The following is a 113,120-nucleotide window of genomic DNA, read 5'->3' as shown; positions in this document are numbered from 1 at the left end:
GCTCGATGCCGCGGAGCTGCTGTTTCAGGCGCAAGGCGTCTCGCAGACCACGCTGCAGCAGATCGCGCAGCAGGCCGGCGCGACGCGCGGCGCCATCTATTGGCATTTCAAGGACAAGGCAGACTTGTTCAACGCCATGATGGAGCGCGTCATCCTTCCGCTCGAAGCCGGGCCGAGGGCCACCAGCGCCAGCGGCATCGACGATCCGCTGGCCGAGATAGAAGAGGGCATGGTCCACGCGCTGACCCTCATGACCACCGATCCGCAGGTGCGCCGCGTGTTCGACGTGGCGACCCACAAGGTCGAATACACGCACGACATGGCTTCCGTGCAGCAGCGCCACCTCGACGCCCGCAACGCCTGCGTCGGCGACTTCGAAAAGGCCCTGCGGCAGGCCGCCCGCCGCGCTCACATCAAGCTGCCGGTGCCCGGCGCAATGGCCGCGCAGGGGCTGCATGCGCTCATCAGCGGGCTCATCCAGAACTGGCTGCTCGACCCCGAGGCCTTCGATCTCGTGCCCACCGGCAGGCGCACCTTCAGGGTGTATCTGGCGGGCCTGGGCTTCGGTGCGCTGCTGTCCGCAGCGGCGGTTGCGGACGAAGCCGAAACAGAGGCCGCCTGATAGGCCATAATGTCTGGCTCCGGTGCTTGCCGGACCCCTCTCTCGCTGTATTTCAACGGATAGAATTCGGCCCTCCGAAGGCTGAGATCCAGGTTCGATTCCTGGCGGCGGGACCAGCTACAAGGCCGGACACTTCCAAAGGTGTTCGGCCTTTTTGTTTTCTCCTCTGGAGAGGGCTATTTCGTTGTCCGATTGAGTCCGATGCAGTATGCCCCAATCCGACGCATCTCGGGGGTATCTCGAGGGGTATCGAAATGCCGGATTGGGGGTACGTGAAAACCAGCTTCGTACCCCGTTGAGAGGAGGGTGGGGCAACCGCATCTTTGGAGTCGGGAGTCCTAGTAGCGCAGCAGATCGTCAGCAGTTCTGCGACGAACATCCCGGACATTACCTGCTCGCGTTTGTCTACGGATACCTCGGCGACCACGGCTTGCTGCGTGTGCGCACCGATGCCGAGAAATACCTGCTGCTAGCCGCCCTGAACCTCGCGGAGCACATCGCCTTCGTTGAATTCACGACTACCTCTTGAGGATCACAGGCTCGGGTTCGAGTCAAGATGTAACGACAGGAGGTTTACTGACCATCGGCGAAAGCTATATCGGTTCGAAATCGCGTAGTTTTTGCGTCGACCATGTCCGCCTACGATCCGCCCCGACATGAATGCAAACGACAGCCATCCCGAGGCAGGGCGATCGGGGTCCAGCGAAGCACCAAGTTGACGCCCGAACAAGTCCGCCAACGTATGTCAGAGCCGCAGCGCTCCCGCCGAGCGATCGAGAAATTGTCCAGGATTGTCCAAGAAAGTGAGACCTCGTCCGAGATACATGGGGGCATCTCTGGGGGCAGAAAACATCAGCTTGGGGGGCATCCGTTCTAAAGCGGACCCTTCACTGGGAAAGGCAAAGAAGAGCACATCCCTCGCTGGCGGTCGGTTTAGCCGCTAGCGACGGCAGCCGAACCCGCCCCTTGCCAGCGTGCCGCTGTCGTGATGAGCCTGCTGCAGGAGGTGCGCCACCGAGAGCACTACCTGGCCACCACCAACGATGATCACTTCGTGGGTCACAAGACAATCAGAGTTCTGATTTCAATGTGCCGCAGCAACAAGTAGTGCCTTCCTCATATCGGCCGTCATGATGACCAAGGCAAGGCAGGCGGACAGGCCAAGGGCAGCGGAGAACCACAGTGCCCCGTCGCCCCATCGCTCCACCGCAATGCCGAACAGAAACGGTGCCCCGGCCTGCACGATGCGCGCTGGCACCATCAGGAATCCCTGGCGCTGCCCGTAGCCCTCGGCACCAAAGATCAGCAGCGGAAGCGTTCCGATGGCGATCGTCAGGATGCCGTTGCCCAGCCCGTGCAATACCGCGAAGGCAGTCGCAGCAGAGGTGCCGAACATGCCCAGGCAGAGGGCGCCCACCGGATGTGCAAGCGTGGCCACCCGGGCCGACAGCAGCGGATGCGCGTGCTTCAGAAAAGTGAACTCGATCAGCCGGCCGGCCACCTGCGCCGGTCCGACCAGTGCGGCGATGCCTACTGCGATGGCCAGCGTAGCGCCGCTGGCCTGCAGCAGCGCGGGCAGGTGCGCGGCCATCGCGGTGCTGACAAACCATGTCACGGCGAAGACGAAGGCCATGAGGAAGGCGGCGCGGCGCTGTTGCGCCGGTGCGAGCCCGCTGCCCGCGTCCTGCCTGGAGGTGGTCGCCTCCTTCGATGCCGGGTCGGCGCGGGAAGCGCGCGGCAGCAGCGCGTTGAGCGGCAGGCCGATGACCAAGTGCAAGGCTGCCCACGCGAGACACGCCCCGCGCCAGCCCACCGTGCTTTCCAGATAGGCCGAAAGCGGCCAACCCACGGTACTTGCAAAGCCTGCGAACAACGTGATGCCGGTGATGGCGCGTCGGGCATGCTGGCCGTGCAGACGCACCACCGTGGCAAATGCGGCCTCATAGAGCCCGCTGCCCATGGCAAGGCCCATCAAGGCCCAGGCGGCGAAGACATGGCTGGCATGCGTGGCCTGGCTCAGCGCAGCCAATCCGGCAGCGAACACGAGATTGCTCGCAATGAGCACCGGGCGTCCGCCAACGCGATCGATGACGCGGCCGGCCCAGGGGCCGATTGCCGCAGCAACGAGCAGTGCTGCCGAGAAGGCGCCGAACACCGTGGACGTGGAGATACCGAGCTGCTTGCCGATTGAACCGGCCAGGACTGCCGGCAGGTAGTACGACGAAGCCCACGCCAGTGTCTGGGCCACGCCCAGCATCACCGTCGTCGTGGTTCGGTTCTGCACCCTGGGTTCGCCTCGCTCAGATGCTGCGCAGGTTGACCCGCTTCGAGAGGGCCTCTGCGCTCTCGCGCCGCTCGCTGTAGCGGTCGACCAGGTGCGCCGCGCAGTCGCGCGTGAGCAGCGTGAACTTCACCAGCTCTTCCATCACGTCGACCACGCGTTCGTAGTAGGGAGAAGGCTTCATGCGGCCGTTCTCCTCGAACTCCAGGAAGTCCTTGGCCACCGACGACTGGTTGGGGATCGTGATCATGCGCATCCAGCGGCCCAGCACGCGCAGCTGGTTCACCGCGTTGAACGACTGCGAGCCGCCCGACACTTCCATCACCGCGAGCGTCTTGCCCTGCGTGGGCCGCACCGAGCCGAGGGCCAGCGGGATCCAGTCGATCTGCGCCTTCATGATGCCGGTCATGGCGCCGTGGCGTTCGGGCGATGTCCACACCATGCCCTCGGCCCATTGCGCGAGGTCGCGCAGCTCCTGTACCTTGGGGTGGTCGTCGGGTTCGGCGTCCGGGAGCGGCAATCCGCGCGGGTCGAAAATCCGCGTCTCCGCACCCAGTGCCCGAAGCAGCCGTGCCGCTTCTTCCGTGAGCAGCCGGCTGTAGGAGCGCTCGCGAACGGAGCCGTACAGCAACAGGATGCGCGGCGCATGCGTCGAGCGCTGCGCCGGCAGCAACAGATTCAGGTCGGCCTTCTCGAAGAGCTCGGAATCGACGTTCGGAAGCTCACGATTCATACCAGCCTCGTGACGAATTCACCACCTTCACCACCGCCAGCTCGAAGAAGTTCGATGCGCCAATCAGTGCTGACGGGCATGCGATGTTGTGCTTCTCTCCGAGCTTTCGGTTGAGCCAGTAGGCCAGACCGGAATTCAGCACCACCTGGATCAGGATTGGCACCGCAAGCATTGCGATCACCAGCGGCTGCTTGATGATGGCTTCGCCCTGGAAGGCGAACAGGAGCACGAGCGTCAGCAGGAGCGCCGCGATCGACCACGGGCCGATGCGATGCATGGCGCGTTCGAATGCGGCCGGCCCGGCCTTGAGCAGCTGCTTCCTCAACAGCTGCGCAAAGATCACCGGCAGCACGATGTAGAGCGCCACCGACGTGATGAGCGTGTCCCACGGCACCGTGATGGCCGACAGGCCCAGCAGCAGGCCGACGATGGGCGCAAAGGCAAACACCATGATGGCGTCGTTCAACGCGACCTGCGACAGCGTGAAGGCCGGGTCGCCGCCTGTCAGCCGGCTCCAGACGAACACCATGGCCGTGCATGGTGCCGCGGCCAGCAGGATCAAACCAGCCACGTAGCTGTCGAGCTGATCGGCCGGCAGGTAGCCGGCAAAGACCTGTCGCACGAAGAGCCAGGCCAGGAAGGCCATCGAAAACGGCTTCACGGCCCAGTTGATGAATAGCGTCACGCCAATGCCGCGCCAATGGTTTTTCACCTCGGCGAGGGCCGCAAAGTCGACCCGCAGCAACATCGGGATGATCATCACCCAGATCAGCACGCCCACGGGAATGTTGACCTTGGCAACCTCGAGGCGGCCGACTGCCTGGAACACGGCCGGGAACAACTGCCCCAAAGCGATGCCGACGACGATGCAGAGAAAAACCCACACCGTCAGATAGCGCTCGAACACGCTCATGGGGGCCGCGCTGCCGCGCGGACTTTCGATGACTGCGCTCATGGTGTCAGTTCGAAGAGATGCGCTGCAGACGCTCTTGCAGCTCGGCGTCGCTCATTGCTTCCGGGTTGTCCAGTGCGAGCAGTTGCAGCATGCGATAGGAGATCGCCTGGCGCGTCAGCTCGAAGGCCTGTCGCTTGGCGATGTCGCCGCCCTCGGTGGTGGAAGGGTCCGGATACCCCCAATGGACCTTGACGCGTGTTCCCGGCCAGTAAGGGCAAGTCTCTTGTGCCGCGCTGTCGCAGACGGTGATGACCACATGCATGACGGGCGTGGCAAATTCGTCCCAGCTCTTGCTTCGGAAGCCTTCGGTGTCCACGCCGGCGCCTTTCAGCACCTCGATGGCGAACGGGTTGATTCTTCCGCTGGGCGCGCTGCCGGCGCTGAACGCTTTCACGTCCTTGCCGAGTTTCTGGGCCCAGTGGTTGAGCATGCCCTCGGCCAGCACGCTGCGGGCCGAATTGTGGGTGCAGAGGATGAGTACGTTGAGCGTCATTGCGCAGCCTTCTGAACCTTGCCGATATCGCGGATCTCGCGCTGGATGGCCATTGAGTCGAGCCGGGCCAGAGGCAGAGCCAGCATCAGCTCGATCCGGCGCTTCAGCGTAAGGGCCGTATCCATGAACTGGCGCTCGGTGGCCTCTTCCGGTCCTGCGAATGCGGCAGGGTCGGCCACTCCCCAGTGCGCGGTCATCGGCTGGCCGGGCCACACCGGGCAAACCTCGCCCGCGGCCTTGTCGCAGACGGTGAGAACGAAGTCCATCGCCGGGGCATCCGACTTCGCGAACTCGTCCCAGTTCTTGCTGCGATAGCCGGTGGCGGGAAGGTGCATCTTGTCCAGAGTGAGCAAGGCATAGGCGTTGACCTTGCCGGCAGGATGGCTTCCAGCGGAGTAGGCCTTGAATCGCCCCTTGCCCAGTTCGTTGAGCAGGCCTTCGGCCAGGATGGAGCGCGCGGAATTGCCCGTGCAGATGAACAGGACGTTGTAATTTTTTTCAGACATGACGATGTTTCTCGGTGGAGGAAGTGGGGTTGATCTCTTTGAACATGCAGACAGCCGAGGCCGGACACAGGCTCTTGAATTCGCTGCTCGCCTGCACAGATGCCGGCAGCGCCGTGCGGTCACAGTGCTCGAAGCCTCGGGCCTCGAAGAATGGCGCTGCCGTGGTGGTCAGGATGCAAAGGCGATTCACGCCCTTCGATGCAGCGAATTCTTCCATGGTCTGCAGGGCTTGGTCGCCAACACCTTGGCCGCGAGCGTCGGCGCGCACTGCCAGTGAACGCAGTAATGCGGTCTCGCCGAACCGCTCCAGACCGACGCATGCAAGAATCCCTTCGTCGCCGGCACGGCTCACAAAGAAGGCTTCCATGTGGTCTTCTTGAAGATCGGATTCGGGCAGGCCGGCATCGCGAAGCAGCATTCGCACAGACGCGAGCGACTCAGCTTCGGCACGCACGAAGAGGGACTTGACCACCGCCTCGGGTGATGCAGTGAGAGGTGCTTGGGACATGGCGCGGCCGTCAGCAGCAGGCGTTCTTGCTCTTGGTGAGGCCAACGCGATCAGCGGCTTTTTCGCACCACCCTTGCACCTGCTGGCTGACCAGGTCACGCCGTTGACCAAAGCTCTGGTTGTCCTCGAAGGTTTGGTAGTGTTCCCAGGCAATCCCCTGGGGATCAGTGACCCAGTGCTTTTCGCTTTTGGCGTAACAGCAAGTAGTCGCGCCTTCATCGAACACCGTGCGGTCGGCCGCGCCGGCTCGGCGCTTCAGCTCGATCAATTCGTCGGAACTCTCTGCTTGGAAGCCGAGGTGGTCGATGCCCTTCGTCCCCCCCACAGTCGATATGGCGAAGTTGACGCGTGGGTCGTCGAGCATCCATTTCGCGTAGTCGGCTTCAACGCGCGTCGGCGCCGAAGCAAACAAGTTTGAGTAGAAGGCGATGCTCTTTGCGAGGTCATCGACATGCAGGTGGACGTGGAAGCGCTTCATGGGTTTCTCCTTCAGCATTCGCAGGCAGTGGCGCTGTCGGTGAGGCACGCCTCGCCCTGACAACAGTTCTCCGTGAGGTAACCGAGCAGCGCATTCATCTGCTCGAACGCCGCGCGGTAGATCAGATTGCGGCCGTCTCGCTCCTGGCTGACTAGGTTGGCGTGCGTCAGCTCCTTGAGGTGGAACGAGAGGCTGGTCGAAGGCACGCCAAGCTGCTCGGCGAGCACGCCGGGCGTCAGCCCGACGGGACCTGCCACGACCAGCGCTCGAAAGACCTGAAGGCGCACTGGCTGGGCCAGCGCGGCCAGGGCTTGAATGACGTTCTTTTCTTCCATGATTCAACGATAGTTGAAATATGGAATGATTGCAAGGACGGCCATCTTTCCCATCCTTTTCGCTTGGCGACCGCCGGCACTCCCTGCACGCAGTTTCGATAAAGCAGGCGATCAGATGCCTGTGGTTCTCGCTGTTCCGCAAGCCCGTGGGGAACATGCGCGATACGATCTGAATGCGAATCCTTCATATTTTTACTCCAACAAAATGATGCGCCCTGTTCTTCCCCGCGTCCGCCTATGGGCGCTGGTCACCCTGCTCGTACTGGTGTGCCTGCCCGCCCAAGCGGCGGACGAGTCGACCTCCGACAAAGCCAAGCAAACCTGGCAGTTGCTCGACTACCTCGCAGTCGATTACGGCGGCGCTGTGCGCGACGGCAAGGTCGAGAGCGCCTCGGAATACGCGGAAATGCAGGAGTTCGCTGCGACTGCGGCACGACAACTCGAGGCGCTTCCGAGCACGCCGCAACTTCCAGGACTGGTCGATCAGGCCGGCAAGCTGAGCGCGCTTATCACGGCCAAGTCCGATCCGAAGGTTGTGGCCAACGCAGCTCACGCGCTGGCCGCCGCGCTGGTCAAGGCTTACCCCTTCCCGCTCTCGCCGACGAAGATGCCGGATCTCGCACGGGGTGCGACGCTCTTCCAGTCGACCTGTGCCGCCTGTCACGGCGCCCAGGGCACTGGCGACGGGCCGCTCGCCGCCCGCCTTGACCCGCATCCCACCAATTTCTCGGACCGGGAGCGTTCACGCAATCGATCACCGCTCGCGCTGTACCAAGTGATGACACGGGGCGTTCAGGGGACGGCCATGGCCAGCTTCAAGGACACCCTGTCCGACGAGGACCGCTGGGCGCTGGCCTTCTTCGTGGGCGGGCTGTCGTATTCCGATGCGGATCGCACCGCTGGCGCCGCGCAGTGGCGTGAGGATCGTCAGGCCAGGGGCGCCGTAGTTGGGCTGGACGCGCTTGCCCAGTTGTCTGAAAGCGCGCTCGCCACGAAGGTGAGCGCCAAGTCTGCGCCCGCGCTCCTCGCTTTTCTGCGGGCGCATCCCCAGGAGTCGGCTGTGTCGCAGCAAGGCACCGCAGCAGCCCAAGCCAAGCTTGCCGAGAGTGCGACCGCCTTTGAACAAGGGGATCGGGCACGCGCGAGCAAGCTGGCCTTGTCCGCATACCTGGACGGCTTCGAGCCGCTCGAGCCGGTTCTGCGCGCACGGAGTGCGGACTTGCTCGCACGCATCGAAACAGCCATGGGCGCCTACCGAGCGGCCATCGCCACGGGCACCCAGACCCAGGTGCAAAACGCCGGGCAATCGCTTCGGTCGCTGCTCGACCAGGCGGACGCTGCATTGCAGCCCAGCGAAGACGATGCCCTCACCACCTTTCTGGCGGCATTGACCATCCTGCTGCGCGAAGGTTTGGAGGCCCTGCTGGTGGTCGTCGCGATGATTGCGTTCCTGCGCAAGGCCGAGCGCCAGGATGTCTTGCGCTACGTGCATGCCGGGTGGGTTCTGGCTCTTGCGGCTGGCGGACTCACCTGGTTCGCTGCCACGTACCTGGTCAGCGTCAGCGGCGCGAGCCGCGAACTCACTGAGGGGTTTTCATCCTTGTTCGCCGCCATCGTCCTGCTCGGGGTCGGCATGTGGATGCATCAGAAGAGCGTCGCAGGACGCTGGCAAATTTACCTCAAGGAGAAGCTTTCAAACGCCCTGAACCAGCGCACGGCATGGTTCCTGTTTTCGCTCGCATTCATCGCGGTCTATCGAGAAGTCTTCGAGACAGTGCTTTTCTTCGCCGCACTCTGGACCGACGGCAATGGCTTGCCGTTGCTCGCCGGCCTCGCTGCTGGATTTGTGGCGCTGGGAGCCATCGCGTGGGTTCTGCTGCGCACCAGTGCGCGGCTGCCGATTGGGAAGTTCTTCGCGGCCAGCTCGCTGCTGGTGGCAGTGCTCGCCGTGGTCCTGGCCGGCAAGGGGGTGGCAGGACTCCAGGAGGCCGGGCTTCTGAGCGTCTACCCCGCTCCGGTGCCACGCATCGAGCTCCTCGGGATCTATCCGTCCTGGCAGACCGTGAGCGCGCAGCTCGCGGTTCTGGCTGTGGCGCTCATTGGATTCGTCACGAACCTGCGGCCCCAGCGCGCACGCTGAAGTCGAGGACACCCGCCTGCGTCAGATAGGAGTGAAACGGCATCGCAGTCGCCATCGCACCGCTCTTACCTCATATCTCGAGTGCCTGACATGAAGATCACCGAAGCCATCGCCACAGCATGACGCCCGCGCCAATCCAGAGCGCAAGAATTAGCGCAGCGCCCCATAGGCTTTGCGGCTTGCCTGCGCCACGGCTCATCCATTCATCTGCCGTGGCGCGGCAGTCAGCGAGGACTTCCCGAGGCAGCAGTCGGATCGTCAGCCAGATCAGGCCGGGCAATAAGAGCGCATCGTCCAGATACCCCAGCACGGGAATGAAGTCCGGGATCAAGTCGATCGGGCTGAGAGCGTAGGCGACGACGAATGCGGCAAGCGCCTTGACGTGCCAAGGGGTTTTTGGATGCCGATAGGCGAACCACAGCGTCACTGCATCCCGCTTGATACGCCGCGCCCATTGCTGAATGCCTTGCAGAGTTGACAGCGAAGCTCCTTCAGTTGATTGCTGCGGATCGATGCGATAGAGCGAAGCCGCGCATCGATCCTCGGCGGCGATGCCCGTTGCTACCCACAGAGGCTACTTGTCCAGCGCAGTGATCAATGGGCAGGATACGTTTGTGCCATTCGTGCAGCAGTCGTCAATCAATGTCGATAAGGCCGCTTCGATACGATGAAGGTTCGCCAGTTTCGCACGCACATCGGCAAGTTTTTGCTCCCCGAGTTGTCGAGCATCGCCGCAATGCGTGCCATCTTCCAACATCAACAATCCGGCCACTTCGTCGAGGCGAAAACCCAGGCCCTGCGCAGACTTCACGAACCGGACTCTTGCCACATCTTTCTGGCCGTATCGCCGGATGCTGCCGTAAGGCCGGTCCGGCTGCGGCAGCAAACCCTTGCGTTGATAGAACCGGATGGTCTCCACGTTGACCCCTGCGGCCTGCGCGAATACGCCGATGCTTAATTGGTCCATGTCGCTTGACTCCGTACTTGACTACGGAAGTATTGTGGACTCCTCGAAAGACATGGATGCACTCGATGGAATGGATCGCACGGATGGCCGACAAGGCCGGCGCTTTGGGCAGCATTGTCTCGGCCGCAGCATGCCCAGCGTGTTTCCCAGCCCTGGCAAGCCTGGGAGCTGCGACAGGCCTTGGCATCTTCAGCGGCTACGAAGGCCTGTTTCTCTCCACCCTGCTGCCACTGTTCGCCGGCGTTGCCCTGGTGGCGAATGCCATCGGCTGGTATCGCCATCGTCAGTGGCATCGCGGCTTGATGGGCATGATCGGTCCGACGACGGTGCTCGCGGCAATGCTGCTCTTCTTCGGCCGATGGTGGACCGCCGAGTTGTTGTACGCCGGGCTGGGCTCGATGGTTGGCGTATCGCTGTGGGATCTTCTGTCGCCAGCGCGCAAGCGATGCGGTAGGAATGGCTGCGAGATTGGGAGCGCGCACTGATGACGAGAAGACAAGGCGTGCACAGCGCAGTTATTCTCGAGTCCGTGCTGACATGTCCACACTGCGGCCACGCGAAGCGTGAGGAGATGCCTGTGGACGCCTGCCAGTTCTTCTACGAATGCGAGAACTGCAAGATCTTGCTTCGTCCGAAATCCGGCGACTGCTGTGTGTTCTGTTCGTTCGGTTCGGTGAAATGCCCGCCAATCCAAGGGCAGCAAGACTGTTGCAGTCCATAGCACACGCGTGCAACCTCGCGCTCCGCAGTCCTCCGCGCCACTCTCCGGGCTCGTGGCAAGCGAGCACGGCAATCGATGTGACACCTGCTGAGGAGGCAGATCTCCTCAGTTGTTACTCAGCAGGTGCGCTTGCGATTATCTTTCGCCGGACGGAATGGTGCCGTCTCGCATCGCCTGAAGGGTCTCTTTTCGAACTTCATCGCGTGTCTTGCCCGGACCGCTCTTGGCGACAGGCCATGGGGCGCCATAGCGACTCGCCCATGTCCAGAACGGATGCTTCTGAGCGGTTTCGAGTTCTGCGGTGATCTGGGCTCGGGGTTTGGCCGGCCCTGCATGCTCGGGGTGGTAGACCACCCCCGCTTCCGTTGGCGCGAAGTGGGACGGCTCCGCGTAGGTCGGGGGCACGAGAACAACTGCGCCAATGACCATGGCAAGCGCTGAACCTATACGTTTTGACGACATGACACTCTCCTTTGACCGTGTGAGTGCATGCCGGGCCAGAAAGCCATGACAGCCCGGATGCGCTCGGTAGGCCGTCGGTTGATCTCCCTGTCGTCAGTCTAGAAATCCAACCCGTCGATGGCCGCACAGGTGGATTACAAATACTTCATCTGCCGTCGCACCTGTGTCTGGAACGATCGAATGGCGGTATCGCTTTTTCATGCTCTCAATCGCTTGAATGCACTTCTTCGCGCTGCATGGAGCGCAGCGCATCATCATCTTGCTAGGATCAAAGAGAGAGGAGTCAGCATCCGGGAGAGGTAGCGCGTCTTTTTCAGCGAACGCGGCCCGCGTTTGCCGAAACTCGGCTTAAATTCCTCGGCTTGCTCGATAGTCGCGCTCTCCAACCTCACCTGTGCGACAAAACCGCTCGACATGAGGCAACAGATTTTGAACAGACTGATTCCCCTTTGGCGCGTTGCGATGGCGAGCACCTTGCTCGCCTTGTCCGGCTGCCTCGGGTTGCCCCCGTCGCCTCTGTCGTCGCCCACTCACACACTTGCCGCCATGGCAGACGCACCGCTGTCCAAGGTGGTAGAAGCCTCACGCGCGGCGCAAGGAGCCAGTGGCTTTCGTTTGCTGCCCTCCGGGCCGGACGCGCTGCAGGCACGCCTTGAGCTTGCGCGATTGGCCACGCGGTCGTTGGACCTGCAGTACTTCATCTTTCAATCCGACTCCACGGGTCGCGAGATGATGCGGGCCTTGCGAGATGCCGCGGCGCGGGGAGTTCGGGTGCGCCTGTTGATCGACGATCTATACACACAGGGTCAGGACGAACTGCTGGCCTGCCTGGCCGCGCACGAGCGCGTCGAGGTGCGGCTTTTCAACCCATTCGCGTTAAGGGCTGGCGGCGTGTTCGCTCGATTCGCGGCATCGCCATTCTTCTTTGGGCGCTTGAATCATCGGATGCACAACAAGTTGTTCGTCGCCGACGCAGCCTGGGCGATCACCGGGGGGCGCAACATTGGCGATGAATACTTCACGCGCAATGACGCGGGCAACTTCATCGACCTGGACGTGCTGGCTGCGGGAGAAGTCGTCGGTGACATGTCTCGCCAGTTCGACCTCTACTGGAACAGCGCCGCCACTGTGCCAATCGAATACGTCGCCGCACGTTCAGCGCCCGCGCACGCGCTACGCGATCGCTTCGAGGCGCTGACCCAGTCTGCATCGGCTCCGGCGCTGGCTGGTGCCGATGCACCCGACGCGCTGGGCCGCTCATCGGTGGCGAAGGAGTTCGCTGCCGGCCGTGTGCATCTGGCGTGGGGCGACGGGGAATCCTACGCGGATCTGCCTGGCAAGGCGCTTTCCGCATCACAGACCCAGGGAAGACAAGAGCATGGCTCTAACCTCGTGAGGCTCAACGCCTTGGAACACATCCGTGCCGCATCAGGGGAGATATTGCTTACTTCACCCTATTTCATCCCGGGGCGAGCCGGCGTGGACCTCCTCGCCGAAGCGGCTCGCCGGGGTGTCAAGGTCAGCGTGTTGACCAATTCACTCGCTTCGACCGATCAGCCGCTCGTACACGGGGCCTATCGGCGCTATAGACCAGCGCTCCTGACTGCCGGTGTTGCACTGTTCGAGTTGAGCCCACAGCGCGCCGGGCGCGAAGAGCAGCGCAAGCTCTTTGGACTGTCCGTGGGGGGATTGCATACCAAATCGCTGGTGATCGACAGAAAGGAGTTGTTCGTCGGGTCGATGAATTTCGACCCACGCTCTGATCGCATCAACACCGAAAGCGCGTTGGCGATCCATGTTGCGGAAGTTGCCGAAGATGCTGCTCGCCTGGCTGTGTTGTCCAAGATGCAGGCGGCGCATCAATTACGGCTGTCCGACGGACAGACACTCGAATGGATCACACCGGCCGGCGGCGAGGGCCCCATTCATCCAGACGAACCCGAGTCGGAATTCTGGCAAAAGATCTGGTTGTTGCTCACCAGCGAATTCGCGCCGGAAGGTTGGCTGTAATGCGCTGTTGCTGCAATGTGCTTTTTGAGAAAGCGCCCGTCGAGCTGAGACCCGCGAAGACGCGTTCGGCTTCGACCAACAGCGCTTGCGCTTCGGCGCCCGGAAGCCGCGGGTTTTCGCCGGGCGCCCAAAGCACTACGACGGCAAGTTCTTGCACGTCTTCAACTGTGCTTCGTACCGTGCCTTGCGCCAGCGGTTCTCTCCCGGCGTGGTCAGTGCGCGCGGACCATGGTCCAGCGGCAGCACGAGTGGCGGCGGCGGGCAGTTCGGCGAGCCTTTACCGGCCAGCGTATCGGCGCGACGTTCGGATGCCGCGACCTGCTGGGCTTTGCGCGCTTTCTCGATGGCCTGGAAATCGGGTCCCGCCAGAGCGGGCGAGGCGACTCCCAAGGTCAGGGCGCTGATGAGGATAAGGAATGACTTTTTCATGATGAACTCCTGGAATTGATCGGAAGGAAACAAACGCGAGCCGTGACGCTCGCTAACCACCGATCAATCCAGCCACCGGCAGTACAGGATGCGCACTGGCAACCGTACGTGCCGACCTCCCGCGTCGAAATATTCCCCGTCCGGTACCGGCGCCACATGCACCGGCCACGCCGTGGCCTCATGTTCGCGACATTCGCCGCCGACCTCGTGCAGCGATGGCGCAGAGGCTCTGTAGCACAGCGCGCAAGGCATGGCATCCATGACCACAGGCATGGTGGCCATGCCCATGACCGCGACAGCAACAGGTCCCGTCGTGACTGGAGTGACCGCGCGTGCCGTCCGTCCTTCGTCCTGCGAAACAGGCATCGACGCCTGCGCTGCCGTGCCGAACAAAGCCAGGGACAGGGACAGGAGCACCACAGCGCCAAAGAGAGCGCGCCGCAGCCGCGGGCGATCAGGCTGGGCCATGACCTTTTCTCCAGAACGTGCGGCGAGGCGTGTGCCGCTCGCGAGTTTCGCGCTGCCGCCGCATCAGCAGGTACGCCGCGGGGATCACGAACATCGACAGCAACGGGGCCGTGATCATGCCGCCCACCATCGGCGCGGCGATGCGCTGCATCACCTCCGAGCCCGTACCTGTTCCCCACATGATCGGGAACAGGCCCGCCAGGATGACCGCCACCGTCATGGCCTTGGGTCGCACGCGCAGCACCGCACCTTCGCGGATCGCGTCCAGCAGGTCAGCCGTGCTTGTCTTGCCCTCGTCGATGCGCTCGTCCCAGGCATGCTTCAGGTACAGCAGCATGATCACGCCGAACTCCGCCGACACACCCGCGAGCGCGATGAAGCCGACCGCACCGGCGACGGACAGGTTGTAGCTGAGCAGGTAGAGCAGCCAGATGCCCCCGACCAGCGCGAACGGCAGCGCCGCCATGATCAACAGGGCTTCGTCGAAGCGCCTGAAGGTCAGGTACAGCAGCACGAAGATGATCAGCAGCGTGAACGGCACCACCACCTTCAGTTTCGCCGTGGCACGCTCCAGGAACTCGAACTGGCCTGACCATGACACCGCGTAGCCCGGCGGCAGCTTCACCTCCTTCGCAACGACGCGCTGCATGTCCTGCACCGCCGAACGCAGGTCCCGTCCCCGAATGTCCACGTAGACCCATCCAGACAGCCGAGCGTTCTCGCTGCGCAGCATCGGCGGCCCGTCGGTGACGCGGATGTCCGCCACGTCGGAGAGCACCAGCCGCGCGCCGCGCTCAGTGACGACCGGCAGCGAGCGCAGTTGCTCCAGCGAGTCGCGGATCTCACGCGGGTAGCGCACGTTGATCGGGAAACGCTGCAGGCCTTCGACCGTCTCGCCGATGTTCTCGCCGCCCACCGCCGAGGCGATGACCGATTGCACGTCGGCGATGTTCATGCCGAATCGCGCCGCCTCGTCGCGCTTGATGTTCACGTCCACGTAGCGGCCACCGGTAAGTCGCTCGGCCAAGGCGCTCGACACGCCCGGCACGTCTTTGAGGACGCGCTCGATCTCACCGGTGATGCGGTCGATGGTGGCGAGGTCGGTGCCCGCCACCTTCACGCCCACCGGGCTCTTGATGCCAGTGGCCAGCATGTCGATGCGGTTGCGGATCGGTGGCACCCAGATGTTGGTCAGGCCGGGCACCTTGACGATGCGGTCGAGCTCCTCGACCAACTTGTCCTGCGTCATGCCGGCGCGCCACTGCTCGCGCGGCTTGAACTGGATGGTCGTTTCGAACATCTCCATCGGCGCCGGATCGGTCGCCGACTCCGCGCGCCCGGCCTTGCCGTAGACGCTCGCCACTTCGGGAACCGTCTTGATCAGCCGGTCGGTCTGCTGCAGCAACTCGCCGGCCTTGCCCGCCGACAGCCCTGGCAGCGCCGAGGGCATGTAGAGCAGGTCGCCCTCGTCCAGACGCGGCATGAACTCGCCGCCGATGTGCTGCAGCGGCCACAGACTCAGCACCAGCACGACCATGGCGCCCGACAGCGTCAGTTTCGGCCAGCGCAGCACCGTGTTCAACAGCGGCTGATAGACGGCGATGAGCAGCCGGTTCAACGGGTTGGTCTTCTCATCGGGAATCCTGCCGCGGATCAGGTAGCCCATCAGCACCGGGATCAGTGTCACCGAGAGTCCGGCCGCGGCGGCCATCGCGTAGGTCTTGGTGAAGGCCAGCGGCGAGAACATGCGTCCCTCCTGGGCTTCCAGCGTGAAGACGGGAATGAACGACAGCGTGATGATGAGCAGCGAGAAGAACAACGCGGGCCCGACCTCGGCGGCCGAGTCGGCGATCACGCGCCAATGGGTTTCCCCGCGCAGCGTCTGGTCCGGGTGATCGTGCCTCCACTTCTCGATGTGCTTGTGGGCGTTCTCGATCATCACCACCGCAGCATCCACCATCGCGCCGATGGCGATGGCGATACCGCCGAGCGACATGATGTTGGCATTGACGCCCTGGTAGCGCATCACGATGAAGGCCGCCAGGATACCGATCGGCAGCGAGACGATCGCGACGAATGCGGAACGCAGGTGGAACAGGAAGATGAAACACACCACCGCGACGACGATGAATTCCTCGAGCAGCTTGAAGCCCAGGTTGCGCACCGCGCGCTCGATCAGGTTGGAGCGGTCGTAGGTCGGCACGATCTCCACGCCTTGGGGCAGGCTGGCCTGCAGGGTCTGGAGCTTTTCCTTGACGGCGGTGATGGTCTCCCGCGCGTTCTTGCCCGAGCGCATCACGATCACGCCGCCGACGGCTTCGCCTTCGCCATCGAGCTCGCCGATACCGCGGCGCATCTCAGGTCCGACCTGGATGCGCGCGACGTCGCCCAGGCGCACCGACACACCGGCGTCGGTCGTCATCAGCGGGATCTTGCGGAAATCCTCCAGCCCCTGAAGGTAGCCCGAGGCCCGCACCATGTATTCCGCCTCGCCGAGCTCAAGCACTGAGCCGCCGGTTTCCTGGTTGGCTTTTTGGATCGCCTCCACCGCCTTGGTGTGCGGGATCCGGTAGGCGGCGAGCTTCTCGGGGTCGAGCACGACCTGGTACTGGCGCACCATGCCGCCGATCGAGGCGACCTCGGCCACGTTGGGCACGGTCTTGAGTTCGTACTTGAGGAACCAGTCCTGCAAGGCGCGCAACTGGGAGGCGTCCTGTGTGCCGCCGCGGTCGACCAGCGCGTACTGATAGATCCACCCCACCCCGGTGGCGTCGGGGCCGAGCGAGGCCTTGGCAGCCGCCGGCAGGCGTGACTGCACCTGGTTCAGGTATTCCAGAACCCGCGAGCGCGCCCAGTACAGATCTGTTCCGTCCTCGAACAGCACATAGACGAACGAGTCCCCGAAGAAGGAATAGCCGCGTACCGTCTTGGCCCCCGGCACCGACAGCATGGTGGTGGTCAGCGGGTAGGTGATCTGGTTCTCGACAATGCGCGGCGCTTGGCCCGGATAGGTCGTGCGAATGATGACCTGCACGTCCGAGAGGTCCGGCAGCGCGTCGAGCGGCGTACGCATTACTGAATACACGCCCCAGGTGCTGATCATCAGCGTCGCCAGCAGTACCAGGAAGCGATTGGCGATGGACCACCGAATGAGCTTGGTGATCATGGCTTGCTTCCCGGGGTTGCGGGCGACACAGGCGTAGACGCTGAAGGGGCCTTGGGGTCCGCAGCGGCGCTTGCCGAGGGAGCCGTCGTCACGGGCGTCACGCGGGTGAGTTGAGGCAGATCGTCTGTATCAATGAAGAACTCGAAGCTCGCGCGGTCGCCGGGCTTCAGGGTGCCCGGCGCGCCGCCGGGCGGCAGCTTGAACTCCATGGTCATTGCGCCCCACTTCATCGTAGAAATCGGGCCGTGCGAGAAGGTCATCGCGTCCTTGGTGATGCTTTCCACCTTGCCTTCGCCCACATGCCTTGGAGTTCCTGCAGCCGGTGCGGCGGGAGTGGCGGCTGCAGGCGCTGTAGCGGTGGGCGTGGCATTCAGACGCGCCTCGACGCCCTTGAGGCTGGCTTCCGAGTCGATCAGGAACTGCGACGACACCACGACGCGCTGACCGGCCTGCAACCCGCGCTTGATTTCGGTCTGGCCGCCGCCTTCAAGACCGATCTCGACGTCGACCGGGCGGAACCGGCCGTTGTCCTCCGCCAGCATGACAACCGCGCGCTTGCCCGTCTGGATGACGGCTTCGGTCGGGATCAGCAGCGCCTTGTCGGCACGCATGTCCGTGAACTGCATCGACACGAACATGCCGGGTACCAGCCTGCCGGTCGGATTGGCCAGCTCCAGGCGTGCCTTCAGGGTGCGCGTCGCTGGATTCACATCGGGAAGAATGGCCTGCACCTTGCCGTCGAAGGTCTCGCCGGGCGAGGCAGGCGTTCTGGCCTGCACCCTGGCGCCCAGTCTCACCAGCGCCGCTTGACTCTCGGGCACTTCGGCATTGGCCCAGACGGTGGCCAGGCCGTTGATGCGAAACAGCGTGGTGCCGGCGCTCACCGTCATGCCTTCGCGCGCGGCCAACTCCGTGACGACGCCGCCGATGGGCGCGACCAGCGTGATGCGCGGTTGCGTGCGGCCGCTGCGTGCGACGAGCTCGATCTGTCCATCGTTCATGCCGACCTGGCGCATGCGTTGGCGCGCGCCGTCGATCAGCGAGGCCAGGTCCGTGCCGCGCATGCGCTGCACCGACAGGAATTCCTCCTGCGCCGCGATCCATTCCGGAACGTAGAGCTCGGCCAGCGCCTGGCCTTTTTTCACCGGATCGAGCGTGGCACGGACGTTCAGACGTTCGACATACCCGGTCGCCCGGGCCTGCACGATGACCTGGTCGCGCTCGTTGAAGGCGATGCTGCCGACCGTGGTCACTTGCGGCGACACGGTGCCCTCGGACACAACAGCGGTTCGCACGCCCAGGTTCTGTTGCACGCGCGCGCTCACCGTCACGCTGTTCTGGTCGCCATCGCCGCCTGCGTAGACGGGTGACATCATCATGTCCATGAAGGGCGACTTGGCTGGCTTGTCGAACCTGTTCCCCGGCACCATGGGGTCGTGGTAGTAGAGGATCTTCTTGCCGTTGGTCGGGTCGGTGTCGCCGGCCTTCAGGCCTGCTGCGATGTGGCGTCGTGTTGCGTCTTCGCCGGTTTCGTTGGGAGAGGCTGCGGGAGCAGCCGTTGCACCCGCTGACGGTGTGGCCATCGACGGGTCCCCCGAGGAGGCGGACGACGGTCCCAGGCTCTTGCCGCGCTGAACCCCGAAGGTGTAGGCACCGAAGGCTGCTGCGGCAAGGACTGCTGCAGCGATCAGGCCAATGAGGAGAGGTCTTGTTTTCATTTCTGCGGTTCCTTGGTCTCGCCCGCGGCCGCCGACGGGCCGGTATCGAGCATCGGATGGGTGGCGGGAATCAGGAATTCGAGCTGGGCCCAGAGCGCAGCGGTCTCCATCTCGAGGCGAAGGCGTTCCAAGCGCGTGTCGATCTCCATGCGTCGTGTCTCGAGCGCGGCGCTCAAGGTGCCCGCACCGCCGCGGTAGGCAGCCAGCACCGCTTGCGTGCGTTCGGCGGTGAGCGGGATGAGCGAGCTGTCGTACAGGGCGAGCCGCTTGCGGTTGCTCTGCCACTGCTGCAACCATGAGAGCGCTTCGGCGGCACTCTCTCGCGTCGCTTCCTCACGCTGAGCCTGCAACTGCTCGACCGCCGCCAGCTTGGCCGCGAGCTCCCTATCCTGGCGATTCTTCTGATCCAACTGCAGCGGGATCGACAGGTTCAGCGACACCATGTTCGAGTAGGCCGCCCCCCGCTGGCTGTACATCAGCTCGACGCTCCAGTCGGATCGCTTGTTGCTTTGCGCAACGTCGGCTTCCGCGCGCGCCACCGCTTCCTGCCGTGCCATCAGCGCGATCTGCGGGTGCTCACCGATCTGGGCCTCCAGATTGGGGGCATCCAGGCGCACGGAGCCCAGATCCGGGAGCATCGTCGCGGGCTGAGAGGTGCCCGGCCCGACCCAGCGCGCCAGACGCGTCTGGGCCGTGGCGATCTGGCGCTCTTGCGCGAGGATGCGGTCGTCCAGTTGCGCCAATGCGGAGCGCGCCGTGAACACATCGGCCTGCGTGCCGCGGCCACCGCGGTAGGCGGCGTCGGCGCTCTCGATCTGCAGGTTCAGCTCGGCGCGTTGGGTTTGCAGCAGTTCCCGCATCCGCCCCTGGTAATAGCGATCAAGCCAGGCGATCGCGGTGTCGCGCCTCAAGTTGGCCAAGGCCAGAGCGCGGCCCGCTTCGGCGACCTCGGCTTCCCGGTCAAAGCGCGCCGCGCGGGCCTGGCGCTTGTCGGAGCGGGTGAATTCCTGCATCACGCCGATCGAGCGCATCGTCATGAAGTCGCGCGTGAGGCTGAAGCGATCGCTTCCGTTGACGGGCAGATTGCTGATGCCAGCCTTGAGCACGGGATCGGGCAGTTGCCCGGCGGCCACGGCCATGGCGCGTGCGGCGCCGGCGGCCGCATCCTGCGCGACGAGCTGGCGCGAGCGCTCCTCGGCGAGCCGCAGCGCCGCGTCGAGGGAAAGCGTTTGCTGTGCCTGGGCGTTCAGGCCGACGGTGCTTGCGCACAGCGCCAGCGCTACCGCCAGAAGGCGAACGGGGCGGCGCGCGGATCGCACGATCGGCGCAGCCGGAAAAGGAATGGGGAACATGGAATCTCCTGACGAACCTGCGAGTAGGTTGTCGGGCCGCGCCGGCGCGCCGAGCACAGCTCGACGAACACGGCAAGGCACGACCGACGCGCCGTACCGGCCCACAACGGGCCGTCGGCACAAGGTCGGTCAGGCGATCAAGTTCTGTAGACGCAGTGCAGGATGGCGTGCGGTGGAGATGCCGCAACCAGTGCACTCAAGGAAGCCGCCGCAGGATGCGGCGGGGATGCCGTCTCAGGCACCCAGGGGGTCATGGGGTAGAGGGCCGACAGCAACACCGCGGGGACCGTCAGTGTGGACGCATGGTCGCTTTGCTGGCCATACTTGCAGTGCTCGGCGCACAGGTTGCCGGAAGCCGTGTCCGTCGCGCCGACCATGTCAGCACAGGGCGATCCTTGCATGGCCGAGTCACGGGCGTCGTCTGTTGCAGCGACAGCGTCTTGCGCCATCGACATCTCGGTGGACGAACCACCGGCCAGACCCGCGGAGAGCGCGGGGCAGGCGTATGCGGCAATCGCCAACTGCGAGAACAGCAGCAGGCCGATCAGTCCACGAGCCACCATCCGCACAAGTTCGCGTGTCATCGCTGCACCTGTGGCAATACCGACACGACCACACCCCCAACGCGTGGTGCGCCGGTGAGCCGTGTGAAGAGGTTTGCGGTGACGAGCATGGGAGGACGCGTGGAACGCTGCTGATGGAGTCAGTGCTTGGGAAGTGGTTCCGCGAATTCTAGGCCTGTTGCTCAGACAACGGGGCAAGCCGTGGCGACATGTGCGGCTTGCGGTGGACGATCGCGTCGTGGTCGGCGCTCAGTTGCCTTGCCGTCGCCCGACGGCAAGGTCGCTCAGCGGCGCATGGTCGCCGGTGCGTCCGGCAGTTGGCCCTGCTGGGTGAGGCGCTCCACCGGCGTGCCGAACTCCGGCTGCTCACCGCGCAGGCGTGCGTATGCGGCAGCAGCTTGTCGATAGGCAGGGCGAGTCGTGTCCGCACCCGCTTCACCGTTGGTGGCGGCGGCCAGACCCGAGCGCATCCAGGCCAGCGTGTCCGCCTGGACCGTCGCACGGGTGTTGGAGGACACGCTCACGACGGCGCGTGGATTGCCTTCGGGGTAGCCCTGGTCTACCGAGCTTTGCAGCCAGCGCTGCGTGTCCGCAGCCACGGCTGCGCGGCTGGTGCTCGACGTCAGCGGCGCCGGACGAGGATCGCCTTCGGCATAGTTACCGGCCAGTGCGGGGCCGGCGATCGCGCCGAGCAATGCGGCCAGCGTCAGGGAGGTCTTGAGGGAAGTCTTCATGTTCGGGGTCCTTTGCAGTCAGAGGGTTGGCATTTCCGGAAATGAACAGCGCGTGACTTGTCTTTCCGATGTGCCAACTTTAGGCCGCGGGTCCGTGAGTTACCGCACGCGCAGATTACAGTTATGTCATCTGCATGGTCGTGCTCGGCCGATCTCACGCCCGATTCAGCTGTTATCTGACAGACGGCAACTGGCCAGTTGCCAATCATTCGAGCTACAAATCGGGTCGGCCCTCGACCAGATCACCAAGGCCGTTGCTGCATGTCCTGCATTCGGGTTTTGCTCCTTTGGGCACTCATGTTCGTCGTACCGTTCCAGGGGTACGCGGCAGCCTCTATGGCCTTGTGTGAGACCGAGCATGCGGGGCCCGCGGCGGCGAATCAAGCGGATCCGCACGAGCACTCGAATGCCTCTGCGCCTGATCCCACACACTTCCAGGGCATGGACGATGAGGACATGACGCACCATGACGGCGACTCAGGCACTGCACACAAATGCGGGACCTGCGGAGCGTGCCATGCGGTGGCGTTGATGCCCAATACCTCTATCGTTCGCATCCAGTCTCTGCCGGCGGCGGATCTGGCGGAGCCCCGCTTTCTGCCAACCACCGTCTTCCCGCCCCTCCTCGAACGCCCGCCTCGGGCCTGAAGTCCCTGTTCGCCTTCGACCTCGCGGTCTGAGGCTGAGCGCTTCGCATTGCCGGTCGTCGCCCTCCCGTTCTCGGGGAATCGCGACGCATCCCAGCCATGAATCTTCGAGGATCACATGCTCTATTCATCGAATCTCACCAGGACCGGGCCTACGCGCGTGGGTACTCCTTCACGCGGAATCCCCAGCCCACGAAGACCTGGCATCAGGCCTCGCTGTTGGCGGCTCTCAGCTACGCCGAGTGATCCTCGCGCCCCGGCTGGAGTCGGCGGAAGTGGACCAATGGAGGACGCACCATGAAGCCACAGCAAAGCGGCATCGATCGCCGAAATTTTTTGATGGATCTGGGCTCTCGCAGCGTGATCGGAGGATTGGCACTGCCGCATTCACTGACTTGGGCTGCCGCTGCTGCGCCAATCGAACGCACGGAACTGCACGGGACTGAATTTGACCTTGAGATTGCCGAAACACCCGTCAACCTGACAGGACAGGCACGCATTGCGACAACGGTCAACGGTCAGATCCCGGCGCCGACGCTCAGATGGCGCGAAGGCGACACGGTCACACTGCGCGTGACCAATCGACTACCGGTCGCAAGTTCGATCCATTGGCACGGCATCTTGGTTCCTGCGGAAATGGATGGCGTGCCGGGCTTGAGCTTCAACGGTATCGCGCCCGGCGAGACCTTCGTCTATCGCTTTCCGGTCAAGCAGACCGGCACCTACTGGTATCACAGTCATTCCCGATTCCAGGAGCAAACGGGTCTGTACGGGCCCATCGTGATCGACGCCCGAGATGGCGCCCGCTTCAGAACAGACCGCGAGCACGTGGTGCTGCTTTCGGATTGGACGGATGGCATACCCGAAGAACTCTTCAGGAAACTGAAGGTCATGAGCGGGTTCTTCAACTTCAACCAACCCACGCTTGGCGACTTCAAGCGAGACATCGCCGAGATGGGTCTTCAAGGGGCGCTAGAAAAGCGAAAGATGTGGAACCGCATGCGCATGGTCCCGACCGACCTCGGGGATCTCACCGGTACGACCCAACTGCGCAGCGCTGCACGCTACCTTCTCAACGGCAAGACTGCCGATCACAACTGGACCGGCATCTTCAAACCTCGCGAGAAGGTGCGCCTGCGGTTCATCAACGGATCAGCCACGACCATCTTCGACGTTCGCATACCGGGACTGAAGATGACCGTGGTCTCCGCAGACGGTCAGGACGTTCATCCCGTGACAGTGGATGAGTTTCGGATCTCTGTTGCCGAAACATATGACGTGATCGTGGAGCCGCCCGACGACAAGCCTTACACCCTGTTCGCGCAATCGATCGACCGGACCAATTTTGTGCGCGGCACGCTTGCGCCTCGCGTCGGAATGCAGGCCCCTGTCCCCGAGGTGGACAAGCCCAGTTGGCTGACGATGACCGACATGATGGGCGCCATGGGGTCAATGGGGGCGATGGATTCGGCCAAGGGCCAGGGCGGGATGGCCGGCATGCAGGAGATGGGGGACATGCAGGGCATGGACCACTCAAGCATGGCGGGAATGAATATGGGCGGCGACGGCAAACCTGCATTGAAGCCACCCCGCGTGCGCCACGCCCGCACAGAGTACGGCCCGGGCGTGGACATGCACGTGGACATGCCGCGAACGAATCTTGACGACCCGGGTATCAACCTTCGCAACAACGGTCGGCGGGTATTGACCTATGCCGACCTTCGCACGATCGGAGGACCGATCGACAGCCGGGAGCCCGGCCGCGACGTCGAACTTCATCTCACCGGCAACATGGAGCGTTTCATGTGGTCGTTCGATGGGCAGAAGTTTTCCGAATCGAAGCCTGTGCACTTCCGTTTCGGCGAGCGGCTTCGATTGGTTCTTGTCAACGACACGATGATGAATCACCCGATTCATCTGCATGGAATGTGGGGCGAACTGGAATCTCCCACTGGCGAGTTTCTGGCTCGCAAGCACACGATCAATGTCCAGCCCGCTCAGCGCGTGACCTACCGTGTGACCGCGGACGCCATGGGGCGATGGGCTTATCACTGTCATCTGCTGTACCACATGGAAGCAGGCATGTTTCGCGAGGTGCACGTGTCATGAACCAGCTTCAGATCAAACTTGCGCGCAGCAGCATCGCCGTTGCAATCGCATCGTCGTTTCTCTGCTTCACCATTCCTGCGATCGCACAGAGCGATGCGTCCAAGCACATGGACGACATGCCTGGGATGGGGACAAGCATGTCCGGTCCCAAGTCGAAGGAAGGTGCATCCAACAAGGCTGCGCCGGCGACACCTCCAAAAGAGCGAACCAAGAAGAAAAAGCCTCGATCCACCCCAGCGACGATGGATCATGGACAGATGCAGGGAATGCCCGGAATGAGGGGTGGCAGCTCCGACATGAAAGACATGCCTGGAATGAAGCACGACGGCTCCGACATGAAGGACATGCCCGGAATGAAGCACGACGGCTCCGACATGAAGGACATGCCCGGAATGAAGCACGGCGGCTCCGGCATGAAGGACATGCCCGGAATGAAGCACGGCGGCTCCGGGATGAAGGACGTGCCTGGCATGGACATGGGCCCCACACCAAGCATGGGCCCCATGCAAGGCGGCAGTCCCCCTCCCGATGCGCGCGACCCGGACGCCTATGCAGAGGGAATGCCCAAAATGGCCATGCCCGGAATGGACATGGCGGATGACGGGCGCTATGGGCGGGTCCTCGTCAACGAACTGGAGTATGCAAAGGGTCGGGATGCTCGTGGCCAGAACCTCAACGTCGAGGCTTGGTACGGCGGCGACTACAACAAGCTTTGGATCAAAGCTGAGGGAGAGCGCCGTGCAGGCCGCCTCGACGTCTTCCGCACGGAAGCGCTCTGGGACCATGCCATTGCCACATTCTGGAGCACGCAGTTGGGTGTGCGGCACGACAACGGCGGCGGAGGCCACTCGCGCAGTTGGCTGGCGTTCGGTGTGCAAGGACTGGCTCCGTACTGGTTCGAAACAGAAGCGACGGCATATGTGGGGTCGGGCGGCGCGCTCGCAGCCCGTCTTGAACTGCGCTACGAATTGCTTCTGACCCAGAAATGGATTCTCCAACCCAAGCTCGAGGCCAACTTCTATAGCAAGAACGATCCGCAGCGGGGCGTCGGCTCCGGGCTGTCCGATATGGAGCTGGGGCTGCGTCTGCGCTACGAGGTAACAAGACAGTTCGCCCCCTATATCGGATTGACTTGGACGAAGAAGTTCGGCAACACGGCGGCTTATGCAAGACAAGCGGGTGAACGCGTTCGAGACACGCAAATCGTGGCCGGCGTGAGGTTCTGGTTTTGACTGGAGCAAACCATGTCGAAACTGATCTCAACGATGCTTGCCGGGGCGGCGGCTGCGATCGTGGTTGCCGCGGCGGGACTCGTGGGCGTTTGGTGGACGGGTGGATACAACGTCGCAGCGGACCAGGAGCACTCCCGCCTCGTCGCTTCCGCCCTGACTTCAATGCGCGAGCGCTCGATCTCTGCGCGTGCGCAAGGAGTCCCTGCGCCCGACCTCGACGCTCCGCAGATGGTTGCGGCGGGTGCGAAGCAGTACGCACAGATGTTTGTTCAATGCCACCTGGCGCCCGGCAAGGACGACTCCGATTTGCGCAAGGGGTTGAATCCGCAGCCGCCCAATCTCTACGCGCATGGGGTTCATGACCCTGCGAAAGCATTCTGGACGATCAAGCACGGGGTCAAGATGACCGGCATGCCGGCCTGGGGGCGCACCCACGACGATCAGACCTTGTGGTCGATGGTGGCCTTCCTGCAGCGATTGCCAGAGCTTTCGCCGGCGGAGTTCGAACAGCTCACAGGGCCATCGCCCCGCACTCATCAGGAAGCGCAATGACTTGGCCGCAGTCTCCTCTGGATACCACGCGCGAAATTACCTGCGGCAATCCTGCGCGTGCGCGAGCGGATTGCGTAACTGTAATGCCCGCGTCCGGCTGCCGCCAAAGCCGCGTCCTAGAGTGGTTGCGACAGCTTTCCTCAAAGGATGGATGTCCTATTCGCCGGAATGCCGGTAACGACCAAAGGAGTTTTTCATGACAAGCCAGAACATGATCCCTCAACGCAAAACCCTCACTCTCAAGAGCGCGCTCATCGGATTCGGCGCTGCCGTTCTGTTCTCGGGCGCTGCCATCGCGCAAAACCACACGTCCGAGGCGGTCCCGCAGACGAATACGAAGCCGCAGATCGCAGCAGAAGCCAAGAAGAGCGCGAAGCCGACGGGAACCAAGCCGATCAAGGATGGCAGCACCGCCGAGGGCGAAGGCTCGGGCGTGAAGAAGACGACACGGCCCGAGGCCACAGGAGAGGGAAGAGCTGCTGCTCGCGAGGCGCGCCCACATCGAGATCCCGGTCAAGGCGGCACCCCCAAGTAACCACCATCAATCCAATGCTGTCGGACTTCGCAACGGCCAAGTTGCTAGAAGGAGGCGGCAGCAGACGGTCCAGGGATGTCGGGTCGCGACAGCCCATTCGTAGCCGGGCCACCGGCATTCACTCAAAGGAGCCGACAATGTCACATGAGAGCTATACCGCATGCATCGAGGCCTGCAACGGCTGCGCCACTGCCTGCAATCATTGCGCGTCCGCGTGCCTGAAAGAAGATAACGTCAAGATGATGTCAAGGTGCATCGCCCTTGACATCGACTGCGCCGCCGCCTGCCAGTTTGCGGCGGCCGCGATGGCCCGCGGCAGTGAACATGCCAAGGCCATATGCGCACTGTGCGCGGACATCTGCGACGCCTGCGGCGCAGAGTGTGAGAAGCACCAGGCAGAGCATTGCAAGGCGTGCGCCAAGGCCTGCAAGGATTGTGCTGCCGCATGCCGAGCCATGGCGCGTTGATGATCGCTGGCCTTGCGGGGAGTGGCGCCTTCTTCTCGAAGGGAGGAGCTGTTCTCCCCTGTCATCGAAAGGCTCGATTACAGCGAGTGAGAGATCTCGCTCAGCGGCTTTAAGCCCGAGCCGAATCGCCCGATCGCGTCGCGATGCGCCCCAAGTTCACTGTAGGGCAGATAACGAATGCCGAGCTCGGCGACGCGCGAGAACGCCGGGCGGCGTAGTTGAAGCCGGACATCCTCGCGCCGCGCATCGGGCGCCACCAGGAACATCGACACGCCGACGCCCAGCGCGGTGCCCAGCGCTAGGTCCAGCATCCGCACGATGCCCGAGTAGATGGAGGTCGAGTGCTCCACCTCGAAGGCCGCAGCGATCTTCGAACCGTCAGCCTCCACCCAGATCACATCGATCAAACGGACCGAATCCAGGCCGGGCTGAGCGCCCGCGGGCAGTTGCGTCAGGCAACCGTCGCCGAGCCGACCACCCGCATAGCTGCGTCCCTGGTCGTTGGAGGCGATCCAGACCCCGAAGCCGAGCGACTTGCCCAGGTCGCGCAGCCATCCCTGGATTTGCGTGTGGGTTGCGTCGCTCTCGCGCTCCGCCGCCCAGCGCTTGTGAGCGGCCGCAGAATCTTCGCGAACCTTCTCGAGGTCGGCCTCCCAGCCCTGAACGGCTGCGACGTCGTCGCCGCGCGGCGGCGCCGTGTATCGGCCCGAGCCGATGTCGAAGAGCAATCCCGCCAGTGCTCCCATGTCGTTGGACAACAGCCGGCGGTGCTGCGCGTTCAGCCGAAGGCAGCCCTCGCGCATGGAAAGGTAGTGGTCCCACTTGCCGAGCTTGACGTTGCTGCCTGTGACGGCGTTGTAGCCTTTCACGATCGCCGTGTTGAACGGCATCACGATCGTGGGATGGACGAAGTACAGCAGGTTCGCCACAGCCGGCCCGAGGCCCTTGATCCGATGCGCATCAATGCGGCGGATGGCCTCGACCACCTCTTCGGCGTTGTCGCAGCAGTCGCAGGCATGTAGCAGTCGGGCGAAGGCATGCTGATTGGCGGCGTTCTCGTAGATGTCGGGAATGCGCAGCTTCGGCTTCCAGAGAAACGCGTGGTCGGCGCCCTTGAAGATCTGGCGCTGCTCCGCCACCGACCCGACGACCGTTTCCAGCGAAGAGCCGCGAAATGCACTGCCGAAGGTTCCTGCATCGATGTCCTTGACCACCTGGGCCAAGCCGCGGCGGATGGAGCGGAAATTCTTCAGTCGCTCTTCCCACAGAAACCAGGAGTTGTAGGTACTCAAGGGATCGGTCTTCCAGTGACCGATGAGAACTTCAAGACCGATGGACATGGACAGGATGAGATGGGGGCGCATGGCGCGACGCTGCGATTGAAGCACGGGGCGCCGAAATCAGGTGCGACGCCTTCTCATAAATCTCTGGCATTCGAAAAGCAACTTAATCTAGCAATCAATATACAATGAAATCTAGCGCCCAAAGGGCATAAGAATCTAGCAATCGAGCGCCATCGGCGCCTCCCGCCGACTGTGCGAGCATGAAACATGGCAACCCATCCGACCTCGGTTTCGCGTAAAGCCACCCCTGCGCAGCGGCGGTTGGCCACGGCCCTGGAAGCGCTGCATGTGCTTCAGGCGCAGGGCCATGGCGTGTTCAACACGAGCCAGTTTTCCCGCACCGACCGCGAGGCGCTGCTCGCCGCGAGGTATCTCCAGCCGGTGATCCAGGGCTGGTACATGTCCGCCAGCCCTTCGGCCAAGGCCGGCGACACGACGCCCTGGATTGCTGGAATGAAGGACTTCATTGCCGCCTATTGCAACGCCAGGTTCGGCGCCGACTGGTGCGTATCGGCGGAGTACTCGCTGAAACTGCACGCCGGCACGACCTTGCTGCCCCAACAGGTTGTCATTCACTCGCCACTGGGCAAGAACGGCGTGTTGGATTTGCCGAACGGGTTCTCGCTGATGGACTATCAGGCGAGAGACTTTCCTGGGCCCGACCGACGCGACAGCGTCGGAAACATCCGCACGATGACGCTGGCCCAAGCTCTCTTGAAGGCGCCGGAGAACTTCTTCAGGGCTTCCGCCCAGGACGCGCAGGTCGCGCTGCTGTCCATCAGCGATGCATCGGAACTCAGCCGGCTGCTCGCCGAGGGCAACCACAGCACGATCGCCGGGCGGCTTGCCGGCGCGTTCCGGGCGGTGGGCCGAGGTGCGATCGCGGACGACATCCTGGGATTCATGCGCGCTTTGGGCAACCAGGTCACTGAATTCAATCCGTTCGAGATCCCGCCGAGGATTGTCCCGGGCGACCGCATCGAGTCTCCCTATGTCTCCAGACTGCGACTCATGTGGGCTTCGATGCGCGACGACGTGATGGGTGACTTCCCGCAGCAGGAGCCCGGGTCGCCGGGCGACGTCGACGCATTCATGCAGGCGGTCGAAGATGTCTATGTCACCGATGCCTACCATTCGCTGTCCATCGAAGGCTACAGAGTCACGCCGGAACTGATCCGTCGCGTGGCGGGCGGGGATTGGAACGAGGACATCCACGAGCAGGACCGGCAGTCCAGAGATGCGATGGCGGCGCACGGCTACTGGCTGGCGCACAACGAGGTCAAGGTGTCCATCCGGAAGATCTTCAGCGGCGCAAACGCCGGTGATGTCCTCAAGGGCGATCATGGCGCCTGGTTTCGCGCGATGTTCGCGCCCAGCGTTACCGCTGGGCTTCTGGCGGCGACGGACCTGGCGGGCTACCGCGGGCATCAGGTCTACATTCGCAACGCGCAACATGTGCCACCCCCGCGCGAAGCCGTGCGCGAGATGATGCCCGTCCTCTTCGAACTGCTGCGCGACGAACGCTCGGCCGCGGTGCGCGCGGTGCTGGGTCACTTCATGTTCGTCTTCATTCACCCGTACATGGACGGCAATGGCCGGCTCGGGCGCTTCATCATGAACACGATGCTGGCCTCGGGCGGCTTTCCCTGGACAGTACTGCGCCTCGAGGATCGCGATCGGTACATGGCGGCGCTGAATGCGGCAAGCGGCCGGGGTGACATCAAGCCGTTTGCGTCGTTCGTCGCCCAGAGTCTGGATGCGGCAAGGGATGCGCAGGCCGACCCGCTGCACGACGATGGCGCCTTGGACGCCGACATCGAAGAAGACGATCCGCAACGCCCGCGCGGTTGAGGGCTGCGGATGGCGCGTCAAAGTAGCGCGCGGCCCAGGTCGAATCAGCTTTCGGGCAACCCCAGAGAGAAGCTGATTTCGGTGACGCCCGATCGGGAGGTGGCGCGGGTCTGCCCCCCATGCATTCGCGCGATCGCGGCGACGATCGCCAGGCCCAGCCCATGGTGCTCTGACGAGTCGGTGCGGGAGCGCTCCGCCCGGAAGAAGCGTTTGAAAAGATTGGGCAGCACGTCGGCGGGGACAGGCTCGCCCCGGTTGGCAACCCTGATCCAGACGCCTTCAGGCTCGGTGTCGATCACGACCGCGATGGTCGAGCCCGGCGCCGCATACCGGCTCGCGTTGCTCAACAGGTTCGACAACGCCCGGCGCACCAGACCGGCGTCGACGCCGATGCACGCATCGCCGCTGACTTGCACCTTCAGCCCCACGTCTTCGAGCGTGGCTTCGTGAAAATCCAGCACCGTGCGCACCTGGTCGGCCAAGCTGACCGGCGCCGAGCGACGGGCGACGGCGCCGCGGTCCGCCTGGGACAGGAAAAGCATGTCGATCACGATCGCAGAGACGCGCCTTGCTTCTTCCAGCGCCGACAACAAGGCGTCGTGCAATTCCTCGACCGATCTCGGCCGCGCCAGTTCCACTTCCACCATCCCGATCAGATTGGCCAGCGGCGTGCGCAGTTCGTGTGCAACGTCCGCGTTGAACGATTCCAACTGCTGATAGGCCTGCTCGGCGCGATCCAGCACCGCGTTGAACTGCGCGACCCACGGGGCGATCTCGGATGCATAGGGCGAGGGATCGATGCGCCGGCTCGGGTGTTCCGGACCCGTGGCCGCGGTCTGCTGAATCAGCTTCTTCAAGGGTTTCAGGCCCCGGCGCACCAGCAGCGCACCGGTCAGGGCGATCATTGCGGACCCCAGCACGACCGCGCCAACCAGCGTCCAGGCAAGCCGACTCAGGAGCCGCGAGTCCTCCTGGATGTCGATGCCGAGTTGCAGTTGCATGGCGGCGTCGCCCGGCTGCGCCTGGTGCTCCTCTTTCGGCTTCCAAAGCCAGCGCGCGGATGCCCGGGTGGGCGTGGTCGAGTAGATGGTCTCGTCGCCGCGGCGCAGCACCAAGCTGATTTCGGCGTGCGTGAGGAAGAAATCATCCAGTTTGTGGCGCAACCCGTCTGGCCCTGGGTCGCCACGCGACTCCTGGATCAGGTGCCGGATCAGCTCGGACTGGCGCTCGAACTCGCTGGCCTGCTTGACCTGAAAGCTCCAAGCCGTGACCGCGTAGATCGCCACGCATACAAGGCTGAGGCCGATCAATGCCTGCGCCGCGAACCAGCGAGACAGCGCAGCCTGGATGGAGCCTGTGCCTTCGGTGTTGGAGGCAGCATCGGTTGCCGCCGGCTTGATGACCGCGAGGTCGGCTGCGGCGCTGGATCCTCCGATGGTTTCGACGGCGTTCACGATCCGCTGCCCTGCCGGCTCTCCAGCACATACCCCATGCCGCGCGCCGTGTGCAGCAGCTTCTCTTCAAAAGGATCGTCGATCTTGCTGCGCAATCGCCGGATCGCCACTTCCACAAGGTTCGTGTCGCTGTCGAAATTCATGTCCCACACCTGCTCGGCCAATTGCGTGCGCGACAGTACATTGCCCTGGCGGCGCATGAGCAAGGTCAGCAACGCGAACTCCTTGGCGGTCAGCTCCAGGCGGTGCCCGTTGCGCGTCGCCTTGCGCGCCACCACATCGAGGCTCAGGTCCCTGAGCGCGTAGTTGGACACCTCATGGAGCTTGCCGCGCCGCAGGAGGGCCTGGATCCTCGCGAGCAATTCGGAGAACGCAAAAGGCTTGGCAAGGTAGTCGTCCGCGCCGCTTTGCAGTCCGCGCACCCGGTCGGCCACCTCGTCGCGGGCCGTGAGCATCAGCACGGGCATCGACTTGGCCTTGCGTACGGCCTCCAGGACGGCAAAACCATCGATGCCCGGCAGCATCACGTCGAGCACCAGCAGGTCGTAGTCCCCATCGAGCGCGAGACTGCGCCCCTCGATGCCCGTGCGCGCGAGGTCTACCACGAAGCCGCTCTCGGTCAGGCCCTTGACCAAGTAGTCGCCCAATTTGTGTTCGTCTTCGATGACCAGGATGCGCATCGTCGAATGCTACGGCGCGGGGTCGCAGGCGTGGATTACTTCTTTGTAATCCACATGGTGGGTGATTGGCGGGCTGGCTTCCTAGAGTCATTGCATGCCAGCCAGTTGACTGGCATCGCCGGCTCGGTGGTCGATGCCGACGTGTTCAGTGCAGCTCGCGAAGTCGAGCAATTCGTTGAAGGAGACCTATCATGAAGAACCGTCAAATCCTCTCGCTCGCACTTGCCGTTGGTGCAGGCGCTGCATTCATCGCGCCGTTTGCAGCCTACGCAGAAGGCCCGTCCCACTTTGCGCCCAACGAAGCCGGTGTGGTCTATCACCCGAGTGAAGCGGGACAGGCCAAATCCCAGGCCCAGGTATCAGCTGAACTCGCGGATGCGCAGAAAACCCCTGCCGGGGCCAGCATGCTGCGCTGGGGGTCGATGAGTACGCCGAAGGTCGGAGCCGCCAAGTCGCGCGCCGAAGTGGTGGCCGAACTGGAAGCCGCGCAGAAGCAACCCAACTGGGATGCCGCAGCAAGGCTCGGTGCGCCCCTGCCAGCGCCCAGAGGTGATGCGAGCAAGGCTCGCGCACAAGCGCAGCCCTGAGGGTTGCGCACAAAACTGGATGTCCATACAGGCCTCTTGACACACTGCTCGACTTAGAATTCGCCGCATGCACCGGGTTCGCCTGTTCGTCCTTTGGATCATGATGTTCGCCGTGCCCTTCCAGGGGTACGCGGCGGCAGCCATGGTCTTTTGCGGACCTGGTCACGCCGGTGCGGCCGCCGAAGTGTCGCTCGCACAGCCCGGCGCGCACGACCATGCCCGGCACCCTCATGCGGACGGGCACGGCGATCACGAGCACAAGGCGGCACAGGCTGCCAAGCCTCCCACAAAGGACAGCACCGCCAAGACAGCGAGTGCCGAGCCTGATGCGATGCACAAGTGCGGCACCTGCGGCGCATGCCATGCCACGGCGCTGACCAGCACGATGGACGTGGCCGTCTTCCACGACCTTCCCAAAGCCGACTTGGCGGAGCCTGCCATCACGGTGGTCACGCTCGCTCCGCGCGTCCTCGACAAACCTCCTCGCGCTTAACGCGTTCGTGCGCCCGTGACTCTCGTCACGGGCCGCCGCGAACGCTCATGCATCGCCTGCGTCATGCCTTTTCGGGCAGCTCTGACGTACTCCGTTCATGAACTTGCGAGGACTCCATGTTCCATTCATCGCCGACCCGTTGGTTGGCAGCTTTTCCCGCCTTGGCTGCGTTCGCCGCTTTGGCAACGCTGAGTGCCGCTGTCGCGGTGGCCCAGCCCGCGCCCGCGAGATCCGCTGAGGCTGCGGCGCCCACCGTCCTGACCTATAGGTCCGCGCTCGAGGGCTATCAGCCCTTTGCCGACGAAAAGCCCATCCCCTGGAAAGAAGCCAACGAGACGGTCTACCGCCGCGGTGGCTGGCAGGCCTACGCCAAGGAGGCGTCAGGCTCCAGTGCAGCCGAGGCCGATTCGCCCAAGGGCGCAGCCGCTGCGCCTGCCGCGCCGCCAGGCCATTCGATGCCCATGCCTGAGAAGAAGGAGAAGCCATGAAGCGCGCCCTTCGTTTAACAGCCATTGCCGTCGCGACGGCTGTCCTCGCCGGATGCGCGTCTGTCAGCATCGACGACGCCCTGAGCGACACAAATACCAATGCCCAGCAGTTCACCGGTGGGAAGCTCGAACTCAGCCGGACCCAGGAGCAGCGTGATCGCCGCGCCGCGCTGTCGCAGGAACTGCTCGCCAAACCGCTGTCGCAGAACGACGCGGTCCAACTCGCGCTGGCCAACAGCCCGTCCGTCCAGGCTTTGATTGCCCAGAGCTGGGGCGACATTGCCGCAGCCAACCAGACCAGCCGGTTGCCGAATCCGATTTTCACGTTCGAGCGCATGCGCCTGAACAGCGAGCTTGAGCTCGGGCGTCTGCTGTCCTTCGGGCTGGTGGACCTGATTCTGCTGCCGAAACGTCTGTCGATCTCCAGGAGCCAGACCGCCCAAGCCAAAGTCCAACTGACTGGTGCCGTGGTCGACCAGGTCACGCAGGTCAAGCAAGCCTGGGTCCGTGCGGTCGCCGCACAGCAGTCGTTGCAGTACGCCGAGCAAGTCAACAAGTCGGCCCAAGCCAGCGCCGAGCTCGCGCGCCGGATGCAGCTCATTGGGAATTTCTCCAAGCTGCAGCGTGCACGCCAGCAGGTTTTCTACGCCGACGCGACGACTCAGCTCGCCTCGGCACAGCACGCCACCACCGCTGCGCGCGAAGAGTTGATTCGTGTCCTGGGGTTGAACGATGAGCAGGCCACCAAGTTGACTCTGCCCGAACGTTTGCCTGACCTGCCCAAGGCCCCTCGAGAGGCGAAGGAAGTCGCGGCGACCGCGACTGAGCAGCGCCTGGATGTCCAACTCGCACGTGCCCAGCTGGATGTGGCGGGCAAATCGCAAGGCATCAACCTGCTGTCGACCTTCATAGACGTCGAGGTGGGCGGTCGACGTGACACGGTGTTCGACAACGCGGAAAACACCAAGAGCACCCGTCGAGGCTTCGAGCTCGACATCCGCCTGCCGCTGTTCGACTGGGGGTCGGCGCAGCGCGACATGTTGAACGCGCAGTCGCTGGCCGCAGCCAACCGCTACGACGCCACCGTGCGCGGTGCCTCTTCGCAGCTGCGGGAGGGCTACTCGGCCTACCGTACGGCCTACGACATCGCACGGCACTACCGCGACGAAATCGTCCCATTGCGCCAGGCGATGGCCGACGAGAACGTCCTTCGCTACAACGGCATGTTGATCGGCGTTTTCGAGCTGTTGGCCGAGGCGCGCGACCAGATCGCCAGCGTGACCAACGCGATCAATGCCCAGCAGCAGTTCTGGCTCGCCGATGCCGCGCTGGCGGCTTCGGTGATGGGCAAGCCCACGTCCATGGGTGCCTCAATGGCCAGTTCGGGTGGCGAAGGCGCCTCTGCTGGCGCGGCCCACTGAGCGCACTTCTGCGCTCTCCAACCGAATTGAACGACATGACAAACAGACGCAATTTCCTGAGCGGCGCCGGTGCCATCACTGGCGCCATCGCCGCGGCCAGCGTGAGCAAGGTAGCAATGGCCGCCTTGCCCGAGCCTGTGCTCCAGACCACGCCCAACACCATGCCGCCGCTGATGCCTTCGAGCGGGCGCCCCTACAACCCTGTGGTCACACTCAATGGCTGGACCTTGCCCTGGCGCATGAACAACGGCGTCAAGGAGTTCCACCTGGTGGCCGAGCCCGTGGTGCGCGAGATGGCACCGGGCTTCAAGGCCAACCTGTGGGGGTACAACGGGCAGTCGCCCGGCCCCACCATCGAGGTCGTGGAAGGCGATCGCGTGCGCATCTTCGTGACCAACAAGCTGCCAGAGCACACGAGCGTGCACTGGCACGGCCAGCGCCTGCCCAACGGCATGGACGGCGTCGCCGGGCTGAACCAGCCACCGATCCGCCCAGGCAAGACCTTCGTCTACGAGTTCGTCGCGCGCCGACCGGGCACTTTCATGTACCACCCGCATGCGGACGAGATGACGCAGATGGCGATGGGAATGATGGGCTTCTGGGTCACGCACCCCAAGGCCGAGCATCCGCTGATCGAGAAGGTCGACCGCGACTTCGTGTTCCTGCTCAACGCCTACGACGTCGAACCCGGCAGCGCCACGCCCAAGATCATGACGATGCTGGACTTCAACCTGTGGTCGTGGAACAGCCGAATCTTTCCCGGTATCGATTCGCTGAATGTGCGCATGAACGACAAAGTGCGCATCCGGGTCGGCAATCTGACGATGACGAACCACCCGATGCACCTTCACGGCCACGAGTTCGAAGTCACGGGAACCGACGGCGGCCCGACCCCAAAGAGCGCGCGCTGGCCTGAGGTGACGACTGACGTGGCAGTCGGACAGATGCGCCAGTTCGAGTTTCTTGCCAACGAAGAGGGCGACTGGGCCTTTCACTGCCACAAAAGCCATCACACGATGAACGCGATGGGGCACGAGGTGCCAACCATGATCGGCTTGGACCACAAGGACGTGGCCAAGCAGATCTCCAATCTCGTGCCGGACTACATGGTCATGGGCGAGCGCGGCATGGCCGACATGGCCGAGATGGAGATGCCGATTCCCGATAACACCGCGCGAATGATGACGGGCGAAGGTCCGTTCGGGTCGGTCGAGATGGGCGGCATGTTCAGTGTGGTTAAGGTGCGCAAAAACCAGAAGGCCGGCGACTACTCCAACCCCGGATGGTTCAAGCACCCCAAGGGCACCGTCGCCTACGAGCTGGATGGTCCTCCTCCGGATACCTCGCGCCAGCGTGGCGCAGGCGCGGCCGCGATGCCCGCTCGAAACATGCCCGCCAAGAACATCGAAGTTCAGATTCGCAAACCTGCCAGCGGACATTCCGGCCACTGACCTCTTCCGTTGCCCCCTATCAACCTTACCTCCAACCTCCAACCTCCAACCCCAAAAGGAAAATAATGCAACACACTTTGCGCAACGTCTCTCTTGCAGTATTCGTCGCCCTGGCTGCAGCAGGCGCTTCGGCCTCCGGCAACCACGCCGGTGGACACGGTCACGAAGCCGATGAGGCCATCGGAAAGCCTGGCGTGGCCAGCAAGACCACCCGCACCATCAACGTCGACATGGCGGACAGCATGCGATTCACGCCAACGGACATCAGCGTCAAGCAAGGCGAAACGGTGCGCTTCGTCATCAAGAATTCTGGTCAGCTCAAGCACGAGCTCGTGCTCGGCACTGAGAAGGAGCTCAAGGAGCATTACGAAGTCATGAAGAAGAACCCAGAAATGGAGCACTCCGATCCGAACATGGTGACGCTGGCCGCGGGCAAGAGCGGCGAGATCGTCTGGCAATTCACCAAAGCCGGCAAGGTCGACTTTGCGTGCCTGCAGCCGGGCCACTACGACGCGGGCATGAAAGGCGCCGTGAACGTGACGAAGGCCGGTAAGTAAACACGACGTGTCCGCCGCGCGCTTCCATGAAGGCGCGGCGGACTCCAAATTCATTCATATCCAAGGAGATTCTCATGTCGAAATTTCGCATCGCACTTTTGGCATTCGTTGCCGCACTCTCGTTCGCTGGCGTGGCCAGCGCACAGTCCTCCAAATCCACGGCCGACATGCCTGGCATGAACGAGAAAGCGCCAGCGGCTGATGCTTCCGCCGCCGCCGCGACCTCCGATCTCAGCGAAGGCGAGATCCGCAAGGTCGACAAGGACAACAAGAAGCTCACCATCAAACACGGTCCGCTCAAGAACCTCGACATGCCCGGCATGACGATGGTGTTCGGGGTCAGAGACGACGCCATGCTCGACAAGGTCGAGACCGGTTCCAAGGTCCGCTTCCAAGCGGAAAAGATCGACGGCAAGATCGTCGTCACGAAGATCGAAGCTGCACGCTGAGTTTGAATGGCCTGCCGACGAGCCACGCTCATCCAACACTGTGACCGCGAGAAGGTCTGATGTCGATGAAACCACGTCACCCGGTCGCGTGGCTGTCGCGGTGTACGGACATCGTCTCATCGTCATGACACACGTTGCTGCAGGCGGGAATCAACGCTTGTTCTCGGACGAGCGAAAGCGCGCTTTCCTGCGCGGCAAGTGCGTCAGTTCGACCACGCGCCGACTGACGCAGGTTGTCGGCTTGATGCTTGTCGCCGGCCTGGCCGGCTGCGCCGATTTCTTTCAACAGCACCGCGACTTCCACGACGGCTGGCGTACGGGCGAGATCGTCGAGATCGGGCGCGCGAACGAGATCCGCCGCAGCCACCGCACCGATTGCAGGAATATGGCCAGCGCCGACGAACTTGCAGCGGCGCGCTTCGCCACGCTGATCGATCGTTCCACGGGGCAGCGCCACGCGCATGTCGTGATCCTGGACGCCGTGACGTCCGTGAACGTAGGGGACACCGTGTCCACCAATGTCGTTCGATGGGGCACGCCCATCCGCGTGCTGTCGCACGCAGGCGCGCCGAGCGGCTAACCAAGTCACGACACGATCTTCAGTCCTCTTTTGCAGCCAGTTCACCGCCAAAAACCTGAGTGCTCCATGAAATTGTTCGTGCCTCTTCTGTTTGCCGCTCTCGGCGGACTCGTCTCCAGCCTATCCTTCGCGGCCGATCCGATGCCGACGGCCACGATGGGGAAAACGCCCGCCAAGCAAGCGAAAGCGGACATCGCGAACGGTGAAGTTGTGTTCACCGCCAAGTCGTGCGCCGCGTGCCACAGCGCGGATGGAAACTCGGCCATTCCGTCCAATCCAAAGCTGGCTCAGCAGCATCCGGAATACCTGCTCAAGCAGCTCCAGGAGTTCAAGTCCGGCAAGCGGAAGAGTTCTGTCATGAGTGGCATGGCCGCGATGCTTTCCGACCAGGAGATGCGCGATGTCGCCTGGTTCCTCGGCTCCAAGCCCATCAAGCCTGGGTTCGCGAAAGAGAAGGACTTGGTCGCGCTCGGCGAGAGGATCTATCGTGGGGGCATCGCAGACCGCAGTGTGCCCGCCTGTGCTGGCTGCCACAGCCCCAACGGCGCCGGCATTCCGATCCAGTACCCGCGCCTGGGCGGACAACACGCAGAGTATGTCGCGGCGCAACTGACCGCCTTTCGGGAAGGGGTTCGACTCAACAGCATGCAGATGAGCGGCGTGGCTGCGAAGCTCAACGACCGTGAGATCAAAGCCGTGTCCGATTACATCGCAGGTGTTGATTGCCATCGAAAATTGACCCCCTAAACCCAGTAATTTCCGTTTAAGACTGACCCACGTAAAACTCTCCCCTGCACATTTTTAAAGCAGGGATCCTAGGAGTGATAGACGTGGCGACATTGAGTGTCATCAGACGCTGGGCCCTGCGTGAGCAGATGTCCATTCGCGAGATAGCAAGGCGTACAGGCCTGTCTCGCAACACCGTAAAGAAGTACCTGCGAGCGGGCGAGGAGGTGCCGCGCTACGCCAAGCGGACGAGCTCAAGCAAGCTCGATCCCTATGCCGAGAAGCTCGCAACCTGGCTCGCGATCGAGGCAACCAAATCGCGAAAACAGCGGCGCAATCTGCGGCAGATCCACACACCCAACCTAAAAAGGAGAACACCAAGCACTTATCCACACCGTGAAGCCTTCAGGCTCACAAAGCGGGTGGGTCAGTATTCAATGGAAATCTAGGGTCAGAAATCGGCGGAATTCAACAGTCAATCGCCGTGCCGCAGCGCCGCCATACAGTCGCTGGCCGCTGTCGCTTCGATCTGCGAGTGGCAGAAGCCCGATCTCCTCGTAGTACCGGATGGTCGGGACTGTGCAACCCGTCTGTTTGGCGACGGTGCCGATGGAAAGGTGATTCACTGCATTCATAGCCCTATCCTAGTCAGCCGCACGAGCCGCAGCAACGTGGCGCGGGTGTAGTCAGCACGGTTGAATCTTCCGGAATGAAGTTCGCAAAAAGCAACTGGGAGGCCTCGCCCGACTCTTCTGGCGCTCGAATGCTCAGAGTAAGTCCACCTTCGCTTTGAGCAACACCGAACTCCAGAAACGCGCAGCACACCCGTTCCAACTCAACGATTGACCGGATTTCGTTGCTGGCATCGGCTCGATAGGTCAGATACAGCGTGTTGCCTTCAAACCGGTGCCCTAGCAGGCTGTTCCGTGTCAACCGACGTATCCGATCCAGCCTTGCGGCCATGTCCTGAAAATCCAGGGTGCAGGCAATCGGCGAAGCTTCAGAGGGTTGCATGCCCTGTCTCCTTGCTGTCGACCTTCGATGGGCTGGACGACAGGGCCGGTGCGCACCCGCAAGCGCTGGCTGCCCGTCGCGCGCGCCGCCGCCATTGCCAGATCGCGAGCCCGGTCAAAGCGCCAATGGCGACCAGCACCAGCGGCACCATCCCGCCAGCGTAGGCCAGCCAGGCACCTGCGCCGCCAGCAAAGAGGGCCGCCACACCGGCCGCGATGGGCGCCGTGCAGCAAACAGCGCATGCAGCGCTCAATCCAAGTACAACCTGCCAGTTTTTCGTCGTCATAGGTCTGTGAGGTGGCGTGGGACGTGTTGCCCACAGTCGCACCATAAGACCTCAAGTAACTTGAGGGGCAAGAGAAATTTTTGTCCTTTTCGTCGAACGGTTTGCCACGCGGGCCGATCTGCCGCTCAAGGACAATCGTCGAATTGGAGAACTACTGAAGATGCAGAAAATTCGGGATTCCCTGGAAAATCGACAAATCGCGATCTACTTTTGCACCGTTGCACTGGCTGGAGTGATCGCTCTGCTGGTGCCTGGTACGACTGTGCTCGAAAGCGCGGTCAATCCGGCCTTGGCTTTGATGCTGTACGTCACCTTCCTGCAGGTGCCCGTCGCGGAGCTCAAACGCGCATTCGGCCAAGTCCGCTTCCTGGCGGCATTGCTCGTATCGAACTTTGTGGTGGTCCCGCTTCTGGTAGCGGCCCTCATCCAGTTCTTGCCAGGCGAACCAATGATCCGGCTGGGCGTCCTGCTGGTCTTGCTCACGCCCTGCATCGACTATGTGGTCACGTTCGCTCACTTGGGGCGTGCCGACGCGCGCGTTCTGCTTGCAGCGACTCCCGCTCTGCTGATTGCCCAGATGCTTCTCCTGCCAGGCTATCTGAGCGTTTTTCTGGGCGAGGACGCGGCGCGGCTGGTGCAGGTAGGACCTTTTGTGCACGCCTTCGTTTGGCTGATCGCGGTGCCGTTGGTGCTGGCCGCCGTCACCCAGCTCTGGGCAGGCAGAAGCGCGGTCGCCTCGCGGATTTCATCGATGCTGGGGCTTCTCCCGGTACCGGCCACCGCGCTGGTTCTCTTTGTCGTGATTGCCGCCGTGGTACCGCAGCTCGGCCCCGCCGTCGGTGCGGCCTTGAGCGTGGTGCCGATCTACATCGCCTTCGCACTTGTCGCTCCGGTGCTGGGTTGGTTCGTAGGCCGCTTGTTCGGTTTGCAGCCTCCCCTGGGTCGATCAATCGCGTTCAGCACCGGCACTCGCAACTCGCTTGTCGTCTTGCCTCTGGCACTTGCCGTGCCAGGCGCGGTGCCGATACTGCCTGCCATCATCGTGACCCAGACGCTCGTGGAACTGGTGAGCGAGCTGATCTATGTGCGCTTCATAGCCAAGCTCGGCGCCGGCAAGTCATGACGCTTCCGCGAAAGGCGGCTGCACCGGTCGTCGTTCACACGTCGGACACCGAGCCAGCGCTCTCTCAGGGCTATCCCGCCGAGATACAGTTGTGGTTTCAGCCCTCACGAAAGATGGCTTTTCTCCTTTGCCCAGGCGCTTGGACGGAATGGACCAAAGGCACTGCCATCAAGGATGTGTGCCCCAAAGTCTCAAGCAGTCAATCGCACAACTGAAGCTTTTGGGGACCGTCGTGCCCCGGCGCAGAGACGCAATGGCAAAACACTGAGGCAGACGCTTAGCCCGGCAAGCCGGATGGCGCTATTGGCGGTGCAGCACCTGCGGCCGTCGCGAGCGCATCGAGAACCGCGCGGTCGGTGAGAACTTCGCTCAGCACATGCTCTGGGGCGCTCGCGGTCCAAAGACGACATTCAAAGGGATGCCGCAATTGCTGGAAAGTGGCGAGGCAGTCGGCAATGGTATGGTTCAGATTGAAGTCGACCAGCAACACTACGCCGCTGTCAGGAACGGAGAGAAAATTACAGCAATGTAATCTTGAAGTTCGCGTTGTTGGCAAAATGGCTTATAGGATCGCGGTCGCAAATCCAAGCTTGCCCTTTTATCCCTTCGCGCTTCACTGACACACTGCACGCTCCAGGTTCTGGTGACCTTGAGTCGTGTGCGCCTTCATGCTGCATATATAAAATTCCTTGATGGTCCGCTGCTTACTCGTCGTTTTGATGCTTTTGCTGCCCACCCAGTTCACTTGGGCGGCGGTCGCGACCTATTGCGAGCACGAGACTGCGCCAGCTTCGTTTCATATCGGGCACCATGACCATCAGCATCAGGCTGATCCCTTGGACCTCGCGCAACAAGAAGCCGATCTGGCGGACAAGCCCATATTTCTTGAACACGACGACTGCAGCTACTGTCAAACCGGTGTAGCTCAGTTTGGAGCAGCCTTGGACACGTCTTTCGTGGGTCCTCAGGGTCTCTCCTTTGTAGGAGCAACGTCCAAGCCCTACAACTTCAGGATCGACGAGGACATCGATCGCCCGAAATGGATACGCGCCGCTTGACCCGGCGCGCCTCTGTCTTTACTTTTTCGCTCACAAACGATGTTCTGACGATCGCGCCGGATTCCCTTGTCTCGTTCCTTTGACTGGAGAATTCGATGTGCAGGTTTATCGTGCCGTTCGCGCTTGCGCTTACGGCATTCGCGGGCGGCAGTGCGTTCGCTCAAGGCAGCAGCTTGGGTACGCCCCCTGTGCCGAATCAGGCTTCTTTGCCTGTTGTCCCATCTTCTGCGCCCCTTACGTTGGCGGCCGCGATTCAGATCGCCCTGGATGGAAATCCCGAGATTGCTTCCTCGCGACGCGAGGTCGAAGCGATGGAAGGTGCACGTATCCAGGCCGGGGTTTTTCAGAATCCCACGCTGAGCGTCGAGATCGAAGATGTGCGGCGCGACACACGCACGACCACAGTACTGCTGAGCCAGCCATTCGAACTTGGCGGCAAACGGGGCGCACGTATCGAGGCGGCAGAGCGTGCCATCGACGTCGCGCGCGTGCAACTCGAGACAAAGTATGCAGACATTCGGGCGAATGTGACGGCTGCATTCTTCGCCACCCTGATATCGCAGGACCGTGTGCGACTGGCGCAAGCATCGCTCGAGCTTGCGCGCACCAGCAGCGAGACGGCCGGCAAGCGCGTCACTGCGGGCAAGGTATCTCCGGTGGAGGAGACGAAAGCGAAGGTCGCGGAAGCCAATGTCCGACTGGAACTGGTCCAGGCGCGTGGTGAGCTACAAACAAACCTCTATCAGCTTCGTGCGTTAACGGGACCAACTGCAGTGTTCGACGCGGTCGACGGCAATGCGCTGCAGATTCCCAAACCGCAGGCCCAAGAGGCCATCGAGGACCGGATCACGAACGCGCCCTCCATGCGGCAGGCACGCCTGGAAGTGAAGCGATACGGAGCTCTCTCGGAACTCGAGAAGGCCAAGCGCATTCCGGACATCACCCTGAACGCGGGAACGATGCGGTCACGGGAAGCCGGACGCAGCCAAGCCGTCGTGGGCATCTCCGTGCCATTGCCCCTCTTCGATACCAATCGAGGAAACATCACGGAGGCGCTTCGACGTCAGGACAAGGCGGAAGAGGACGCTCGTGCGCTGGAACTCAGGCTGCGTGCCGACGTAGGCGGCGCGCGCCAGCGATACGTCACCACCCTGGCCGAGGTCGAGGCACTCCAGTCGGACATCCTGCCGGGCGCACAGACTGCGTTTGACGCGGCCACCAAAGGTTTCGAACTGGGCAAGTTCAGCTACCTGGATGCCCTCGACGCGCAGCGTACGTTGCTGCAGGCACGCTCGCAGTATCTGAGGTCGCTTTCCGAACTGCATCGTTCCATCACTGATCTGGACCGCCTGCTTGGCGGCCCCGCCGCTGCAAGCGGCTCTCCCGTCTCCAATCCTTAAGGACCGATCATGGCCAACTCTTGGCAGTCGACGCTCGGCAAGCCCGGGCGCAAGCAGCTTTTCATCATCATTTTTCTCCTAATCATCGGTGCAGCCGCAGGTGCGCTCATCTTGCGCGGCGGCACATCCAAGAAAGCGGTTGAGGGCGCTGGCCATGCCGAGGAAACAGCCAAAGGCGACGACGGGCACGGCCATGGCAAGAGCGCCGAGGACGACGGCCATGGGCATGGCAAATCCGACGAGGGCGGACACGAAGAGGAGTCCGCACCCAAGGGACCCAACGGCGGGCAGCGTTTCACCGAAGGCGACTTCAGCATCGAGCTGAAGCTGGCCGAGGAAAACGGCGAGCCAAGGTTCAAGGCATGGCTCTTTGACAAGGAAAAGCCGATCGCGCCGACTGACGCCGAGGTAACGGTGACGTTGAATCGCCCGAACGGCGACCAGCAAGAAGTCAAGCTGGCGCCGGTCGCAGGCGTTCTGACGAGTCAGCAGACGGTGGCAGAGCCTCACATCTTCGAAGCCACGATCGCCGTGCAGACGCCGAAAGAACCGTACCTTTTCACGTTCAATCAGCAAGAGGGCAAGGTCAGCATGACCGACACCCAGATCAAGGCATCGAGCATCACGCTCGATACCAGCACGCCGGAATCCATTCGCAGTGGGCTCCAGTTCCCCGGCGAGATCCGCTTCAACGAGGACCGCACTGCGCACATCGTCCCGCGGGTCGCCGGCGTCGTGGACAGCGTTAGCGCGAACCTCGGGGAACGTGTCAAGAAGGGACAGGTACTGGCGGTCGTTTCCAGCGCCGCGATCTCCGAGACCCGATCTGAACTTCAGGCTGCGCAGCGGCGGCGCGAGCTCGCCAAGACCACCTACGACCGCGAAAAATCGCTCTGGGAGCAGAAGATTTCACCGGAGCAGGATGTCCTCCAGGCCCAGCAAGCGCTTCGTGAGGCAGAGATCAGCGTGGCCAATGCGACGCAAAAACTGCTGACCGTCGGTGCGTCGACCAGCAGTAGTTCTCTGGGGCGCTTCGAGCTGCGTGCACCCTTCGACGGCATGGTCGTGGAGAAGCACATCGCCCTGGGTGAATCGGTCAAGGAAGACGCGAGCGTGTTCACCATCTCCGACCTGTCCAATGTGTGGGCCGAGATGAACGTTCCCGCACGCGACCTCCAGCAGGTGCGCGTGGGTGAGCGTGTCGTCGTGCGATCTGGCGCCTTCGATGCAACGACCAACGGCACCGTCGCCTACGTCGGCTCTCTGATCGGCGAACAGACTCGTACTGCGCGTGCTCGCGTGGTGTTGCCCAATCCGCAAGGCGCCTGGCGACCTGGGCTCTTCGTTAGCGTTGAAGTCCTCGCCAGCGAAGTCGTCTCGCCCGTGACCGTCGCCTCCTCCGCTCTGCAGACCATCGAGGACAAACCTGTCGTCTTCCTGAAAGTCCCTGGCGGATTCGTGCCGCAGCCTGTGCAGATCGGCCGTACGGATGGCAAGCGTGTGGAAATCGTGAGTGGCCTGAAGGCGGGCGCGACGTACGCTGCCGCGGGCAGCTTCGTCGTGAAATCCGAGCAGGGCAAGGGCTCTGCGACCCATACGCATTGAGGCGAAAAACGCATGTTTGAACGCATCATTCGCTTCGCCATCGAACAACGATGGCTGATCCTGCTGGCCGTGGTGGCCATGGCAGGCCTTGGCGTATACAACTACCAAAAGCTACCGATTGACGCTGTCCCGGACATCACCAACGTCCAGGTTCAGATCAATACAGGTGCTCCCGGGTACTCACCGCTGGAAACAGAACAGCGCGTGACCTTCCCTATCGAGACCGTCATGGCCGGGCTGCCTGGGCTGCTCCAGACGCGCTCGCTGTCGCGCTACGGTCTCTCGCAAGTCACCGTGATCTTCAAGGACGGGACCGACGTCTACTTTGCGCGCCAGCTCGTCAACGAACGCCTCCAATCTGCAAGCGGTGAGATGCCTGAAGGGGTCCATCCGCAGGTAGGTCCCATTTCCACGGGCCTTGGGGAAATCTACCTTTGGACGGTGGAAGCGAAGGACGGGGCGAAAAAACCCGATGGCACTCCGTACACCTCGACGGACCTGAGAGAGATTCAGGACTGGATCATCAAGCCGCAACTGCGCAATGTGGCTGGCGTCACCGAAATCAATTCAATCGGTGGCTATGAGAAGCAATACCAGATTGCCCCCATTCCAGAGAAGCTGTCCGCGTATGGGCTGTCGATGGCGGACGTGGTCAAGGCGCTGGAGCGCAACAACACAAACGTTGGCGCGGGCTACATCGAACGTCGCGGCGAGCAGTACCTCATTCGAGCGCCTGGCCAGGCGCGAGGCGTGGAGGATCTGCGCAACATCATTCTTTCTAGCAACGGAAGCACGCCGGTCCGCGTGCGCGACGTCGCGGAGGTCGGGATCGGGAAGGAACTGCGCACAGGTGCTGCGACTGACAACGGCCGTGAGGTGGTGCTCGGCACCGTTTTCATGTTGATCGGCGAAAACAGTCGCATCGTCTCGCAGGCAGTCGCGAAAAAGATGGCGGACATCAACCGCACGCTTCCTGAAGGCGTCGAAGCTATCACCGTCTACGACCGGACCGTGCTCGTCGACAAGGCGATCGCAACGGTCAAAAAGAACCTGCTGGAAGGCGCTGTGCTCGTGATCGTGGTGCTCTTTCTGTTCCTGGGGAACATGCGCGCCGCGGTGATCACGGCGATGGTGATTCCGCTGTCGATGCTTTTCACCTTTACTGGCATGGTCAATCAGAAGGTCAGCGCCAACCTGATGAGTCTGGGTGCGCTCGACTTCGGCATCATCATCGATGGCGCAGTCGTGATCGTGGAGAACTGCGTGCGCAGGTTGGCTCATGCTCAGCACAGGCACGGGCGACCACTGACCCGCAAGGAACGCTTCCACGAAGTCTTCGCCGCTTCTCAGGAGGCTCGCCGCGCGCTGCTCTTCGGGCAACTGATCATCATGATCGTCTATCTGCCCATCTTCGCGCTCACCGGCGTCGAAGGGAAGATGTTCCATCCGATGGCCCTCACCGTTGTGATCGCCTTGCTCGGCGCGATGATTCTGTCAGTCACGTTCATTCCCGCGGCCGTTGCGCTGTTCATCGGAAAGAAGGTTTCGGAGAAGGAAAACCGCCTGATGGGCTGGGCCAAGAAGGCGTACGAGCCGCTGCTGGTACGCGCGCTCGAGGCCAAGGCGGTGGTTCTCACAGTCGCCGGCATCGCAGTGGTCCTCGCCGGCCTGCTGGCGACCCGGCTGGGCAGCGAGTTCATCCCGAACTTGAACGAGGGTGATTTTGCCGTGCAGGCGTTGCGCATTCCCGGAACGAGCCTGAGCCAGTCGGTACAGATGCAGCAGCAGCTGGAACGCACGCTGAAGGAGAAATTTCCGGAGATCGATCGTATCTTTGCGCGCACAGGCACTGCGGAGATCGCCTCCGATCCCATGCCGCCGAACATCTCGGATGCGTATGTGATGCTGAAGCCGATAGATCAATGGCCCGAGCCCAGGCGCACGCGTCAGGAAGTTGTCCAGGCGGTGCAGAAGGAAGTCTCCAAGATTCCAGGCAACAACTACGAGTTCTCCCAGCCCATCCAGTTGCGCTTCAATGAACTGGTTTCGGGCGTACGGGCCGACGTCGCCGTGAAGGTGTTTGGCGATGACATGGATGTACTGAACAAGACGGCGCGCGAGATCGAAGGCGTTTTGAAATCGATCCCAGGCGCGGCCGAGGTCAACGTGGAACAGACAACAGGTCTGCCGATGCTGACCGTCAACATTGATCGGGACAAGGCGACGCGCTATGGGCTGAACATCGCCGATGTGCAGGACACCATCGCCACAGCCATCGGTGGGCGCAATGCCGGCACTCTCTTTGAGGGAGATAGACGCTTCGACATTGTTGTGAGGCTGCCCGACAACGTGAGGGGTGACCTCGAGGCGATCAAGCGCCTTCCTATCGCGTTGCCTGCCAGCTCGGCCGCGGCCGATGTCGTCGGGGCCACGTCCGTTGCCGGCGCTGGAGCAAACGCTGCGCGCGTGAACTTCATTCCGTTGGGCGAGGTCGCCACGCTGGAACTGGCGCCAGGCCCCAACCAGGTGAGTCGAGAGGATGGGAAACGCCGCATCGTCGTCAGCGCCAACGTACGCGGTCGCGATCTCGGGTCCTTCGTCAGTGAAGCGACGGGGGCACTCGATTCGCAGGTGAAGATCCCAACCGGCTACTGGACCACCTGGGGCGGCCAGTTTGAGAACCTTCAGTCTGCCACCAAGCGCCTGCAAATCGTGGTGCCTGTCGCGCTGCTGCTGGTCTTCACGCTGCTGTTCGCCATGTTCGGCAACATGAAAGACGGGTTGATCGTATTCACCGGCATTCCGTTTGCGCTCACCGGCGGCATTCTGGCGCTGTGGTTGCGTGACATCCCGTTGTCGATTACCGCGGCCGTCGGGTTCATCGCGCTGTCGGGGGTCGCCGTTCTCAACGGCCTGGTGATGATTTCCTTCATCCGGAACCTTCGCGAGGGGGGCGCGTCGTTGGACCACGCCATTCACGAGGGGGCACTCACCCGCCTTCGCCCAGTGCTAATGACCGCGCTCGTCGCGTCTTTGGGCTTCGTGCCGATGGCGATAGCGACCGGCACAGGGGCCGAGGTGCAGCAACCGCTCGCGACTGTGGTGATTGGCGGGATTCTTTCCTCCACGGCACTGACGTTGTTGGTGCTTCCAGTGCTCTATCGACTGGCACATGGCCGAGACGAGGAGGAGGCTGTGTTCAACGAGGCTCAGAAGCAAGCCGCTTTGGAGCATGAGATCCCCCCACAGCCAGCCGCCTAGGGTCAGTACCGTGATTGCCCCCGCACGGCCGTTCAACGGGGGCGCCATTCATATCTGAGAGCCATCATGAAACTCGCAACATTCATCGCAGCCGCCACGCTCGGCATTTCGAGCGGCGCATTCGCTGCTGACGACCACAAGGGGCACGACCACGAAGGCAAAGGGGCAGCAGCCCATAAGGATGAGGCCAAGCCCGCGCATGGTGGCATCGTGACAGTCGCGAAGGATGTGAGCTACGAGCTCGTCGCACGGCCCGACCTGATTTCCCTGTACGTGTCGGACCACGGCAAGCCTGTGGATCTCGCCGGCGCTTCCGCCAAGGTGACCTTGCTGTCGGCGGGCAAGAAGGAGGAAGTCACGCTGGTGCAGGCCGCGGACTCTCTCCAGGCAAAGGGTACTTTCGCCGTGGGCGCAGGCACCAAAGTGGTCGCCAACGTTTCCCTGAAGGGCCAAGCACCGCAGCCCGTCCGGTTCAGCCTCAAGTGAAAAGCTGATAACCAAACTGTAATCCTGCAGTTAGAAGTCTGGAGGACTGGTTTTTTAAAGTTCACTCACGCAGTCGAGAACGGCTGCGTATGAACCCACCAATCCAAAGGACCTCCTCATGCAAATCTCCTCGCTTCGACTGCCCCTCGCCTCCATGCTTCTCGCTGCCGCGGCGGTTCCAGCCTTCGCCGGTAACTATGCAGAAGGCGACCCGCGCCCTGTTGCTCAAACTTCCAACGTTTCCAGCCCTGCCGTGGCCGCGGAGACACGTGCCTGGATGGCCGCCGCTCCCACGCTTGGCTACCCGGAAGGCAATCCTCAAGCCGTCGTGCAGGTGCAGCAAAAGACCCGCGCGGCGGTGCAAGCCGACACGATGAACTGGATCAGGTCTGGCCTGGGCGCTCTCAGCTACAGCGATGCATTCGCAAGCGGCAATCATCCGGCCTACGCCAAGGCAAACCGCGCATACGCACAGCTTCGTGGCTCGAGCGACGCTGCCAGTGCATCGCTGACGCCAGTTGACGGAAATGCCGTCACGCGCTGATTCGAAGGGGCCGCTGCCCGCTGCTGCAAGTTTGCAGGCAACTGACCCGAGCAGACAGGACATAGCCTCCAGTCGCAATCGCCGACACCTAGCCTCGGTATCCACGAGGCGGATAAAGCAGGACACCACGCTGGGGCCAACCAGGTGGTGTTCTTTTTTGTTTATGACATTTCGATGACCGATATGTAATCCGGTTGCAGGCCAAGTGTTCGAAAGGCTTTCTAGAGTCGTTGAGCGCCTCGGACTCTTCGGGGCGAAATACAAAGGAGACCCTAATGTCGATTCGCACTCTTCGTTCCGCCGTGACCGCAGCAGCCGTCGTCGCTGCAACTTTCTCAGCCGTAAGCGCGTCCGCCGCTGGCGCCTATCACCCCACACCCAACGAAGCCGGGGCGACCTATCACCCGGAGCATGCCTCCAAGCGGAGCCGAGCAGACATCGACTCCGACCTGAACTCGGCAATGAAGCAACCTGCCTGGAATGCTGCTAGCCGGGGCGCGCCGTGGCCTGTTGCCAAGACGGGTGAGCCCAAATCCCGCGCGCAAGTCGTCGCCGAGCTCGACATAGCGATGAAGCATCCCGCATGGAACTCGGTAAGCCGCGGTGCACCTTGGCCGCCGGTGTTGAACAACCCGAAGTGAAAGAAAGAGCAGGCGCTCTCTTCTGAGCGCCGCCCAGCTTCGCGCTGAGGAGGCTGTCAACGACTTCGTTGGTCTCGGCGGAGGGCTCCGCAAGCGCCCGGTGAAGTCAACAGCCAAGAGAGATCTGCGGGCGGGTAAATGCCGGAAGGTAGATTCTTCTTGGCTCAGTCCCCGTTCGACTCGGGCTGGGCCAGCACGAGCCCGATGCGTGTCACTCCCCCGGCCGAAGAGGCGAATGTTGAACCGCCGTGCATACGTGCAATGGCCGACACGATCGTCAGACCCAGCCCATGGTGGCTGGAGGAGCCAGAGCGCGATCGATCCGCCCGGTAGAACCGCTCAAACAGATGCGGCAGTGCGGATGGGTCAATCGGCTCCCCCCGGTTGTCCACGAAGAGCCTGATCGCGTTCGCCTCTTGCTCGATCGCCACACGAATAAGGCTTTGCGGCGTGGCGTATCGAATCGCGTTGCTCACCAGGTTGGAGACGGCGCGCCGCAGCAGGCCAACGTCTACGAGAAGATTTGCGTCACCATCGATCTTCAAAGAGAGCTCAGCGGCCTCCAACTCGGCTTCATGGAATTCGGCAACGGCAGCAACCTGCTCGGCAATGCTTACAGGCCCGGTCCGTCGTGCGCGCGCACCGCGATCTGCCTTGGACAGGAAGAGCATGTCAGTCACGATGCCTGAGAGGCGGTGCGCCTCTTCCAACTGGGAACCCAACGCATCCTGGAGGGCGGCGACAGATCGCGCCTGGCTCAGCTCGACTTCCGCTTGGGCAATCATGTTCGCCAACGGCGTCCTGAGCTCGTGCGCGACATCGGCGTTGAATGACTCGAGCTGCTCATATGCACCTTGTACTCGCTCCAGCAAAGCGTTGAACTGGCCCACCCATGGCTGCAGTTCGCTTGCGTACTTCGAGGCGTCAATGCGAATACCGGCGTTCTCCGGTCCTGCTTCTGCCGTTTTGGCCGCGAGGAGCTTGAGCTGCTTCAGGCCGCGGCGAACCACCAAGGATCCGGTAAACGCGACCAGCAACGACCCCAAGGTGGTGGCCAGAAACAAAGTCCATGCAAGCCGGCGCAGCAACAAGTCGTCCTTGGAGACATCGAGTGTCAGTTGCAACTTGATCGGCTTGCCGTCCATTGCGAGTCCCTCGAGCATGCGGTCCTGCGTGACCCAGTTGCCTTTGACGGCCGGACCCGGCGACAGGTAGACCTGCTCCTCGCCAACCCACACCGCAGCAGCTGCATCCGGATGCGAAAGAAAGTAGTCACCCAGCTTGTGACGCAAGGCGTTGAGATCGGGAGGATTGCTGGTCTCTTCGACCACATGCTGCACAAGTTCGATATACCTCGCGAACTCTTCCGATTGCTTGAGCTGAAAGCTCCATCGTGTCGCGGCATATACGGCGATGCACACGAAGCTCAAGCCAATCAACGTCTGTATCGCGAACCAGCGAGACAGCGATGTCTGGATGGAGTTTTTTTTCACGCCGATTCCGCGTCTCGCAGTTCCAGTACGTACCCCATGCCTCGCACCGTATGAAGCAGCTTCACTTCGAAAGGATCGTCGATCTTCATCCGAAGCCGCCTCACAGCCACCTCGACCACGTTCGTATCACTGTCGAAGTTCATTCCCCAGACCTGGTCAGCCAGGATGGCTCGGGGAAGGATCTGACCTTGCCGGCGCAGCAGGAGCGAAAGCAGGGCAAATTCCTTGGCCGTCAGCTCCAGCCGCTTCGAACCCCGCGTCGCTTTGCGCGTGGTGAGATCCAATTGAAGGTCCGCCAGCGCGTAGCGCGTCGTTTCCTGCAGCGTTCCGCGCCGCAGAAGCGCTCGGATGCGCGCCTGCAATTCGGAGAAGGCGAAAGGCTTTGCGAGATAGTCATCTGCACCGCTTTCCAAACCCTTGACGCGATCGGCCACATCGTCCCGTGCGGTCAGCATCAGCACGGGAATGGAAGAAGACTTGCGGATCGCTTCGAGGATCTTGAAGCCATCGATGCCTGGCAGCATCACATCCAGGACGATCGCATCGTAGTTGCCTGTCAACGACATGCCCAGCCCCTCGGAGCCATCGCGCGAGAGGTCGACGTTGAAGCCGCTTTCCACCAGGCCCTTGCGCAGATAGTCCCCCAACTTCACTTCGTCTTCGATTACTAGCAGGTGCATTCCTTGATCGTAACTTCGCAATGACGAGGGGTGATTACATTTCGGTCATCTGCGATTTGCCTCCGCCTGCCTATTGCTTCCTACCCACCTGGAGCGCGACATTACATGTTTGTAATGTTCCAGTTCGGAGTTTGTTCGGCGTGATTTCTAGAGTCCTCCCACACGACTGGTGAGGTTGGCAGGCGCCACCTTTGGTCGGCGTGAATGACTCCAGACCATGCCAGATCACAACCCCCTTCGGCTGCCTTCCGGCGCCGAAGGCAGCCCACTTGCCCCCTCGCGGGGAACGAGTAAGGCGCTCTCCGCAACTTGGGCATGCTTGGTTACCGCAAGCTGGATTGTTGCTGTAGACAATTTCAGTTTCTGGAAGACTTTCTCTTCTGCACAGGACGGCTGGAGCGCCGCCACCTTGGCCCCGACTGTTGGGCTCGGGATCTTTCTCGCGCTGCTGTTCGCTGCACTCCTGCGACCGTTCGTCGCCGGCAGGGTCGGCGCCATCTTGTTGTGCGTCCTGTTGATCGTGTCGGCCAGCGTCTCGCACTACCTTGATGCATGGGGAGTGCTCTTCGACAAGGGCCTGGTCCGGAACATGGCCGAAACAGACACGCGCGAGGTCCGCGAGCTGCTCTCGCTCCCAGCGTTCGTTGATGTGCTCTGGCGGGGCATCTTGCCCGCGGCATTGCTGTGGTTCGTCGGCATTCGCAGGGCCGAATGGAAGCGATCGACGATCCACACGGCGCTGCTGGGCGTGCTGGCGGCCGGCGTCGCCGGCGCCTTGCTTGCCACTTCGTATGGGACGCTGGCATCCACGTTCCGCAACCACCGTGAACTCCGTTTCCAGCTCGTGCCGACCAACTGTCGGCGCCGATCCAAATCTGAGCCACCGTGCCGACCGAATATTGAGCCAGGGGTGGGGGCCGGCCTTCAGAGGGCCGGCGGTGGATAAGTGTAGGTCTGTCCTGGCTCTTTGACCTCCTCGATGTTGAGTTGAGCGCGCGGGGGAAGCCGCGCAGGGCGTAGCCCGTAGCGGATTTCCCCGCGCGGCGCCGCTTCAGAAGTCGTCCTGCGGCAGCTCGGACTTGCTGCCCTTGCGGGCCTGCTCGCGCGCCTTGATGCGCTTCTTGGCCTCTGCCGTACTGCGGCTGAAGCGGATCGACTCGTTGCCCGTCTCCACGATGTGGCAGTGGTGCGTGAGCCGGTCCAGCAACGCGGTGGTCATCTTCGCGTCGCCGAACACGCTGGACCACTCCGCGAAGTCCAGGTTGGTCGTGATCATCACGCTGGTGTGTTCATACAGGCGACTGAGCAGGTGGAACAGCAACGCCCCGCCGGCCTGGCTGAACGGCAGGTAGCCCAACTCGTCCAGGATGACGAGGTCCATGCGCAGCAAGCTCAATGCAATGCGCCCGGCCTTGCCTTGCGCCTTCTCCTGCTCCAGTGCATTGACCAGGTCGACCGTCGAGAAGAACCGCACGCGCTTGCCATGCCGGGTGATGCCCGATACGCCGATGGCCGTGGCCAGATGCGTCTTGCCCGTGCCCGGCCCACCCACCAACACGACGTTGTGTGCGTCGTCTGTGAAGTTGGTTGCGGCCAGTGTGCTCACAAGCTTGCGATCTACCGGCGAGACCTCGAAGTCGAAGCCGGCGATGTCGCGATGCACCGGGAACTTCGCGGCGTGCATCTGGTGGCTGACCGAGCGCATGGCGCGATCCGTGCCCTCGGCCTGCAGCAAGTGCTCGATCAACCAGCGCGAGGAGTCCACCCCTGCGTTCGTTCCTTGCTCCACCAGGTCGGCCCAGGCGCCGGCCATGCCATGCAGACGCAACGCCTTGAGTTCAACCGTCACGTCACGCGTCATGGCCGGCCTCCTCGGTGGCGTTGTCGGCACGCAGGCTGTCGTAGCGCGCCGTGTTGGCCAGCGGCGGTGTGCTCACCTTCAGCTGCGTCGCAGCCGTCTGCGGCATCGGCACCGCATTCAGGCGCCCCAGCACGTTGACCACGTGCTCCACGCTCACCTTGCCGGGCGGCCCGGTCTCCAGCGCCAGTTCCACCGCCACCAGCACCGCGTCCAGCCCGGCGCTCAGCACGATGGCCAGCACCTGCGCCATCACGCGGTCGCCGCCCGGGTTGCGCAGCAGCCCACGGCGCAGCCTCTGCAGCGGCTCGGGCATGTCGGCGAACGGCGCGCCATTCCTCAGCGCGCCGGGCTTCCTCTGCAGCAGCGGGATGTAGTGCTGCCAGTCATACCGCGTCTCGCCGGCGTTGCTCAGGCGGTCGTGGCGCGCGACGATGTGGTCGTTGGCCACCACGACGACGCTGCCCGGGTACAGCCTGGTGCTGACCATTTGCCCGAACAGCTCGCACGGCACCGAGTAGCGGTTGCGCGCCACCGATACCAGGCAGGTGCTGGACACGCGCGCGGGCTTCTCGACGTAGCCATCGAACGGCGCCGGCATGGGCATCAGATGCGCCCGCTCGTGTTCGAGCATCTCGGCCACGCTGAACTGCTCGTGCTCGGGGTGGCGCACCTCGTCCCACAACGCCCGGCACCGCTGGCCCAGCCAGGCGTTGAGTTCGCTGAAGCTGCCGAAGCGCTGCTTGGCCGCGTCGATCCAGATGCGCCGGCGGCTGTCCTGCACGTTCTTCTCGACGACGCCCTTCTCCCAGCCGCTGGCGACGTTGCAGAAGTCCGGGTCGTACAGGTAGTGCGCACACATGGTCGCGAAGCGCTCATTGACGATCCGGCCCTTACCCTTCTTGACCTTGTCCACCGCGGTCTTCATGTTGTCGTAGATGCCGCGCCGGGCCACGCCGCCCAGGGCTGCAAAGCTGCGGGTATGGGCATCGAACAACATCTCATGGCCTTGGCTCGGATAGGCCACCAGCCAGAAGGCCCGCGAAGCGCATAGCTTCATGTGCGAGACCTGCATGCGGTAGTAGATTCCGCCCACCACCAGCCCTTCCTCGCTCCAGTCGAACTGGAAGGCTTCGCCGAGCTCGAAGGCCAGCGGCACGAAGGCGTTGGCGCTCGCAGATTGACCTTCGCCCTGGCGCCACGCCCGGATGAAGTCGGTCACCCGCGTGTAGCCACCGTCGTAGCCAGCGCCCCTGATCTCGGCGTACAGCGCCTTGGCCGTGCGACGCTCGCGCTTGGGCCGCCGGGCGTCGGCCTTCAACGCCTGCCTGAGCGCCTCGTGGAACGCAGTGAGCTTGTTCGGCTGCTCCCCGCGCCGGTACTTCGGCGGGCCATCCACCTCGCCGTGCAGCCACTTCGCAACCGTGTTGCGCGACAGCCCCGTCATGCGCGAGATCTCGCGCTCCGATTTGTTCTTCCGGGCATGCAAACGCCGGATCCTGCCAATCATGTCCATGGTGATCACTCCTCGTCCTCTGCTGCACAAAAAAACAGCAGAGTAGGTTGAACACCTGGCTCAATTTTGGGTCGGCACAACCCTCATAAGTGGCTCAGTTTTCGGTCGGCGCCAACAGACCAACTACATCAATGCGGTTTACGGCTACCTCAAAGGCGAAGAGCTGGCATCCGGCGCGGTTCTTCAAATCGCACCGGATGCGCGTCGTACCCCGTCCCTCTCCGCGCGCCCGCTGGTGCTTGTCTTGATCGTGGGTGAGACTGCACGAGCGGCGAACTTCTCCCTGGGCGGCTATGCGCGCGAGACGAACGCGGCCCTCGCCAGCCGCGACATCCTGTACTTTCAGAATGTCGTCTCGTGTGGCACCGACACCGCGACATCGTTGCCTTGCATGTTCTCCGGGCTGGGTGCCGAGGACTTCTCTGTGCGGAAGGCGCGTGAGCGCGAGAACGTACTCGACGTCCTGCTGCGGACAGGTGTTTCGGTGCAATGGCTCGACAACAACTCCGGTTGCAAAGGGGTCTGCGCGCGAGTGCCGACCCAGCAGATGCCGACGTCAGGCATCGACGGCCTTTGCGGTGAGGACGCTTGCCAGGACGAAGTCCTTACCCGGTCGCTGGAGGAGCGCCTGAGCGAGGTGAAGCAGGACACAGCCATTGTTCTGCACCAGATGGGCAGTCACGGGCCTGCCTACTACCGGCGGTATCCAGCACCTGGCAAATTCCAGCCGACGTGCGATACGAATCGGATCCAGTCTTGCGACCGGCAAGCGCTCGTGAACACCTATGACAACACGATCGAGTACACCAGCCAGAACATCGCTCGGATCGTGGAGGCCGCGCGCGCTCGCGCCCTCGCGATGGACATCGCGGTCCTCTACATCTCGGACCATGGTGAAAGCCTCGGCGAGCGAAACATCTATCTGCACGGGCTGCCGCCGATGCTTGCGCCCAGCGAGCAAACGCACGTTCCCATGCTCGCCTGGCTACCGGCTCAGACACAGGATCGCCTGAAATTGCCGCTTTCATGCCTTGCTTCGGTTACCGGGCAGAAATATTCCCACGACAACCTGTTTTCAACATTGCTTGGGTTTTTCGGCGTCGCCACCGCGGCGTACCGAGCCGATCTGGACATGTTGGCGATCGGACGGGCGTCTCATGCATGCGGAAATGCGCCGCGGCGCTTGACCTTGAAGTGACTTCATGGTTTCCAATCACTTCATTCCACAGCAATGGGCGCTCCTGCCCTCCAACGAATCATCATGAGCTTCTTCAGCGACATCTTTCGAAACTTGGCAAACGGTGGCCACGCCCAACGTGGGCATGGTCAGTCGAACCGTTCGGGGCATCACGGTGGGCGTGAAAGTGGTTATCCGTACGGAGGAGCCGATGCGCGCGGCGGGCAGCCTTGCCGGTCGTGCGGAGCCCCGTTCCTTCCTGGCGCGAATTTTTGCGCACAGTGCGGCGCAGCTCCTGCAGCAGCACGGGTCTGCTCGGGCTGCTCCACTGCCTTGGCGCCTGGAGCACGCTTCTGCGCAAAATGCGGTCAAGCGGCAGCGTAAGCTGCGATCCTGCGGGATCACCCGATCCCTGGCCTGATTTTCGCACCCAAGCCCATCGAAAAATCCAGCACCGTCGATACACTTGCCATCATGCGTACGTTCCTCTTAGCCATGCTTCTCGCGATCCTGCCGCTGCAGTTCGCGTGGGGTGCGGCCACGGGTTACTGCAGGCATGAGGCTGGCACCGGTGCCGCGCATTTTGGTCACCATGAGCACCAGGCCAACGCGTCTTCGGGTGAAAAAAGCAAAGACCTGAAGCTGAAGACGATTTCCGACAACGACGACTGCATCGGTTGTCATGCCAGCGTTGTCCACATCGCTCCGGTTCCGTCTCTTCATTTCCTGGCCCCTGTCGGAGGATGGCCCCCAGCGCTCAGCCTTCCGACCTATCGTTCGCCAATCCCCATAGGGCTTGAACGCCCTGCACGGACGCTTGCCCTCTGATCGGCGAGCTCGTTTTCTCTTTTCCTTTTCCCACGACGACTGCTCGCCGAATCTCGCCTTTGGTTGTTTTTCAACGCTAGGAGAATTCGATGCGAATCAAGACGCTGGTCATTGCCAGTGCATTGGCTTTGGCCGCATGGCCCAGCCTCGCGCAAGTCGCGACATCCACCGCCCAAACTGCGCAACCAGCACAACCCCGGCCGGTCCTTCAGGGATTGAGCCTGACGGAGGTATGGCGGCTGGCTGAAGAATCCAATCCGGCCTTGAGAGCCAAGCAGGCCGAACTCGCTTCGGCGGAAGGTTCGCGCACCGATGCCAACGCCCTCCTCTACAACAATCCAGTCGTCTCTTTCGACGGCGTACGCCGGGCCGTCCCCCAGGAGGGTGCGCCGTCTGAACGGCGTCGCGAGTGGTCGAGCAGCGTTCAGCAGACGTTCGAGATTGCAGGCCAGCGAGGCTTTCGCCGCGAAGCTGCCGACGCGGCGTTGACAGCCCTGCAGGAAGAGATCGCCGAGACCCGCAGACAAATTCGCGTCGAGGTGGCGCAGCTGTACTACCGCGTCCTCGCCTTGCAACAACGCACTGAGCTCGAAGAGCAGGCGCTGGGTCTCTTCGAGAGCACCGCGGCAGCTGTCCAAAAGCGACGCATCGCCGGTGAAGACACCAAGCTGGATTCCAACGTGGCCACGGTCGAGGCCGAGCGTGCCCGCAACCAGCTGGCCGTCGCAAAGGAACAATTGCTCGACGCTCGCGCTGAGCTGGCTGCGAAGCTTCAACTCCGCGCGGAAAGCCTGCCACAGGCGAGCGGCGAGCTTCGCCCCACGGCAAGCGCGGCTTACAGCCTCGAGTCCCTGCTGTCTCAGGTCGATAGCCAGCCGCGCCTCCAGGCGCTGCGCGCACGGGAGGAGTCGGCACGGGCCAAGCTGAAGTTGGAGAGCGCCAGCCGCTATCCCGATCTCACTGTCGGCGTCGGCGTGGGGCGTGAAGGTGCATCCGGTGCGCGCGAACGCCTCACAACCGTTTCGGTCTCCGTGCCGCTGCCATTGTTCAAACGCAATGCCGCCGGCATTGGACAGGCGAGCAGCGCGCTCACCCAAGCCGAGATCTCGCGCAGTGCGGGCGTTCGAGATGCGCAGGCGCAGGTGCGGGCACTCTGGGCCAAGCTGGAGAGCCTGAGGGATCGTGTCACCAGGCTTCAGGAGCGTGTGCTTCCGGCGCTGCTCGATAACCAGCAGCTCTCGGTCAAGTCCCAGCGGGCCGGCCAGATCGGTCTTCTCGAGTTGATCGTGGTGAACAGGCAAGCCCTCGACGCACGCCGCGATCTGATCGACGCGCTCATCGACTATCAATCCACCCGTCTTGCACTGGAGCTGGCCGCTGGCTGGCCTCCTGAAGGAGTCACGCCATGAAATTCAATCCCACCCCGGTCGGTCAGCGCAGTACCGAACGTTCCGCTCTGACCAAGCTTGCCGCAGCGATCTGCGCGGCCTTTGCAGTGATTGCACTGTCCGGTTGCGGAGGCAGCAACGGTTCGGCCGAGAAGCCCGCTGCCGAAGAGAAGGCTGCCGAGAAAGAAGGCCTCAAGCTCTCGAAGGAGGAAGCGGATCGCGCCGGCATTGTCCTGGAAGAACTCAAGGCGCAAGCCCTGGCTGACACCGTCACGGTGACAGCGACGATTCGTGCGAACCAGGATCGCATTGCCAGGATTGCGCCTCGCGTCGAAGGCCGCGTTGCCACTGTTGCAGCAAGCCTTGGTGACAATGTTCGAACCGGACAGTCGCTCGCGACCCTGGACAGTTTGGCCGTTGGCGAGGCTTCGTCGGCGTTGAGCCAGGCACGGTCTGCTCAGCGAGTGGCTGACGCGGACTACAAGCGCGCAACTGCCTTGCAGGCAGAAGAGATCATTCCACAGAAGGATTACCTGCGGGCCAAGGCGGAGCATGAAAAGGCAAGTGCCACGCTTCGCGCCGCAGAGGACCACCTTCGGCTGCTCGGCGTCCCATCGGGCCAGAGCGCAGGCGTGGCCTCCGTCTTCCCTCTGACTTCGCCGCTGGCCGGCACGATCATCGAAAAAAAGGCCGTTGTGGGCGGCCTGGCCGGACCCAGCGATGCCTTGTTCGTCGTCGCGGACCTGTCGACGCTGTGGATCGAGGCCAACCTGGCCGAGGCCCAGTTGGCGAAAGTCCGCGTCGGTGCGAAAGCGACCGTCACCGTCGGTGCCTATCCGGACGAGCGCTTCGAAGGACGAGTGACCTATGTCGCAAGCATCCTCGACAAGGAGACGCGTTCGATTCCGGCGCGCATCGAGGTGAAGAACGGTGAGGGTCGCCTCAAGCCAGAGATGTTCGCAACCGCCACCATTGAAAGCCCCTCGCCGCAGTCGGCGCCGAAGACGGACGTGCTGACGGTGCCGGACCAGGCCATCGTGCTCATGCAGGGCCAGCCCAACGTTTTCGTCTTTGAGAACGGTGCTTACGAGCAACGCGCAATCGATCCCGGCGACAGGCTCGGTACCCGGACGGTTGTGAAGTCAGGCGTGAAGGCCGGCGAGCAGGTGGTGAGTGCGGGAACCTACGCCCTCAAGGCACGCGTGCTGAAGTCGCAAATCGGCGACGCACATTGAGGAATCGAAAGTAAAACATGCTCAACGCACTCGTAGACGCGTCGCTTCGATACAAGGTCCTCGTCCTGGTCATCTTTGCCGTCTTGGTCGGACTCGGTGTCCAGGCGTTTCGCAACGTCCCTGTCGATGCCTTCCCCGACGTCACCCCGGTTCAAGTCAATATCTATACGGAGTCTCCAGGCTTGGCCGCGGAGGACGTTGAGAAGCTGCTCACGACACCGATCGAAGGCGCCATGGCCGGCTTGCCGGGCGTCGAAGAAGTGCGCTCGGTCTCGCTCTTCGGCCTGTCCTACGTAGGCGTCTACTTCAAGGACGATGTCGACATTTATTTCGCTCGCCGCCTGGTAGGCGAGAAGCTGCAGGAAGCAAAGGGGCGCTTGCCGCAAGGCTATGGCGAACCGGTACTGGGGCCGAACAGCTCGGGCCTTGGCCAGGTGTTCTGGTACACGGTCGAGTCTGAAGACAAGAAGATGAGCACCATGGACCTTCGTACGCTCCATGACTGGACCGTGCGACTGATCCTGCGTACGGCCCCCGGCGTGGACGACATCGTCTCTTGGGGCGGAGAGCAAAAGCAATTCCAGGTTCAGATCGATCCGCGAAAGCTCATTCAGTACAGCGTGAGCTTCAAGGAGGTGATGGAGCGGCTCACAGCCAACAACAAACAGGTCGGCGGCCAATCGATCAACCTTGGCGCGGAGCAGTTCCTTGTGCGTGGTCTCGGGTTGGTGGGAACGACAAAGGACATCGAGCAGATCGTCATCGCCGAGCGCAATGGCGCGCCTGTGTATGTGCGAAATGTCGCGCAGGTCAAGGAGGCTCCCGCACCCAGATTCGGAGCAGTGACACGAGACGGTAAGGAAGCTGTCTTGGGCATCGCATTGGCCCGCGTCAATGAAAACGCGAAGAACGTGGTGGATGCTGTCAAAGCCAAGTTGGCGGTGGCGCAAGCGGCGCTACCGAAGGGCGTGACGCTGCAGCCCGTCTACGATCGCACGGAGCTTGTCAAGAAAGCCCTGAACACTGCGGAGAGCTCGCTGGTCGAAGGCGCGATCCTCGTTGCTGTGATCCTCTTCCTGTTCCTGGGCGAATTTCGCTCGGCGATCGTGGTAGTGATCACGCTGCCAATGGCGATGCTGATCGCATTCATCCTGATGCAGCAGTTCGGTGTCTCGGCCAACCTGATGTCGCTCGCCGGCTTGGCGATCGGCACCGGGATGATGGTGGACGGCGCGGTCGTGATGGTCGAGAACGCATTCCGACTTCTGGCGCATGCGAAGGAATCCGGCAAGCCGATTCAGAAGACTCACCTCATCCTGGAAGCGGCCCGCGAGGTGGTCAACCCGATCGCATTCGCCATCCTGATCATCATCGTGGTTTTCCTGCCCTTGTTTTCACTCACCGGTCTTGAGGGAAAGCTCTTCAAGCCGATGGCGTACACCATCACGTTCGCCATGGCGGGGTCGCTCTTGCTTTCGCTGACGCTGGTCCCTGTGCTCGCTGCAATGATCCTGAAGCCCAAAGAGGAGAAGGACACCTTCCTCGTTCGTCGCGCCAAGCGGATCTACCTTCCGCTGTTGGACTGGGCACTTGAGCGCAAGCGCTTGGTCGTCGGTTCAGCGATCGTTTTGCTGCTCGCCTCGCTGGCGCTGTTCCCATTCCTGGGCAAGGAGTTCATGCCCCAACTCCAGGAAGGAACGATCCAGTTCCGGGTAACAGGTATTCCCTCCACATCGTTGGACGAGTCCATACGGGTGTCCAACGAGGTGAGCGCGGCACTGCATAAGCAATTCCCGCAGATTCGCTCCGTGCTTGCGACCATCGGCCGCGCCGAAGGCGGTGAGACCACCGACGTGAACTACATGGAGCTGAACCTGGACACCAAGCCGCCTGGCGAATGGCCGGAGAAGATCTCCTACGGGAAGCTGGCCTCCGACATGCAGGAAGCTCTCGAAAAAGTGGTGCCGACCGTCGTGTTCGGCGCAACGCAGCCTATTCAATCCCGCGTTGAAGAGCTGATCTCCGGGGTGCGGGCCACCCTTGCGCTCAAGCTGTATGGAGAGGATCTCGCGACGCTCGACAGACTCACCGGCAAGATTCAAGGTGTGCTCGGGAAGATTCCGGGTGTCGCGGACCTATCGGCCGAAGCCAACAAGGGTAAGCCGCAGCTCATCATCAAGGTCAACCGGGACGCAGCGGCGCGCTATGGCATCAACGCGGATGAGATCCTCGAGGTCGTGCAATCCGGCATCGGAGGCAGTGCGGTCTCCACATTGATCGATGGCACCAAGCGCTTTGAAATCGCGGTTCGTCTCTCCGACGAGTTCAGGGTGAGCCCCGCGGCCATCGCTAGCATTCCGATCCGCACGGCAGAGGGGGCGCTGGTGCCCTTCTCGCAGGTCGCCTCGATCGAGCTCGACGAGGGGTACTCCTTCATCCGGCGTGAATCGCTTCAGCGCTATTCAGTGCTCCAGATGGACGTCAAGGGCCGTGACGTCGACAGCTTTGTAAAGGAGGCGGACACCCAGCTGAAGGCGCAAGTCGAATTGCCAACCGGCTACTGGATCGAATGGGGTGGCTCCTTCGAAAACCAGCAACGTGCGATGGCGAGGCTTGGGGTGATCGTTCCGTTGACCATCGGTCTGATCTTCATCCTCCTGTACACCGCCTTCAACTCTGTGCGGCATGCGACGCTCATCATCGCCAATGTTCCGTTTGCAATCATCGGCGGCATCGTGGGCTTGTTTGTCAGCGGGCAATACCTGTCGGTCCCGTCGGCCATTGGCTTCATTGCTGTCTTCGGTGTTGCCATGCTGAACGGCATCGTGATGGTGACGTTCCTGAACGACCTGAGGCGGCAAGGCTTGCCGATCCGGGAGGCTGTTCAACAGGGTGCTGCACTGCGGCTGCGCCCTGTGTTGATGACCGCGTCCGTCGCGATCCTTGGGCTCATCCCGATGCTGCTCTCGACCGGCGTCGGTGCCGAGACGCAGCGACCGCTGGCGACGGTGGTGGTGGGCGGACTCTTCACCTCGACCGCGCTGACGTTGTTGATCCTGCCTCTGATGTACGAGTGGGCGGAGCAGCGAGCCGAGAGGCGCAAGGCGAAGACCCAAGAAACCTTGGAAGGAGACACACCGTGAAAGAGATCAAAGCTTACGTCCACAGCAACAGAGTCGCGGCCGTCATTGCGGCATTGAAGGGGGCTAGCGCTTGGGGTGACGACGCACGCGGCCGCCAACACAACCTGACCCTTTACGTCGTGAAGGGCTCGTTGACGCCGCTTCATGAGGCCGAGCGTCGCTATTCCATCGAACTGGGCGATGAAGTGGTGAACGAGTACAAGCTCGAGCTTCATTGCAACGATGAAGATGCCGACGAGTTCGTGAAGATCATTGCAGCGTCGGCCCGTACTGGCCAGGCCGGTGCTGGATGGATCTACGTGACGGATGTCGGGTATGCGCAAGCCATCGTTTGATGGTGCCGTAGCGAGCGACTCGGATCCGCGCGCCCTTTGCCCCGCAAGGGGCAATGGGCGCGCACGCGCCTTACAGGCCGGACGACTCATCGCGATGGCCGCAGTTGGCGCGGGATGTTCCGCAGGCTTGAGCGGCTGCTCGACCCTTCTGGAAGACGCCAGCGCGTTCCAGGAGGGCTGGCGCACCGCAGTGGTGACGGAGGTGGCTCCTGCACGTGAACTGCGGGGAAGCGGTCGGACCGATTGCCGGCAGACGGCGAGCTCGCAACAACTTGCGGCGTCGCGTTTCGCGCGCCTGTCCTACCGCTCTGGCGGGTCCAAACACTCGCACGTGGTGGTCGTGGCCGACGGGCTTCGCGTCACCGCGGGCGACGTCGTCTTCACCAATGTGATGCGTTGCGGCACCCCCTTGGAAGTTCGATCGAGGCCGATGGCCGACTTAATCAAGACGGGGAGCTCGCGCGAACCCGACCAACTGCCCACCCCCAAACTTTGAAGGCGACCATGCCATCCGGAAACTCTCACTCGCACGTACAAGCCGCATCGGGACCTGGTCACGAGCGATCCCTGTGGATTGCACTCACCCTTACGACGACGTTCATGGTCGCGGAGGTGATCGGAGGACTTGTCACCGGAAGCCTGGCGCTGATTTCCGACGCAGCGCACATGTTCACCGACACGGTGGCGCTGGCAATATCGCTCGCGGCGATTCAGATTGGTAAGCGCGTGGTGGATACCAAGCGGACCTTCGGCTATTACCGCTTCGAGATCCTGGCAGCGGCGTTCAATGCTCTCCTGCTCTTTGGCGTTGCCATTTACATCCTCTATGAGGCTTGGCGTCGCATGCGTGAGCCGCAAACGGTCGATTCGATTCCGATGCTGATCATTGCAGCACTGGGTCTCGTCGTGAACCTCGTGAGCATGAGATTGCTTTCGTCGGGCAAAGATCGAAGCCTCAATGTGAAGGGCGCCTACCTGGAGGTCTGGAGCGACATGCTCGGGTCGGTGGGAGTGATCGCGGGAGCGGTGGTGATCTGGTTGACGGGATGGACTTGGGTCGACTCGGTCATCGCCGTCGCGATCGGATTCTGGGTCTTGCCAAGAACATGGGTTCTGCTGCGAGACAGCATGAATATCCTTCTTGAGGGCGCGCCGGACGATGTCGATGTCGGCGAGGTCGACAAAGCGTTGCGCGCTGCCTGGGGTCGACTCCATTCACGAACTGCATGTCTGGGCTATTACCAGCGGCAAGGCAAGTCTGAGCGTTCACATGGTCAGCGCAAGCGGTGACGTCGACAACCTCTTGGCCGAGGCAGCGCGCATGTTGGCGGAGCGCTTTGATATTCATCACTCGACGATCCAGCTCGAACGTGTTCCATGCGGGCAAGCGTCGGGAACACATCGGTTTGAGTGATCTCCCGCTCGCAAACCATTCTGAACTCAATGGAAAGGCAAGGCCGTGTTCCGCACCACAACCGACGATGGCACGCACTTTTTCATGATGCTGGGCCTGTACATCAGCATCCTCGCCATCGGAGCCGTGATCTTTCTTCTCGTGCGGTGGTGGAAAGAGCGCCGCGACTTTCCAGCGGCGCATCGCCGCCCCTACGCAAAAAGTTTGCTCGATCGGCTTTCGGGCCGTGACGCCAAGAAGAAAAGCATGCCGGCTCGCAAGACCCACAAAAACCACAAGAGATAGCGCTTGGCGTTCATCGATGGATGAACTCCTGATCGGGGAAAGAACCAGTGAAGGGTAAGGGGCTGGCCGCCCCATCTTGAACGTCCTTCACATATCGGCGCGCTATCTTTAGAAGCGGGCGTGCGGTCTTCGGGCTGCAGGAAATGACCTCGCTGGTTGACTAGGTATTAGGTGCGCCGGCCGGGACGGCAGCCCCGGCCTGTGGCGTCGGCAGTGTTACCTTTTTGTACGCCAGCAGACGCAAAGCGTTCACAACGACCAGCAAGGTCGAGCCTTCGTGGAACAGAACGGCGGTGCCGATGTTCAGGCCGAAGATCGTCGCGGGAATCAACACAGCGACAACGCCCAGGCTCACGTAGAGGTTCTGCTTGATGATTCGACTCGTGCTGCGCGACAACCCTACCGCGAATGGCAACTGGGCCAGGTCATCGGCCATCAGGGCGACGTCGGCGGTTTCGAGCGCGACGTCGGAGCCCGCCGCACCCATGGCTATGCCGACTGTCGAGTTGGCCATCGCAGGCGCATCATTGACACCGTCCCCGACCATGGCAACCTTGCCATGCTCCTTGCGAAGCGCCTTGATGGCATCCACCTTCTGCTCCGGCATGAGATCGCCCCGCGCCTCGGTCAGGCCGACACTCTTGGCTACCGCATCGGCGACTTGCTGGTTGTCCCCGGAGATCATGATGAGCCGCTCGATGCCAAGTGCTCGGAGTTCGGCCATGACCTGCGCCGCCACGGGGCGTGGGGTATCCATGACGGCAATCACCCCGAGGTAGCGCTCACCTTTGCGCACGACCATGGTTGTTCTGCCAGAAGCGACCAGCTTGTCATTTGCCTCCTTCACGTCCTGAGGCAGTGAAGAGCCTGGCAGTTCGGAAAACAGTATCGGCTTTCCGATATGCACGAGCTCGCCGTCGACTTGTGCCTGAACGCCGCGTCCGGTGATGCTTTTGACGTCGGAGACAGCAACCGCCTTCGCGCGATCACCGAGGCGTTCGCGCGCGCCGGACACGATGGCGGTCGCCAAGGGATGGTCGCTGTGCTCCTCAACGGCCAGCGCCACAACCAACAGTTCATCATCTGTGACGCCCTGCATTGCAAGTGCATCGGTCAGTTTGGGCTTGCCTTCGGTCAGCGTTCCAGTCTTGTCAAAAGCGATGGAAGTCAGCGTGCCGAGATTCTCCAGCGGGCCGCCTCCCTTGACCAGGACGCCGCCTCTGCCGGCGCGTGCCACGCCGCTGAGAACGGCGCTGGGGACGGAGATTGCCAATGCGCATGGACTTGCTGCGACCAGAACGGCCATCGCCCGATAGAAGGTATCGGAGAACGGTTCATCGATCACGAAGCCTGCGAATAGCAGCAGGACAACCAAGGCCAGGACCGCGGGGACGAATATGCGTTCGAAGCGTTCGGTGAACTGCTGCGTCGGCGAGCGTTGTGCCTCTGCCTCGGTCACCATCTTGACCACGCGGGCCATCGTGGATTGTTCGGCACGGCGAGCAACTGTCACTTCGACTGCACCCGACCCGTTTATGGTCCCCGCGAAAACCCGATGCTCCGGCGCAACGCGATCAAAGGCTGCGAGCGCCGCTTTGATGTCGTCAACTGGCCGCTTGTCGACCGGCACGCTCTCGCCAGTGACGGGCGCCTGGTTCACGCTGGACGTTCCAGCCACAACGACACCATCGGCCGGCAACCGCTCATTGGGTCGCACGACGACCACATCACCGACCTTCAGTTGTTCGACAGCGACCTCTTCGGTACCGCTGTCACGTCGCACAGTAGCCGTCTCGGGTGCGAGCTTGGCAAGTGCTTCGATGGCCTTTCGGGCGCGTCCCATCGCATAGTGCTCAAGCGAATGACCCAGGCTGAAAAGGAACAGCAGCAGGGCGCCTTCCGCCCACTTGCCGAGCGCCGCGGCGCCCAGCGCCGCCACCAGCATCAACGTATCAATCTCGAAACGACGCGCCTTCAGGTTCTCAAAGGCTTCCTTGACTGTATAAAGGCCGCCGAAAAAATATGCAGCGATGTAGGTGGCCGTAGGGAGCCAGACAGGTCCGGCGCCGCTGCGCTCGATCAGCCATCCTGTGGTCAACAGTACGCCGGCGAGCGCGGCAAAGATCAGTTCGCTCTTCTCTCCCAGGAGGCCACCCTCGGAGTGGTCATGACCTGCATGACCGCCAGCACCTTTCTTGCCGTGATCATGGCTTGCATGATCCGCGTGGTCGCTGTGGTCAGGCCCGCTGTGCTTGTGGCCCGCGTGGTCATGCTTGGCATGGTCAGTGGGTTCGCCGCCGGAGCGAGAGGGCTGGGATGGAGTGTCCGGTGGGACGTCCTTCGGCGGTGCGACGGCACCCGCGGTGCGGATCCCAAGCGCTGCAGCCTTCGCCCTCAAGGTTTCTGCCGACACCAGTTGCTGGTCGTATTCAATACGAACGGAGCCGGAGCCCGACACATCTGCTTCCAAGACGCCTGGAAAACTTCGCAGGTCGGCGGCAATGCTGCGCGCCGCGCGTGCATGAAGCGAGCCATCGGCCCTGATCGTCAAGTGAGAGAACCGCTCGCTCAACTGCGCGCCGACCGAGCCGACCAGTTCGCGCAGGCGAGTTATGGAGACGACGGACTGGTCGTAGTGCAGGCACAGCTGGGGTTGCCCATCGGGGTCTCGAACGACGTGAGCCTCAGAGATGCCGGGTCGCCCCTCGAGCGCTTCCGTCAGCCGTTGTACGCAGTGATCCTCGACGTCGTCCACGTCGGGAAGGATCAGGGGTAGATCCAAACGGAGCTTGCTCGAGTCAGTCATGGACGTTGCCTTCTATTGAAAAGTGAATACCGCATGCAGCGCTAGCATGAGTTGTTTCGCACCTCATCACGCAGCAGACTGTCGATTAATTTTTGATCTCTCGATGTGCGACAACACCCCAAGTTGGTATGCGCATTGCGAGAAGTAGCGAAGTCATGCCTTTGATTTCTCCAGGAGCCACAATTCGTTGAAGACGACGGCAACGGCCTCCTGCGCGACGTTCGGTGCGATCGGTATCGGTGCGCCGACGCCCGGACAGCAATGGCGCTGAAGCCACCCGATTTCGCTCCCGGTGCGCGGCTCCCGCCGAGGCCCACTTCGAAGCCTGAGCGCGCTACAGCGGCGACGAGATCACCTTCGGGCACGGCCCTGTGTTCGATGCGGACGGACCGGCGGATGTAGTCCGGCAGGACAGCACCGACGCCGGCGAACCGGAGAAGTTCTTTTTCCACCAAGCCAAACTCGGCGGCGCAGCCGGCGCTGTCTTTTGTCTTCTCGCTCTGGCCGGGCTGGCGTTGCAATCGTTCGTGCGCGGCGCCAGAGCTACCAACGCTTGATGGTCCTTCGACGCCGAGATGTGCCGTCACGGTAAGCCTTGCGGGCATGGCGATCATGCAGGTTCTACCCGAGACCCGCGAGCTAAGACACGAACTCTGAAATTCCGACCTGCAAGGTTGTGCTGGCAACTCATTGCGCCGAATCTGGCGCAATCAGCCACTACTGCTCTTGAGACGCCGCCGTCAGGCCGTCAAGTATTCCGCACCGCTCGGCGAGCTGACCCGAGCAGCATTGAACCCTGAGCGTCATCAGCTGTCCCTCCAGAGATCTCAGCTCCTCAATCCGCTTGGCGAGCTGAAGAATGTGCTTGTCCAACAGTTCGTTGACCTCGTCGCAAGGCTCGTTTTGATGGTCCTTGAACTTCAGCAGCACCCGGATGTCCTCAAGACTCATGTCGAGTGAGCGGCAATGCCGAACAAAGGCCAGGCGCTGAACATGAGATTCGTCGTAGCGCCGGTAGTTGCCCGCCGTCCGCGCAGGCGGTGACATCAACGCCTCCTGCTCATAGAAGCGGATTGTGGGAATCTGCATCCCCGTCGCACTGGCCAGTTCACCGATTTTCATGTTGCATTTCCGGGTGCCCGCTGCGGGTTTGCTCTTGACTCTCAACCTACTTTAGGGTTCTTAATCATGCCTTGGCCGGGCTTTTCGATCAAGCGCTTGCGATAGCACGCTCGTGAACACATTGGTGCCAAGGGCGAACGCGTGTGCTGCAGCCTCTTGAAGCCCGGGAATTTGAGGACAACTGATCAATGAATGCAATGACGCAAACTTCGTGCGGCTCGAGCTGCGGGTGCTCCACGGGCGATGTGGGGACGGCAACAGCGGAGCCAGTTGTTACTGGCTTTGCCATCGCCAACATGGACTGCCCCAGCGAGGAGGCCCAGATCCGCAAGCGCTTGGGACAACTCGATGGCATCCAGGGGATGACGTTCGACCTCGCCGGGCGTCGCCTGGAGGTGACGCATGCCTCTGCCGGTCAAAACGCGATCCTGCGCGCCCTGCACGACATCGGCATGCAGGCTGTCGTGGATACGGGACCACAACGGGTCGTTTACTTCATTGAGGAGATGGACTGCCCCAACGAAGAGCGTCAGTTGCGCTCGGTGCTGGAGCCGCTGGCTGGCGTACGAGCCGTGGAATTCGACTTGAAGGCCCACACACTGACGGTGTCGCATACGCTCAGCGATACGACCTCGATTGCCCGAACCATCGAAGGCTTGGGCATGAAGCCCGTCGCGAAGACGGGAGACGATGCGCCGTCATCTGCTCATGCCTCAATCGCCGCTGCGGCGCCGCTCTCCTCTGTGGCAGCGCCCGCGACAGGAGGTGCCACGCGCTTATTCATTTCCAACATGGATTGCCCGACGGAAGAGGCAACGATCCGCAAGCGCCTTGGAACGGTCGACGGCATTGAGCAGTTGGATTTCGACCTCATGAATCGTCGGCTCGATGTCCAGCATCATCTGCCGGATCACGCCCCGATCCTCAAAGCCTTGAACGACGTGGGCATGAAGGCCAGTGTCGAGCAAGTTGGCAGAGTCGAATCTCAGGGTCAGGCCGTGTACCTCATCGAGAAGATGGACTGCCCGACCGAGGAAGGACTTCTGCGCAAAGCGCTCGAGGGCATGCCCGGGGTGAAAGCCTTGAGCTTCAACTTGATGGGCCGCACGCTGACCGTGGGCCACGAACTGGCCGACCTCGCGCCCGTGACCGCAGCAATCGAGCGGCTCGGGATGGCGCCTGTCCTGCAAAGTGCCAGTGAACCGACGCCTTCGGCTCCGCGCGAGTTCGGCTCCGGCACTTCGCGCGAGCAATGGTTCCGCATGGCCATCTCCGGCGTGTTGGCGCTCGGTGCGGAGGCTATGGTCTTCGCGGGGACGCCGGAAGCCTCCTGGCCTGTCATTCTTGCCAGTCTTGCTGCGATTGGCTTGGGCGGCACCGAGACGCTCAAGAAGGGTTGGATCGCGCTGAAGACTCGATCACTGAACATGAATCTGCTGATGACGGTCGCCGTCATAGGTGCGGCATTGATTGGCCAGTGGCCCGAAGCGGCGGTGGTCATTTGGCTTTTCGGCATTGCCGAGATGATTGAGGCGCTGAGCCTGGACCGGGCCCGCAATGCGATTCGAAAACTGATGGACCTCGCGCCCGAAAGCGCCTTGGTGCGTCAACCCGATGGGCAGTGGATCGAGGTCAAGGCGGATGCTGTGCCTCTTGGAGGCGTGGTACGCGTGCGGCCGGGAGAACGAATCGCTCTCGATGGCGAAGTGGTCGCCGGTCAGTCCTCTGTGAACCAAGCGCCGATCACCGGCGAAAGCATGCCTGTCGAGAAGGCAGTTGGCGCCACGGTCTTTGCCGGCACCATCAACGAACGCGGCACGCTGGAGTTTCGCGTCACTTCGCGCAAGGGCGAGACCACGCTCGACCGAATCGCACGATCCGTCCAGGAGGCACAGGGCCAGCGTGCGCCCACACAACGTTTCGTCGACAGGTTTGCCAGCATCTATACGCCTGCGGTGTTCGCGGTCGCGCTTGCCGTTGCAGTCATTCCTCCGCTGGCCTTCGGCCAACCCTGGTTCGAGTGGGTCTACAAGGCGCTGGTCATGTTGGTCATCGCCTGCCCATGCGCGCTGGTGATTTCCACGCCGGTTACCGTGGTAAGCGGTCTGGCTGCTGCGGCGCGCCGTGGCATCCTGGTCAAGGGCGGCCTTTATCTTGAGCAGGGACGGCACCTGAAATCGGTGGCATTGGACAAGACCGGGACGTTGACCCATGGTCGTCCTGCCCTCACGGACGTCATTGCGCAGGGCACCCTGACAAAAGGCGAGGCACTGCGTCTCGCGGCGAGCATCGATGTGCTGTCGGAGCACCCTGTGGCCACGGCAATCGTTGCCGGACATGGTGATGGACCACTCGCTTCTGTCGAGCGGTTTGAAGCTATCCCCGGACGTGGCGTCAAAGGCGATGTGGACGGGCGCACCTACTACGTCGGCAGCCACCGGCTCATCGAGGAACTTGGCATCTGCTCGCCTGAGCTGGAAGCCCAGCTCGATGCGCTGGAGTTCCAGGCAAAGACAGCGGTGGTACTGGCCACCGATAGAGAGGTCCTGGCGGTGCTGGGCGTCGCAGACACCGTGCGCGAAACCAGCCGCCAGGCCATCGAGGACCTGAAATCGCTGGGCATTGAGCCTGTGATGCTGACAGGCGACAACAAGAAAACCGCGCAAGCCGTCGCAACCCAGGTCGGAATCACCAGTGCAAAAGGCGAGCTGCTTCCACAAGACAAGCTGCAAGCCATCGAGGAATTGCTCGCTCGCGGCCCCGTTGGCATGGTGGGCGATGGCGTCAACGATGCGCCGGCACTGGCAAGGTCGAGCATCGGCTTTGCGATGGGCGCGGCGGGGACAGACACGGCCATCGAGACGGCGGACGTCGCGCTGATGCAGGACGACCTGCGCAAGCTGCCTGAATTTGTCAGGCTGTCTCAGCGCGTCGGTGGAATCCTTACGGCCAACATCGTGTTCGCTCTGGGCACCAAGGCCATCTTCATGGTCCTCGCATTCACCGGACATGCGAGTTTGTGGCTCGCGATCCTGGCCGACATGGGCGCCAGTCTTGCCGTCGTCTTCAACGGCTTGCGCCTGCTGCGCGCGCCCACGGCGCCCCAGATCGACAACCGCTGAATTGAGCAGGAACGGTCCGCCTGGCCCGCCCCTGTGCTCGCACGGCGGTATCGGAGTCACTGACATCAACACCCCGACCTGCTGGTGCGAGCCGTCGATAAAATGAGAATCAATAGCACCACTACAACATGAAAATGCTCTTACTCTGTGCCAGGCACTTCCTGGCAATGGCGGCGCTTCTCGCGCTGTGGTCGTCTTCTCCTGCTTGGGCGGTGGAACCTGCCGCGAGCGATCAGGCCAAGCAAACTTGGCAGCTACTCGACTACCTCGCAGTCGACTACGGCGGCGCCGTGCACGACGGCAAGGTCCAAAGTGGCGGCGAATACGAAGAGATGAAAGAGTTCGCTGCGACCGCTGCAAAGCAACTCGGAACACTGCCAAGCACGCCGGCGCTGCCCGACCTGCAGCAACGGGCGAAGGCGCTGAACGAACTCATCGCGGCGAAGGCGGATGCAAAGGCTGTGGCAGACAGTGCCCATTCATTGGCGGCAGCTCTGGTCAAGGCCTACCCGTTTCCGCTCTCGCCATCGAAACCACCAGATCTAGCGCGTGCCAAGGTGCTGTTTGAAGCCAACTGCGCCGCGTGCCACGGGGCAGCCGGCCGCGGCGATGGCCCGCTCGGAGCAAAACTGCAGCCACCACCGATTGCATTCACAGATCGGGATCGGGCCCGTTCGCGCAGTGTGCTTGCGCTCTATCAGGTCGTTTCTCAAGGCGTTTCGGGCACGTCAATGCCCAGTTTCGCGACGCTCTCCGACGAGGACCGGTGGGCACTGGCATTTTTCGCCGGCACCTTGTCGCACGACGATGCAATGCGCACGCGCGGCGAGCAGTCCTGGGGGCGAGACGCCTCTGCCAAAGGCGCTTTTCCTGACCTGGCCGCCGTTGCCACGTTGACCGAGGCCACCTTGTCCGAGCAGATGTCTCCGGACTTGGCACGCGACCTCACCGCTTACGTTCGCAGTCATTCGGAAGCGACTGTTGCTGCAAGTGGGCCGGGCGGGCTGAGTCTGGCGCGCACGCGCCTTCAGGAGAGCCTCGCTGCCGCGCGCGCGGGGGACCAGGCCGATGCAACACGGCTGGGCCTATCGGCCTACCTGGACGGCTTTGAGCCGCTTGAGCCCGCGCTGCGCGCTCGCAACCAGGCGCTTCTCACGGAAGTGGAAAACGCCATGCTGGCATACCGCGGCGCGCTCGCCGGCGGGAAGCTGGAGCAGGCGGACGCCACAGCGCAGAAGCTGGACTATCTCTTTGCTCAGGTCGATACGGAGCTGGGAGAGAACAAAGCCGAGCCTGTGACTACTTTCATCGCCTCGCTCACCATCCTGCTTCGCGAAGGCGTGGAAGCGCTTCTGATCGTCGTCGGGATGGTGGCCTTCCTGAAAAAAGCGGAACGGCGCGATGTCTTACCCTACGTTCACGGAGGTTGGATCGTAGCCCTCGCTTGTGGCGGCCTGACCTGGGCGGTTGCCACGTACTTCGTGGGGATCAGTGGTGCCAGCCGTGAAGTGACCGAAGGAGTCTCCTCGCTATTCGCCGCCGTCGTTCTGTTGAGTGTCGGTCTCTGGATGCACCAGAAAAGCGCCGCTGGAAAGTGGCAGGCCTATCTGAAAGAGAAGCTCTCTGCCGCTATGACGCGCCGCTCTGCATGGGCCTTGTTCGCCCTGTCTTTCATCGCGGTCTACCGCGAGGTTTTTGAGACGGTCTTGTTCTATTCGGCACTCGCTGGCGATGGCAACAACGGTGCGTTGCTGGGTGGATTGGTGGGCGGCATTGCGATCCTGGCCGTCATTGCGTGGCTGATGCTGCGTACCAGCGCTCGCATGCCCATCGGCAAATTCTTCAGCCTCAGTTCGATCTTGGTGGCGGTGCTCGCCGTCGTGCTCGCCGGCAAGGGCGTTGCGGGTCTTCAGGAAGCGGGCTGGTTGAGCGCCAGTCCGATTCATTGGCTGCGCATTGAGGTACTAGGGGTGTATCCGTCTGCGGAGACCACCATCGCGCAAGCCGTGGTTCTAGTCATCGCTCTGGCGGGCTTTGCCTTGAACTCGATGAAGGCCCGGCAGCCTCGGATGACGTGACGTAGCTGAGCGCCCTTGAAGGACTCGATTTGGGGCGCAGTCGTCGCCCCGCTGCCTTTCCGTGCTCGGTACGGCTCTCAGGAATGGCAATTCCGTCGCAACAGCACCTCAGCGTGCCATGACAGGGCTTGAGGCCTTTCTCGTGTCAATAGTCATCGCCAGCAGCGCAAGGCACGCGGACAAGCCAAGCGCGGCGGAAAACCATAAGGCCCCATCGCCCCACCGCTCCACGGCCATGCCGAAAAGGAACGGTGCGCCGGCTTGCGCGATGCGCGCCGGCACCATGAGGAACCCCTGGCGCTGCCCGTAGCCCTCGGCACCAAAGATCAGCAGCGGAAGCGTCCCGATGGCGATGGTCAAGATGCCGTTTCCCAGGCCGTGCAGCACTGCGAAGGCTGCAGCAGCCGAAGTACCGAGCAGGCCAAGGCAGAGCGCGCCCAGCGGGTGAGCCAGTGTGGCCAACCGGGCCGACAGCAGCGGATGCGCGCGCTTGAGAAAGGTGAATTCGATCACTCGCCCCACCACCTGGGCCGGCCCGACCAGGGCGGCGATGCCAACCGCCGCGGCCAGCGTGGCACCGCTGGCCAGCAGCAGTTCCGGCAGGTGCGCGGCCATCGCCGTGCTGATGAACCAAGTCACGGCAAAGACGTAGGCCATCAGGACGGCGGCGCGGCGTTGCTGCGCTGGCGCAAGTCCAGCGCCAACCTCTTTCTCGACGACGGTTGCATCCTTCGACGCCTGATCGGTACGAGATGCCCGTGGCAGCAGCACATTGAGTGGAAGACCGACCACCAGGTGCAACGCTGCCCACGCAAGGCACGCCCCGCGCCAGCCAACCGTGCTCTCCAGGTAGGCCGACAGCGGCCACCCCACGGTGCTCGCAAAGCCTGCGAACAACGTGATGCCCGTAATGGCACGTCGGGCCTCCTGGCCGTATAGGCGGACCACGGTGGCGAAAGCGGCCTCGTAGAGCCCGCTGCCCATGGCCAAACCCATCAGCGTCCATGCAGCGAATACATGACTGGCATGCGTGGCTTGGCTCAGCGCAGCCAACCCTCCGGCGAACACCATGTTGCTGACGATGAGCACCGGGCGCCCGCCCAGGCGATCGATGAGCCGGCCAGCGTAGGGCCCAATGCCGGCGGCAACGAGCAGCGCCACCGAGAAAGCACCGAAAACCGTGGATGCGGAGATGCCGGTGTCCTTGCCGATGGCACTGGCCAGCACCGCGGGGAGGTAGTACGACGAGGCCCACGCCAGGGTCTGAGCCACGCCTAGCATCACAGTCGTCGTGGTCCTGCTTTGCACGTTGGATTCACCTCGCTCAGATGCTGCGCAGGTTGACCCGCTTCGACAGCGCCTCGGCGCTCTCGCGTCGCTCGCTGTAGCGGTCGACCAGGTAGTCAGCGCAGTCGCGCGTGAGCAGCGTGAACTTGACCAGTTCCTCCATCACGTCGACCACGCGCTCGTAGTACGGCGAGGGCTTCATGCGCCCGTTCTCCTCGAACTCGAGGAAGGCCTTGGCCACCGACGACTGGTTGGGGATAGTGATCATGCGCATCCAGCGGCCGAGCACACGCAGTTGGTTCACGGCATTGAAGGACTGCGAGCCGCCCGACACCTCCATGACCGCGAGGGTTTTGCCCTGCGTGGGGCGCACCGAGCCGACGGCCAGCGGAATCCAGTCGATCTGGGCTTTCATGATCCCGGTCATGGCGCCATGGCGTTCAGGTGAGCACCACACCATGCCTTCGGCCCACTGCGCCAAGTCGCGCAGCTCCTGCACCTTCGGGTGATCTTCGGGCGCGCCGTCCGGCAGCGGAAGGCCGCGAGGATCGTAGATGCGAGTCTCCGCACCCATGGCACGAAGCAGGCGCGCGGCCTCTTCGGTCAGTAGCCGGCTGTAGGAACGCTCGCGCACAGATCCATAGAGCAGCAGGATGCGTGGTGCGTGTGCAGCGCGTGTTGCCGGCACGAGGCTTTGCAGATCGGGGCGGCGAAAGGCCTCCAGATCGATGTTGGGGAGATCAAGGCTTTGGGACACGCTGGCCTTTCGCGTCGATCACGGCTTCGCCGTCTTCCTTGGTGAACGCACCCAGTTGCGGCCGCGGCAGAATGTCGAGAACGGCTTCGGAAGGCCGACACAGGCGTGTGGCAAGCGGCGTTACCACGATCGGCCGGTTGATGAGGATCGGATACTGCCCCGTGAAGTCGATCAGTTGCTCGTCGGTCCACTTCGGATCGTCGAGGCCGAGTTCGTCGTAAGGCGTTCCCTTTCGGCGCAGCACATCGCGCACCGGCACGCCCATGGCTGCGATCAGCTGCTTCAGCGTGGCGCGACGAGGCGGGGTCTTCAGGTACTCGATGACCGTAGGCTCCTCGCCCGTGTTGCGGATCAACGCGAGCACGTTCCTGGACGTGCCGCAGTCGGGATTGTGATAGATGGTGACGTCGCTCATAAGATTTGAAACAGTAGGTGTGGAGAGGTGGCGCGGTCTCAGCCGAGGCTCAAGCGAAGCGCAAGAGCAGCCAGCGTGACCGCGAGCACGGGGATGGTCATCACGATGCCGACCTTGAAGTAGTAGCCCCAGGCGATGGTCGTGCCTTTCTTTTGAAGCACATGCAGCCAGAGCAGCGTGGCCAGGCTGCCGATTGGCGTGATCTTGGGGCCCAAGTCGCAGCCGATCACATTGGCGTAGATCATGGCTTCTTTCACGATGCCGGTAGCACTCGATGCGTCGATCGAGAGTGCACCGATCAGCACGGTCGGCATGTTGTTCATTACCGATGAAAGCGCGGCCGTGAGAAAGCCGGTGCCCATGGCCGCGCCCCAGACACCGTTTTCCGCGAAGACGTTCAGCAGCGAGGCAATCTGGCCGGTCAACCCCGCATTGCGCAGGCCGTAGACCACCAGGTACATGCCCAGCGAGAAGATCACGATCTGCCAAGGCGCGCCGTGCAGCACCTTGCGCGTGCTGATGACATGTCCGCGCGCCGCCACGGCGAGCAGGATGGCGGCGCCCACGGCCGCCACCGCGCTGACCGGAACGCCCAGCGGCTCCAGGCCGAAGAAGCCGATGAGCAAGAGGATCAGCACGATCCAGCCCGCCCGGAATGTTGCCGGATCGCGGATCGCGTCGACCGGCACCTTGAGCTGAGTCACGTCGTAGCTCGAGGGAATGCCGCGGCGGAAGTAGAGCATCAGCACCAGCAGGCTGGCAAGCACGGCCGCGATGTTCACCGGCACCATCACGGACGCGTATTCGTTGAAGCCGATCTTGAAGAAGTCGGCCGAGACGATGTTCACCAGGTTCGACACAATCAGCGGCAGGCTGGCCGTATCAGCGATGAAGCCAGCCGCCATCACGAAGGCCAGCGTGGCGGCTGGCGTGAAGCCCAGCGCGACCAGCATCGCCATCACGATGGGCGTGAGGATCAGTGCGGCGCCATCGTTGGCGAAGAGCGCCGAGACCGCTGCGCCCAGCAGCACGATGAATGCGAAGAGCAGCCGGCCGCGTCCGTTGCCCCAGCGCGCCACGTGCAGCGCGGCCCATTCGAAGAAGCCGGCTTCATCGAGCAGCAGACTGATGATGATGACGGCAACGAAGGTCGCGGTCGCATTCCACACGATGCCCCAGACGACCGGAATGTCGGCGAGGTGAACAACGCCGAAGAGCAACGCGATGATGGCGCCGAGCGAAGCGCTCCAGCCAATGCCCAGGCCGCGAGGCTGCCAGATAACCAGCACGAGCGTGAAGACGAAGATCAGGATGGCCGCGAGCATTTGAGAGTTTTTCTTGATTGATAGTAGAGATGCACAAGCGGGCTCTGCCCGCCCGCTGCACAGAGTCGGGAAGCCCCCAGACCTGGATCAGATGCTTTCGAGGGTCGCGCGCAACTGCGCGTCGTTCAGGACGTCGAAGGGAATTTGAGCCAGCTTGCGCATGCGCTCGCCGATGGCCTGGCGGGTGGACTCGAAGGCCTCCCGCTTCTCATCCGCGTTTGCTCCGACATTGGACGGATCCGGGTAACCCCAGTGGATCTTCACGGGCGAGCCGGGCCAGTAGGGACAGGTTTCCTGGGCCGCGCTGTCGCAAACGGTGATCACCACGCGCATCGTCGGAGCATCAGGTTTCGTGAATTCATCCCAGCTCTTGCTGCGATAACTGGAGGTGTCGATGCCGGCCTTCTCGAGCACTTCAATGGCCACGGGATTGATGCGGCCGCTGGGTGCGCTACCGGCGCTGTAGGCGCGCGCGTCAACGCCGAGTTCTTGTGCCCAATGGTTGAACATGCCCTCTGCCAGCACGCTGCGCGTCGAGTTGTGGGTGCAGAGGATCAGGATATTCGTCGTCATGTCAGCGGATTCCGATGTCGCGAACTTCGCGTTGAATCGCCAAGGTCTCGAGCTTGGCGAGCGGGAGTGAGAGCAAAAATTCGATGCGGCGCTTGAGCGTTACAGCCGCGTCGGTGAATGCGTGCCGCCGGGCTTCGTCCGATCCTTCGACCGCCGCCGGATCGGCAAGACCCCAGTGGGCAGTGATGGGTTGGCCGGGCCAGATGGGGCACACCTCGCCAGCGGCCTGGTCGCACACGGTGATCACGAAGCCCATGTGCGGTGCGCCATCCTTCGCGTACTCACCCCAGCTCTTGCTTCGGTAGCCGGAGTCCCTGAAGTGCAGATTGCGCAATGTGGCCAGCGCGAGCGGATGCACGGCACCTTTGGGGTGGCTTCCCGCCGAGAAGGCGGTGAAGCGATCCGAACCCAGGTGGTCGAGGATCCCCTCGGCCAGGATGGAGCGGGCGGAATTGCCCGTGCAAATGAAAAGGACGTTGTGCTTACGCTCAGTCATGGGGTGCTTTCAGCAGCAGGCTTTGCTGGGGGCGGCCACCACTGGGATGGCTTTCAAGCCGACGGGTCCGGCGCAGCAGGCGCTGGCAGCATCCGCTGGGGCGTCCGTGACGCGGCTCTGGCCATACACAACGGCCGCCGCGAGCGTCCGGTAGTGTTCCCAGGCGATGCCCTGCGGATCCGTAACCCAGTGCTTTTCGCTCTTGGCATAGCAGCACACGGTTTCGCCTTCGTCGAGCAGCGTCCGGTCTGCGGCTTGGGCGCGAACCTTCAGTTCCGCAAGCTCGCCTTCGTCATCGGCCTGGATGCCGAGGTGATCGATGCCGACGTCGTGACCCACCGTGGAAATTGCAAAATTGACCCGTGGGTCGTCCAGCATCCATTTCGCGTAGTCGCGCTCGACGCGCGTAGGCTTTGCCGCAAGGAGGTGGGAGTAGAAGACGATGCTCTTGCTCAGGTCATCGACGTGCAGGTGAACGTGGAAACGCTTCATGACAGGTTCTCCTCGATGGGCGTTGGGAAGTGGTGGTGTTGTTCCGGCGATCCGCCTAGCTCGAAGTCGTCGATCCGAGCGGACGGGTCATGCAGGTTGCTGAGGCGGGGCAGATGCTGGCGAATTCAGTGGTGGACCGGATCGTCTCGGGCGCGTCGGATCTCGGGCAGGGAAGGTAGCCGCGCACCGCGAAGAAGTCGGAAGCGGTTGTCGTGAGCAGGAAGAGCCGCTGAATGCCTGCGGTTACAGCCCTGGCTTCAATCGCGCGCAGGAGCACATCGCCAAGTCCCACGCTGCGACTCTCGGGGGCTACTGCCAAGGAGCGCAACAGGCCTGCGTTTCCCGCACGCTCAAGTCCGACGCAGCCCGCCAAACCGTCGGCGGATCGAAGCACCAGGAAATCGTCCATGTGGCTGAGGTTCAGGTCGCTCTCGGGCAATTCGCAAGCGAGCAGCAGCGCTCGCACTTGCGCAAAGTCAGCTGTGCTGGCCAGTTCGGGGTTCATGGCTCGGCGGTGGGCGCGAATGTCAGCAAGCGCACGACGCGTCGGCCTCTGCGAGACATGCCTGCCCTTGGCAGCAGTTCTCGGTGAGGTAGGCCAGCAAGTCATTCATCTGGTCGAACGACGCCCGGTAGATCAAATGCCGACCCTGCCGCTCTTGCGAGACGAGACCGGCATTCGTCAACTCCTTGAGGTGGAACGAGAGACTGGTCGCTGGGACCGCCAGGGCTTCCGTCAAAGCGCCTGGGGTCATGCCCTCAGGACCTGCAACGACCAAGGCACGGAACACCCGAAGGCGAACCGACTGCGCAAGTGCCATCAAAGAACGGACAACAGTATTTTCTTCCATAATTCAAGTATCGTCGAATCATTGAATCTATGCAAGTGCCCGACTCCCAATCGGGACCGGCGACAGGAGATCCACAAATGCGACCGTTCCACATGCTTCTTGCCATCCTGGTCGCCGTGATCTGGGGGGGTGGCGTTTGTCGTCAGCAAGATCGGCCTGGAGAGCTTCACACCGCCGCAATTGACCGCGCTGCGGTTTCTGGTGGCGGCCGTGGGAGTGCTTTGGCTGCCTCGCCCCGCAATTTCGTGGAAGGCGGTGGTGTTTGTTGGCCTCACCGTCTTCACCGGGCAATTCCTCCTGCAGTTTTTCGGGATCGCATTTGGAATGCCCGCCGGACTCACCGCCTTCGTGGTGCAGACCCAAGCGCTCTTCACGGTCGTCTTCGCGGCCCTGATGTTTGGAGAGCGGCCCAGCACTCAGCAGGCCATCGGCATGGCTGTTGCTCTGGCCGGCTTGTTCGTGATCGCCCTTACGCTCTATGGCAGCGTGCCTACGTTGGCCTTCGCGCTGACACTCGCATCAGCGTTGAGTTGGGCCATCGGCAACTTGGTGATCAAGCGGCTGACCAAGGTCAACATGCTGCACCTGATGGTGTGGGCCAGTCTGGTTCCTCCTGTTCCCGCATTGGCTCTCTCGTTCGTGCAGGATGGACCGGGGGCACTCTGGTGGGCAGTGATGCACGCATCGATGTGGGGCCTCTTCGCGCCGGTCTACCTTGGCCTCTTGGCGACGGTGTTGGCGTACGCGATCTGGGGAGATCTGTTGCAGCGCTACTCCATCAGCACCGTCGCACCTTTCGCTCTGCTGGCGCCCGCGGTCGGACTGAGCATGTCCTCGCTGATCTACGGCGAAAGCTTCAGCATCACGCGATTGGCAGGGATGGCGTTTCTGCTTATCGGCGTTGCGATTGCTGCTGGGCTGCTTAATCGTTCGCTCCACTCAGCCGCAGCTAGCGTCTGGGCGAAACGCTGATCGCTCGATGCCATGGAAAATTCGGTGGGCATCTGAGCACTCCCCTCCGGGCACAAGGGCTGCCAATGCATCGAGTTGCCGCGCCTGAGCGTCGATGGTCATTCGACAGGCCTCGATGACCTGCGCCTCGACGCCGCAATCTTTCGCCATTTCGGGCAAGGCGGCCACCTTCGGCGCGAAGCGATGCAAGGCTTCGGCGATCGCGCCTCGCTCACTGTCATTTACTTCCAGGCTTTCAACAATCTCCGTCCAGTCGCGCTGGATCTTGCTGTCACCGACTCGCCAGTGGCAACTGCGCGGGATGATCTCGGGATCGAGGAACATGGGCGCAAAGTCGAAGATGGGCGTGAGTTGCACCGTTCCATCCGGCAGCCGCTGCACCGCGGTGTTGCGTGCGTGGTTGTCGGTGTTGCGCATCGCCAGGTTCAGGACGTCGCGCAGCATGAACTCGATCGTCTCGCCAAGCGGATCGGTCACTGCCGACCGCAGCCCACGCAACAGCGTCTGCTGGCTTCTGGGAAGCCCGAATCCGCGCAGGTCACATACGCTCGCCAGGCTCTCTTGACGCAGGCGCTGCAGGCGGCCCTCCACCAGCAGGCGGTCGAAGCGACGCACAAACAGCGCGTCGCCGTGCACCTGTGGCGCCGAGGTCATGCGCAGGCCGCATGCCGCGGCCAAGCGCAGATAGGCGGCTTCGTTTCGCAGCACTATCCGATCCGCTGTGCTCTTGCCGCGTGGCAGCTTGAGAAGCCAGTGCGCACGAGCACGGTCATCGAGCAGCGCCATGTCTGGAAACCAGCGGCCCTCTTCATCGGTGCTCAGGAGGTACTTGGGGGATACGCCCTGGACCCCGGTGGTGCCGGATGCCAGCATCGCATGCGTCGATAGATGGTTCAGGAACTCCTCGGTATGCCCGAGCACTTCTTCCGCCGCGAAACCGGCTGTCGCTGCTGTGTCGGCGGCGCTCCGTGCTTCCTCATCGAAGAACCGCAGCGCCGAGTCGAATCTCAAGCAACCGATGGGATTGAAGGCGCCGGCCATGACGAGAGGCAGGACCAAGTTCTCCGCGTCGTGCAGCCTCAAACGCTGGAGAAGGTCTTGCCGCCCTTCCCCCTGCGGCACGAGGTCGTAGAGGAACGCGCTGGCTCGCCGTTCGACCTCCGGCCCTGTCGGTCCATCCACGAATCTGTCCGGCTCCATCTCGAGGGGCTGGCCTGACGCGATCGGTACCGGGTTATCGACGCCGAAGACGTACTCCGGCAGGTATTCCACGCGGCAACGATCAGAGCCCAGGGCTCGGACCGTCGCGACGGCATGCCATTCGCCGCGCAGATGGATCTGAACGGTCGTCGTCTCACGCGCATGCTCAGACATCGATGACAAGCCCGGGATTGAAGTCCTTGTTCTCAAACGTCCCGTTCCGGTTCAAGTAGCCACGTGGGTTGCACACTACCCGGCATGTGCCGGTTTCGTAATCAAAGCTGTCATGCGTATGTCCGTGGGCCCAGAGTGAAGGGGCCAGGAAGAACTCGGGCTGCATCTCGTTGACGAACCCGCCCGAAAGCCAGTCCCCGGCGAATCGCTGTGCCAGGGAGTTGCGGTGCGGCGCATGGTGGGTCACCACCACCGTGGGCCCGTTGAACGGCTCGGAAAGTTTCACACGCAACCAGGAGCGGTGCCGCCGATGAATTTCCGAGGTGTCCGCCGGTACCAGGCGCCGCGTGCCACGGGAGTTGGAGGTCAGTGGGTCATCGATGCGGATGGCGGAGTAGTCGGCCAGATAACGCGCGCTTTCCGTCATGGCGCGCTGGCGATCGGACAGGAGGCGCACCGACTGCCCCGCGAAGCCAGGGGTGTCGAGCGCAGGCGAAAGTCGGTCCACAGGGTGCAGCCGAAGAAGCGTACGCCGGCGATCACGACCTCATCGCAATCAAGGAAATGGATGCCGAGTTCCTTGGCGCGGCTCCGCATCTTTTCCAGCTCTTGGTCCATCTCGGACCGGAAGTACTCGTGGTTTCCAGCGATCGCCACGATCGGCTTGCCGCGAAAGCGGTCGGCAGCCCAATCGAGGGCCGCCGCTGCCGGCGAATGAATGTCGCCGGCGAGGATGACGAGGTCGAACTCGAGATCAGGCGCAGGCTCGAAGGGGGCGAACTCGAGGTGGAGATCGGAAAGAACAAGCACTTTCATCGGGATGCCTCTTCAAAGCGATCCTGAAGCGCCGCACTCGCTTTGTCGTCGAACCCGACGAACGATCCACAGACGACCAGATGATCCTTGCACTTGTCGAACTGCCATGCGGCGTCGTCGAGCGCCACCCATGGCTCTTCGACGGCGTCGTGAAGCTGTAGCCAGGCGAGGATCTCTCCTTCTCGGTGGGCGAATGGGTGGGGAAGACCGAATTCGCGAGGCGGTGTCGCACCGATGATCCGAGCTCGAATGTCTTCTGAAAACGGTTTGAGAAGGGTCTTGTAGGCAAGCTGCTCTCGCCAGCTCGAACTGATGACGATCCTCACATGCGGGAACTCGCGCAGCAGCGCCTCGAGCCGGGGCAGGAAGCAGAAGTCGGTGCCACCGTTGAGGATGTGCTCCTCCCCCTCGGGATGGAGCACGCCATCGAAGTCGAGGAACAGGATCACTCCGGACCTCCCAGCTCACTTCCACCAAGCGGCCAAGCCAGGTGCGAGCCCATGTCGACGCCGAAGGCGCAGAACGGTACTGCGGCGTTGATCACACGACGCCGCCGTGTTGAATCGAGTTGAGGATCGATCGGACCTTGTCGGAACCGCCTCCCGCAGCAAACGCCGCTGGCGTTTGACCTTCAAGCAGTGTGTACGGCTTGTCCAACCAGGCTTGGGCCTCTGCACCGAACACCTGGGCCGCGAGATCCAGCAAGTCTTGTGAAGGACTTGGAGGACTTCCCAACCAAGTCTCCCCCTGCGGATCTCGTGGCCAAGCCAGGTACGAGCCCATGTCGACTCCGAAGGCGCAGAACGGCGCCGCGGCGGGCATCAGACCCTCGGAGATGTAGTCCCTGCTCTCGTGGTGATGGCCATGGACAATCAACTGGACGCTGAGCTTCTCGGCGAGTTCGTCGATCGCCTTCCAGCCGTGTGGGTGGGCCGACGGCGCCTCGTGCGTGACCAGGATGTCGGCGGGACCGCTGCGCAGCAACCGCTGGTATTCATCCGGGAAGATCGAGGAGCGGTGCTTGCGGGAGATGCCGTCGCGCCACCGCTCATGGCTCTTCATGGTTCGGCGCATGGCATCGCTCGACTGGAACGCAGCTTCCTCGATCGGCCGCCGGGGATCCCAGATCTTGCTGCGGAAGATGCCGCCCAGGCCCGCGACCTTGTAACCGGCGATCTCGACGATACGTCCATGGAGGTTGCGATCCGCGAGCTCCGAGTGCCATGCGTGATCGTGATACTCAGCTGTGTCGGTGTCATGGTTCCCGGGTACCCACCAGACCTCGGTGAGATTCAGGATCGACTGCAGTTCGATGTGCAGAGGCTGACGCGCTTGGATGTCTCCCAGCAGCATGATCGCCCCGGGCCGAAAGCGTTCGACCGCGGCGATCACCGGGTCGAGATCGCCATGGGCGTCGCCGAAGAACATCAGCTTTGGCGCTGACTGCTCGTGCTCGGATCGCGCATGGGGGCCTGACGGGGTAAGTGGTTTCATTTCATGTGCGCCGAAGTGGCGACGAAGCATCGGTCAGCCGCAAACCGCAGGAAGTGCGAGCGCAGCTCTTGGAAGCTGTCCTGATCAAATGCCCGCTTGGGATCGGTGAGCACGAGTCGCGCGAAGCCTGCGTCGAAGCTCAAGGGCCAGTCGTCAAGCGCGACCCACTCTGCGCTGCTACGGCCGTTCCCGTCGAGCCAAGCCTGGATCTCCAACTGGCGCCGGTTGCTGATAGCCGCACTGGGATCAATTTGCGGCGTCGCTCCGATGATCCGATGCCGGATGTCGGAGCCGAAATACCGCTGCAGTTGCTCTATGCTTTCAGCTCGCCGCCAATCCGATGAGACGACGATATCGACAGACCTGAACTCGCGAAGGAGCTCTTCCAGAAGCGGTAGATGGCTGAAGAACTTGCTGCTGAACGAGTAGTCCGCGCCGACAGGATGAAGAACACCATCTATATCCAGGAACAGCAGATCGTTGGAGTCACCCGCGCGGCCGGAGGCGTCATGGATCGGCATCGCTTTCACCCAACAAACCCGGCTTGGAAGGCCTCCAGGAGATGGAGCACATCGGTGGCTCGTCCTTCGACCACCAGCGTTGCGGCTGTCTTGTAGACGAACGGCGCGAGCGGCTCGTTCCTGTACCAGAAGATTGCGGCTTGGAGGTTCCCATCCGAGACCGCAGTCACAGCAGCCAGCACTCGCAGGCTCGTGCGGATATGCCGTTGAACGCACTCCGTCGCGGGGGCGCGAATGACCGTACTTCGATGGACGTGGGCGTTACTGGCGAAAGAGGTGAGGTCGATGCCCATCATCTCGATGAACTTCGCCGGCGACAGGATCTGGCGTCCGTCCACCACATCCCAAAGCTGTTGGGCTAAACGTTGATAGCCGGCAGTGGCTTGACCTGCTGGATCGGGCAGCAGTCGTTGAGTTAAAGGAGCCATGACTTTCCTTCGACGAGCCTATGAAGCGATATTGCGGTGCCGCCGATTCGGCCGGATAGCCTGAACACCAGGCGTTGCCGCCGACTCTCGACTCTGCTCGGCGGTGGCCTCCACTGCACGGTGATAGTCGACGGGCAGAAAGGCCAGTGGCGGAATAGCAGGAAACTCTTTGCGGGGCAATGCGCTGGACATGCTGGGCTCCAAACTGGTGGTGGAGCCTGGGGCAATGCGCCGCGATTCAGCGCAGGTGCTTCAAAGGCCGAGGGGCTCCGGGATCTTGAGGCTTGGCGGGGCAAGCGGACGCGAATGGCGCAGTATTCGCGTAGCGCAGCCGGCCCCCGACGTGCACACGACTATCCGGCCACGCGACGAGCAGGCGCCGTAAATCGCTGGGCGATTTCGGGTGCAACTGCGTGGACTAAGCATGATTGGATCTTGGAAAGATGCCACCACAGTACTTGTTGAGTGCATCTAAGTCAACCGATGTCGACTCTATGAGAGGCCAATGATTGGCGCAGCGCGGCCAAGGCAAGTTATCTCGTTTTGTGCCAACTTATGGTGGCGATTTTGGTGATCATGCCAACTTATGGGCTCCCACGCGTCTTGGCAGTCTCGAAAGCGATGTGAAGCCCCCGTTCGAAGCCGCGTGAGGGCTATCAATTGCGCCAACTTATGCCGTCGAGGCGTGCATGTTTATGGGTTAGCCGGCACCAGGATCAAGGGCTTTTTCAATTTCCGCCTTCCTGCAGGCTGTGCACGGCGCCGGTATGGCAAATGTCCTGCATCCGCCATCGCCGATGGACGGCGCTCCGGTCGTCGCGGGCTTCGACAAACTCGGCCATCACCGAGGAGATGTCCATGTCCCAGATCCGCAAAGACCCGCCGCACCACGAAGAGCCTGAGGTCACCCAGGAAGAGTCCGTGCCCACCGACGGCCGTGACGCCGAAGGCGAGCGCATGATGAAGGACGTGCGCAACAGCAAGCTCCACGACAAGGGCCTGGCCGAGCACAAGACCGCCGAGAAAAGCGACAAGCCCGCCAAGCCCTGAGCCACCGGTCTGCTGTTGCCATGAACACCCACTCGGCCGCCATCGCCGATGACCCTGCGCCCGCGGCGGGCAGCACGATCTGGCAACGCTGCAGGCGTTGGGCGTTGCCCTTGTTCGGCATCGCCGTGCTGGGCCTGCTCCTCTCCCACGCGCACAAGATCGACTGGGCCGGCGCGTGGCAGGCACTCCAGCGCTACTCGCCTTTGCTGCTGCTCGCGGTGCTCGGTCTCGCGACAGCGAGCCACGCGCTCTACGGATGCTTCGACCTGATCGGCAAGCGCCATCTGCGCCATCGCCTGCCGTACTGGCGTACGTGGGCGATCGCCGTGACGAGCTACGCGTTCAACCTCAACCTCGGATCCTTGGTCGGCGGCATTGCGATGCGCGCGCGGCTGTATGCGCGTGCCGGTCTCGACGATGCGACGGTGGCGCAGATCGTCGGCCTGAGTCTCGCGACCAACTGGCTGGGCTACGGCCTGCTGGCGGGCGGCCTGTTCGCGGCGGGTGCCATCGTGCCGCCGAGCCAGGCGCACATCGGGGCGGGCACGCTGCGGCTGCTCGGTGTGGTGATGATCCTGTTGGCATTGGCGTATGTCGCGGCCTGTGCATTGGGGCACGGGCGGGAATGGCGCTTCAGGGGGCGGCGCCTTCAGTTGCCGGCCGCGCGCCTGGCAGTGGTTCAGCTTGCGTTGTCCACCACCAACTGGGCGTTGATGGGCGCCGCCATGTATTTGCTGCTCGGGCAGAAGGTGCCTTATGCGACCACGCTGGGCGTTCTGCTCGCCGCGTCCATCGTCGGCGTGCTGACGCCGATTCCCGCCGGCCTCGGCGTGCTCGAGGCGGTGTACTTGGCGCTGCTCTCGGGCAGCGTGAAGCAGGGCGTGCTGATGGGCGCGGTGCTGGCCTACCGCGCTCTCTACTATCTGCTGCCGCTGGCCGGCGGGCTGGCGCTCTACCTGTTCCTCGAACGCTACGCGGCGAACCATTCGCCCCAGACGCCAGAAACGCCCGAAGCAGCGGAAGGCGTCACGCCGACCCTTCGAGCACCAGTTGCGTCTGCGTGACGACGGCGCAGAGCTTGCCGTCCGCGTTGGTGACGGTGGTCTGCCAGACCATGGTCGTGCGCCCCCGATGCAGTGCGACGCTGGTGCCGGTGACGATGCTGCCCACACGCGCGCCGGCTATGAACTTGGTGCTCGAATCGGTGGTGGTCGTGCGCTTGCCTTCCGCCAGGTTGACGATGGTGCCGACGGCGCCCAGCGTGTCCGCGAAGGCCATGTAGGCGCCGCCGTGCAGGATGCCGCCGGCCGTGCACAGGTCGGGCCGCACCTCCATCTGCGCGACCACGCGGTCGGGTTCGAGCGCCGTGAGGCGCACGCCCATCAGGCCGGGGAACAGCGTGTCCAGCAGTCTCTGGAGAGCGGCGATGTCGTGCATGAAGGCTCCTGAAAATGAGGTCCTTGCATACTAAACAGAGGTTTCGCCGCGTGCAAAGCCCGCGCCGTGGCGCTCATAGCTTCGGTGTCGCGCGAGCCAGCAGGCGGATGTGCTCGAAGTCCAGCCGGTCGAGCGCCTGCCGCACCGCATCGACCAGTGCCTCATGGCGTGAATCGGCCGCCTCCAGCCGGTCGGCCCATTCATGCAGGTCGGTCCAGCGGCCATCGCGCGCGAACGTCTCGAGTTCGGCGCGTACCGCGGCGGGCAGCGGCGCGACGGTCGGCACGGGCGTTGGCGGACGGCGCAGCCGCAGGCGCGGTGACTGAAGCGGCTGCGGCGGTGCCTGGGTGGCAACGGAATGCGGCTCCTCCGGCGCAGCCTTCACGATCACCGAGAAGCGCACGCGCGTGCCCAGGTTCGGATGGCTCATGAGCAGCAGGCGCCCGCCCATGCGCTGCACGATGCGCCGCGCGATGACCAGCCCCAGCCCGTTGCCGCTCGCGCTGGGCGCGCCCTGCGCAAAGGCCTGGCGGATGTGCGCCTGCTCGTTCGGGTCGATGCCGCAGCCGCTGTCCCACACCTCGAACTGCAGCCGCCAGGAGTCGGCACGTGGCCGTGCCCGCACGCGCAGGCCGATCTTGCCGCCTTGCGTGAACTTCGCGGCGTTCGACAGCAGGTTGAGCAGCAGTTGGTGAAAGCGCTTGCAGTCGATCAGCACCGTACGCGGCAGGGCGCCTTGCACTTCGAGTTCGAATGCGTTGTTGCGCCGCTGCGCGAGCGTGTCGGCGTACTGGGCGATGTCGTCGAGCAGCGCCTGCAGGCGCACCGGCCGCAGCTCGAAGGAGAACGGCAGCAGCTCGCCCTTCGCGTAGTCGAGCAGGTCGTTGATCAGCGAGAGCTGGTAGGTCGCGCTGCGTTCGATGGCTTGCAGCCGCTCCGGTGGATGCTGCGTTTCTTCGCGCAGCAGCCGCACGTGGCCGATGATGGTCGCGAGCGGCGCGCGCAGGTCGTGGCTCACGTAGGCCATGAGCCGTGTCTGTTCGCGCGCCTGATGCTCGGCCTGCTCGAGCGCGGCGTTCAGCGCGTGGGTCTTGCGCGCCACTTCGTCGCGCAGGCGTTGCTGTTCGTCGGCCTGCCAGAGCACCAGCGTGCGCTGCGCGAGGTGCTGCTGGCGCGAGAGATGGTGCGTCCAGGAAGACAGTGCGACCAGGCCCACCAGCATGCCGGGGAAGCCCAGTGCATAGGCGTCGAAGCCGGGCAGCATGTGCGTGGGCAGCGAAAGCTCGGTCAGCCGCAGGCACACGCCGAGCATGATGATGGTCATCACCGGGAACGCCAGCTTGCCGCCCGGGCCCGCGCGCCGCATGTAGACGAAGCTGCTCGCAGTGAGTGTGAACACCAGCAGCAGCACGGTCAGGTTGCCGAGGCGCGCGAAGGGCGCGTAAGGCCCGAGCAGCGTGCCCAGCACCGCGACGACCTGGCTCGCGGCCAGCACCGCGATGACGGGCAGCCCCGGCGGGCGTACCGGTCCGCGGCGCGACAGCACGTGCAGGTACAGCAGCAGGCTCAGCACGCTGCAGCCGGCCACCACGCCGGCCGCGCGGTAGCTCCAGTCGATGCTGTCGGGCCACAGCGCGATCCGCGCGTGGCCGCGGTAGGTGGCCTCGTACAGCGCCACCAGCGTGAAGCCCAGGCTCTGCGAGGCCATCAGCGGGTTGCGCGAGATGAGCCACAGCGTGAGCGAATACACGGCAAGCACCAGCAGTCCGCCGATCAGCAGGCCATCGAGCAGCGCGTGGCAGCTCTCGGCTTCGCGCCAGCCGTCGGCCGTGTGCAGCTGGGGAGCGAACTTGAGGTTGCTGTGGCTTTGCACCCGCACCAGCAAGCGTGCCTGCTCGCCGGGCTGCAGGTCGAGCGACAGCGTGGGCACGCGGTCCCGGTCGCCATGCAGCGGCACCGATACGCCGGCTTGCTCGTGCACCCACGCAGCTCTTGCTGCTGCCGCGCCGTTGCCGCGTTGCATGTGGAAGTCGACGTGCTGAAGCCATGTGGCGTTCAGCACCAGGCGCAGCGGCTGCACCGTGCCGGTGTCGTTCACGACGGCCAGGCGCAGCCAGAAGGCCGAGTTCGTGAAGCCCTGGCGCATCTGCACATGCGTGCCGGGCTGGAAGCGGGTCGAGGCGTCCGCGTCTTCGCGCGAGAGCCGTCCGCCGGGGTCCTCGAGCAGCTCGACTTCCTCGTCGAGCACGAGCGGCAGCGTGGCCGCATCGTCTATCCGCAGCGTGGCCGCGTCCGCCGGGCCCGCGAGCCAGGAGGCCGCGCACAGCAGCAGGGCGGCGGCGATGCCGCGGATCGCCACCGCCGCCGCCTCAGGCCGACTGCGCCGGCATCGGCCGAGCCGCTCGTGCGTTGCGATAGGACGAGGGCGTGAGCCCGAACCGCTCGCGGAACGCTGTCGAGAAATTGGCCGCGCCGGAGAAGCCCACCGCGTGCGCCACTTCTTCCATGTTGAGTGCGGAGCTCGCCAGCAGGCGTTGCGCCTCGACCAGCCGCATCTCGCGCACGAACTCGTACACGGTGCGCCCGGTCTGCTCGCGGAATGCGCGTGTCAGCCGCTTCTCGTGCGTGCCCACGCGCGCCGCCAGTTCGGGCAGCGCGGGCACGCTCGCAAGGTTGGACAGCACCAGCCGTTCGGCCGCCTGCGCGATCACGCGGTCGGCGTTGTCCGAGCGCGCGTTCTCCAGCACGCTCTCGGCCTGGGCCATGCAGGCCTGGGCATGGCTGCTGCTGCTGGCCAGCGCCAGGTGCACCGCCACGCGCGCCAGCACTTCGGAGGGGTCGAAGGGCTTGAGGATGTAGTCGACCGCGCCTTCGCGCAGGCCCGCGATCCGCTCGTCCACTGCGGTGGACGCAGTCAGGAAGATCACCGGAATGCGCGCGGTCGCGCTGTCGGCCTTCAGCAGCCTGCAGGTCGTGAAGCCGTCGGTCGTGCCCATGCGCACGTCCAGCAGCACCAGGTCGGGCTGCAGCGCCGTGACGCGGCGGTAGCCCTGCAGCGCATCGAACGCAAGGCTGATGCGGTGGCCCGCGCCGCGCAGCGCGCCCAGCAGCAACTGCAGCTCCTCGATGTTGTCGTCGATGACAAGGATGTGCGCGCGCCGGGGGGGTGTGGTCGACCAGTAAGACATGCGACCAAGCGTATGGGAACAGGCCGGAAATGCTGCGTGACTAAGTTCACGTTTCGTTGCATTCGTAAACAATTGTCATCTAGCGCAAACCTTTTGTCCTGAATCCCAAAAGCCGCTCCCGGAGAGTGCTTCGAGACTCCCGCACTTTCCGGAGCACCTCGCCGCACCTAGCGGCGCCCTGCAAGTGGTCGGTGCCCGGTCCATCAGAGCCATCACGAGGGACGGGATGTCCAGGACCCCATCGAATCTGCCGGGCGCGTCGGCGCGACGCGACCTGTTTTCCAACTCCGCGCAGGCGCTCTCGGGCCGCTGGCGGCGAGGGCTGGCACGCCTTGCCGTGCCGCTCGCGGGGCTGCTGCTCGCGGCGGCCGCGCATGCCGTGCCCCAGATATCGAGCCTGGTCCACGACCCCGACATTCTTCCCGCCGGCGGCACGGTCACCAGCACGGTCACCATCGCCGACACCGACAGCCTGCCGATCAACGCGCCCGGGGCCTCGTTCACCTACACGATCCCCGCGAACGCCATCTACATGGGCACCGCCGCGGTCCCTTCGGGCACCTGCAGCGCCGACGTGGCCGTGGGTTCGGCCGGAGAGGGCACGCTGACCTGCTCGGGCATCACGCTCGCGGCCAACGAGCGGCTCGACTTCAAGGTGCTGCTGCGCACGCAAACGCAGGGCACGCTGATCGTGACCGCCACGCCCAGCGGCGGCGGCGCCAGCGAGACCAAGGCCATCACCGTGAACCAGGGCGCCGACGTGGCGGTGTCCATCAACGCGCCCGCCACCGCGCCGAGCGGCTCGACGGTGCCGATCGTCTTCACGGTCACCAACAACGGCCCGGACACCAGCACCGGCTCGACGCTGACCTATCCCATTCCCACGGGCCTGACGGTCTCCGGCGCCAACCTGCCTTCGGGCTGCTCGGTCAGCGGCAGCCAGCTGACCTGCAACGTGCCGGCCACGCCGGCCACCGCGGGCAACAACACGCGCACCTTCACCATCAACGGCGTGGTCACCGCGGGCGCGGGCTCCACCATCACGCACCAGCCGGCGGTGGCGCCGGCGGGCTCGGTGGGCGACGGCGTTTCCACCAACAACAGCGCCACGGCCAACACCACCGTGACCGCGGGCTACGTGCTGGCGCTCGCCAAGAGCCATGACGGCGGCCAGGTGCTGGTCGGCCAGCACTTCAACTTCAAGCTGAGCCCCAGCTTCAGCGGCAGCCCGCCCACCGGCGTGACGCTGACCGACACCATCCCCTCCAACTTCGCGATCCAGCCGCCGATCAACCCGCCCGCCGGCTGGAACTGCTCCGTCAGCGGCCAGACGGTGAGCTGCACGCGCAGCAACATCGGCGGCAACAACGGCGCCAGCGTGGCGCTCGGCGACATCCTGGTGCCGGTCATCGCCATGACTGCCGGCACCGGCGTCGTCAACGAAGCCACGGTGAACGCGACCGGCCCCATCGTCAGTTCGGCCACCGGCAGCGTGCCGGTCGACGTGGCGCCTTCTTCCGCCGACTTCCGCGCCGACAAGCGCCGCAGCTGGCCGCAGAACAACGTGCCGCTGGGCCAGGCCTTCGACTACCAGGTCGGCAGCACCAACCTGGGCGGTACGCGCCTGCTGGCGGGAAGCACCATCCAGCTGGTGGACGACGTGCCTGCCGGCGTGCAGATCAACAGCGTCACGCAGCGCGACGGCTACACCTGCACGGTGACCAAGGGCGGCGCCACCGTCAACCCTACGCCCGCCGTGCCCGTGCCCGGCCCCGCGACGGTGACCTGCACGCGCACGCTCACGGCCGACATCGGCGTGGACCAGTCGAACGGCAGCAGCGCGCGCAACGGCGGCTACATCATCGTGAACGCCACCATTCCGGCGCTGCCGCCGGGCGGCGGCCAGGTCGTCAACAGCATGTGCGTGAACGTGGCGCTGCCCGCCGCCGCGCCCACGCTCGGCGCCGACCCTGACGGCAACACCGGCAACGACTGCGTGAGCCTTGGCACCGGCGTGAACGACAACGCCACCGCCGCCGACGTGAGAGTGCTCAAGCGCGTGGTGGGCATCGGCGACAGCGCCGGCAATCGCCAGATCGCGGGCCAGGACATCACGTGGCAGATCGAGGTGGTCAACGACGGCCCCTCCGAGGCGCAGAGCGTCGTCGTCACCGACACCTTCGCACAGGTGATCGGCGCCGGCAGCGTCTCGCAGACGGCCAACGGCGGCACCTTCAGCGGCACCTGCGCGCTGCCGGCCAACGGCGGCGGCTTCGGCAGTGCCTCGCTCTCCGGGTGCACGCTGTCGACCCTGCCGGTGTGCCGCGCCAGCACCGACCCCGCCAGCGCCTTGCCGCTGTGCCCGGTCATCCAGGTCGTCGCCAGGCACTACGGTGACGGCGCATCGGCCACCGATCACGGCTTCCAGATCAACAACACGGCGCGCGCCGTGGCGGCCACGCCGGCCGACCCCAACCTGGCCAACAACGACGGCAGCACCATCGCCTACCTGCTCGCGCGCAGCGACGTGACGGTCACCAAGTCGGCCAGCCCCGGCTCTGTGCCGGTCGGCCAGCTGCTCACCTACACGTTGACCGCCATCAACCGGAACGTGCCGCAGAGCCTGAGCCGCGCCTACGCCGTGAGCCTGACGGACACGCTGCCGGCCAACCTGATGTTCATCGAGGCAATCCCCTCCGGGGGCGGCACCTGCGGCACGACACCGCTGAAGACGCAGCCCACGGATGCCACCAACAACCAGCTCGTCTGCACCTGGAGTTCGCTCGACCGCAACGTGCAGCAGACCGTCACGGTGCGCGTGCGGCCGCTGTACGCGCTGCTGGTGCTGGGACAACCGGACGTGACCAACAACGTGGCCGTGAAGACGGAAACACCCGAGCTCGACACGGCCAACAACGCAGCCAGCGTCACGACTGCGGTCACCGCGCCGGATTACGACCTTGTCGTCACCAAGCACGACGATGCCGACCCGGTGAACGTGGGCGACGACGTCGGCTACACCATCACCGTGTCGAACAACGCCGCGTCGACCGCCGAAGGCGTGCGTCTTGTCGACATCCTGCCTCAGGCCCTGCCGACCGGCGAAGCCGCGCCCACCTTCGTGTCCGCCAGCGCGCCGGCGGGCATCGTCGTCAGCAGCCCGGCGGTCGGTTCGTCCGGCGGGCAGGTCACCTTCACCATTCCTTCGCTTGGCGGCAAGCAAAACGCGGCTGGGGCGACCGGAGAACTCGACTCGCTGCAGTTCCGCGTGGTGCTGCGCGGCGTGTCCCGCGGCACCTTCCAGAACAACGCCAAGGTCGACTTCAGCAGGGCCGAACAGAACGCCTACGACAAGCGGCAGGACAACAACACGGTGGCGGAGAACACCACCTTCCGCTTCAAGGCCGACGTGCAGGTGGTCTCGAAGGCGGCCGTGGTCAAGGGCACCAGCACGCCGCTGACTACCGCGTCGTCGGGCCAGCCATTCGACTGGCTCGTGCAGCTGCGCAACAACGGCCCCGACAGCGCCGAGACCACCAGCTTCACCGACACGCTGCCCACAGCCCTGGTGCTGGACGGCACGCCCGTGTTCACCGTGACCGTCGGCAGCTTCACGCCCGCGGCGCCCACCTGCACCGGCGCCTCCGGCGGCACGTCTGTGACCTGCGCGATCACGTCGATGCCCGCCAACGGCACAGCCACCGTGCGCATTCCGGTGCGCTTCGCGAGCGGCAATCCGCCGGCCAACGGCACGGACATCGTCAACCGCGCGCACATCGTCACCACCGGCTCGGGCGACACCAACGGCGGCGCCGACCCCAACGCGGGCAACAACTTCAACGAAGGCCGGGTGACGGTGCAGAACAGTGCGCTGTCCGGCCGCGTCTATGAAGACCTCAACGGCAACGGCCAGGTCGATGGCGACGAGTCCGGCATCGCCGGCGTCACCATGAGCCTGACCGGCACCGACAGCCTGGGCAATGCCGTCTCGCTGGTCACCACCACGGACGGTAACGGCAACTGGGGCTTCACCGTGCCCGCCGGCACCTACAACGTGGTCGAGGCCCAGCCCGCCACGTACCTGCCGGGCATCACCCGCGCAGGAAGCGTCACCGGCGTGGGCAGCGCGCAAGGCAGCGTGCCCACCGGCGGCGCCGGCGTCACCAGCGGCCCGAACGGCTCCAACGCCAACCGCATCGACAACATCGTGCTCGGCACCGGCGGCACTTCGTCCGCCAACAACTTCGGCGAGGTGCGCGCGTCCAGCCTGGCCGGCCGCGTCTACCAGGACGCCGACTACAACAACGCCGCGAGCGCGGGCGACCCCGGCATCGCGGGCGTGACCGTCACGCTCACCGGCACCGACATGTTCGGCAATCCGGTGTCGAAGACCACCACCACGGCCACCGGCACGGGCAACTACGCCTTCGGCAGCCTCACGCCCGGCAACTACACGCTGACCGAAACCCAGCCCGCGGGCTTCGCCGACGGCAGCGACGCGGCCGGCACGGCAGGCGGCACGGCAGGCAACGACGTGGTGAGCGCTATCGCCTTGCGCTCCGACGTGAACGCCACCGGCTACGACTTCGGCGAGCTGCTCAGCCGCATCAGCGTGCGCGTGTTCGTGGACGCCAACAACGACGGCGCTCCGCAGCCCGGCGACACCGGCATTCCGAACGTGGAACTGCGCCTCACGGGCACCGACGCCGCTGGCAACCCGGTGAACATCGTCGCGGTGGCCACCGGCGTGGACGGCGGCTACGAGTTCCGCAACGTGCCACCTTCGGGCGCCGGCGGCTACACCATCACCGAGACGCAGCCGGCCAACTACGCGCCGGGCAAGGCCAACAACAACGGGCAACCGGGCACTCCGCAGGCCGGCGGCAACGCCATCACCGGCGTGACCGTCTCGGGCACCAGCGTGCCGCTGGTGCAGGGCGAGTACTACTTCGGCGAGCTGCTGCCCGGCGGCATCTCGGGCCGCGTGTACTACGACCGCAACGGCAACGGCGCGCAGAACACGCCGGGCGAGCCGGGCATCGCGGGCGTGACCATCACGCTCACGGGCACCGACGTGAACGGCCAGAGCGTCACGCGCACCACCACCACCGACGGCAACGGCGACTACAGCTTTCCGAACCTGGCGCCCGGCACCTACACCGTGACCGAGACGCGGCCGCAGGGCTACGAGCCCGGCATCACGCGCGCCGGCAACGTCAGCGGCGCGGGCAGCACGGCGGGCAGCGTGCCCACCGGAGGCAGCGGCGTGAGCAACGGGCCCAACGGCTCGACCGCCAACGTGATCCAGAACATCGTGCTCGGCGCGGTGGGCGCGGGCTCGGCCGGCAACAACTTCTCGGCCGTGAAGCCCGCGAGCCTGGCCGGCTACGTGTATGCCGACGTGGCGCCGTCGAACGGCGTGCGCGACAGCGCCGAGCCCGGCATCGCCGGCACCACGGTGCGCGTCACCGGCACCGACTTCCTGGGCAACGCCGTGGACCGCACGGTGCAGACCGGCGCCGACGGCGGCTACCTGTTCGACAAGCTCGTGCCCGGCACCTACCAGATCGACGAGACGCAACCCGCCGGCGTGGCCGACGGCCCCGAGTCGCTCGGCACCGTGAACGGCGCCCCGCGCGGCGTGGCCAACCCGGGCAACGTGAACGACCGTTTCGGCGGCATCGCGCTGGTGTCGGAAGACGTGGGCATCGACTACAACTTCGGCGAGCGCGGCGGCCAGATCGCGGGCTGGGTGTACGTCGACAACAACAACGACGGCGTGCGCCAGGCCGGCGAGCCCGGCATTGCCGGCGTCACGCTCACGCTGACCGGCCGCTCGGCCAGCGGCCTGGCGGTGAACGCCACGGTCGTCACCGACGCCACCGGCCGCTACGTCTTCACCGGCCTGCTGCCGGCCGACGCCGCGGGCTACACCATCCGCGAGACGCAGCCCGTGACCTATGCCGACGGCCTCGACGCCGTGGGCACGCTCGACGGCGTGCCCAGCGGCACGCTGGGCAACGACGTCATCGGCGCCATCGCATACCGCGGCGGCAACGGCGACAACTACAACTTCGGCGAGCGCGGAGCGTCGCTGGCGGGCACCGTCTACAACGACGCCAACCGCAACGGCACGCGCGAGCCGCAGGACTTGCCCATTCCGGGCGTGACCATCACGCTCACCGGCACCGACGCGGCGGGCCAGCCGGTGACGCGCACCGCCGTCACCGACGCCAACGGCCGCTACGAGCTGCCCGGCCTGCCGCTGCCCGGAAGCGGCGGCTACACCGTCACCGAGACGCAGCCCGCCGGCTACGAGGACGGCATCGCCGTGCCCGGCACCCTGGGCGGCACCGCGCAGGGCCCGAACCAGATCCGCGTGAACATCACGGGGCTCGACGCGCGCGGCACCGGCTACGACTTCACCGAGCACAGCAGCCAGCCCGCCTCGCTCACCGGCAACGTGTGGTTCGACCAGAACCACAACCGCAGCCGCGATTCGGGCGAGGGCAACGGCGAAGGCTGGACCGTGGAGCTGCTGCGCTGCGCCGACGGCGGCAACGCCTGCGCCGAGAACGCGGCCACCGTGCTCTACAGCGTGACCACCGCGGCCGATGGCGGCTACCGTTTCGGCGACCTCGTGCCGGGCGAGTACCGCGTGCGCTTCCGCTCGCCCGACGGCCGCTACGTGGGCGGCGTGTGGCCGACCGACGCATCGCAGAACGGCGCCGGCGGTCCGTACCCCACGCCTTCGCCGAGCGATCCGCGCTTCACCATCAAGGTGCGCGTGAACCCGGGCGCCAACGTGCAGAAGCAGGACTTGCCGTACGACCCGGGCGGCGTGGTGTACGACAGCGTCAGCGGCACGCCCGTGCCCGGCGCGGTGGTGCGACTGGTGGGCCCGCCCGGCTTCGACCCCGCGCAGCACCTGCTCGACGGCCGCGACAGCTACACGACCGGCCCGTCGGGCTACTACGACTTCTTCGTGCTGCCGGGCGCACCGGCCGGCGAGTACCGCCTGGTGGTCACGCCGCCGGGCAACTACCTGCCGTCGTCGATCTATCCGGCGGCCGCCGGCGCGCTGGGCACGCAGTCGTGCTCGCCGCCGCCCAGCGGCCCGGCGCCCTCGCAGACCAACCCCTGCGTGGTGAGCCCCGGCGCGGCGCTGGTGCCGGGCGCGGGCTACTACCTGGTGTTCCAGATGCCCGGCGGCGGCGGCCAGCACGTGGTGGCCAACAACATCCCGCTGGACCCGTCGGACGCCACGCTCATCGAGCTGCGCAAGACCACCTCGAAGCTCACCGTGAAGAAGGGCGAGCTGCTGCCGTACCGCATCACGGCGCGCAACACGCGCGGCAACCCCGTGCCGGGCGTGGCCGTGGTCGACACGCTGCCGCCGGGCTTCCGCTACGTGCCGGGCTCGCTCACCGTGCGCAGCCTGCCCGGCGGCGTGGCGCTGCCGGTGGTGCCGCAGCTCAACGGCCGCCAGCTGGTGGTGCCCGGGCAGAACTTCGCGCCCAACGAGACCAAGGAATACCTGATGGTCGCGGGCGTGGGGGTCGGCGTGGGAGAGGGCGAGTTCGTCAACCAGGTCGTCGCCACGCAGGGCGTGGGCGGCCGCACCTTGTCGAACCTGGCCACCGCCACAGTGCGCGTGGTGCCCGACGCGCTGTTCGACTGCACCGACGTGATCGGCAAGGTCTACGACGACAAAAACGCCAACGGCTACCAGGACGAGGGCGAGCCGGGCATCGCGAACGTGCGCATCGCCACCGTCAACGGCGTGCTGGTGACCACCGACGCCGAGGGCCGCTACCACATCGCCTGTGCCGCCATTCCGAAGGAAGGCACCGGCAGCAACCTGGTGCTGAAGCTCGACGAGCGCACGCTGCCTTCGGGCTATCGCACCACCAGCGAGAACCCGGCGGCCGAGCGCGCCACGCGCGGCAAGGTGCTGAAGATCAACTTCGGCGCCACCGTGCACCGCGTGGTGCGGCTCGCGCTGCAGGGCGCGGCCTTCGAGGACGGCGGCGCCGCGCTGCGCGCCGGCTTCGTGCCCGAGCTCGACCGCACGGTGAGCGTGCTGGCCGAGAAGACATCGGTGCTGCGGCTGGCCTACCGCGCCGCGCCCGGCGAGCCCGCATCGCTGGGCCGCCAGCGCACCGACGCGGTGAAGGCCGCGGTGCTCGCGCGCTGGAAGCAGTTGGGCGAACAGCGCGCCCGCGCCGACGGCAATGCGCCGCCGCTGTTCAACCTCGACGTCGAGGTCGAACTGGTGCCCGCCGCCACGCAGGAGGGCAGCAAGCCATGACCCGCCCCTTCGCACAGAACCCGAGCCAGCGAGCCGACATGAAAAGAAAGCTACCCAAGCGCATCGCCCTCGCGGGCGCCGTCACCGCCGCCTGCATGGGCATGGGGCTCGCGGACGCGCAGGAGTCGGCCGTGCGCGGCCGCATGCACGACCAGGCCGCGGCCGACCCGCGCGCCGTGGACATCGACGGCGCGCGCCACTTGCCGCGCAGCAGCGAGCGCGAGCTGCCCAAGGCCACCTTCGTGCTGGGCGACGCAAGCGCGCCGGCCGCCGTCGCCGGCCCGACGCCGCCGCCCGTGCCGGGCGCCGAGCGCAGCGACACCGGAGTGCCGCATTTCGAATCGGGCGCCGACGGGCTCGCGCCGGCAGACCGCGCGCAGCTCGACCGCATCGCCGAACAGGTGAAGGGCCGCGACGGCCTGCGCTTCGAGATCGTCGGCCACACCGACACCCAAGCGCTGAGTGCGAAGTCGCGCGAACGCTTCGCCGACAACCATGCGCTGGGGCTGGCGCGAGCGCAGCAGGTGGCGCGCTACCTCACGCAGCGACTCGGCCTGCCCGAAGACGCTGCTGCGGCCACCTCGCGCGGACCCGACGTGCCCGTGGCCACGCCCGCCACCGACCCGGCCAACTGGGCCGCCAACCGCCGCGTCGAAGTGCGCGTGTACTGGCGCGATGCGCCCGTTGCCGTCGCTCCCGCGCCAGCAGTGGCCGACCCCGGCGTGTGTCGCACATTCACTGCCTTCGGCACCGACGATGCACCGCTGCGCCTGAGCGTGGACGGCCAGCTGCTCACGGCCGATGGCAAGGCCGCTGCCGGCGACGGCACCAGCAGTGCCGACCGCCAGCGCTGCGTCGACGTGCAGCTCGAGCGCAACCAGCTGCGCCTGCAGTACGACAACCTCTCGCAGCCGCGCCGCCTGAGCGCCAGCGCCTGGCCCACCACGGTCGTGGCAGGCGACACCGTGCGCTTTGCCGGCTACAGCAACTACCTGCTGTTCACTTCGAAGGCCGAGCTGCGCGTGTTCACCGCCAACGAGGCGATGCAGCGCCGCCTGGTCGCGACCGTGCCGCTGGACGCCGCATTGCGCGGCGAATGGCAGGTGCCAGAGGGCTTGTTGAACCGCCTCGCCGAAGGTGCGAGCGGCAAGCTGTATTACCGCGTGCGCGTGTACGACCGCCAGGGCCGCTTCGACGAGACTGACGATCTCTCGCTCACGCTGGCCCAGCGCCACAGGCCCGAGACCGGCACACCGCCCGACCCGGCGCGCGAGCTGCTGCGCGGCTATGGCATGAACAACATCGCCATTGCCAACATTCCGCTCGCCGCCGGCACCGTCACCGCCAGCGGCGCGGCCATCCGCCCCGGCGAGACGGTGCGCGCGCTGGGCTTTGCCGTGCCGGTGGACGAGAGCGGGCGCTTCGTGTTCCAGCAGCTGGTGCCGCGCCGCGTGCAGACCGGCGAGATCGCAGTCACCGACGCGCAGGGCGCCACGCGCGCCTATCGCCGCGACTTCGAGCTGCCCGCGAGCGACTGGTTCTTCGTCGGGCAGGCCGACCTCACCGTGGGCAGCAACAGCGTGAGCGGCCCGGCCGCGATCATGACCAACGACAAGAACCGCTACGGTGGCGGCGGCTGGAGCGAAGGCCGCATCGCTGGCTATGCCAAGGGCCAGCTCAACGACCGCTGGACGCTGACGGCCAGCGTCGACACCGAGGAGCGCCCGCTCAAGGAGCTGTTCCGCAACCTCGACCGCAAGGACCCGACCTCGCTGTTCCGCCGCTTCGACCCGGAGGATTCGTGGAGCACCTTCGGCGACGACTCCACCGCCATCCAGGACGCACCCACGCAGGGCCGCTTCTACCTGCGCGTGGACGACGGCCGCTCGCAGGCGATGTGGGGCAATTTCAAGCTCAACTTCGGCGACACCGAACTCACCCGCGTGAGCCGCGGCCTCTACGGCTTCCATGGCCGCTACCTGGGCGAGGAGTCGACCTCGTTCGGCGAGGCGCGCCTGAAGATCGACACCTTCGCGGCCGAGCCCGGCACGCTGGCCGCGCGCGAGGAATTCCGCGGCACCGGCGGCTCGCTCTACTACCTGCGCAACCAGGACATCACGCGCGGCGCCGAGCGCGTGACGCTGGAAATCCGCGACAAGGACTCCGGCTTCGTGCTCAAGCGCACGCAGCTCGTGCCGAGCTCCGACTACGAGATCGACTACCTGCAGGGCCGCGTGCTGCTGTCGGCGCCGCTGCCCAGCCTGTCGGACGACGGCTCGCTGGTGCGCGCCGGCGGCTTCACCGGCATGCCGACCTACCTGGTGGTGGACTACGAATACACGCCGCTCACCACCTCGCTCGACACGCTCGCCGTGGGCGGCCGTGTCTCGTGGTGGGCCAACGACCATGTGGGCGTGGGCGTGACCGCGTCGCGCCAGGACCAGATCGGCGGCGACCAGCGCCTGGCCGGCGTCGACCTCACGCTGCGCAAGACCGAGAACACCTACTTCAAGGGCGAGTTCGCGCGCAGCAGGGGCCCGGGCACTGGCCAGCTCGACTCGATGGACGGCGGCTTCAGCTTCACCGGCCGCAACGGCGCGGTCGGCAACACGCTGGGCAACGGCCCCACCGGCAACGCCAGCGCCTGGCGCCTCGAAGGCCAGGCCGACCTGGGCGACTTCGACATTCGCGGCGGCGGGCGCGTGAGCGCCTATGCGCAGTCGCGCGACGCCGGCTTCTCCGCGCCTGGCCAGTACGCGAGCAACGCCACGCGCCAGGTCGGCGTGCAGGCCACCGTGCCCTTCGGAGAGAAGGTCGAGAACGGCGAGCTGCGCCTGAAGGCCGACCGCCGCGACGAGCGCGATGGCTACAACAGCAGCGTGTTCGACGCGCAGTACTCGCTGGCCCTGACGCCCGAGTGGAAGCTGGGCCTGGGCCTGCGCTACGACGAAAAGACCGGCGACGCGCTCATCACCAGCCCGTCGTTGCCGACCACGCAGGCGGTGTCCGGCGAGCGCGCCGACGCCGCCGTGCAGCTCGAATACACCGGCAGCGACCGCTGGAGCGCCTACGGCTTCACGCAGAAGACGCTGCGGCGCACCGGCACGCGGCTGGAGAACGACCGCCTTGGCTTCGGCGGGCGCTACCGCGTCAATGACAAGCTGGCGCTGCGCGGCGAGCTGTCCACCGGCGACGGCGGCTTCGCGGGCAAGGCCGGCGTCGACTACCAGTACGACGACCGCTCCAACCTCTACATGACCTACGTGTCCGACACCGGCCGCACCGACGAGAACCTCATCGGCCGCGGCGGCACCCTGGTGACGGGCGTGCGTTCGCGCGTGGGCGACGGCCTCACGATGTTCACCGAGCACCGCCAGGCCACCGGCACGCAGCCGGGCCTCACGCATGCCTACGGCGTGCAGTACGCGCCCGACACGCGCTGGACCTTCGGCGTGAACTTCGAGAACGGCTGGGTCGGCGCCGAGACGCTGGGCGCCACGCGCCGCGAGGCCGTCGCCTTCAGCACCGGCTATTCGAGCGAGCGCCTGAAGTACAGCGGCGGACTGGAGTACCGCAAGGACCGCACCACCTCCGAGACCCGCAACAGCTGGCTGCTGAAGAACTCCTTCACCTGGAAGGTGGACGACGACTCGCGCTGGCTCGGCAAGTTCAATTGGGCCGACAGCGACAGCAGCACCGGCGTGCTGGCCGCGGCCAAGTACACCGAGGCCATGCTCGGCTACGCGCTGCGCCCCGCGTTCAACGACCGGCTGAACCTGCTGTTCAAGTACACCTTCCTGTACGACCTGTCGTCGCCGGGGCAGGTGGTGTCGAGCGGTGTCGATTCCAGCCTGGGCACGGTGTCGACCACCGCCGTCGACTACCAGCAGCGCAGCCACGTGTTCGCCATCGACGCCACCTGGGATCTCAACGAGCGCTGGACGCTGGGCGGCAAGTACGCCTGGCGGCGCGGCGACCTGCGCGCGAGCCGCGACAGCTCCGCGCCGTGGTTCAAGAGCTCGGCCGAACTCGCGGTGCTGCGCGTCGACTGGAAGCTGGTGCGCAACTGGGACTGGATGGTCGAGTGGCGCTCGCTGCGCGCCAGGGAACTGCAGGACCGCAAGAACGGCTGGGTCACGGCGGCGTACTACCACGTGAACGAGAACCTGAAGGTCGGCGTGGGCTACAACTTCACCGACTACTCGGACAACCTCACCGACATGAGCTACCGCAGCAAGGGCTGGTTCCTGAACGTGCTCGGCAAGTTCTGAGAGGCGTGCGCTGACGCGGCCTCGGCGCGCCGTGTTCAGCCCGCCGTGGCGCGGCGCAGCGCCGCATGCGCGAGCAGGCGCGTCGAGTCGAGCGTGGGCAGCGCGGAGTTGCCGTCGTTCAGCACCAGCGGCAGCTCGGTGCAGCCGAGCGCGACGGCATCGCAGCCGCGCGCCTTCAGCGCTTCGATCATCTGCTGGAGCACCGCCGTCGACTCGGGGCGGAACACGCCGCACACCAGCTCGTCCATGATGATGCGGCCGACTTCGGCGCGCTCCGCGGCATCGAGCCGCACGGCGACGAGGCCCGCGTCGGACAGCGCCTGCGGATAAACCTCGCTGTCGACCAGCCATCGCGTGCCCAGCACGCCCACGCGGCGAAAGCCGCGCGACGCAGCTTCCGCCGCCACCACTTCGGCGATGTGCAGCCACGGCAGCGGCGATTGCGGCAGCACGCGGTGCATCGCCTGGTGGATCGTGTTGTCGGGGCAGATCAGGAAGTCGGCGCCGGCCGCCGCGAGCTTGCGCGCGGAGGACAGCATCAGTTGCGCCACGCCGTCGATGTCGCCGCGGTCGAGGCAGTCGACATAACTGGCGAGCGAGTGCGTGTGCACCGAGACCTCCGGGTGCGCATGCGGCTGCCCGAGGTAGCGCGCGCCTTCCACGCACAGCGTGCGATAGCAGAGCGCCGCGCCTTCGGCCGAGCAGCCGACCACGCCGATGTGCAAAGTGTCGAGAGCCATCTTGTCTCCAGAAAAGCGGTAAGAAATACAGGGAAGCAGTTTCGCAGCTTGCCTCAGCCCAGGCGGTCGGAGCGCAGCCGCTGGCGGTCGTCGGTCATCGAGCGCGCCGCCATGTAGACCGAGCCCGCCGCCGCCAGGCCGCCCGCGCCGGTCAGCAGGAACAGCAGCAGGATCTGGTACTTGGCGGCCTCCACCGGGTCCATGCCGGCCAGCAACTGGCCGGTCATGATGCCGGGCAGGGTGATGACGCCGGCGGCCGACATCTGGTTGATGATCGGGATCATCCCGCGCCGTATCGACGAGCGCGTGAGTTCCGACAGCGCCTCGTGGATGGTCGCGCCCAGCGCCAGTTGCGCCTCGATGCGCGCGCGCCCGGTGGTCACGCCCTCGAAGAAGCTGTCCAGGCCCAGGCTCGCGGAATTGAGCACGCTGCCCAGCACGATGCCCATGAGCGGTATTGCATAGCGCGGGTCGTACCAGGGCTGCGGGCGGATCGCTGTCATGAGCGCCAGCACCACGGTCGCCACGCTCGATATGCCCACGGCCGCCGCGCCGATGCGGAAGTTGCCGCCGCGCGCCAGCCGGTGCGCGGGGCGCACCGCCACCTCGCGGGCCGCGGCAAGGATCATCAGCACGACGATGGTGAGCGTGACCGCCGGCGACGCCGCGCTGAACACGAAGCGCAGCACCAGCCCCACCAGCAGCAGCTGCACGACCATGCGCGCCGCCGCCCACAGCACCTGGCGGTGCAGCCGCAGGTGCAGCGCCAGCGAGGCGCCGGCGTTCAGCAGCACCAGCAGCGTGGCCAGCATCAGGTCGGTGGCGTCGAGGTGGATGGTGGCGTTCATGCCGCGCTCCTCAACTGGCCGTCGGCCATCTCGAAGCGTCGCTGGCCGATGCGCGCGGCCTGTTCGCGCGAGTGCGTGACGATCAGGATCGTCAGGCCCTGCGCCAGCCGGCGGGCCAGCAGTGCCTCGACGACCAGCGTCGATTCGGTGTCGAGCGATGCGGTGGGCTCGTCCAGCAGCAGCACCGCGGGCTCGCGCGCGAGCGAACGCAGCAGCGCCAGGCGCTGGCGCTCGCCGGTCGAGAGGCGGGGAATCTCGGTGTCGAGCAGGGCGGGGGAGAGGCCGATTTCTTCCATCCAGCCGCCCAGCCTTTCGTGGGTGGCGTCGGGAAAATGCGCGGCCACGGTGGGCGCCCACCATGCGGGCTCCGCCGCCTGGTAGACGACGCGCCGGCGCCATTGGGGGCCGCTCAGTGCCTTGCGTTCGATGCCGTCGAGGGTGACGGTGCCTTCACCTGGGTCGAGGTCTGCCACCAGCCGCAGGAACACGCTCTTGCCGGAGCCCGACTTGCCGAGGATGCAGATGCATTCGCCGCGCGCGGCGCTCAGGTCGATGGCGCCGGCGCCGCGCGTGCGCAGGTTCCTGATCTGCAGGAAGGGGAGGTCTTGTTCCATCGTGCGGTCGCCGGAGCCATCCATGGCCGGCGCTTGCCGCCGAGTATGAATGCTCCGGACCAGACCGGCACGAGGAACGGAAGGGCGCCCGTTGGCGCCCTGTGCCGCGTCAGAACGAGAACGACGCTGTCAGCGAGGCCGAGCGGCCCGCGCCCACGGTCGCGTAGTGCGACGCATAGGCCTTGTCGAAGTAGTACTTGTTGGTCAGGTTCTGGACGTTCAGCTGCAGGCTGAGGTTCTTGTTGACCACGTAGCTCACCATCGCGTCGTACTTCACGTACGACGGAATCCACTTCGTGTTGTTGACGTTGCCGTACTGCTTGCTCACGTAGGTGGCGCCGCCGCCGATGGTGAGGCCGGGCATCACCGTGTAGGTGGTCCACAGCGTCGCGCTGTCCTTCGGCGTGTTCGGGAACATGTTGCCGTTGAACGGCGAGGCGACGTACGTCGTGCCCGACAGCGTGTAGCCGTTGTCCGTGAGCTTGGCGTTCAGGTGCGTGTAGCCGCCGAACACCTGCCAGTCGCGGGTGATGCTGCCGGCCACGCCGAACTCGATGCCTTCCACGCGCTTCTTGCCGACGTTCTGCGTCGAGCCGTCGGCCGCGACGACGCGGGCGTTCTTCATGTCGGTGCGGAAGATCGCCGAGGTCAGCACCAGGCGGCGGTCCAGCACTTCCCACTTGGTGCCGAGTTCGAGGCTGCGGCTTTCCTGCGGCTTCAGGTTGCGGATGGCGGCGCTGATGCCGTCGGCGCCGTCACCGCCGTCGGTGCCGGGCGGCGTCGACGAGGTTCCGTAGGACAAGTAGATGCTGCCGTTGGGCGCCGGCTTGTAGACCGCGCCGACCTGGTAGTTCAGGAACGAGGCCTTGTTCTCCAGCTCGATGCCCGGGACCATGCGGCCGGCGGCCACGGCCACGCTGGTGGAGCCGCTCAGGGCGCTGCTGGGCACCGAGGCCGTGGTCGCGATCGGCGCGATGTAGGCAGGCGTGACCGCGCGCGTCTTGTAGTCGTCCCAGCGCAGGCCGAGGTTCAGCGACCACTGCGGGTTGAACTCGATGGTGTCGAAGGCGTAGACCGAACTGGTGGTGGTCTTCACTTCGGTCACCGCCGGCGACCTGGTGATGGCGCCGTTCCACGGGTCGTATGGCGTCGGGCTGAGCGCCGAAGTGCAGTTGAAGCTGCTGCGGATGCCCGAGCCCACGGCGCAGTTCAGGCCGCTCACGCCAGTGCGCGGGTACGACTCGAAGCCGGTCTTCGCGTCCTGCAGGAACAGGTAGTTGCCCTTGGTGGTGGCTTCCTTGCCCAGCTCGATGCCGGTGGTGAAGCTGTGCTTGATGCCGGCCGTCTCGAACTTGCCCGTCAGGCTGGTCTGGTTGACCAGCGACTCGGAGTCGGACGCTCGGTTATTGGGCCGGCGCCAGACGTTGCCGTTGACCAGGAAGTTGCCGCGGCTGTCGTCGGGCTGGGACCAGATGTAGTCGTTGGTCGAGGTGCTCGAGCGCGTGACGTTGCGCAACACCAGGCCGCCGCCGAAGTCGTGCTTCACGTCGACGGTGCCGGCGTCGACCTTGGTGCGCTGGTAGTCGCGGCCCACCAGGCCGTAGTAGGTGCCGCGCGGCACCGAGATGGGCTGGCCGTCGCCGTTGCGGTTCAGGTTGGCACCCGAGGTGAACGGGTTGTTGAAGGGGATGCCCGAGTCGGGCAGGTCGTCGGTCTCGTAGTGGTAGTAGCTCAGCGTGACCTGTGTTGGCGAGTTCATGCCGAAGGTCACGCTCGGCGCCACGCCCCAGCGCTTGACGTTGACCGGACCGCGCCCGGCGATGTCCGACTTGAAGTTCATCAGGTTCAGGCGGGCCGCGACGCTGTCGGAGATCTTGCGGTTGATGTCCAGCGTCTCGCGCTGGTAGGAATCGGTGCCCAGGCCGATGGTGCCGCTGAAGAAGTTCTCGGCTTGCGGCGCCTTGCTGATGATGTTCACCGAGCCGCCGGCCGAGCCGCGGCCGCCGAACGCGGAGCTCGGGCCCTTCACGACCTCGACCGATTCCACGTTGAAGATTTCGCGCGTCTGCGCCGCGCCGTCGCGCAAGCCGTCCACGTAGGTGTCGCTTTGCGCGTCGAAGCCGCGGATGAAGGGGCGGTCGCCCACGGGGTTGCCGCCTTCTCCCGCGCCGAAGGTGATGCCGGGCGTGGTGCGCAGCGCGTCGACCAGCGTGGTCGCGCCGGTCTGGCGGATCACTTCCTGCGGGATGACGGTGATCGACTTGGGCGTGTCCAGCAGCGGGGCCGTGAACTTGGGCGAGGCCGATTTTTCAACCTTGTAGTCGGTCGAGGCTTCGACGCGGACTTCGTTCAGCGTGCCCTGGGCATGCGCGGACACCGAGCTGATGGCGACCAGTGTGGCGGTGGTGGCCATGCGGCCAGAAAGGTAACGCGCAGGCGGGTGCTTGCGGCTTTTGACGTAGGTCATATTCCTCCGGGAGTTGTTGTGGGCCGTGTCTCTTGCTTGGCCGTCCCGGGCGGATGCCGGATCGGCTGCACGCGGCGTTCTCACGGTGGAGGAACGTGCGTCACGACCCCGCGAATGATAATGACTCGCAATACTATCTAGGCCGAAACTTTACCTTTGGTATGCAATACGCCGGGAACTTTGTCTCGATATTGCGACATATAGCCGTCACATCGGACGACGAGCCGCCGGTAGTTCAGCGCACCAGCAGCTTCATCATCCGCGCGAAGGTCTTGCCGTAGGGCGGCCTGAACAGCCCAGCGCCGTTGAACGCCGACTGCCTGAAGATCGGCTTCAGCTTGGAGAAGGTCTCGAAGCCGTACTCCCCGTGGTACGCGCCCATGCCGCTCGCGCCGACGCCGCCGAAGGGCAGGTCGTCCTGCGCGATGTGCAGCAGCGTGTCGTTGATGGACACGCCGCCCGATACGGTCTGGCGCATCACCTGGTCGATGGTCGCGCCGTTCTTCTCGAACAGGTAGAGCGCGAGCGGGCGCGGATGCGCGTTGACGTAGGCGATGGCTTCGTCGATGCCGCCGTAGGGCAGCACCGGCAGCAGCGGGCCGAAGATCTCTTCTCGCATCACCCGCATGCCGTCGTTCACGCCGGTCAGCAGCACCGGTGGAAAGCGGCGCGTGGCTGCATCGGGCGCGGTGTCGGACAGCGGCACGGCCGCGGCGCCTTCCTGCTGAGCGGTGGCCGCCAGCTCCTGCAGCCGCGCGAAGTGGCGCGGGCTCACGATGCTGGTGTAGTCGGTGTTGCCGCTGCCCAGGTCGGGGTACATCGATGCGAACACGCGTCGCGCGCTGTCGGCAAAGCGCTGCTGCTGGCCTTCGGGCACCAGCACGTAGTCGGGCGCGATGCAGGTCTGGCCCGCGTTCAGCGTCTTGCCGACGAGGATGCGTTCCACCGCCTTGTCGAAGTCGGCCCCGGGCCCGATGATCGCCGGCGACTTGCCGCCCAGCTCCAGCGTCACCGGCGTGAGGTTGTCGCTGGCCGCGCGCATCACGTGGTGGCCCACGGCGGTCGAGCCGGTGAAGAGCAGGTGGTCGAAGGGCAGGGCGGAGAACTCGCGCGCTGCCTCGGCGTCGCCGTTGACCACGGCGATCTCGTCGGGCGCGAAGGCCTTGGCCACCAGGGCCGCGAACAGCTCGGCGAAGCGCGGCGTGAACTCCGACTGCTTCACCATCACGCGGTTGCCTGCCGCCAGCGCGGCCGTCATGGGCCCCACGGCCAGGTTCAGCGGGTAGTTCCACGGCACCACGATGCCGACCACGCCCAGCGGCTGCGGCATGATCTTCGACGACGCGGGCTTGAACCACAGGCCGGTGGAGCGCCTGCGCACCCGCATCCAGTGCTTGCCGTGGCGCAGCGCGTGGGCGATGCCCTCGAGCGCCGGAAACACCTCGGCAAGCTCGGTCTCCTGGAACGCGCGGTTGTGGAAGTCGGCGCTGATGGCGGCGGCGATCTGCCCGCGGTTGTCCTTCACCAGCGCGCGCAGCCGCTGCAGGCGGTCGGCGCGTTCGGGCCACGGCGGCGTCTGGGCGCGCAGGCTGGCGGCACGCATGGCGTCGAAGGTCTGTCGCATGTCTTGTCTCATGGGTCCTCGCGTGGGTTCTGCCCGGGTGTCGATGCACCGGCCCGCGATCTTGCACTTTGCCGCCGCGCCGGTCATGTTCTCCCGGTCGGCACTGTGCCCGAGATTGCCGGCGAAAGCATCTGCCGCGTCAGCCGGCCTTGCCAGCGCGAGCCGTCTTCCTGCCGCCGGCTTCGGCGCGCGTGGTGCTCGCGGCGGCCGAGGCGCTGGCGCTGTTTGCCTGCTCGACCCACGACAAGGTGTCGACGTACGACATGAAGTGGTTCAGGTACTCCGGCGACAGGTCGCGCATCAGCGTGAGCGCGCGGTGCACCAGGTGGTGCGAGTTGAGCGGCCCCGCGTTCTCCGGCACCTTGGCCAGCGACTGCGTGAGCCGCAGGTCGGCGCTGAGCTTCGACCAGGTGCTGCGGAAGTAGCGCAGCGTCTTCAGCTCGAGGGCGGGCGACTGGCCGGGCGCGGCGTCGGCGGGCACCGCCTGCATGCCGGCGGGGAGGGGAGAGTTCTGGGCGGCGTGATCGACCAGTTCCGCGAGGGCGCTGCGTTCGCGCGGCTGTTGCTGCTGCGCATCCTGCGGCCCGTCCGCTGCTGCCGCCCGGGCGCTCTCCATGTCCTTGCCGTACGCAGCGAGCAGCGTGGACACGCGCTCGTCGAGCAGGCGGCGGGCCTCGCCCTCGTGCCTGTCCGCGCGCCGGGCCAGTGCCTCGATGAAGCGGAAGCGCACCGGGTCGAAGCGGTGGTCGCCGCGCGCGATCCACGCCTCGACCGCCGCCACGTTGCCGGCGATGACAGCCTCTTCGCTACTCACGGGGCTTGGCGTTGGAGGTGCTGGCGGAAGACGGCCGCGGCGTCGGCGCCATCTCCACGCGCCGGTTCTTCGAGCGCCCCTCGGCATCGGCGTTCGACGCCACCGCCTGCTCGGAGCCGAAGGCCGCGGCGAACACCGACGACGAGGGCATGCCTTCCTCGATCAACGCGCGCGTCACCGTGAGCGCGCGCTGGGCCGACAGCTCCCAGTTGTCAGCGAAGCGGCGCGCGTCGCCGCGCATCTGCCGGTCGTCGGTGAAGCCGCTGACCATCAGGATCTCGTCGCGGCTGCCCAGGTAGGCGGCCAGCGGCGCCGACAGGCTCCTGAGCAACTGCCGCCCCTCGGGCTGCAGGTCGGCGGAATTGAAGGCGAACAGCACATTGCCGCTGATGCCGATGCGGCCGTTGTTCAGCGTCACGCGGCCGGCCGCGAGCGGGCCTGCCAGCGCCTGTTCGAGCTGCTCGCGGCGCTGCGCCTCGGCGCGCCGCTGCTGCACCTCGGTCTCCAGCTTGGACGCAAGCTCCATCTGCATGCCCAGCGCGCACACCAGGATCAGCACGAATGCGCCGAGCAGCCCCGACATCAGGTCGCCGAAGACGGCCCACACCGGCACGCCCGGCTCCAGGCCGCTTTCGTCGATGTCGTCGCGCATCACGCCTCGCTGCCCACCGCGGCCTGCCGGCTGGCGAGCTGCTGCAGGTCTTCGACGATCTGCTTCTGCGACATGATGCTCAGGTCGATGACCTCGCGCGCCTGCGCCACGTAATAGGCCAGCTGTTCGTCGCTGCGCGCGA

106 protein-coding genes, 1 tRNA gene and 2 pseudogenes (2 of these 109 only partly in view) are annotated in these 113,120 nt (G+C 64.2%); 48 read left to right on the top strand and 61 right to left on the bottom strand.

Features of this window, described 5'->3' with window-relative positions; all coding sequences use genetic code 11:
- The 3 genes from ACWV14_RS29100 to ACWV14_RS29090 all read left to right on the top strand — a co-directional run.
- A protein-coding gene (locus ACWV14_RS29100; protein WP_454905174.1) for a TetR family transcriptional regulator crosses the window boundary here: on the top strand, nt 1-622 show its 3' portion. It extends 20 nt beyond the left edge of the window; 622 of the gene's 642 nt are visible here — the last part of the coding sequence; the start codon falls outside the window, past its left edge; the stop codon is at nt 620-622.
- 41 nt (nt 623-663) lie between these two features.
- Nucleotides 664-738, top strand: a tRNA-Arg gene (locus ACWV14_RS29095).
- A gap of 92 nt (nt 739-830) precedes the next feature.
- Nucleotides 831-1,151, top strand: a complete 321-nt coding sequence (locus tag ACWV14_RS29090; RefSeq protein ID WP_454905172.1) for a hypothetical protein — start codon at nt 831-833, stop codon at nt 1,149-1,151.
- Nucleotides 1,152-1,706: 555 nt separating this feature from the next.
- Here ACWV14_RS29090 and ACWV14_RS29085 read toward each other — a convergent pair.
- The 8 genes from ACWV14_RS29085 to ACWV14_RS29050 are packed head-to-tail and all read right to left on the bottom strand — an operon-like array spanning nt 1,707 to nt 6,911.
- Nucleotides 1,707-2,879, bottom strand: a complete 1,173-nt coding sequence (locus tag ACWV14_RS29085; protein WP_454906112.1) for an MFS transporter — start codon at nt 2,877-2,879, stop codon at nt 1,707-1,709.
- 43 nt (nt 2,880-2,922) lie between these two features.
- Nucleotides 2,923-3,636: an arsenical resistance protein ArsH gene (gene arsH, locus ACWV14_RS29080; protein WP_454905170.1), complete on the bottom strand. Its 714-nt coding sequence runs from the start codon at nt 3,634-3,636 to the stop codon at nt 2,923-2,925.
- Nucleotides 3,626-4,591: an ACR3 family arsenite efflux transporter gene (gene arsB, locus ACWV14_RS29075; protein WP_455342725.1), complete on the bottom strand. Its 966-nt coding sequence runs from the start codon at nt 4,589-4,591 to the stop codon at nt 3,626-3,628. The genes arsH (ACWV14_RS29080) and arsB overlap by 11 nt, the downstream gene beginning before the upstream one ends.
- Before the next feature lie 4 nt (nt 4,592-4,595).
- Nucleotides 4,596-5,084 (bottom strand): arsenate reductase ArsC, encoded by a 489-nt coding sequence (locus ACWV14_RS29070; protein WP_454905167.1) that lies wholly within the window; start codon nt 5,082-5,084, stop codon nt 4,596-4,598.
- Nucleotides 5,081-5,590: an arsenate reductase ArsC gene (locus ACWV14_RS29065; protein WP_454905165.1), complete on the bottom strand. Its 510-nt coding sequence runs from the start codon at nt 5,588-5,590 to the stop codon at nt 5,081-5,083. The genes ACWV14_RS29070 and ACWV14_RS29065 overlap by 4 nt, the downstream gene beginning before the upstream one ends.
- Nucleotides 5,583-6,098, bottom strand: a complete 516-nt coding sequence (gene arsN2 / locus ACWV14_RS29060) for an arsenic resistance N-acetyltransferase ArsN2 (RefSeq protein WP_454905163.1) — start codon at nt 6,096-6,098, stop codon at nt 5,583-5,585. Before arsN2 (ACWV14_RS29060) ends, ACWV14_RS29065 begins: the two co-directional genes overlap by 8 nt.
- Nucleotides 6,099-6,108: 10 nt before the next feature.
- Nucleotides 6,109-6,576: an ArsI/CadI family heavy metal resistance metalloenzyme gene (locus ACWV14_RS29055; protein ID WP_454905161.1), complete on the bottom strand. Its 468-nt coding sequence runs from the start codon at nt 6,574-6,576 to the stop codon at nt 6,109-6,111.
- Nucleotides 6,577-6,587: 11 nt separating this feature from the next.
- On the bottom strand, nt 6,588-6,911 hold the full coding sequence (locus ACWV14_RS29050) for an ArsR/SmtB family transcription factor (protein WP_454905160.1): 324 nt from the start codon (nt 6,909-6,911) through the stop codon (nt 6,588-6,590).
- Nucleotides 6,912-7,119: 208 nt separating this feature from the next.
- Here ACWV14_RS29050 and ACWV14_RS29045 point away from each other — a divergent pair, with 208 nt between their 5' ends.
- A complete protein-coding gene (locus ACWV14_RS29045) occupies nt 7,120-9,051 on the top strand; it encodes an FTR1 family protein (RefSeq protein WP_454912826.1) in 1,932 nt (643 codons plus the stop codon).
- Between the two features lie 97 nt (nt 9,052-9,148).
- Here the strand turns inward: ACWV14_RS29045 and ACWV14_RS29040 are convergent, their stop codons facing one another.
- Both ACWV14_RS29040 and merR read right to left on the bottom strand, forming a co-directional pair.
- A complete protein-coding gene (locus ACWV14_RS29040) occupies nt 9,149-9,532 on the bottom strand; it encodes a YkvA family protein (protein WP_454906110.1) in 384 nt (127 codons plus the stop codon).
- 93 nt (nt 9,533-9,625) lie between these two features.
- Nucleotides 9,626-10,018: an Hg(II)-responsive transcriptional regulator gene (gene merR / locus ACWV14_RS29035; RefSeq protein WP_454905156.1), complete on the bottom strand. Its 393-nt coding sequence runs from the start codon at nt 10,016-10,018 to the stop codon at nt 9,626-9,628.
- Between the two features lie 65 nt (nt 10,019-10,083).
- Between merR and merC the strand changes: the two genes are divergently transcribed.
- Together merC and ACWV14_RS29025 are read left to right on the top strand one after the other, a co-directional pair.
- Nucleotides 10,084-10,503, top strand: coding sequence for an organomercurial transporter MerC (gene merC / locus ACWV14_RS29030; RefSeq protein WP_454905154.1), 420 nt, complete (start codon nt 10,084-10,086; stop codon nt 10,501-10,503).
- On the top strand, nt 10,503-10,739 hold the full coding sequence (locus ACWV14_RS29025) for a GDCCVxC domain-containing (seleno)protein (RefSeq protein WP_454905152.1): 237 nt from the start codon (nt 10,503-10,505) through the stop codon (nt 10,737-10,739). Before merC ends, ACWV14_RS29025 begins: the two co-directional genes overlap by 1 nt.
- 135 nt (nt 10,740-10,874) lie before the next feature.
- Here ACWV14_RS29025 and ACWV14_RS29020 read toward each other — a convergent pair whose 3' ends face one another.
- Complete coding sequence (locus ACWV14_RS29020) at nt 10,875-11,201, bottom strand: DUF4148 domain-containing protein (RefSeq protein ID WP_454905150.1); 327 nt, start codon at nt 11,199-11,201, stop codon at nt 10,875-10,877.
- 546 nt (nt 11,202-11,747) lie between these two features.
- On the opposite strand from ACWV14_RS29020, the gene ACWV14_RS29015 reads away from it, so the two are divergent.
- Nucleotides 11,748-13,211 carry a phospholipase D family protein gene (locus ACWV14_RS29015; RefSeq protein WP_454905146.1) on the top strand — a complete coding sequence of 488 codons (1,464 nt, stop codon included), beginning with the start codon at nt 11,748-11,750 and terminating at the stop codon, nt 13,209-13,211.
- A 135-nt stretch (nt 13,212-13,346) separates the two neighbouring features.
- On the opposite strand, the gene ACWV14_RS29010 is transcribed toward ACWV14_RS29015, so the two are convergent.
- The 7 genes from ACWV14_RS29010 to ACWV14_RS28980 form a co-directional block, all read right to left on the bottom strand.
- Nucleotides 13,347-13,640 carry a hypothetical protein gene (locus ACWV14_RS29010; RefSeq protein WP_454905144.1) on the bottom strand — a complete coding sequence of 98 codons (294 nt, stop codon included), beginning with the start codon at nt 13,638-13,640 and terminating at the stop codon, nt 13,347-13,349.
- Between the two features lie 63 nt (nt 13,641-13,703).
- Nucleotides 13,704-14,108, bottom strand: coding sequence for a hypothetical protein (locus ACWV14_RS29005; RefSeq protein ID WP_454905143.1), 405 nt, complete (start codon nt 14,106-14,108; stop codon nt 13,704-13,706).
- The gene (locus tag ACWV14_RS29000) at nt 14,095-17,274 is read right to left on the bottom strand and encodes an efflux RND transporter permease subunit (RefSeq protein ID WP_454905141.1); all 3,180 of its coding nucleotides are present in this window, start codon (nt 17,272-17,274) and stop codon (nt 14,095-14,097) included. The genes ACWV14_RS29005 and ACWV14_RS29000 overlap by 14 nt, the downstream gene beginning before the upstream one ends.
- Nucleotides 17,271-18,992: an efflux RND transporter periplasmic adaptor subunit gene (locus ACWV14_RS28995; protein WP_454905139.1), complete on the bottom strand. Its 1,722-nt coding sequence runs from the start codon at nt 18,990-18,992 to the stop codon at nt 17,271-17,273. The genes ACWV14_RS29000 and ACWV14_RS28995 overlap by 4 nt, the downstream gene beginning before the upstream one ends.
- A complete protein-coding gene (locus tag ACWV14_RS28990; RefSeq protein WP_454905137.1) occupies nt 18,989-20,344 on the bottom strand; it encodes a TolC family protein in 1,356 nt (451 codons plus the stop codon). Before ACWV14_RS28990 ends, ACWV14_RS28995 begins: the two co-directional genes overlap by 4 nt.
- Before the next feature lie 137 nt (nt 20,345-20,481).
- Complete coding sequence (locus tag ACWV14_RS28985; RefSeq protein ID WP_454905135.1) at nt 20,482-20,928, bottom strand: hypothetical protein; 447 nt, start codon at nt 20,926-20,928, stop codon at nt 20,482-20,484.
- Between the two features lie 263 nt (nt 20,929-21,191).
- Nucleotides 21,192-21,641: a hypothetical protein gene (locus ACWV14_RS28980; protein ID WP_454905133.1), complete on the bottom strand. Its 450-nt coding sequence runs from the start codon at nt 21,639-21,641 to the stop codon at nt 21,192-21,194.
- 944 nt (nt 21,642-22,585) lie between these two features.
- On the opposite strand from ACWV14_RS28980, the gene ACWV14_RS28975 reads away from it, so the two are divergent.
- The 5 genes from ACWV14_RS28975 to ACWV14_RS28955 all read left to right on the top strand — a co-directional run bounded on the left by ACWV14_RS28975 (nt 22,586) and on the right by ACWV14_RS28955 (nt 27,183).
- The gene (locus ACWV14_RS28975; RefSeq protein ID WP_454905131.1) at nt 22,586-24,397 is read left to right on the top strand and encodes a copper resistance system multicopper oxidase; all 1,812 of its coding nucleotides are present in this window, start codon (nt 22,586-22,588) and stop codon (nt 24,395-24,397) included.
- Complete coding sequence (locus ACWV14_RS28970) at nt 24,394-25,629, top strand: copper resistance protein B (RefSeq protein WP_454905129.1); 1,236 nt, start codon at nt 24,394-24,396, stop codon at nt 25,627-25,629. The genes ACWV14_RS28975 and ACWV14_RS28970 overlap by 4 nt, the downstream gene beginning before the upstream one ends.
- A 12-nt stretch (nt 25,630-25,641) precedes the next feature.
- Nucleotides 25,642-26,181, top strand: coding sequence for a c-type cytochrome (locus tag ACWV14_RS28965; protein ID WP_454905127.1), 540 nt, complete (start codon nt 25,642-25,644; stop codon nt 26,179-26,181).
- A 196-nt stretch (nt 26,182-26,377) separates the two neighbouring features.
- Entirely contained in the window at nt 26,378-26,716 is a 339-nt protein-coding gene (locus ACWV14_RS28960) for a hypothetical protein (RefSeq protein ID WP_454905126.1), read from the top strand.
- Nucleotides 26,717-26,853: 137 nt separating this feature from the next.
- Nucleotides 26,854-27,183 (top strand): four-helix bundle copper-binding protein, encoded by a 330-nt coding sequence (locus ACWV14_RS28955; RefSeq protein ID WP_454905124.1) that lies wholly within the window; start codon nt 26,854-26,856, stop codon nt 27,181-27,183.
- Between the two features lie 77 nt (nt 27,184-27,260).
- On the opposite strand, the gene ACWV14_RS28950 is transcribed toward ACWV14_RS28955, so the two are convergent.
- On the bottom strand, nt 27,261-28,523 hold the full coding sequence (locus tag ACWV14_RS28950) for a type II restriction endonuclease (RefSeq protein WP_454905122.1): 1,263 nt from the start codon (nt 28,521-28,523) through the stop codon (nt 27,261-27,263).
- Nucleotides 28,524-28,733: 210 nt separating this feature from the next.
- On the opposite strand from ACWV14_RS28950, the gene ACWV14_RS28945 reads away from it, so the two are divergent.
- On the top strand, nt 28,734-30,377 hold the full coding sequence (locus ACWV14_RS28945) for a Fic family protein (RefSeq protein ID WP_454905120.1): 1,644 nt from the start codon (nt 28,734-28,736) through the stop codon (nt 30,375-30,377).
- A 44-nt stretch (nt 30,378-30,421) separates the two neighbouring features.
- On the opposite strand, the gene ACWV14_RS28940 is transcribed toward ACWV14_RS28945, so the two are convergent.
- Nucleotides 30,422-31,831: a heavy metal sensor histidine kinase gene (locus tag ACWV14_RS28940; protein WP_454905118.1), complete on the bottom strand. Its 1,410-nt coding sequence runs from the start codon at nt 31,829-31,831 to the stop codon at nt 30,422-30,424.
- The gene (locus ACWV14_RS28935) at nt 31,828-32,511 is read right to left on the bottom strand and encodes a heavy metal response regulator transcription factor (protein WP_454905116.1); all 684 of its coding nucleotides are present in this window, start codon (nt 32,509-32,511) and stop codon (nt 31,828-31,830) included. The genes ACWV14_RS28940 and ACWV14_RS28935 overlap by 4 nt, the downstream gene beginning before the upstream one ends.
- Nucleotides 32,512-32,702: 191 nt before the next feature.
- On the opposite strand from ACWV14_RS28935, the gene ACWV14_RS28930 reads away from it, so the two are divergent.
- From ACWV14_RS28930 to ACWV14_RS28900, 7 genes are all read left to right on the top strand, one after another.
- A complete protein-coding gene (locus tag ACWV14_RS28930; RefSeq protein ID WP_454902662.1) occupies nt 32,703-33,098 on the top strand; it encodes a hypothetical protein in 396 nt (131 codons plus the stop codon).
- A 67-nt stretch (nt 33,099-33,165) separates the two neighbouring features.
- Complete coding sequence (locus tag ACWV14_RS28925) at nt 33,166-33,591, top strand: hypothetical protein (protein ID WP_454902663.1); 426 nt, start codon at nt 33,166-33,168, stop codon at nt 33,589-33,591.
- 116 nt (nt 33,592-33,707) lie between these two features.
- Nucleotides 33,708-34,079 carry a hypothetical protein gene (locus ACWV14_RS28920; RefSeq protein ID WP_155742506.1) on the top strand — a complete coding sequence of 124 codons (372 nt, stop codon included), beginning with the start codon at nt 33,708-33,710 and terminating at the stop codon, nt 34,077-34,079.
- Nucleotides 34,076-35,500, top strand: coding sequence for a TolC family protein (locus ACWV14_RS28915; RefSeq protein ID WP_454905112.1), 1,425 nt, complete (start codon nt 34,076-34,078; stop codon nt 35,498-35,500). The genes ACWV14_RS28920 and ACWV14_RS28915 overlap by 4 nt, the downstream gene beginning before the upstream one ends.
- 35 nt (nt 35,501-35,535) lie before the next feature.
- The gene (locus ACWV14_RS28910) at nt 35,536-36,951 is read left to right on the top strand and encodes a multicopper oxidase family protein (RefSeq protein WP_454905110.1); all 1,416 of its coding nucleotides are present in this window, start codon (nt 35,536-35,538) and stop codon (nt 36,949-36,951) included.
- A gap of 65 nt (nt 36,952-37,016) precedes the next feature.
- On the top strand, nt 37,017-37,508 hold the full coding sequence (locus ACWV14_RS28905) for a cupredoxin domain-containing protein (protein WP_081268153.1): 492 nt from the start codon (nt 37,017-37,019) through the stop codon (nt 37,506-37,508).
- Between the two features lie 74 nt (nt 37,509-37,582).
- On the top strand, nt 37,583-37,957 hold the full coding sequence (locus tag ACWV14_RS28900) for a copper-binding protein (RefSeq protein WP_155742505.1): 375 nt from the start codon (nt 37,583-37,585) through the stop codon (nt 37,955-37,957).
- A 76-nt stretch (nt 37,958-38,033) separates the two neighbouring features.
- Here the strand turns inward: ACWV14_RS28900 and ACWV14_RS28895 are convergent, their stop codons facing one another.
- Nucleotides 38,034-38,420, bottom strand: a complete 387-nt coding sequence (locus ACWV14_RS28895) for a hypothetical protein (RefSeq protein WP_454905109.1) — start codon at nt 38,418-38,420, stop codon at nt 38,034-38,036.
- Between the two features lie 183 nt (nt 38,421-38,603).
- Between ACWV14_RS28895 and ACWV14_RS28890 the strand changes: the two genes are divergently transcribed.
- A complete protein-coding gene (locus tag ACWV14_RS28890) occupies nt 38,604-39,284 on the top strand; it encodes a c-type cytochrome (RefSeq protein WP_454905108.1) in 681 nt (226 codons plus the stop codon).
- Nucleotides 39,285-39,358: 74 nt separating this feature from the next.
- Nucleotides 39,359-39,616, top strand: a pseudogene (locus tag ACWV14_RS28885) (helix-turn-helix domain-containing protein); the annotation flags it as partial.
- 81 nt (nt 39,617-39,697) lie between these two features.
- Here the strand turns inward: ACWV14_RS28885 and ACWV14_RS28880 are convergent.
- The 3 genes from ACWV14_RS28880 to ACWV14_RS28870 are packed head-to-tail and all read right to left on the bottom strand — an operon-like array spanning nt 39,698 to nt 40,563.
- Nucleotides 39,698-39,898, bottom strand: a complete 201-nt coding sequence (locus ACWV14_RS28880) for a MerR family DNA-binding transcriptional regulator (RefSeq protein ID WP_454905106.1) — start codon at nt 39,896-39,898, stop codon at nt 39,698-39,700.
- A gap of 13 nt (nt 39,899-39,911) precedes the next feature.
- Nucleotides 39,912-40,277 carry a hypothetical protein gene (locus ACWV14_RS28875; RefSeq protein ID WP_454905104.1) on the bottom strand — a complete coding sequence of 122 codons (366 nt, stop codon included), beginning with the start codon at nt 40,275-40,277 and terminating at the stop codon, nt 39,912-39,914.
- Complete coding sequence (locus tag ACWV14_RS28870) at nt 40,264-40,563, bottom strand: hypothetical protein (RefSeq protein ID WP_454905102.1); 300 nt, start codon at nt 40,561-40,563, stop codon at nt 40,264-40,266. The genes ACWV14_RS28875 and ACWV14_RS28870 overlap by 14 nt, the downstream gene beginning before the upstream one ends.
- Before the next feature lie 160 nt (nt 40,564-40,723).
- Here ACWV14_RS28870 and ACWV14_RS28865 point away from each other — a divergent pair, with 160 nt between their 5' ends.
- Nucleotides 40,724-41,686 (top strand): arsenic resistance protein, encoded by a 963-nt coding sequence (locus ACWV14_RS28865; protein ID WP_454905100.1) that lies wholly within the window; start codon nt 40,724-40,726, stop codon nt 41,684-41,686.
- Nucleotides 41,687-41,963: 277 nt separating this feature from the next.
- Here ACWV14_RS28865 and ACWV14_RS28860 read toward each other — a convergent pair whose 3' ends face one another.
- Together ACWV14_RS28860 and ACWV14_RS28855 are read right to left on the bottom strand one after the other, a co-directional pair.
- On the bottom strand, nt 41,964-42,173 hold the full coding sequence (locus ACWV14_RS28860; RefSeq protein WP_454905098.1) for a hypothetical protein: 210 nt from the start codon (nt 42,171-42,173) through the stop codon (nt 41,964-41,966).
- Between the two features lie 217 nt (nt 42,174-42,390).
- A complete protein-coding gene (locus ACWV14_RS28855; protein ID WP_137860496.1) occupies nt 42,391-42,579 on the bottom strand; it encodes a hypothetical protein in 189 nt (62 codons plus the stop codon).
- A 260-nt stretch (nt 42,580-42,839) separates the two neighbouring features.
- Here ACWV14_RS28855 and ACWV14_RS28850 point away from each other — a divergent pair, with 260 nt between their 5' ends.
- The 6 genes from ACWV14_RS28850 (at nt 42,840) to ACWV14_RS28825 (ending at nt 50,681) form a co-directional block, all read left to right on the top strand.
- Nucleotides 42,840-44,144: a TolC family protein gene (locus ACWV14_RS28850; RefSeq protein ID WP_454905095.1), complete on the top strand. Its 1,305-nt coding sequence runs from the start codon at nt 42,840-42,842 to the stop codon at nt 44,142-44,144.
- Nucleotides 44,145-44,153: 9 nt separating this feature from the next.
- Nucleotides 44,154-45,749 carry an efflux RND transporter periplasmic adaptor subunit gene (locus ACWV14_RS28845; RefSeq protein ID WP_454905093.1) on the top strand — a complete coding sequence of 532 codons (1,596 nt, stop codon included), beginning with the start codon at nt 44,154-44,156 and terminating at the stop codon, nt 45,747-45,749.
- A 12-nt stretch (nt 45,750-45,761) separates the two neighbouring features.
- Nucleotides 45,762-49,010, top strand: coding sequence for a CusA/CzcA family heavy metal efflux RND transporter (locus tag ACWV14_RS28840; RefSeq protein WP_454905091.1), 3,249 nt, complete (start codon nt 45,762-45,764; stop codon nt 49,008-49,010).
- A 66-nt stretch (nt 49,011-49,076) separates the two neighbouring features.
- Nucleotides 49,077-49,496: a hypothetical protein gene (locus ACWV14_RS28835; RefSeq protein WP_454905089.1), complete on the top strand. Its 420-nt coding sequence runs from the start codon at nt 49,077-49,079 to the stop codon at nt 49,494-49,496.
- 118 nt (nt 49,497-49,614) lie between these two features.
- Nucleotides 49,615-50,040 (top strand): hypothetical protein, encoded by a 426-nt coding sequence (locus ACWV14_RS28830; RefSeq protein WP_137860491.1) that lies wholly within the window; start codon nt 49,615-49,617, stop codon nt 50,038-50,040.
- Nucleotides 50,041-50,315: 275 nt separating this feature from the next.
- Nucleotides 50,316-50,681: a DUF4148 domain-containing protein gene (locus ACWV14_RS28825; RefSeq protein WP_454905087.1), complete on the top strand. Its 366-nt coding sequence runs from the start codon at nt 50,316-50,318 to the stop codon at nt 50,679-50,681.
- Nucleotides 50,682-50,845: 164 nt separating this feature from the next.
- On the opposite strand, the gene ACWV14_RS28820 is transcribed toward ACWV14_RS28825, so the two are convergent.
- Both ACWV14_RS28820 and ACWV14_RS28815 read right to left on the bottom strand, forming a co-directional pair.
- The gene (locus tag ACWV14_RS28820; protein ID WP_454905085.1) at nt 50,846-52,174 is read right to left on the bottom strand and encodes a heavy metal sensor histidine kinase; all 1,329 of its coding nucleotides are present in this window, start codon (nt 52,172-52,174) and stop codon (nt 50,846-50,848) included.
- Nucleotides 52,171-52,854, bottom strand: coding sequence for a heavy metal response regulator transcription factor (locus ACWV14_RS28815; RefSeq protein WP_454905083.1), 684 nt, complete (start codon nt 52,852-52,854; stop codon nt 52,171-52,173). The genes ACWV14_RS28820 and ACWV14_RS28815 overlap by 4 nt, the downstream gene beginning before the upstream one ends.
- Nucleotides 52,855-53,173: 319 nt before the next feature.
- Between ACWV14_RS28815 and ACWV14_RS28810 the strand changes: the two genes are divergently transcribed.
- A complete protein-coding gene (locus ACWV14_RS28810) occupies nt 53,174-53,800 on the top strand; it encodes a DUF1705 domain-containing protein (RefSeq protein ID WP_454905081.1) in 627 nt (208 codons plus the stop codon).
- A gap of 105 nt (nt 53,801-53,905) precedes the next feature.
- Here ACWV14_RS28810 and istB read toward each other — a convergent pair whose 3' ends face one another.
- Both istB and istA read right to left on the bottom strand, forming a co-directional pair.
- The gene (istB, locus tag ACWV14_RS28805; protein ID WP_005800232.1) at nt 53,906-54,715 is read right to left on the bottom strand and encodes an IS21-like element helper ATPase IstB; all 810 of its coding nucleotides are present in this window, start codon (nt 54,713-54,715) and stop codon (nt 53,906-53,908) included.
- Nucleotides 54,705-56,228 (bottom strand): IS21 family transposase, encoded by a 1,524-nt coding sequence (istA, locus tag ACWV14_RS28800; protein WP_005800234.1) that lies wholly within the window; start codon nt 56,226-56,228, stop codon nt 54,705-54,707. Before istA ends, istB begins: the two co-directional genes overlap by 11 nt.
- 250 nt (nt 56,229-56,478) lie before the next feature.
- Here istA and ACWV14_RS28795 point away from each other — a divergent pair, with 250 nt between their 5' ends.
- The 10 genes and pseudogenes from ACWV14_RS28795 to ACWV14_RS28750 all read left to right on the top strand — a co-directional run bounded on the left by ACWV14_RS28795 (nt 56,479) and on the right by ACWV14_RS28750 (nt 66,033).
- Entirely contained in the window at nt 56,479-57,426 is a 948-nt protein-coding gene (locus ACWV14_RS28795) for a phosphoethanolamine transferase (protein WP_454906108.1), read from the top strand.
- A gap of 33 nt (nt 57,427-57,459) precedes the next feature.
- Nucleotides 57,460-57,789 carry a double zinc ribbon domain-containing protein gene (locus ACWV14_RS28790; RefSeq protein ID WP_454905079.1) on the top strand — a complete coding sequence of 110 codons (330 nt, stop codon included), beginning with the start codon at nt 57,460-57,462 and terminating at the stop codon, nt 57,787-57,789.
- Nucleotides 57,790-57,879: 90 nt separating this feature from the next.
- A complete protein-coding gene (locus ACWV14_RS28785) occupies nt 57,880-58,233 on the top strand; it encodes a hypothetical protein (RefSeq protein ID WP_454905077.1) in 354 nt (117 codons plus the stop codon).
- 89 nt (nt 58,234-58,322) lie between these two features.
- Nucleotides 58,323-59,642: a TolC family protein gene (locus tag ACWV14_RS28780; protein WP_454905075.1), complete on the top strand. Its 1,320-nt coding sequence runs from the start codon at nt 58,323-58,325 to the stop codon at nt 59,640-59,642.
- Entirely contained in the window at nt 59,639-60,856 is a 1,218-nt protein-coding gene (locus ACWV14_RS28775) for an efflux RND transporter periplasmic adaptor subunit (protein ID WP_454905073.1), read from the top strand. The genes ACWV14_RS28780 and ACWV14_RS28775 overlap by 4 nt, the downstream gene beginning before the upstream one ends.
- A 17-nt stretch (nt 60,857-60,873) precedes the next feature.
- A complete protein-coding gene (locus ACWV14_RS28770) occupies nt 60,874-63,999 on the top strand; it encodes an efflux RND transporter permease subunit (protein WP_454905071.1) in 3,126 nt (1,041 codons plus the stop codon).
- Nucleotides 63,996-64,334: a P-II family nitrogen regulator gene (locus ACWV14_RS28765; protein ID WP_081268189.1), complete on the top strand. Its 339-nt coding sequence runs from the start codon at nt 63,996-63,998 to the stop codon at nt 64,332-64,334. The genes ACWV14_RS28770 and ACWV14_RS28765 overlap by 4 nt, the downstream gene beginning before the upstream one ends.
- A 94-nt stretch (nt 64,335-64,428) precedes the next feature.
- Complete coding sequence (locus ACWV14_RS28760) at nt 64,429-64,830, top strand: hypothetical protein (RefSeq protein ID WP_155742511.1); 402 nt, start codon at nt 64,429-64,431, stop codon at nt 64,828-64,830.
- Nucleotides 64,831-64,838: 8 nt separating this feature from the next.
- Nucleotides 64,839-65,748: pseudogene (locus tag ACWV14_RS28755) on the top strand (cation diffusion facilitator family transporter).
- Nucleotides 65,749-65,793: 45 nt separating this feature from the next.
- Nucleotides 65,794-66,033 (top strand): hypothetical protein, encoded by a 240-nt coding sequence (locus tag ACWV14_RS28750; protein ID WP_454905069.1) that lies wholly within the window; start codon nt 65,794-65,796, stop codon nt 66,031-66,033.
- A 160-nt stretch (nt 66,034-66,193) separates the two neighbouring features.
- Here the strand turns inward: ACWV14_RS28750 and ACWV14_RS28745 are convergent, their stop codons facing one another.
- On the bottom strand, nt 66,194-68,839 hold the full coding sequence (locus tag ACWV14_RS28745; RefSeq protein ID WP_454905067.1) for a heavy metal translocating P-type ATPase: 2,646 nt from the start codon (nt 68,837-68,839) through the stop codon (nt 66,194-66,196).
- Between the two features lie 371 nt (nt 68,840-69,210).
- On the opposite strand from ACWV14_RS28745, the gene ACWV14_RS28740 reads away from it, so the two are divergent.
- Nucleotides 69,211-69,396, top strand: coding sequence for a hypothetical protein (locus tag ACWV14_RS28740; RefSeq protein WP_454905065.1), 186 nt, complete (start codon nt 69,211-69,213; stop codon nt 69,394-69,396).
- 160 nt (nt 69,397-69,556) lie between these two features.
- On the opposite strand, the gene cadR is transcribed toward ACWV14_RS28740, so the two are convergent.
- On the bottom strand, nt 69,557-69,961 hold the full coding sequence (gene cadR, locus ACWV14_RS28735; RefSeq protein ID WP_454905063.1) for a Cd(II)/Pb(II)-responsive transcriptional regulator: 405 nt from the start codon (nt 69,959-69,961) through the stop codon (nt 69,557-69,559).
- Between the two features lie 188 nt (nt 69,962-70,149).
- Here cadR and ACWV14_RS28730 point away from each other — a divergent pair, with 188 nt between their 5' ends.
- Together ACWV14_RS28730 and ACWV14_RS28725 are read left to right on the top strand one after the other, a co-directional pair.
- Nucleotides 70,150-73,083, top strand: a complete 2,934-nt coding sequence (locus ACWV14_RS28730; RefSeq protein WP_454905061.1) for a heavy metal translocating P-type ATPase — start codon at nt 70,150-70,152, stop codon at nt 73,081-73,083.
- A 128-nt stretch (nt 73,084-73,211) separates the two neighbouring features.
- The gene (locus tag ACWV14_RS28725) at nt 73,212-75,161 is read left to right on the top strand and encodes an FTR1 family protein (RefSeq protein WP_454905059.1); all 1,950 of its coding nucleotides are present in this window, start codon (nt 73,212-73,214) and stop codon (nt 75,159-75,161) included.
- 108 nt (nt 75,162-75,269) lie between these two features.
- On the opposite strand, the gene ACWV14_RS28720 is transcribed toward ACWV14_RS28725, so the two are convergent.
- From ACWV14_RS28720 to ACWV14_RS28680, 9 genes are all read right to left on the bottom strand, one after another.
- The gene (locus ACWV14_RS28720) at nt 75,270-76,469 is read right to left on the bottom strand and encodes an MFS transporter (protein WP_454912809.1); all 1,200 of its coding nucleotides are present in this window, start codon (nt 76,467-76,469) and stop codon (nt 75,270-75,272) included.
- A gap of 16 nt (nt 76,470-76,485) precedes the next feature.
- Complete coding sequence (arsH, locus tag ACWV14_RS28715) at nt 76,486-77,205, bottom strand: arsenical resistance protein ArsH (RefSeq protein ID WP_454905057.1); 720 nt, start codon at nt 77,203-77,205, stop codon at nt 76,486-76,488.
- A complete protein-coding gene (arsC, locus tag ACWV14_RS28710; RefSeq protein ID WP_454905055.1) occupies nt 77,189-77,620 on the bottom strand; it encodes an arsenate reductase (glutaredoxin) in 432 nt (143 codons plus the stop codon). Before arsC ends, arsH (ACWV14_RS28715) begins: the two co-directional genes overlap by 17 nt.
- A gap of 38 nt (nt 77,621-77,658) precedes the next feature.
- Nucleotides 77,659-78,945, bottom strand: a complete 1,287-nt coding sequence (locus ACWV14_RS28705; RefSeq protein ID WP_454905053.1) for an arsenic transporter — start codon at nt 78,943-78,945, stop codon at nt 77,659-77,661.
- Nucleotides 78,946-79,032: 87 nt separating this feature from the next.
- Entirely contained in the window at nt 79,033-79,518 is a 486-nt protein-coding gene (locus ACWV14_RS28700; RefSeq protein WP_454905051.1) for an arsenate reductase ArsC, read from the bottom strand.
- A 1-nt stretch (nt 79,519) separates the two neighbouring features.
- Nucleotides 79,520-80,014, bottom strand: coding sequence for an arsenate reductase ArsC (locus tag ACWV14_RS28695; protein WP_454905049.1), 495 nt, complete (start codon nt 80,012-80,014; stop codon nt 79,520-79,522).
- A 9-nt stretch (nt 80,015-80,023) separates the two neighbouring features.
- Nucleotides 80,024-80,506, bottom strand: a complete 483-nt coding sequence (locus tag ACWV14_RS28690; protein ID WP_454905047.1) for an ArsI/CadI family heavy metal resistance metalloenzyme — start codon at nt 80,504-80,506, stop codon at nt 80,024-80,026.
- 55 nt (nt 80,507-80,561) lie between these two features.
- A complete protein-coding gene (arsN2, locus tag ACWV14_RS28685) occupies nt 80,562-81,011 on the bottom strand; it encodes an arsenic resistance N-acetyltransferase ArsN2 (protein WP_454905045.1) in 450 nt (149 codons plus the stop codon).
- A 22-nt stretch (nt 81,012-81,033) separates the two neighbouring features.
- The gene (locus tag ACWV14_RS28680) at nt 81,034-81,357 is read right to left on the bottom strand and encodes an ArsR/SmtB family transcription factor (RefSeq protein ID WP_454905043.1); all 324 of its coding nucleotides are present in this window, start codon (nt 81,355-81,357) and stop codon (nt 81,034-81,036) included.
- A gap of 129 nt (nt 81,358-81,486) precedes the next feature.
- Between ACWV14_RS28680 and ACWV14_RS28675 the strand changes: the two genes are divergently transcribed.
- Complete coding sequence (locus ACWV14_RS28675; protein WP_454905041.1) at nt 81,487-82,329, top strand: EamA family transporter; 843 nt, start codon at nt 81,487-81,489, stop codon at nt 82,327-82,329.
- Here ACWV14_RS28675 and ACWV14_RS28670 read toward each other — a convergent pair.
- The 8 genes from ACWV14_RS28670 to ACWV14_RS28635 all read right to left on the bottom strand — a co-directional run bounded on the left by ACWV14_RS28670 (nt 82,297) and on the right by ACWV14_RS28635 (nt 87,822).
- A complete protein-coding gene (locus ACWV14_RS28670) occupies nt 82,297-83,703 on the bottom strand; it encodes a type II toxin-antitoxin system HipA family toxin (RefSeq protein ID WP_454905039.1) in 1,407 nt (468 codons plus the stop codon). The genes ACWV14_RS28675 and ACWV14_RS28670 overlap by 33 nt on opposite strands.
- The gene (locus tag ACWV14_RS28665) at nt 83,696-84,211 is read right to left on the bottom strand and encodes a hypothetical protein (protein ID WP_454905037.1); all 516 of its coding nucleotides are present in this window, start codon (nt 84,209-84,211) and stop codon (nt 83,696-83,698) included. Before ACWV14_RS28665 ends, ACWV14_RS28670 begins: the two co-directional genes overlap by 8 nt.
- Complete coding sequence (locus ACWV14_RS28660; protein WP_454905035.1) at nt 84,127-84,519, bottom strand: metallophosphoesterase family protein; 393 nt, start codon at nt 84,517-84,519, stop codon at nt 84,127-84,129. The genes ACWV14_RS28665 and ACWV14_RS28660 overlap by 85 nt, the downstream gene beginning before the upstream one ends.
- Nucleotides 84,516-84,968: an HAD domain-containing protein gene (locus ACWV14_RS28655; RefSeq protein ID WP_454905033.1), complete on the bottom strand. Its 453-nt coding sequence runs from the start codon at nt 84,966-84,968 to the stop codon at nt 84,516-84,518. Before ACWV14_RS28655 ends, ACWV14_RS28660 begins: the two co-directional genes overlap by 4 nt.
- A 91-nt stretch (nt 84,969-85,059) precedes the next feature.
- The gene (locus tag ACWV14_RS28650; RefSeq protein WP_454905032.1) at nt 85,060-86,013 is read right to left on the bottom strand and encodes a metallophosphoesterase; all 954 of its coding nucleotides are present in this window, start codon (nt 86,011-86,013) and stop codon (nt 85,060-85,062) included.
- Nucleotides 86,010-86,534: an HAD domain-containing protein gene (locus ACWV14_RS28645; protein WP_454905030.1), complete on the bottom strand. Its 525-nt coding sequence runs from the start codon at nt 86,532-86,534 to the stop codon at nt 86,010-86,012. The genes ACWV14_RS28650 and ACWV14_RS28645 overlap by 4 nt, the downstream gene beginning before the upstream one ends.
- A gap of 5 nt (nt 86,535-86,539) precedes the next feature.
- A complete protein-coding gene (locus tag ACWV14_RS28640) occupies nt 86,540-86,962 on the bottom strand; it encodes a DUF2384 domain-containing protein (protein ID WP_454905028.1) in 423 nt (140 codons plus the stop codon).
- 728 nt (nt 86,963-87,690) lie between these two features.
- Complete coding sequence (locus ACWV14_RS28635) at nt 87,691-87,822, bottom strand: hypothetical protein (protein WP_454905026.1); 132 nt, start codon at nt 87,820-87,822, stop codon at nt 87,691-87,693.
- Here ACWV14_RS28635 and ACWV14_RS28630 point away from each other — a divergent pair.
- A complete protein-coding gene (locus ACWV14_RS28630) occupies nt 87,821-88,012 on the top strand; it encodes a hypothetical protein (RefSeq protein ID WP_422088466.1) in 192 nt (63 codons plus the stop codon). The genes ACWV14_RS28635 and ACWV14_RS28630 overlap by 2 nt on opposite strands.
- 20 nt (nt 88,013-88,032) lie before the next feature.
- Entirely contained in the window at nt 88,033-89,076 is a 1,044-nt protein-coding gene (locus tag ACWV14_RS28625; RefSeq protein ID WP_454905024.1) for a lysylphosphatidylglycerol synthase domain-containing protein, read from the top strand.
- On the opposite strand, the gene ACWV14_RS28620 is transcribed toward ACWV14_RS28625, so the two are convergent.
- The 3 genes from ACWV14_RS28620 to ACWV14_RS28610 form a co-directional block, all read right to left on the bottom strand.
- Nucleotides 89,039-89,449 (bottom strand): PaaI family thioesterase, encoded by a 411-nt coding sequence (locus tag ACWV14_RS28620; RefSeq protein WP_454905022.1) that lies wholly within the window; start codon nt 89,447-89,449, stop codon nt 89,039-89,041. The genes ACWV14_RS28625 and ACWV14_RS28620 overlap by 38 nt on opposite strands.
- Nucleotides 89,450-89,522: 73 nt before the next feature.
- Nucleotides 89,523-91,808: a sensor histidine kinase gene (locus tag ACWV14_RS28615; RefSeq protein WP_454905020.1), complete on the bottom strand. Its 2,286-nt coding sequence runs from the start codon at nt 91,806-91,808 to the stop codon at nt 89,523-89,525.
- Nucleotides 91,809-91,818: 10 nt separating this feature from the next.
- Complete coding sequence (locus ACWV14_RS28610) at nt 91,819-92,637, bottom strand: helix-turn-helix domain-containing protein (protein WP_454905018.1); 819 nt, start codon at nt 92,635-92,637, stop codon at nt 91,819-91,821.
- Nucleotides 92,638-92,863: 226 nt separating this feature from the next.
- Here ACWV14_RS28610 and ACWV14_RS28605 point away from each other — a divergent pair, with 226 nt between their 5' ends.
- Together ACWV14_RS28605 and ACWV14_RS28600 are read left to right on the top strand one after the other, a co-directional pair.
- Entirely contained in the window at nt 92,864-100,948 is an 8,085-nt protein-coding gene (locus tag ACWV14_RS28605) for an SdrD B-like domain-containing protein (RefSeq protein ID WP_454905016.1), read from the top strand.
- On the top strand, nt 100,945-105,219 hold the full coding sequence (locus tag ACWV14_RS28600; RefSeq protein WP_454905014.1) for an OmpA family protein: 4,275 nt from the start codon (nt 100,945-100,947) through the stop codon (nt 105,217-105,219). Before ACWV14_RS28605 ends, ACWV14_RS28600 begins: the two co-directional genes overlap by 4 nt.
- Before the next feature lie 35 nt (nt 105,220-105,254).
- Here the strand turns inward: ACWV14_RS28600 and ACWV14_RS28595 are convergent, their stop codons facing one another.
- From ACWV14_RS28595 to ACWV14_RS28560, 8 genes are all read right to left on the bottom strand, one after another.
- On the bottom strand, nt 105,255-105,959 hold the full coding sequence (locus tag ACWV14_RS28595) for an aspartate/glutamate racemase family protein (RefSeq protein WP_454912806.1): 705 nt from the start codon (nt 105,957-105,959) through the stop codon (nt 105,255-105,257).
- A gap of 53 nt (nt 105,960-106,012) precedes the next feature.
- Nucleotides 106,013-106,807: an ABC transporter permease gene (locus ACWV14_RS28590; RefSeq protein ID WP_422088458.1), complete on the bottom strand. Its 795-nt coding sequence runs from the start codon at nt 106,805-106,807 to the stop codon at nt 106,013-106,015.
- The gene (locus ACWV14_RS28585) at nt 106,804-107,421 is read right to left on the bottom strand and encodes an ABC transporter ATP-binding protein (protein WP_454905010.1); all 618 of its coding nucleotides are present in this window, start codon (nt 107,419-107,421) and stop codon (nt 106,804-106,806) included. Before ACWV14_RS28585 ends, ACWV14_RS28590 begins: the two co-directional genes overlap by 4 nt.
- A gap of 109 nt (nt 107,422-107,530) precedes the next feature.
- Entirely contained in the window at nt 107,531-109,888 is a 2,358-nt protein-coding gene (locus ACWV14_RS28580; protein ID WP_454905008.1) for a TonB-dependent receptor, read from the bottom strand.
- Between the two features lie 235 nt (nt 109,889-110,123).
- On the bottom strand, nt 110,124-111,512 hold the full coding sequence (locus ACWV14_RS28575) for a coniferyl aldehyde dehydrogenase (RefSeq protein WP_454905006.1): 1,389 nt from the start codon (nt 111,510-111,512) through the stop codon (nt 110,124-110,126).
- 139 nt (nt 111,513-111,651) lie between these two features.
- Nucleotides 111,652-112,326, bottom strand: a complete 675-nt coding sequence (locus tag ACWV14_RS28570; RefSeq protein WP_454905004.1) for a DUF2894 domain-containing protein — start codon at nt 112,324-112,326, stop codon at nt 111,652-111,654.
- Entirely contained in the window at nt 112,319-112,978 is a 660-nt protein-coding gene (locus ACWV14_RS28565; RefSeq protein ID WP_454905002.1) for an OmpA family protein, read from the bottom strand. The genes ACWV14_RS28570 and ACWV14_RS28565 overlap by 8 nt, the downstream gene beginning before the upstream one ends.
- Nucleotides 112,978-113,120 carry the end of a DUF802 domain-containing protein gene (locus tag ACWV14_RS28560; protein ID WP_454905000.1) on the bottom strand. The gene runs 2,371 nt beyond the window's last position, so 143 of the gene's 2,514 nt are visible here — the last part of the coding sequence; its start codon lies beyond the right edge, outside the window — the gene reads right to left on this strand; it ends in the stop codon at nt 112,978-112,980. The genes ACWV14_RS28565 and ACWV14_RS28560 overlap by 1 nt, the downstream gene beginning before the upstream one ends.

This window comes from Variovorax durovernensis (assembly GCF_977011995.1).
The sequence above is the reverse complement of the archived record's forward strand: the minus strand, read 5'-3'. Positions and strand labels throughout refer to the sequence as shown.

Bases quoted from the DNA above. Each gene is read 5' to 3' on its own strand.
- ACWV14_RS28625 (WP_454905024.1), top strand. From the start codon at position 88,033: ATGAACACCCACTCGGCCGCCATCGCCGATGACCCTGCGCCCGCGGCG.
- ACWV14_RS28705 (WP_454905053.1), bottom strand. From the start codon at position 78,945: ATGCTCGCGGCCATCCTGATCTTCGTCTTCACGCTCGTGCTGGTTATC.
- arsN2 (WP_454905045.1), bottom strand. From the start codon at position 81,011: ATGAACCCCGAACTGGCCAGCACAGCTGACTTTGCGCAAGTGCGAGCG.
- ACWV14_RS28650 (WP_454905032.1), bottom strand. From the start codon at position 86,013: ATGAAACCACTTACCCCGTCAGGCCCCCATGCGCGATCCGAGCACGAG.
- ACWV14_RS28785 (WP_454905077.1), top strand. From the start codon at position 57,880: ATGCGTACGTTCCTCTTAGCCATGCTTCTCGCGATCCTGCCGCTGCAG.
- ACWV14_RS28680 (WP_454905043.1), bottom strand. From the start codon at position 81,357: ATGGAAGAAAATACTGTTGTCCGTTCTTTGATGGCACTTGCGCAGTCG.
- ACWV14_RS28700 (WP_454905051.1), bottom strand. From the start codon at position 79,518: ATGACGACGAATATCCTGATCCTCTGCACCCACAACTCGACGCGCAGC.
- ACWV14_RS28590 (WP_422088458.1), bottom strand. From the start codon at position 106,807: ATGAACGCCACCATCCACCTCGACGCCACCGACCTGATGCTGGCCACG.
- ACWV14_RS28955 (WP_454905124.1), top strand. From the start codon at position 26,854: ATGTCACATGAGAGCTATACCGCATGCATCGAGGCCTGCAACGGCTGC.
- ACWV14_RS28780 (WP_454905075.1), top strand. From the start codon at position 58,323: ATGCGAATCAAGACGCTGGTCATTGCCAGTGCATTGGCTTTGGCCGCA.
- ACWV14_RS28925 (WP_454902663.1), top strand. From the start codon at position 33,166: ATGCACCGGGTTCGCCTGTTCGTCCTTTGGATCATGATGTTCGCCGTG.
- ACWV14_RS28600 (WP_454905014.1), top strand. From the start codon at position 100,945: ATGACCCGCCCCTTCGCACAGAACCCGAGCCAGCGAGCCGACATGAAA.
- ACWV14_RS29045 (WP_454912826.1), top strand. From the start codon at position 7,120: ATGCGCCCTGTTCTTCCCCGCGTCCGCCTATGGGCGCTGGTCACCCTG.
- ACWV14_RS28985 (WP_454905135.1), bottom strand. From the start codon at position 20,928: ATGACACGCGAACTTGTGCGGATGGTGGCTCGTGGACTGATCGGCCTG.
- ACWV14_RS28970 (WP_454905129.1), top strand. From the start codon at position 24,394: ATGAACCAGCTTCAGATCAAACTTGCGCGCAGCAGCATCGCCGTTGCA.
- merC (WP_454905154.1), top strand. From the start codon at position 10,084: ATGGAATGGATCGCACGGATGGCCGACAAGGCCGGCGCTTTGGGCAGC.
- ACWV14_RS29050 (WP_454905160.1), bottom strand. From the start codon at position 6,911: ATGGAAGAAAAGAACGTCATTCAAGCCCTGGCCGCGCTGGCCCAGCCA.
- arsC (WP_454905055.1), bottom strand. From the start codon at position 77,620: ATGAGCGACGTCACCATCTATCACAATCCCGACTGCGGCACGTCCAGG.
- ACWV14_RS29025 (WP_454905152.1), top strand. From the start codon at position 10,503: ATGACGAGAAGACAAGGCGTGCACAGCGCAGTTATTCTCGAGTCCGTG.
- ACWV14_RS29085 (WP_454906112.1), bottom strand. From the start codon at position 2,879: ATGCTGGGCGTGGCCCAGACACTGGCGTGGGCTTCGTCGTACTACCTG.
- ACWV14_RS28990 (WP_454905137.1), bottom strand. From the start codon at position 20,344: ATGTTCCCCATTCCTTTTCCGGCTGCGCCGATCGTGCGATCCGCGCGC.
- cadR (WP_454905063.1), bottom strand. From the start codon at position 69,961: ATGAAAATCGGTGAACTGGCCAGTGCGACGGGGATGCAGATTCCCACA.
- ACWV14_RS28585 (WP_454905010.1), bottom strand. From the start codon at position 107,421: ATGGAACAAGACCTCCCCTTCCTGCAGATCAGGAACCTGCGCACGCGC.
- ACWV14_RS28930 (WP_454902662.1), top strand. From the start codon at position 32,703: ATGAAGAACCGTCAAATCCTCTCGCTCGCACTTGCCGTTGGTGCAGGC.
- merR (WP_454905156.1), bottom strand. From the start codon at position 10,018: ATGGACCAATTAAGCATCGGCGTATTCGCGCAGGCCGCAGGGGTCAAC.
- ACWV14_RS28890 (WP_454905108.1), top strand. From the start codon at position 38,604: ATGAAATTGTTCGTGCCTCTTCTGTTTGCCGCTCTCGGCGGACTCGTC.
- ACWV14_RS28610 (WP_454905018.1), bottom strand. From the start codon at position 92,637: ATGTCTTACTGGTCGACCACACCCCCCCGGCGCGCGCACATCCTTGTC.
- ACWV14_RS29020 (WP_454905150.1), bottom strand. From the start codon at position 11,201: ATGTCGTCAAAACGTATAGGTTCAGCGCTTGCCATGGTCATTGGCGCA.
- ACWV14_RS28725 (WP_454905059.1), top strand. From the start codon at position 73,212: ATGAAAATGCTCTTACTCTGTGCCAGGCACTTCCTGGCAATGGCGGCG.
- ACWV14_RS28635 (WP_454905026.1), bottom strand. From the start codon at position 87,822: ATGGACATCTCCTCGGTGATGGCCGAGTTTGTCGAAGCCCGCGACGAC.
- ACWV14_RS29065 (WP_454905165.1), bottom strand. From the start codon at position 5,590: ATGTCTGAAAAAAATTACAACGTCCTGTTCATCTGCACGGGCAATTCC.
- ACWV14_RS28690 (WP_454905047.1), bottom strand. From the start codon at position 80,506: ATGAAGCGTTTCCACGTTCACCTGCACGTCGATGACCTGAGCAAGAGC.
- ACWV14_RS29005 (WP_454905143.1), bottom strand. From the start codon at position 14,108: ATGGCCCAGCCTGATCGCCCGCGGCTGCGGCGCGCTCTCTTTGGCGCT.
- arsN2 (WP_454905163.1), bottom strand. From the start codon at position 6,098: ATGTCCCAAGCACCTCTCACTGCATCACCCGAGGCGGTGGTCAAGTCC.
- ACWV14_RS28980 (WP_454905133.1), bottom strand. From the start codon at position 21,641: ATGAAGACTTCCCTCAAGACCTCCCTGACGCTGGCCGCATTGCTCGGC.
- ACWV14_RS28965 (WP_454905127.1), top strand. From the start codon at position 25,642: ATGTCGAAACTGATCTCAACGATGCTTGCCGGGGCGGCGGCTGCGATC.
- ACWV14_RS29015 (WP_454905146.1), top strand. From the start codon at position 11,748: ATGGCAGACGCACCGCTGTCCAAGGTGGTAGAAGCCTCACGCGCGGCG.
- ACWV14_RS28745 (WP_454905067.1), bottom strand. From the start codon at position 68,839: ATGACTGACTCGAGCAAGCTCCGTTTGGATCTACCCCTGATCCTTCCC.
- ACWV14_RS28915 (WP_454905112.1), top strand. From the start codon at position 34,076: ATGAAGCGCGCCCTTCGTTTAACAGCCATTGCCGTCGCGACGGCTGTC.
- istB (WP_005800232.1), bottom strand. From the start codon at position 54,715: ATGACGCGTGACGTGACGGTTGAACTCAAGGCGTTGCGTCTGCATGGC.
- ACWV14_RS28640 (WP_454905028.1), bottom strand. From the start codon at position 86,962: ATGGCTCCTTTAACTCAACGACTGCTGCCCGATCCAGCAGGTCAAGCC.
- ACWV14_RS28605 (WP_454905016.1), top strand. From the start codon at position 92,864: ATGTCCAGGACCCCATCGAATCTGCCGGGCGCGTCGGCGCGACGCGAC.
- ACWV14_RS28995 (WP_454905139.1), bottom strand. From the start codon at position 18,992: ATGAAAACAAGACCTCTCCTCATTGGCCTGATCGCTGCAGCAGTCCTT.
- ACWV14_RS28825 (WP_454905087.1), top strand. From the start codon at position 50,316: ATGTCGATTCGCACTCTTCGTTCCGCCGTGACCGCAGCAGCCGTCGTC.
- ACWV14_RS28865 (WP_454905100.1), top strand. From the start codon at position 40,724: ATGCAGAAAATTCGGGATTCCCTGGAAAATCGACAAATCGCGATCTAC.
- ACWV14_RS28620 (WP_454905022.1), bottom strand. From the start codon at position 89,449: ATGCACGACATCGCCGCTCTCCAGAGACTGCTGGACACGCTGTTCCCC.
- ACWV14_RS28565 (WP_454905002.1), bottom strand. From the start codon at position 112,978: ATGCGCGACGACATCGACGAAAGCGGCCTGGAGCCGGGCGTGCCGGTG.
- ACWV14_RS29090 (WP_454905172.1), top strand. From the start codon at position 831: ATGCCCCAATCCGACGCATCTCGGGGGTATCTCGAGGGGTATCGAAAT.
- ACWV14_RS28880 (WP_454905106.1), bottom strand. From the start codon at position 39,898: ATGAATGCAGTGAATCACCTTTCCATCGGCACCGTCGCCAAACAGACG.
- ACWV14_RS28575 (WP_454905006.1), bottom strand. From the start codon at position 111,512: ATGCGACAGACCTTCGACGCCATGCGTGCCGCCAGCCTGCGCGCCCAG.
- ACWV14_RS28960 (WP_454905126.1), top strand. From the start codon at position 26,378: ATGACAAGCCAGAACATGATCCCTCAACGCAAAACCCTCACTCTCAAG.
- arsH (WP_454905170.1), bottom strand. From the start codon at position 3,636: ATGAATCGTGAGCTTCCGAACGTCGATTCCGAGCTCTTCGAGAAGGCC.
- ACWV14_RS28695 (WP_454905049.1), bottom strand. From the start codon at position 80,014: ATGACTGAGCGTAAGCACAACGTCCTTTTCATTTGCACGGGCAATTCC.
- ACWV14_RS29000 (WP_454905141.1), bottom strand. From the start codon at position 17,274: ATGATCACCAAGCTCATTCGGTGGTCCATCGCCAATCGCTTCCTGGTA.
- ACWV14_RS28730 (WP_454905061.1), top strand. From the start codon at position 70,150: ATGAATGCAATGACGCAAACTTCGTGCGGCTCGAGCTGCGGGTGCTCC.
- ACWV14_RS29055 (WP_454905161.1), bottom strand. From the start codon at position 6,576: ATGAAGCGCTTCCACGTCCACCTGCATGTCGATGACCTCGCAAAGAGC.
- ACWV14_RS28775 (WP_454905073.1), top strand. From the start codon at position 59,639: ATGAAATTCAATCCCACCCCGGTCGGTCAGCGCAGTACCGAACGTTCC.
- ACWV14_RS28875 (WP_454905104.1), bottom strand. From the start codon at position 40,277: ATGCAACCCTCTGAAGCTTCGCCGATTGCCTGCACCCTGGATTTTCAG.
- ACWV14_RS28630 (WP_422088466.1), top strand. From the start codon at position 87,821: ATGTCCCAGATCCGCAAAGACCCGCCGCACCACGAAGAGCCTGAGGTC.
- ACWV14_RS28645 (WP_454905030.1), bottom strand. From the start codon at position 86,534: ATGCCGATCCATGACGCCTCCGGCCGCGCGGGTGACTCCAACGATCTG.
- ACWV14_RS28835 (WP_454905089.1), top strand. From the start codon at position 49,077: ATGAAACTCGCAACATTCATCGCAGCCGCCACGCTCGGCATTTCGAGC.
- ACWV14_RS28660 (WP_454905035.1), bottom strand. From the start codon at position 84,519: ATGAAAGTGCTTGTTCTTTCCGATCTCCACCTCGAGTTCGCCCCCTTC.
- ACWV14_RS28770 (WP_454905071.1), top strand. From the start codon at position 60,874: ATGCTCAACGCACTCGTAGACGCGTCGCTTCGATACAAGGTCCTCGTC.
- ACWV14_RS28580 (WP_454905008.1), bottom strand. From the start codon at position 109,888: ATGACCTACGTCAAAAGCCGCAAGCACCCGCCTGCGCGTTACCTTTCT.
- ACWV14_RS28815 (WP_454905083.1), bottom strand. From the start codon at position 52,854: ATGCACCTGCTAGTAATCGAAGACGAAGTGAAGTTGGGGGACTATCTG.
- ACWV14_RS28975 (WP_454905131.1), top strand. From the start codon at position 22,586: ATGAAGCCACAGCAAAGCGGCATCGATCGCCGAAATTTTTTGATGGAT.
- ACWV14_RS28950 (WP_454905122.1), bottom strand. From the start codon at position 28,523: ATGTCCATCGGTCTTGAAGTTCTCATCGGTCACTGGAAGACCGATCCC.
- ACWV14_RS28595 (WP_454912806.1), bottom strand. From the start codon at position 105,959: ATGGCTCTCGACACTTTGCACATCGGCGTGGTCGGCTGCTCGGCCGAA.
- ACWV14_RS28895 (WP_454905109.1), bottom strand. From the start codon at position 38,420: ATGCGCGTGGCGCTGCCCCGTGGAACGATCGATCAGCGTGGCGAAGCG.
- ACWV14_RS28845 (WP_454905093.1), top strand. From the start codon at position 44,154: ATGGCCAACTCTTGGCAGTCGACGCTCGGCAAGCCCGGGCGCAAGCAG.
- ACWV14_RS28935 (WP_454905116.1), bottom strand. From the start codon at position 32,511: ATGCGCATCCTGGTCATCGAAGACGAACACAAATTGGGCGACTACTTG.
- ACWV14_RS28945 (WP_454905120.1), top strand. From the start codon at position 28,734: ATGGCAACCCATCCGACCTCGGTTTCGCGTAAAGCCACCCCTGCGCAG.
- istA (WP_005800234.1), bottom strand. From the start codon at position 56,228: ATGGACATGATTGGCAGGATCCGGCGTTTGCATGCCCGGAAGAACAAA.
- ACWV14_RS28910 (WP_454905110.1), top strand. From the start codon at position 35,536: ATGACAAACAGACGCAATTTCCTGAGCGGCGCCGGTGCCATCACTGGC.
- ACWV14_RS28670 (WP_454905039.1), bottom strand. From the start codon at position 83,703: ATGTCTGAGCATGCGCGTGAGACGACGACCGTTCAGATCCATCTGCGC.
- ACWV14_RS28870 (WP_454905102.1), bottom strand. From the start codon at position 40,563: ATGACGACGAAAAACTGGCAGGTTGTACTTGGATTGAGCGCTGCATGC.
- ACWV14_RS29010 (WP_454905144.1), bottom strand. From the start codon at position 13,640: ATGAAAAAGTCATTCCTTATCCTCATCAGCGCCCTGACCTTGGGAGTC.
- ACWV14_RS28760 (WP_155742511.1), top strand. From the start codon at position 64,429: ATGGCCGCAGTTGGCGCGGGATGTTCCGCAGGCTTGAGCGGCTGCTCG.
- arsB (WP_455342725.1), bottom strand. From the start codon at position 4,591: ATGAGCGCAGTCATCGAAAGTCCGCGCGGCAGCGCGGCCCCCATGAGC.
- ACWV14_RS28830 (WP_137860491.1), top strand. From the start codon at position 49,615: ATGCAAATCTCCTCGCTTCGACTGCCCCTCGCCTCCATGCTTCTCGCT.
- ACWV14_RS28840 (WP_454905091.1), top strand. From the start codon at position 45,762: ATGTTTGAACGCATCATTCGCTTCGCCATCGAACAACGATGGCTGATC.
- ACWV14_RS28905 (WP_081268153.1), top strand. From the start codon at position 37,017: ATGCAACACACTTTGCGCAACGTCTCTCTTGCAGTATTCGTCGCCCTG.
- ACWV14_RS28900 (WP_155742505.1), top strand. From the start codon at position 37,583: ATGTCGAAATTTCGCATCGCACTTTTGGCATTCGTTGCCGCACTCTCG.
- ACWV14_RS28790 (WP_454905079.1), top strand. From the start codon at position 57,460: ATGGGCGCTCCTGCCCTCCAACGAATCATCATGAGCTTCTTCAGCGAC.
- ACWV14_RS28850 (WP_454905095.1), top strand. From the start codon at position 42,840: ATGTGCAGGTTTATCGTGCCGTTCGCGCTTGCGCTTACGGCATTCGCG.
- ACWV14_RS29070 (WP_454905167.1), bottom strand. From the start codon at position 5,084: ATGACGCTCAACGTACTCATCCTCTGCACCCACAATTCGGCCCGCAGC.
- ACWV14_RS28920 (WP_155742506.1), top strand. From the start codon at position 33,708: ATGTTCCATTCATCGCCGACCCGTTGGTTGGCAGCTTTTCCCGCCTTG.